The organism is Sinorhizobium sp. 6-70, assembly GCF_030124375.1.
Classification (GTDB): Bacteria; Pseudomonadota; Alphaproteobacteria; order Rhizobiales; family Rhizobiaceae; genus Sinorhizobium.
In genome coordinates, this window is record NZ_JASKLS010000005.1 from 286,405 (window position 1) to 377,856 (window position 91,452).

Here is a 91,452-nt window from a genome sequence, read left to right on the forward strand (position 1 = left end):
CATCCGCCGCTTCATGGAGAACGACGGCTTCATGGAAGTCGAGACGCCGATGCTGCATTCGGTCTATGGCGGCGCCACCGCCGAGCCGTTCAAGACGCATCACAACACGCTGAAGCTGGACATGTTCCTGCGCATCGCGCCGGAACTCTACCTGAAGCGCACGCTGGTCTCGGGGCTGACCGACAAGGTCTTCGAGATCAACCGCAACTTCCGTAACGAAGGCGTCTCCACCCGGCACAATCCGGAATTCACGATGATGGAGTGCTATTGGGCCTATGCCGACTACGAGGACGTGATGGACCTCGTCGAGCGGCTGTTCGCCGAACTGGCGATGTCGATCCACGGCACAACGGAATTCACCTATGGCGACAAGGAGATCTCCTTCAAGGGGCCGTTCCGACGCGTGCCCATGCCGGACGCCGTCAAGGAAGCGACCGGCATCGACTTCCTGGCGATGAAGACCGACGAGGAGGCGCGCGCTGCAACCGCGGCCGCCGGCTTCGAGGTCGAGAAGGATTGGACCTGGGGCGAATGCCTCGCCTTCGTCTTCGAGGAAAAGGTGGAACCGACGCTGATCCAGCCCGCCCACGTCACGCATTTCCCGAAGGACATCTCGCCTTTCGCCAAGGAAGTGCCAGACGAGCCGCGCCTCGTCGAGCGTTTCGAGACCTATTGCAACACCTGGGAGCTCGGCAATGCCTTCTCGGAGCTCAACGATCCGGAAGAGCAGCGCGCCCGCATGGTCGAGCAGCTCGAACAGGCGCATGCGCGCGGCGAACTGGCGAAGCAGCTCGATGACGAATTCCTCGATGCGATCGACCAGGGCATGCCGCCGGCCGGCGGCCTCGGCATCGGCGTCGACCGGCTGATCATGCTACTGACCAACGCGCCGTCGATCCGCGACGTCATCCTGTTCCCGGCCCGGCGCCACAAGGCCGATTAAGCCGCACGTACAGACTTGGCCAAAGCCCGCCTTCACTAGGCGGGCTTTGCTTTTGTCCCGACGGATTGCCTTGGATCACGATGATTTTGGGCCGGATCGACCAAAAATCATAAACGTGATCAATCCTAATAAGCCGAGCCGCGGGACGCGACGGAAAACCGCACACGCTTTTCCTCCTAATGGCCGGCGGGCGCCTCCGCGCTCTCGACCATTTGCTCGGCGGCTTCGCCGGCCTCCGCGCCTTCCGTTGCTGCCGCCGACGGATCGACGCAAAGCGAGTGGTCCTCCATGGCGCTCATCAGGGCGCGCACCTCGTCAAGCTCAAGCCGAACGGTCTTGCCGTGGAACATGCCGGAGGCGTTCGCGGCCCCGTCATTGTAAGAAGCGCGGAACGGCTCCTCCATGCCCCTGACGCTCCGGGGACCGGGAGCAAAAAGAACCTCGGCGCCGATGGCCGCACCGCGTACCGCAGCCCGCTCCTCCGGCCCCGCCGCATCGAGCACGACGACCTGGTAGAGATCGGCCTTCTCCTTGTGCGATAGCGCACCGACCACGCGCAGCGCCGTCCTGATGCGGTCTGGTCCGCTCGCCCTGTCGGTCTTTACATGCGTCCTGACCCAGCGCTGGCCCTTGTGATCGAGCTTCAGCGTCCGGATCGTCGTACATTCAAGCCCGGATCGCGACGGCTCGGCAAGACGGGCCATGAGCCTGTCGCGGCCGACATAGACGGCGGCACCACCGGATGCGGCGGAAACACTGAGCGCGGCGGACAGGATGACCACCAGCCTTTTGGAAGGACGCAATCTGCTGAAAATAGCCTTCACCCGCGGCTCCGCTGTCGTCTTCGAAATTGCAAAGAAAAGCCCGCAGGCCGTTGCCACGATAAGTCAACGACCTTTCGGAAAGTTTAAGTCCGTCCAGCGGGATGCTCCCGCGGGAGCCGTTCATGGCGACTGACCGCATGCAGGCCTTGCTCTCGCGCCGGGCTCAACTAAAAGGGATGCCGCAATTCTTCACGCGGGGGGACTAGCCGGATCATGGCGCCTATCGGAATAGTCGGAGCAGGCATCATCGGGCGCGAGCGCGGAACTGTTGTCGACAGGCGAAAGCGTTGATTTGACACCTTTCGGTATGCGCCGCTTTTCCATAGGGCGGCGTTCTCACTTTCCTCATCCCAGAACAAGAAAAGACGAACACATGCACAAGGTTATTTTCGATACGGATCCCGGCGTCGACGACGCGATGGCGCTTCTCTTCCTGCACCGCCACCCGGATATTGATCTCATCGGCATCACCTCCGTTTTCGGTAATGCCTCGGTCGAGACGACGACGCGAAACGCGCTCTTCCTGAAGCAGGCGTGGAACATCGCGGCACCGGTCGCCAAGGGGCTCGGCGAGACCTTTAATCACGGCCGCCCCCATGTCGGCTGGCCGACGGGCATTCATGGCGACGACGGGCTCGGCAATATCGACGTGCCGGAAACGATCGACCTGCCGCTCGACCCCCGTCCGGCCCATCGCTTCATCATCGATACGGTGCGGGCCAATCCCGGCGAGGTGACGCTCGTCGCCGTTGGGCGGATGACCAATCTGGCGCTGGCGCTCAGCGAAGATCCGGAAATCGCCGCGCTGGTCAAAGAGGTCGTGATCATGGGCGGCGCCTTCGACGTTCCCGGCAACATCACGCCGGCGGCGGAAGCCAACATCCACGGCGATCCGGAAGCAGCCGACGTGGTGATGACGGCGCCCTGGCCCGTCACCGTCATCGGCCTCGACGTGACCACCCGGACGGTGATGACGCGGGCCATGCTGGTCGATATCGCCGAGCGTGGCGGCGCGCCGGCAAGACTCCTGTCCGATATCTCGCAGTTCTACATCACCTTCTACGAGCAGCATGTCGACGACGGCATGATCGTCCATGACAGCTGTGCCTGCGCCTATGTGGTTGCGCCGGACTTATTCCGCACCCGCAGCGGCTCTGTCCGCGTCATCTGCGGTGGCATCGCCGACGGGCAGACGATCCAGAAACCGGATGCGCGCCTGTTTCCGCCGAGCCCCTGGGACGGGCTTCCGAGCCAGAAGGTCTGCACCGCCATCGATGCCGAGGGCGTGCTTAGACTGATCGCCGATACACTCTCGTTAAATCACTAAGGCGCGGCTCAGACGCGGGCGGCGAAAATCTTGTCCGCATAGCTGGCAGACGCGCCTCTGCCGGCTATCTTTGTTTGCATGAGACCGGACAACCTGCTCTACCCCGCCCCCAGGGGACTCTACTGCGAGAAAGGCGACTTCTACATCGACCCGGTTCAGCCGGTCGAGCGGGCGCTCATCACGCACGGCCATGCCGATCATGCCCGCGCGGGTCACGCTCACGTGCTCGCGACTCGTGAGACGCTCGACATCATGCGCATCCGCTACGGCGATGGCTTTTGCGGCGCGAGCCAGATCGCCTCCCTCGGCGAAACGATCACCGTCAACGGCGTGACCGTCCGTTTTCACCCGGCCGGCCATGTGCTGGGCTCGGCGCAGATCGCCGTCGAGGCGGATGGAACGCGGATCGTCGTCTCCGGCGACTACAAACGGCGGCCGGATCGGACCTGCCGGGCTTTCGAGCCGGTCCGCTGCGACGTCTTCATCACCGAGGCGACCTTCGGCCTCCCGGTCTTTCACCATCCGGACGACGGCGCCGAGATCGCCCGACTGCTGATGTCGCTACGGCAGTTTCCAGAGCGCGCCCACATGGTCGGTGCCTATGCGCTCGGCAAGGCGCAGAGGGTCATCGCCCTCCTGCGCCAGCAGGGCTATGACGATCCGATCCACATCCACGGCGCACTCGCCAAACTGTGCGAGTACTACCAGAGCGAGGGCATCGATCTCGGCGAAATCCGCCCAGCGACGTTGGCCGGCGAGAGCCGGCAGGATTTGGCCGGCGCCATCGTCATCGGCCCGCCCTCCGCCTTTGCCGATCGCTGGGCGCGGCGCTTCGCCGAGCCGCTTGCTGTCTTCGCCTCCGGCTGGATGCTCATCCGCCAGCGCGCCAAGCAACGCGGCGTCGAACTGCCCCTCGTCATATCCGATCACTGCGACTGGGCCGAACTCACGGGAACGATACGCGAGATCGCGCCGGCCGAAGTCTGGGTGACGCATGGCCGTGAAGAGGCCCTGGTGCGCTGGTGCGAATTGCAAGGCATTCCGGCGCGTCCGCTTCACCTCGTCGGCTACGACGACGAGGGAGAGTGAGAGCCATGAAGGCCTTCGCCGAACTGCTGGACCGGTTGGTTCTGACGCCGCAGCGAAATGCCAAGATCCGCCTGCTCGCGGACTATTTTCGCGAGGCCGGCGACCCGAGCCGCGGTTACGCTCTTGCCGCGATCGCCGGTACGCTGAGTCTCAATACGGTCAAGCCCCAACTGATCCGCGACCTCTTGCTCGAGCGCATGGACGACGTGCTGTTTCGCTATTCCTATGACTATGTCGGCGATCTCGCGGAGACCGTCTCGCTGGTGTGGGAGCCGCCGCAGGAGCGCGTTGCAGCCGATATTCCGCTCGGAGAGGTCGTTGAACGGCTGCAGATGGCGGGCCGGTCCGAGGTGCGATCGCTCGTCCGCGACACGCTCGATCAGCTCGACACGTCGGGCCGCTTCGCCTTTCTGAAGCTCGTGACCGGGGGCCTCAGGATCGGCGTTTCGGCACGGCTGGCAAAACAGGCGCTGGCAGAAATGGGCGGCAAGGATGTCAGCGAGATAGAAACCCTCTGGCACGGTCTGACGCCACCCTATCTGCCGCTTTTTCTCTGGCTCAACGGCGAAGCGGACATGCCGGTCCTCAAGACGCCGGCGGTCTTTCATGCCGTCATGCTCGCCACACCGGTCGGCGAAGGCGATCTCGCAGGACTGGATCCAGCGGACTTCGCCGCCGAGTGGAAATGGGACGGAATCCGCGTGCAGCTGGCGAATATCGGCGGCGTGCGGCGGCTCTATTCCCGCAGCGGCGACGAGATTTCCGGCGCATTTCCGGAAATCCTCGAAGCGGCCGACTTTACCGGCGTCATCGACGGCGAACTGCTGGTGGGCGGGACGGCCCGCAGCAACCAGGCGACCGGCACCTTCGCGGACCTGCAGCAGCGCCTGAACCGCAAGACCGTCAATCGCAAGATGCTGGAGGACTACCCCGCCTTCATTCGCGGCTACGATATCCTCTTTTCCGGCGAACGGGACATCCGGAGCGAACCTTTCCAGACCCGTCGCGAGGTCCTCAGTGCAGTGATCGAAGCCGCATCGCCGCAGCATTTCGACTTGTCGCCGCTCGTCCCCTTCTCGACCTGGGAGGAACTCGATCGGCTTCGCTCGAACCCACCGGACCCGGTGATCGAAGGCGTCATGCTCAAGCGGCTGGACTCGCCCTATGTCGCCGGCCGGGCGAAGGGACCCTGGTTCAAGTGGAAGCGGGAACCCTTCAATATCGACGCGGTGCTGATGTATGCGCAACGCGGCCACGGCAAACGATCGAGCTACTATTCCGACTTCACCTTCGGCGTCTGGACGGAGAGCGACGGGCAAACCGTCTTGGTCCCGGTCGGCAAGGCCTATTTCGGCTTTACCGATGCCGAACTCGAAATTCTCGACCGCTTCGTTCGCGACAATACGGTCGAGCGCTTCGGTCCGGTACGAGCTGTCCGCGCCGAGCCCGACGCCGGCTTCGTCGTCGAGGTCGCGTTCGAAGGCCTCAATCGCTCGACCCGGCACAAGTCGGGCGTCGCGATGCGCTTTCCGCGCATCGCCCGCCTGAGGGCGGATAAACTGCCGCGGGACGCCGACAGGCTCGAAACATTGCAGGCGATGATCGAGGAGAAGGCACTGCGATGACGAACAACGAAGCCGATATGCAAGAATCGAACGAAGCAGGGCAATAATTGTTAAGAAGAATTTGTAATCATCCCGCGGTTCTTCGCCGTATGCACCGCCCTGGGGTGACCTTGTGTCAGATAAACGTGCCGTTAACCTTGGAGAGCCTTGGTTCTCTCGGGTTTTGACACCGAGCTATTTACCGACGTTCATTGCGACCCTTGTCGTCGTGATCGCGGGATTCCTTGCCGATAACCAGAATCTGGTCATCTCCGAAGCACGGGAGCGCGCACTGGTGGCGGACGAGCTCAATCCGATACGCTCGAGAATCGAATCCAGCATCAACGGCAACCTCCAGCTTGTTCGCGGCCTGATCGGCACGATCGCAACCGAACCCGGCATGCAGCAACAGCGCTTCGGCGAGCTGGCCCGCAGCATCTTCACCGAGCGGTCGCAGCTTCGCCACATTGCGGCCGCTCCGGACCTTGTCGTATCGATGGTCTATCCGACCTCCGGCAACGAAAGGGTCGTCGGGCTCGATTACCGCAAGAACGAAAGTCAGCGCACCGCGGTGATGCGCGTCAGGGAAACCGGCAAGATGGTGCTCGCCGGCCCGGTCAACCTCGTCCAGGGCGGCAAGGGCCTGATCGGACGGTTTCCGGTGTCGACCGATTTTGGCGGCGGCAGCAATCGCTTCTGGGGCGTCGTTTCGGCGGTGATCGATGTCGAGCGCCTTTATCACGACAGCGGCCTCGTCTCTTCGGCGCTCGGCATCGACATTGCGATAGCGGGTCGCGACGGCCTCGGACGCGAGGGAGCGGTCTTCTTCGGCGATCCCGCGATCTTCAGCCACGCCCCGGTCGAGATGAGCGTATCCCTCCCCGGAGGTTCATGGAGCATCGCCGCCATCCCCAAGGGCGGTTGGCCGGCGACGCCTGCCAACGCCTGGCAGATCCGTCTCCTGATCGCGATCGGCGGCTTGATGATCATCATTCCCATGCTCTTCACGGGCCGGCTCATGGCCGAGCGCCAACGGAACATTCGCGCTCTGAAGCAAAGCAAGGATCAGCTTCAGGAACTTTCCCATCGGCTGAAGATCGCGCTCGACACGTCCGAAATCGGTATTTGGGAACTCGATATCGAGAGCGGAAAGTTGCTGTGGGACGGCCGGATGAGGGAGCTCTACGGCATCGGGAATTCAATGCGCGAAATCTACGAAGACTGGAAGAATACGCTGCACCCGGACGACCTGGCACGCGCCGAAGGGGAGTTTGCCGAAGCGCGGGCGAGCGGTGGCGCCTATAATTCCGAGTTCCGCATCCGCCTCGCTGGCGGCGAGGTCCGCCACATACGGGCGATCGGCTCCACCCACGTCGGCGCAGACGGGCGCCGGAAGATCGTCGGCGTCAACTGGGACGTGACGGCCGACTTCGAAACGAGAGCCACGCTTTCCGAGGCCAAGCGGCTTGCCGAGGCCCATAGCAGCGAACTGGAAGCCGCGCGCCATCGGATGGAATTCAACGCGCTGCACGATCCGCTCACCGGCCTGCCGAACCGACGCTTCCTCGACCAGATCCTCGCCGACCGCAGCCAGCATTTCGACGATCGAGCGAAGCTCAGCATATTTCATATGGATCTCGATCGCTTCAAGCAGATCAACGACACGCTCGGCCATGCTGCCGGCGACGAAATCCTGAGGCATGCGGCTGAACTCTTGCGGCGGAATGCGCGTGAGGGTGACTTCGTTGCCCGCATCGGCGGCGACGAATTCGTGATCATCCGGCAAAGCCACGGCCAGGACGAGGACGCCGCGCTTGCATCACGTGTCATCGAAGCGATGAGCGTGCCGGTCCGCTACAAGGATCAGGAATGCCGTATCGGCGTCAGCATCGGCATTGCCGCCCAATCGCTCGCGGGAGACGAGCTTTCGCAGGTTCTCGTCAACGCCGACATCGCGCTTTACGAGGCCAAGCGCCGCGGGCGCAACAGGCACGAGACCTTCACCGGCGCGCTGAAGACGGCGGTATTCCAGACCAAGCAGACCGCCGACGAAATTCTTCGCGGTCTCGAGCGGAATGAATTCATCGCGCATTTCCAGCCGCAATTCTGCCCGACCTCCCTCGACGTCATCGGCGTCGAAGCGCTGGTGCGGTGGGATCACCCGACCAAGGGACTGCTCAGCCCGCATGCATTTCTGAAGACAGCGGAAGATATCAACGTCGTCGCATCGATCGACCAGAAAATCCTGGAACAGGCGCTGTTCCAGATCTGGAGGTGGGAAGCGAACGGCATCCGCATCCCGAAAGTCTCGGTCAATCTCTCCTATCCGCGGCTGCGCGACGACGGCCTGATCGAGCGCCTCAAGCAGATGCGGATACCCGAAGGGCGACTTTCCTTCGAACTGCTCGAATCGATCTCCTTCGACGAAAACGACGTGGCGGTGCTCTCGAACATCGAGCGCATCAAGGAACTCGGAATCGACATCGAGATCGACGATTTCGGAACCGGCTACGCCTCCATTCTCAGCCTTACGAAACTGACGCCGCGCCGGCTGAAGATCGATCGGCAGCTGATCGTGCCGATCCTGACCTCGCCGGCGCAGCGACGGCTCGTCGAATCGATCATCGACATCGGCACCTCGCTCGGCATCGAAGTGATCGCCGAGGGCGTCGAGACGCTGGAGCATGCCCGCATCCTCAGGGAGTTGGGCTGCCACGGGCTGCAGGGCTACGCCTTCGCCCGGCCGATGAATGCCAACGATCTCGCCACATTCGTTTTCGAGCGCCGCTGGCAGGCCGCCTAGACACGCGGAAACCGTCGCCGGATTTGGTGCGTTTTTCTTTCCGCAAGGCTTGGCAGTCGCCCGGAAAAAAGTCATAAAAACATATGCCTTTGCCGCTTCGCGGATGATCCGGGCATCGTTTGCGGTGGTCGCCTTTAAGCGACACTCCTGCCGGGACCCCTGGTCCCACTCTCCAACATACCCAACGAGGGGAACGGAACGATAGAATACGCGGGAAAATTGCTGCCTGTTTTCATTCTCGCGCCTTTTGCGGGAAGCCTCATCGCAATCTTCTTTCCGTCCGATCAACGCGGTGCCACGGCCTGGTTCGCAGGTGCGATCGCCCTTGTCTGCTTTCTGGTGACCGCGGGACTCTATCCCTTCGTCGCTTCCGGCGGGGTGCTGCGTTATCAACTCGACTGGATCCCCGAGCTCGGGCTCAACTTCACACTGCGGATGGACGGCTTCGCCTGGCTGTTTTCGGCGCTGATCACGGCGATCGGCGTTCTCGTCGTCCTTTATGCCCGCTACTACATGGCTGCCGAGGACCCGGTCCCGCGCTTCTTCGCGCTGTTCCTTGCCTTCATGGCATCGATGCTCGGCGTCGTGCTCTCCGGCAACCTCATCCTGCTTGCGGTTTTCTGGGAGCTGACGAGCATCGTCTCTTTCCTGCTGATCGGCTACTGGCACCACAATGCGCACGCCCGCGACGGCGCGCGCATCGCGCTGACGATGACCGGCATGGGCGGGCTTTGCATGCTGGTCGGATTGCTGATCATGGGCCGGATCGTCGGGAGCTACGATCTCGACGTCGTTCTCGCCTCGGGCGATGCGATCCGCAACCACCCGCTTTACTTGACCGTCCTCATCCTTCTGCTGCTCGGCGCCCTCACGAAGAGCGCGCAGTTTCCCTTCCATTTCTGGCTGCCGCACGCGATGGCTGCGCCGACGCCGGTCTCTGCCTATCTACATTCGGCGACCATGGTGAAGGCCGGCGTCTTTCTGCTTGCGCGGCTGTGGCCGGTGATGGCCGGCACCGAGGCCTGGTTCTGGATCGTCGGCCTCGCCGGGCTCACGACCCTCCTGCTCGGCGCCTATTTCGCGATCTTCCAGCAGGATCTGAAGGGGCTCCTCGCCTATTCGACGATCAGTCATCTGGGGCTCATCACCGTGCTCCTGAGCCTCGGCAGCCCGCTGGCAGCCGTTGCCGCGGTCTTCCACATCGTCAACCACGCCACCTTCAAGGCCTCGCTGTTCATGGCCGCGGGCATCATCGACCACGAAACCGGCACGCGCGACATGCGAAGGCTGAGCGGTCTCTTCCACTACATGCCGATCACCGCCACGCTTGCCATGGTGGCAAGCGCGGCAATGGCCGGCGTGCCGCTGCTCAATGGCTTTCTTTCCAAGGAGATGTTCTTCGCCGAGGCGATCGAGACGCACCTCATCAACACGCTCGATACGATAACACCCTATGTCGCGACGATCGCGAGCATGTTTGCCGTCACCTATTCCCTGCGCTTCATTCACGGCGTCTTCTACGGCCCCATGCCGAAGGATCTGCCCAAGAAACCCCACGAACCGCCGCGCTGGATGCGCGCGCCGGTGGACTTCCTCGTGCTTGCCTGCCTCGTCGTCGGCATCATCCCCGCGCAGACGATCGGTCCATTCCTGCACACGGCCGTCGTCTCGATCCTCGGCGATCGCACGCCGCAATACAGCCTTGCCGTCTGGCACGGCTTGAACGTCCCGCTGATCATGAGCTTCGTGGCGCTGTCGGGCGGGGTCGGCCTCTATTTCCTGATGCGTTCCTACCTTGCGACCAGTGTCGAAGGCCCGCCGGTCTTCCGCCTGCTCCAGGGTCAACGAATCTTCGAACGCGTGCTGGTAACGCTCTCATGGAAGTGGGCCCGCTCGCTGGAGCAGAGGCTCGGCACGCGCCGCCTGCAGCCGCAGATGTGCTACGTCGTCCTCCTTGCACTCGCAGCCGGGGCGTCACCGCTTGTGCTCGGCGGCTTCAAGCTTCCGCCGCTCGTCATACGCGGCATCGATCCGGCTTTCGCCCTGCTCTGGGTGATCGGCATCGCCTGTGCCGTCGGTTCGGCCTACCAGGCGAAGTTTCATCGGCTTGCAGCGCTCGTGCTGCTCGGCGGCGCGGGCCTCGTCACCTGCATCACCTTCGTCTGGCTTTCCGCACCCGACCTCGCGGTAACCCAGCTTCTGGTCGAAATCGTCACGACCGTGCTGATCCTGCTCGGATTGCGCTGGCTGCCGAAGCGCATCGAGCAGCCCGAGGATGCCGAGGATCTTCCCTTCCGCATCCGCCTCAGGCGGCTGCGCGACTTCATTCTCGCGATCCTCGCCGGCGGCGGGGTGACGGTCGTCGCCTATACGGTCATGACGCGGCCACTGCCGGAAACCATCGCGAGCTATTTCCTTGAACGGGCCTACACAGAGGGCGGCGGCACCAACGTCGTCAACGTCATCCTCGTCGACTTCCGCGGCTTCGACACGCTTGGCGAGATCGCCGTGCTCTGCATCGTCGCCTTGACGGTCTTTGCGCTTCTCTTGCGCTTCCGTCCGCAGGCCGACAGTCTGGAGGCCCCGGAACAGCAGCGGGTGCAGAACGCCTTCGACGACGACCACCCGGACCGTGCAGCCGGCGACAGCGTCGCCGAGTACCTCTTCGTGCCCTCCGTCATCATGCGGTGGATGTTCCCCGTCACCGGTCTGCTGGCCGCCTATCTCTTCCTGCGCGGACACGACCTGCCGGGCGGCGGCTTTGCCGCGGGCATCGCCATGTCGATCGGCTTCATCCTGCAATATATGTCGGGCGGCACCCGCTGGGTCGAGGAGCGGTTACGCATCCACCCGCTGCGCTGGATGAGCATCGGCCTTCTGGTCGCAACGGCGACCGGCGCCGGATCGTGGGTCTTCGGCTATCCGTTCCTCACCTCGCACGCACAGTATGCAACCTTGCCGATCGTCGGCAAGTTCCCGCTGGCGAGCGCCATCCTCTTCGATCTCGGCGTCTTTTCGCTAGTCCTCGGCGCCACGGTGCTGATCCTCATTGCGCTGGCCCACCAGTCTGTCCGCGCGCCGCGCGCCCACATGCGGGCAGTGCGCGCCGAAAAGGAGGGGGTTCGGTAATGGAACTCATTCTCTCCGCGGGGATCGGTGCGCTGACCGCGTCAGGCGTCTATTTGTTGCTGAGGCCGCGTACCTACCAGGTCATCATCGGTCTCTCACTGCTCTCCTATGCCGTCAATCTGTTCATCTTCGGCATGGGGCGGCTGCGCGTGAACGCGCCGCCGGTGCTCGACCCGGGCGGCGTCGGCGACCTTGCGCAGTACACGGATCCCGTGACGCAGGCGCTGGTGCTGACCGCGATCGTCATCGGCTTTGCCATGACGGCACTCTTCCTCGTCGTGCTGCTCGCCTCGCGCGGCTTCACCGGTACCGACCATGTCGACGGAAGGGAGCAGCGCCATGATTGATTGGCTGCATCACCTTCTCATCATCCCGATCCTGCTGCCGCTCGCCGTCGGCGCGGCGCTGATCCCGATCGACGAGCGCAACCGGATGCTGAAGGGTGTCTTCGGCTTCGGCTCGACGCTCATCGTCTTCGTTGTCGCCACGATCCTCATGCATGTTGCCGCGAACGCCGGCAACCTGCCGGAGACCGGCATCTATCAGCTTGGCAACTGGCCGGCTCCCTTCGGCATCGTTCTCGTGCTCGACCGTTTGTCCGCGCTGATGCTCTGCCTGACGGCAGGTCTGGCGCTTGCCGCCCAGGTCTATTCCATGGCGCGCTGGCACACGGCCGGCCACCATTTCCATTCGCTGTTCCAGCTTCTCATCGCCGGTCTCAACGGCGCCTTTCTGACGGGCGACATCTTCAATCTCTTCGTTTTCTTCGAAATGATGCTGGCCGCATCTTATGGCCTGCTGCTGCACGGCTCCGGCCCCGTGCGCGTCAAGGCCGGCTTGCACTATATCGCGATCAATCTTGCTGCCTCGTCGCTGTTCCTCATCGGCGTCAGCCTGATCTACGGCGTCACCGGCACGCTGAATATGGCCGACCTTGCCACCAAGCTCGCAACACTTACGCCTGAGAACCGGCAACTCGTCGAAACCGGCGCCGCGATCCTCGGCATCGCCTTTCTCGTCAAGGCCGGCATGTGGCCCCTGAGCTTCTGGCTGCCGCCGGCCTACGCGGCCGCGACGCCGCCGGTCGCTGCGGTCTTTGCCATTCTGACCAAGGTCGGCATCTACGTGATCGTCCGCCTGCACTTCCTCATCTTCGGTGCGGCCGCCGGGCCTTCGGCAGGTTTCGGCCAGGAGTGGCTCGTTGCCGGCGGCATGCTGACGATCGCGTTCGGCGCGATCGGCGTGCTCGCTTCACAGGCGATGGGCAGGCTTGCCGGCTATTCGGTTCTCGTCTCCTCCGGAACGCTGCTTGCGGCGATCGGCCTCGGCCACGCTGGGATGCTCGCCGGCGCCCTGTTCTATCTCGTCAGCTCGACACTGACGATTTCCGCCTTCTTCCTGCTCATCGAACTCGTCGACCGCGGCCGCGATGCCGGCGCCGACGTTCTGGCGGTGACGATGGAAGCCTATGGCGACTTCGATGAGGATGAAGAAGAGGAGGAGATCGGCGTCGCGATACCGGGCACAATGGCCGTTCTCGGCCTCTGCTTCTGCCTCTGTGCCGTGCTTCTTTCCGGCCTGCCTCCCCTGTCGGGCTTCGTCGCCAAGTTCGCGATCCTGCGCGGCCTCTTCGACATGCCGGGAGCCGATCTCACAACCGCGATGTCTGCCGCCGATTGGACCTATGTGGTGCTTCTCATCCTATCTGGGCTTGCCGCCATGATCGCGATGAACCGCATCGGCATTCGCACCTTCTGGGCCTCGATCGAGGGCACGGTACCGCGGGTTTTCGTCATCGAGATTACGCCCGTTCTCGTCCTGCTCGCCGCCTGCGTCTTCCTGAGCCTGCAGGCCGGCCCCGCCATGCGCTACATGCAGGCAACCGCTGACGACCTGCTCAACCCGTTGTCCCAGAGCGAGCGTGTTCTTTCCGCGCCAAGGGCGGGGGGACAATAACGATGCGCACCTGGTTTCCCTATCCGCTGCTGACGACCGTGCTGCTGGTGATGTGGTTGCTTTTGAACCAGTCGCTGGCGCCGGGCTCGATCCTCATCGGCCTCGTTCTCGGTATGGTGCTCGGCTGGGTGACGCTCAAGCTGCATCCCGCGAGATCGCATCTGCATCGCATCGGGCGCGCGGCTGGCTTCCTTCTCGAGGTTATCGCCGACATCGTCCGCTCGAACATCGCCGTCGCGTCGATCATCCTTCGCGCCCACCGTTTCCCCGCGAACGCCGGGTTTCTGACCGTCGACCTCGATCTCGAAGACGAGAACGCTCTGGCGCTGCTGGCCTGCATCATGACGGCAACGCCGGGAACGGCATGGCTCGAATACGACCGCCGCCAGAAGACCCTGCTTTTCCATGTGCTGGACCTGCAGAACGAGGAGGTTTGGCGCGGGACGGTCAAGCGTTACGAAGCGGCGTTGAAGGAGATATTCCAATGACTGAGCTTGCGATCACCTGGTCGGTGCTCCTCTCCCAGGTCATGCTCGGTCTGGCGATGGCCTGCGCACTTTATCGCATCGCCAGGGGGCCACGCGCGCAGGACAGGATCCTCGCGCTCGATACCCTCTACATCAACGCGATGCTGATGCTGCTGTCCTTCGGCATCCGCAGTGCGAACACGATCTATTTCGAGACCGCATTGATCATAGCGCTGATCGGCTTCGTCTCTTCGATCGCCTTCGCGAAATTCCTGATGCGTGGTGAGGTGATCGAATGAGCCATCTGACCGACCTGCCAACCTGGGCCGCCGTCGGTGTCTGCAGCCTGCTGCTTCTCGGCGCGGCGATGACGCTGATCGGTTCGCTCGGCCTGCTGCGGCTTTCGAATTACTATGAACGGCTGCACGCCCCGACAATTGCGACCAGCGGCGGCACGATCCTGATCTGCCTGGCGTCGATGCTCTGCTTCGCCGTGCTGCAAAGCCGCTGGATCTTCCACGAGCTGCTGATCATCTTCTTCGTCACCGTGACGACGCCGGTGACGCTGGCGCTGCTCGGCCAGGCGGCGCTCTACCGCGACCGCTTTGAAGAACGAAACGGCGTGCCGCGCAAGCACAAACCGGAAAGCGAGAAAAGCACCGACTGATCGATTCTAACAAGTTCGAGCGGGATGCGTGCGGAAACCGCACACACTTTCCTCGCCCGCTCTACTCGCGGCCGCGAAAGCGGCGCTGATAGGCGGGGTCGTAGAGCGAACTCTCGCGGAAGTCCGCGGCTTCGAGGCCAGGCCCGACGAAGATCAGCGCCGTGCGTTCGATCGGCTCGAGCGCGACCCTGGCGGCGATGTCGCCGAGCGTGCCGCGCAGGACCCGCTCGTCCGGCCATGACGCCTTGACGACGATCGCAACCGGGCAGTCGGCGCCATAGAGCGGCGTCAACTCCTCGACGACCCGGTCGAGCGCATGGATCGCGAGGTGGATCGCCAGCGTCGAGCCCGTGGCGCCGAAAGCAGCAAGCGTCTCGCTGTTCGGCATCGGCGAGGCGCGCCCGGAAACGCGGGTCAACACCAGGCTTTGCGCCACTGCTGGAATTGTCAGCTCCCGGCCGAGCGTTGCTGCGGCCGCGGCAAAAGCCGGCACACCGGGCGTCATGGTATAGGCGATACCATGCTTCTCGAGCCGGCGAATCTGTTCGGCGACCGCGCTCCAGACGGAAAGATCGCCCGAATGCAGTCGAGCCACGTCCTCGCCGGCGCGCGCCGCGCGAACATATTCCGCTTCGATCTCATCGAGAGACATCGGCGCCGTATCGATGATGCGGGCGCCGGCCGGGCAATACTGCAGAAGCTCGGGCGACACGATCGAGCCGGCATAGAGGCAGACCGGGCAGCGTCCGATCAGGTCCCTGCCCCTGACCGTGATCAGGTCTGCCGCACCCGGGCCTGCGCCGATGAAATGAACTGTCATATCCAATCCTCTTAGAAATTCGCTCAGGGCTTGACCCAGGACCATTGCGTGACCGGCATCGCCGGCCGCCAGCCGGTCATCGTTCCGAGCGGCGAGGCTCGGGCGATGTCGATGCGGATCAGCGAGCCGCCAAGCTGCGCATGCTGTGCGATGAGAACGGCCTCCATTTCCGTCGTCACCGCATTCGCCACCAGCCGTCCGCCGGGGCGAAGCGCAGCAATCGCGGCATCCATCACACCGGGCTCGCTGCCGCCACCGCCAATGAAGATCACGTCCGGCGGCGCGAGGCCACGAAGCGCGCCCGGCGCCTCGCCTTCTATCACCGCCAGCCCGGGCACGCCGAAGCGCGCCGCATTGCGGCCGATACGCGCGGCACGCTCGGGCGAGGCCTCGATGGCGATGGCGCGCATCGCCGGGTCCGCCAGCATCCATTCGATGGCGATGGAACCCGAACCGGCGCCGACATCCCACAGCAACTCACCCTTGCGCGGCGCCAGCGCCGAGAGCGTCAAGGCACGGACCTCGCGCTTGGTGATCTGGCCGTCATGCTCGAACAGGGCATCGTCGAGACCGGCGGCGAGCGGCAACACGCGCGCTTCGGCATCGGCAACGACTTCAATGGCGCAGACGTTCAAAGGATCGAGGTCTTCGAGCGCGAAGCTCGATGCGATCTGCCGCGATATACGTTCGCGTGCGCCGCCAAGCGCCTCCAGAACGGTAAGCTGGGATCGACCGAATCCGCTGTCGCAAAGGAGAGCGGCAAGCGCCTTTGGACCAACTTCATCCGAGGTCAGTGCCAAAACACGGGCGCCCGGGTGCAGATGCGGCCGGATCAAATCTAGCGGGCGCCCATGCAGCGAAACCGTCGCCACGTCCTGCAATGCCCAGCCGAGCCGTGAAGCCGCGAGGCTGAAGGACGAGGGTGCAGGAATGACGCGCATTTCGGCAGCATCGATCCGGCGTGCAAGCGTGGCGCCGGCGCCGAACAGGAAAGGGTCGCCGGAGGCGAGCACAACGACGGGGCTGCCCCGCCGTGCAACGATCGCGTCGACGGACTTTTCGAAGGGGCTCTGCCAGGCCTGGCACTCGCCCGTTATCAGGGAGCCCACAAGCTCGATATGCCGGGCTCCGCCGAAGGCGACCGGCGCGGTCGCAATCAGCCGCTTGGCCTCGTCGCCGAGACCCGCTACACCATCCTCACCGATACCGATGATCACCAACCAGGGGGCGACGATGGCCGAAGCGCTGTTCGACATGTCAGCCATGGACAGACCTCGCATTCTGATCCTCGGCGGCACGACCGAGGCGCGGCAACTGGCCGAGCGTCTTGCGGCCGATCCTCGCTACGATGCGGCCATCTCGCTCGCAGGCCGCACCGCCGACCCGCGCCCGCAACCACTGGCGACCCGTGTTGGCGGCTTCGGCGGCGCAGAAGGGCTTGCCGCCTTCCTCAAGGCGGAGAGTGTCGCGCTGCTGGTCGATGCGACGCATCCCTTCGCCGCCCGTATTTCTCACAATGCCGCCGCGGCGGCGGCAGCAACCGGAACGCCGATCTTTGCTCTCCGCCGCCCCGCCTGGGAACTGGAACGCGGAGACCGCTGGACGCGCGTCGAGAGCGTGGCCGAGGCCGTGTCCGCACTCGGTGGAGCGCCGCGTCGCGTTTTCCTGGCGATCGGCCGGCAGGAGGCGTTCCACTTCGAGAAGGCCCCGGAACACAAGTACGTCGTTCGCAGCGTCGACCCCGTGACGCCGCCACTCGCCCTGCCCGACGTCACCGCAATTCTTGCCTGTGGTCCTTTCGCGGAAGCGGACGAGATCGACCTCCTCGAGGAACACGACATCGACATCGTCGTCGCCAAGAACAGCGGCGGCACCGCGACCTATGGCAAGATCGCCGCGGCACGCAAGCTCGGGATCGAGGTGATCATGGTCGAGCGCCACAAGCCCGCCGACGTGCCGTCGGTCGGCGATTGCGATGAGGCGCTCGAACGCATCCATCAGAGGCTTTCCCCGGTAAAGGACCGTGGCGTGTAGACGAGATCGGGCTTGCCGTCGCGCGGCACGATGCGCGTTTCCGGAGAGCCGATGATCACGCAGGTCGCCATGTCGGCGCGGTTGGCATCGGCCTCGCCGAGCGGCATCACTGTAATGCGCTCATCGGGGCGGCCCGCCGCGCGGCCGAAGATGACCGGTACGTGAGGAGGCAGAACCTGCCGCAGGATGGCGAAAGCCTCTCCGAGCTGCCATGGCCTCGCCTTGCTGATCGGGTTATAGAGCGCAATCACCAGCCCGGCCTCGGCGGCAAGCCGCAGCCTTTTCGTGATCACCTCCCAGGGCTTCAGATTGTCGGATAGCGACATCGCGCAGAAGTCATGCCCGAGCGGCGCGCCGCTGCGGGCGGCAACCGCAAGCATCGCGGTCACGCCGGGCGTGATCGTGAGATCGACCTTGCGCCATTCCGCCGGCCCCTTCTCGATCGCCTCGCAGACGGCGGCCGCCATGGCGAAGATGCCGGGATCGCCGCCCGAAACAACGCAGACATCGGCGCCCGCGGCGGCGCGCACAAGCGCCGCCTGGGCCCGCTCCAGTTCCTCGCGATTGTCCGAGGCGATGCGGTGCTGGTCGGCCCTAAGGTCGAGACGGTCGAGATAGGGGCCATAGCCGAAGAACTCGGTCGCGGCGGAAATCGCCTCGCGCGTCTCGGGCGTCATCTGCGTCGGATTGCCGGGACCCGTACCGACGATGAAAAGCTTGCCGGTCATCGCCTGTCCTCCCGGGGCCTGTCGGTCCAGCCCGGGACGAGCACGAGCGAGAAATAAGGCGCCTCGTCGTTGGGCTTCTCGCCAAGCGGGATCATCGCGGAATTCTTCATCGTGCCACGTTCGACGTAAACGGCCGCGTCCAACCTGCCGGCGGCGGCAAGCGCCCGGCGGATTTTTGGCAGGTTGCGGCCGACTTTCATGATCACCGCGGCCTCGGTATCGGCAAGGCGGCGCTGAAGCTCAACCTCGCCCATCGTGCCGGGCAAAACGGACAGGACGTCATCGCCTTGGACGAGCGGCAGCCCCGCAAGCGACCAGCAGCCGGACATGGCGGTGATGCCCGGAACAACCTCGACCGGGAACCGGCCGGCGAGCCGCACATGCAGGTGCATGTAGGATCCGTAGAAGAGCGGGTCGCCTTCGCTGAGCACGGCGACGGTGCGTCCGGCCAGGAGATGCGCTGCGACTGCCTCGGCGGAGTCGTTGTAGAAATCGGTGATCTGGCTCTTGTAGGCGCCGTCGTCCTTGTCGATCTCGGTCGTTACCGGATAGTAGAGCGGCAGTTCGATGAGACCGGGCTTCAGCAAGCCCTCGACAACCGCACGGCCATTGCCGTTGCGCCCCGCCTTGGCGAAATAGGCGACGACATCCGCCTCGCCCAGCGCCCGCACCGCCTTCACCGTCAGAAGCTCGGGATCACCCGGACCGGTGCCGACGCCGATCAATCTGCCCATCTCGACCGCGCTCACAGGCCCGGCCTCGCGAGTGAGTTGAGCGCCGCCGCCGTCATTGCGCTGCCGCCAAGACGGCCGCGCACGATCGCGAAGGGGACGCCATAGGAGTTTTCGGCGAGCGCGTCCTTCGATTCCGCCGCGCCGACGAAGCCGACCGGCATGCCGAGGATCGCAGCCGGTTTCGGCGCGCCGTCGCGCAGCATTTCGAGCAGGTAGAAGAGCGCGGTCGGCGCATTGCCGATCGCAACGACGGAGCCGGCCATCCGTTCGCCCCAGAGTTTCAGCGCAGCCGCAGAGCGCGTATTGCCGATCTCGGCCGCGAGCGTGACCGTTCGCGGATCGCGAAGCGTGCAGATGACGTCGTTGCCTGCTGGCAGCCGCGCCCGCGTCACGCCATGCGCCACCATTTCCGCGTCGCAGAAGATCGGTGCGCCGTTCTTCAGCGCGGTGCGCGCTGCGGAGACGAAGTCCGGCGAGAAGACGAATTGGCGCGCGGCCTCGACCGAGCCGCAGGCATGCACCATGCGCACGGCGAGATCGGCTTCCTCCTCGGAAAAGCCGGAAAGATCGGCCTCCGCCCGGATGATCGCAAAGGAACGCTCATAGATGGCGTTGCCATCGCGGATATAGTCGTAGTCCGGCATTTCTATCCCTGTTCAAACGCGGCGGCGATACGCGCGGCCCCGAGCCGTGTAAGACAGGACCGCGCCGATTCGCCAGCGTCTTTGTTTTCCCGCACCAGCGCACCGAGATGCGCGAACGCGGATTTTATTCCATTCGCATCCGTGTAGGCGCTCGGCGCGACGGAAGCAGTACCATTTACGACAAGCGCATATCCTGATGGCGCACCGACAAGCGTCAGCTCCGCAGATGATGGTCGCGCGCATCCCTTGGGACAGCCGGAGAGATGCACGGTCAACGAACCGTCGAGCAGTTCGGGCGCGGCATCGACCACGACCCGTGCCACGGCTTTGGTCTCCATCAGTGCGGATGCGCAGGCGCCAGTGCCGGCGCAGGTGGCGATATGGTTGCGCGGATCGTCCGGGGCGATGCGAAAGCCCAGCGAGAACGCGAGGCCTTGCATTATCGCGGCGGCTTCATGATCGAGTCCGAGCACGAAAAGCCCGTGTCCCGGCGCAAGCCGGATCTCAGCCGCAGCCAGTTCCTCCGCCTTGCGCAGGAGAGCCGTCAGGCTGGCCGCATCCGCCTGGGCGTAGGCGAGGCCCACACCAAGCACGGTGGCGCCGTCGGCAAGCGTGTGCAGCCCGGCGACCGGCATGGCCGGTTCCGTCGCCAGGATCAGTCCCGTCGGCTGATACGCTCCGCCGGCCAATTCGGTCTTGATCACCTCCAGATCGAGATCGCGGCCACGCGCCGCATCGCCCATGGTGGCAAGCCTGCGGAGAACGGCAAGGAGGCCGGGAACGACCTTGCGATGATCGAGCAATGCGACCGGCCGCGCCGTGCCGCCAAGCGAAAGCAGCCAGGCCACGTCGTCATCCGTTTTCACCGCCTTCAAACGCAGGTCGGCAACGATGTTGTCGAGGTGAAAGCGGCCGCCACCGTCGATGATGATCGAGAGCTTCGGCGCGAGCTTGAGGGGCGAATCGAGCGCGGTGATCGCTTCGCGAAGCGCCAGCGCCAGCGGACGAGGATCGATGATCTCGTCCGTATCGACGCCGGCGAGCGGCGGCGTTTCGATCGCCACGCCCTCGGCAACCCCAATACCTGCTTCGCCGATTGCCGACGCCAAGCCTGCGACGTCCGCTGCCGTCAGACCCCGGACCTGCAGGTTGCCCCGCGCCGTCACTTCCAGGATGCCATTACCGAAGCGCTCGGCGGCGACGGCAAGCACCCGCAGTTCCGCTGGCGTCAAGCTGCCTGTCGCGGGCCGCAGCCTGACCAGCAATCCGTCGCCGGTCTGCATCGGTTTCGCAAGCGACGGACAAGCGCCCCGCCGCATGGATGCATTGGCCCCGTCTGATCTGGGCGTGGCACAGCTTGTCATTGCTTTGGTCAATCCTCCCGGCACCAGGTAAGGGTCCCCGCCGCTCTCGATGGACGCTATATCACAGGTGCGCGCTTTGAGAGAGATCAAAGAGCAAGCGAGGTCGCTGTCGCGCCCGCGGTGATTTACTCATCGAAATCGGCGCCTTTGCGCAGCAGGTAGATATCCATGATCCAGCCGATGCGCTGCCGCGCCGCGGCCCGCACCCTGAGGATCTCCTCCTTCACGTCCGCGAGACGGCCGGAGATGATGATCTCGTCCGGCGTGCCAAGATAGGCGCCCCAGTAGATGGCGGCGTCCGGATCGTCGATCTTCTCGAACGCCTGCTCCCCGTCGAGCATGACCACCGCCGTTTGGCTCTTGTCCGGAAAACTTTCGGCCAGCCGCCTGCCGGTGGTGATCTCGACCGGCTTGCCGACGAGATTGAGCGGGATGCGGTGGCTGGCGCAGAGCGCCTGAAGGCTGGTGATACCGGGAACGACTTCGAAATCGAAAGCCACATGGCCTCGCGCCTTTACGCGATCCACAATGCGGATCGTGCTGTCGTAAAGCATCGGGTCACCCCAGACCAGGAAGGCACCGGTCTGGCCTTCGGCGAGTTCGCCGAGCAGCAGTGCCTCATAGATGGCAGCGATGCTTCCGTGCCAGTCGTCGACGCTGCCGCTATAGCTCCGCCCCTCGGTCTGGCGCACCGGCACGGCGAACTCGACCGTGCGGCTGTCGCTTCTCGTCACGTAGCGCGCGCATATTTCGCGGCGGACCTCGGCAAGCTCCGTCTTCTTTGCCCCCTTGGTCGGGATGAAGAGCACGTCGGCCTTGTTGAGGGCGTTGATGGCCTGAATGGTCACGTGTTCGGGATTGCCCGCACCGATGCCGATAATCAGGATATGCCGCATCTTCTTCCGCCTCGCGCTACGCATCTAAGTTGAGACGCGGGATGCGGGCGGAAAACCGCGCACACTTTTCCTCATCCCGCTCCAATGCGGCAGTCTTTGGCCGATCGGAGGCGATGGCGCAAGGTTTGTCAGCGACAGGCGCCGGCGGGACCGCGTCAGTCCGAGCGATTGAGCTCACAGACCGTCGGCAATCTCCGGTTTCTCCGGCAACCGCCAGTCAATCGGATCGAAGCCCTTGGAAACGAGAAAGTCATTCGCCTTCGAGAAATGCCGGCAGCCGAGAAAGCCCGAATGCGCCGAAAGTGGAGAGGGATGCGCCGCCTTCAGCACGAGGTGCCGCGATTGATCGACAAAGGCTGCCTTCCTTTGCGCATAGGAGCCCCAAAGCATGAAGACGACGGGGTATTGCTGCTCGTTGACCGCCCGGATGACGGCGTCGGTGAAACGCTCCCAGCCTTTGCCCTGGTGCGATGCCGCCCGGCCTCGCTCGACCGTTAGCACGGCGTTCAGGAGCAGAACGCCCTGGCGCGCCCAGCTTTCGAGGAAGCCGTGGCGCGCCGGCGGGATGCCGAGGTCGTCCTGAAGCTCTTTGTAGATGTTGACGAGCGACGGCGGTATGCGCACGCCGGGGCGCACACTGAAGCAAAGCCCGTGCGCCTGGCCGTCGCCGTGATAGGGATCCTGCCCGAGGATAACGACGCGCACCTTATCGAGCGGAGTGAGGTCGAGCGCCCGGAAATATTCGCTGCCCTTCGGAAAGATCTGCCGGCCCTGCCCTTTCTCGTCCAGCAGGAACCGTTTGAGATCGGCCATATAGGTGTGACGGAATTCCGGTGCCAGCGCAGTCCTCCAGGTCTCTTCCAGCCTGATCGTCGCATCCATGGGCATGTCCTTCGCTTCTCTCTCGCTCCGGAATTTAGCCCCGCGGCCGCCCATCGCAAGCACTGCTGCGATGTCCGCCGCCTCGGTTCACTGTTTTTGATTATCCTTGCGGGAAGCATTGTATTTATTCGTATATAGCGCTAACCAAAACGGCGACGCGTTATATTCTCAAAAATATCACGAATGGATGGAGGCCGCGGATGAAGGGACAGGGAGATTGGCTCGCGGGTTTGGGGCTCAAAACTCTGGTGCTGGCGCTCGGCCTCGCTCTGGCAGGTGCGGTTCTCGCCCCGGCACATGCGGCAGAAAAAGTGACAGTCTTCGCTGCCGCAAGCTTGAAGAGCGCGCTCGACGCGATCAATGCCGAATGGCAAAAGGAAACCGGCAAGGAGACCACGGCCTCCTACGCCGCAAGCTCGGCCCTTGCGAAGCAAATCGAACAGGGCGCGCCCGCGGACGTCTTCATATCTGCCGACCTCGCATGGATGGACTATCTTGCCGATAAGAAGCTGATCAAAACAGACACGCGCTCCAACCTGCTTGGCAACCGCCTCGTCCTCGTTTCCGCAAAGCCCGATTCGAAAGCCGTCGATATCAAGCCCGGCTTCGACCTCGTCGCCCTCATTGGTGACGGCCGGCTGGCGATGGGCGCCGTCGACTCGGTTCCGGCCGGAAAATATGGCAAGGCGGCGTTGGAAAAGCTCGGCATCTGGCCGGCCGTCGAACAGAAGGTGGCGGGCGCCGAGAGCGTACGCGCCGCACTTCTCCTGGTGTCGCGCGGCGAGGCGCCCTATGGCATCGTCTACCAGACCGATGCGGTCGCCGATCCGGGCGTCACGGTGGTCGGCACGTTCCCGGAGGACAGTCATCCGCCGATCATCTATCCAATCGCCATTACGGCCGACAGCAAGAGCCCCGACACGGCCGCCTATATCGAGTTCGTCAGGTCGGCCAAGGCCGCAGCGTTTTTCGAAGCGCAGGGCTTCACGGTGCTCAAATAAGCCGCCGCGACACGCGTTTTGCGGATGCACGAGCCTGCTGAAATCATTATCGATTTATGGATAAGATCAAGTGGGCGTTCAGAGCGGGATGAGGAAAAGTGTGTGCGGTTTTCCGCTGGCATCCCGCTCTAATTTATCAGAATCGATCTCCGCGCCGCGGGTCGGACCAACTTGCGGCGCAGGATTTAGGCGCGGAGGAATTTGGCGTTTGGACTGGATGGCATTGAGCGACGCCGAATGGACGGCGGTCCGGCTGAGCCTGCGCGTCGCGACCGTCGCGATGCTGGGCAGTCTGCCGCTGGCACTGCTCGCCGCCATGGTGCTTGCGCGCGGACGCTTCTGGGGCAAGTCGATCCTGAACGGCCTCGTGCATATGCCGCTTGTCCTGCCGCCGGTGGTCACTGGCTTCGTGCTGCTGCTTCTCTTCGGCCGCCGCGGACCGATCGGCGCCTTCCTTGCCGAGAATTTCGGCATCGTCTTCTCCTTCCGCTGGACAGGTGCCGCGCTTGCCTGCGCAGTCATGGGTTTCCCCTTGATGGTGCGCAGCATCCGGCTGTCGATCGAGGCAGTCGACCGCAAGCTCGAGGACGCTGCCGCCACGCTTGGCGCCGGGCCCGCATGGGTCTTCCTGACGGTCACATTGCCGCTGATCCTTCCCGGCATCATCGCGGGCATGATCCTCTCCTTCGCCAAGGCGATGGGCGAGTTCGGAGCGACGATCACCTTCGTCTCCAACATCCCGGGCGAGACGCAGACGCTCTCCTCGGCGATTTACACCTTTACGCAAGTTCCGGGCGGCGATGCCGGAGCGTTGCGCCTTGCCGTCATCTCGGTCTTCATTTCGATGGGGGCATTGATGCTGTCGGAGGTTTTCGCCGCATTCGCAGCGAAACGGTCGGTGGCGGCATGAGCCTGGAGGTCGAAGCCAGCCACCGGATCGGAGCCTTCACAATCGACGCCGCGTTCACGTCCGACGGCAGCGTGACGGCGCTGTTCGGTCGTTCGGGATCGGGCAAGACGTCGCTGATCAACATCATCGCCGGACTTCTCCGTCCCGATGTCGGCCGGATCGTGCTCGACGGCGACGTGATCGCAGACAGCAGGAAGCAGATATTCACGCCGATCCACCGCCGTCGCTTCGGCTATGTCTTCCAGGAAGCGCGGCTTTTTCCGCACCTGAGCGTTCGCAGGAACCTCGCCTATGGGCGCTGGTTCGCCGGTTCGCAAAAGTCCGCCTCGGAATTCGGGCGGATCGTTGAAATGCTTGGCATCGGCCACCTGCTCGACCGTCGCCCCTCGACTCTTTCCGGCGGCGAACGGCAGCGCGTCGCCGTCGGCCGCGCGCTGCTTGCCTCTCCCCGCCTCTTGTTGATGGACGAGCCGCTCGCCGCGCTCGACGAGGCGCGAAAAGCAGAGATTCTCCCCTATCTGGAGCGGCTTCGCGACGAAACCAGAATTCCGATCGTCTACGTCAGCCACTCGGTCGCGGAAGTCGCGCGTCTGGCTGAGCGCGTCATCGTGATCGAGAACGGCCGGGTCAAGGCATCGGGCGACGCGGCCGTTATCTTGAGCCAGCCGGCCGCGGTGCACGCGATGGATTGGCGCGAGGCCGGCGCGCTGCTCGAAGGCGTGGTCGAGAGCCACGACAGCGCCCACAATCTGACGGCCGTCCGGGCGGGACAATGTCTCGTGCGGGTGCCGCAACTCTTCGTTCCGCCGGGCCACAGCGTTCGCCTGCACATCGCGGCGCGCGATGTGATGCTGGCCACCGTGCGCCCGGAAGGCATCAGCGCGCTCAACGTGTTCGAAGGAACGGTCATCGATCTGTCTCCCGACGAAAAAGGCAGCATCGACGTTCGCCTGCAGTGCGGCGGCAATGTCATTCTGGCCCGCATCACCGCCCTGTCGCGCGACGCGCTCCAGCTTGCACCCGGGAAATCCGTCCACGCGATCATCAAGACGGTGGCGCTCGACCACTGAGCGTGGGCGTGGTCACTCGTGCCGAGTCGCCTTCTCCATGGAAACAGCCGTCCGATCACGAACGGCCTCGAGCCAGTCGAGATCGTCCTCGAGCGCGGTGCAAGCCTTGGCCTCCATCGCCCGGAAGCGTTGGATCAGCATCTCTCCGAAAGCGGTGACGGCGGCACCGCCGCCCTGCTTGCCGCCGCGCTGCGATTCTACCGAAGGCTCCTTGAACATCCGGTTCAAGGCATCGACGAGCAGCCAGGCGCGCCGGTAGGACATGTTCATCGCGCGCCCGGCGGCGGAAATCGAGCCGGTTTCGCGGATGAGTTCCAGGAGCATGATCTTGCCGCGCCCAAGGCGATCGCCGGGCGGAAAGTCGATTCGCAGGACCGGGCGTAGGTTGGTGTCTTCGTCACGCATGCGGCGAGCATAGAGTCTCGGCCGAACTTCTGGAAGTCGGCCTGCGCGCAACCTTGTCAGAGGGTCATGCCGCCGTCGATCACATGCACCTGACCGGTCGTATAGGCAGATATGTCGCTGCCGAGATAAACGGCGAGCGCCGCGATCTCCTCGGGCGTGCCGAGGCGCCCCATTGGCTGGCGTGCGACGAAGGCGGCGCGCGCCTGCTCGTAGTTGCCCTGCGCCTTCATCCGCTCTTCCAGCGACGGCGATTGCACCGTACCCGGCGCGATGGCGTTGCAGCGGATGCCCTTGCCGATAAAATCGACTGCGACCGACTTGGTAAGGCCGACGACCGCGGCTTTGCTCGCCGAATAGACGAAGCGGTTCGGGACGCCCTTCGGCGCTCCGGCCACCGACGACATGTTGATGATCGAGCCGCCGCCCTTTTCGATCATACCGGGCAGGAAGGCGCGGATCATCCGGAACATCGATTTCACATTGAGGTCGAAGGCGAAGTCGTAGTCCTTCTCGCTCGCTTCAAGGATCGTGCCGGGATGGACGAAACCGGCGCAATTGAAGAGAACGTCGATGGCGCCGGTACGCGCTGCAAACCCAGCGATCGCCTGTTCGCTCAAGACGTCGAGCTTCGCCACCTCGATCCCTTCCGCCGCGAGTTCGGCAAGCTTTTCCTCATTGATGTCGGTCGCGACGACCGAGGCGCCTTCGCGCTTGAAAGCCTCGGCCGCCGCACGGCCGATACCTTGCGCCGCCGCCGTGATCACCGCCCGCTTGCCTTCAAGAAGTCCGCCCATGTTTCTTTCCAATCCGTGCCTTAGCTCGCGGGCCCTGCGGCCCGTCTCATGCTCGCCAAGAGACATCGGAGCGCGCCGATCTGTCAAGCGACCGAATCGTATGTTTATCGAAAAAGGACAGAATGATCGTGTATCAGTTCAAGGGGTGAAGCGCCCCCGAACGCTCTGCCTTGATGTGGCAATTGCGCATCGTAGCCAGCGAATTGGTCGTACGGCCTTGATCGGGCGCGAGGAACGGTGCAGCGATTGCCAGAGCGGGATGAGGAAAAGTGTGCGCGGTTTTCCGCCCGCATCCCGCTCTTACCTATTAGAATCGATCACCATATCCAAGAGGCACCTATGCCCGGCCCCGTTCTCGACCCTGTCATCACCGACGATTCGCTGCCGCCGAAAGCCGAGGTCGTCATTATCGGCGGTGGCATCATCGGTGTCAGCACGGCGCTCTTCCTCGCCGAACGTGGCGTTCAAGTCGTGCTCTGCGAAAAAGGCGCCCTCGGCGGCGAACAATCGAGCCGCAACTGGGGTTGGGTGCGCGTCATGGGCCGCGACCGCCGGGAAATCCCGCTTGCCATGGCGGCACTGAAAATCTGGGACACGCTCGATGCGCGCGTCGGCGGCGAAACCGGATTTCGCCGCAGCGGCATTCTGTATGTTTCGGAGAGCGAACAGGATATCGCCAATCGTGAGGCCTGGCTGGCGCACGCCAGACAGCACGGCGTCGACAGCTGCCAGATCGGCCCGGAGGAAACGCAGTCCAGGATGTCGGGAGCGACCACCCGCTACAAAGGCGCGCTCTTTACGCCGAGCGACGGGCGGGCCGAGCCGCAGAAGGCGGTGCCGGCAATTGCCGCGGGCGCCAGGCGCGCCGGGGCGCATATCGTCACCGGCTGCGCCGTGCGCGGGATCGAGAGAAGCGCTGGCCGGATCAGCGCTGTCATCACGGAAAAGGGCCGAATCGAAACCGCGGCGGTCGTCCTTGCCGGCGGTGCCTGGTCGCGGCTCTTCTGCAAGGGACTCGGAATCCGGCTACCGCAGCTGAAGGTGCGCAACACAGTGCTCAGAACCACGCCGGTTGACGGTGGCCCCGAGGGCGCCGGCGCGACGGCGACCTATGCCTATCGAAAGCGGCTCGACGGCGGCTATACCATCGCCGACGGCGGCGCCAACCTGCATCCCGTCGTCCCGGACAGTTTCACTTTCTTTCGTGATTTTCAGCCTGCGCGAAAGGCCGAGGGCGAGGCCGTGCAAGTCGGCTTGAGCGCACAGAGCTGGCGCGAACTCTTCGAGATCGCATCCGTGCCGCTCGACCGTCCGGGCGCCTTCGAACGCCACCGAATTCTAGATCCCCGACCCGATCCGCGCTCCGCGTTAAGGGCGTTCGAGGCGGCAAGACAGGTCCTCCCGGCGCTCCGACAGACCGCGCCGCTGCAGATCTGGGCCGGCCTCATCGACGTGACGCCCGATGCCGTGCCGATCATTTCCCATGCTGAAAACGTCCCCGGGCTGACGATCGCGACCGGATTTTCCGGCCATGGCTTCGGTATCGGTCCCGGCGCTGGTCACCTGGTCGCCGATCTGGTCGCGGGAGATCAGCCGATCGTCGACCCTGCGAATTTCCGGCTCTCGCGTTTTTCCGACGGCACGCCGCTCGAAATCGCGCCGCCGGTCTGAAGGCGCGGCTCCAAGCGCCGATCCCCGAACCGGCCGCGCAAGAAAATTTCTCGCAACGGTCGCTGCTGCCTGTTTCCCGTCGCGCATCCAAGACGCAATGGCAGTATTCTGTCTTTCTTCAAACGGCGGCCGGCCGAGACCGCGAAAACCCTTCATCTCCCCCTGAACTCATGGCAGTCTGTCAGCATGTATCCCCTTGGGAGAACGGGGATCGAGACGGCAAGTGGCGGCGTTGGGCAGAGGAGTATGCCACGGCGTGAGATCGTTGCCGTCACATGCCATGAGACCGGCAGCGGCGTTCTCCCGAAGCATGAATTGCGTGCGATGCGCAATCCGGATGGGAGGCCGGAACCCGCATGAGCGACCTCGACCGTTTGAGTTTGCATGTCCCCGAACCGGCCGTTCGGCCGGGCGGTCAGCCCGATTTCTCCAACGTCAAGATACCGAAGGCCGGTTCCGTTCCGCGCCCGGAGGTGGACGTCGCCCCGGAAGACATCAGGGACCTCGCCTTTTCCATCATCCGCGTGCTGAACCGCGATGGCGAAGCCGTCGGGCCCTGGGCCGGGCTCCTCTCCGACGCGGAGCTATTGGCCGGTCTCCGGCACATGATGATGCTGCGCGCCTTCGACGCGCGCATGCTGATGGCGCAGCGTCAGGGCAAGACATCCTTCTATATGCAGCATCTCGGCGAGGAGGCGGTAAGCTGCGCCTTCCGCAGGGCCCTTCGCAAGGGCGACATGAATTTCCCGACCTATCGTCAGGCCGGTCTTCTCATCGCCGACGATTACCCGATGGTCGAGATGATGAACCAGATCTTCTCGAACGAGAGCGACCCGTGCCACGGACGCCAGCTACCGGTGATGTACACCTCCAAGGAGCACGGCTTCTTCACGATTTCCGGCAATCTCGCCACCCAATATGTCCAGGCGGTCGGCTGGGCCATGGCCTCGGCGATCAAGAACGATTCGCGCATCGCCGCCGGCTGGATCGGTGACGGCTCGACGGCGGAGTCGGACTTCCATTCCGCACTGGTCTTTGCATCGACTTACCGGGCGCCCGTCATCCTCAACATCGTCAACAATCAGTGGGCGATCTCGACCTTCCAGGGCATCGCCCGCGGTGGGTCGGGTACCTTTGCGGCGCGCGGCTTGGGCTTCGGCATTCCGGCGCTGCGCGTCGACGGCAACGACTATCTCGCCGTCTACGCGGTCGCGCGCTGGGCGGCGGAGCGGGCGCGACGCAACCTCGGTCCGACGCTGATCGAATATGTGACCTATCGCGTCGGTGCGCACTCCACCTCCGATGACCCGAGCGCCTATCGCCCGAAGACGGAATCGGAGGCCTGGCCGCTTGGCGATCCGGTCTTGAGATTGAAGAAGCACCTGATCGTCCGGGGCGCGTGGTCGGAAGAACGCCACGCCCAGGCGGAAGCCGAAATCATGGACGAAGTGATCCAGGCGCAGAAAAAGGCGGAAATCCACGGCACGCTGCATGCCGGCGGCAAGCCGTCCGTACGCGATATTTTCGAGGGTGTTTACGCCGAGATGCCGCCGCACATCCGCCGCCAGCGGCAAAAGGCAGGGTACTGACATGGCCAGAATGACAATGATCGAGGCGGTGCGCAGCGCCATGGACGTCTCTATGGCGCGCGACGAGAACGTCGTCGTGTTCGGCGAGGACGTCGGCTATTTCGGCGGCGTTTTCCGCTGCACGCAAGGGCTTCAGGCAAAGTACGGCACGACCCGCTGCTTCGACGCGCCGATCAGCGAATCCGGCATCGTCGGCACTGCCATCGGCATGGCCGCCTACGGGCTGAAGCCCTGCGTCGAAATCCAGTTTGCCGACTACATGTATCCGGCCTACGACCAGATTACCCAGGAGGCGGCGCGCATTCGCTACCGCTCCAACGGCGACTTTACCTGCCCGATCGTCCTGCGCATGCCGACAGGCGGCGGCATCTTCGGCGGCCAGACCCACAGCCAGAGCCCGGAAGCGCTTTTCACCCATGTCTGCGGGCTGAAGGTCATCGTTCCGTCAAACCCCTACGACGCCAAGGGACTCCTGATTTCGGCGATCGAGGATCCCGATCCGGTGATGTTCCTGGAGCCGAAGCGGCTCTACAACGGGCCGTTCGACGGCCACCACGAACGTCCGGTGACGCCCTGGTCGAAGCATGAGCTCGGCGACGTCCCGGAGGGCCACTACACGATCCCGATCGGCAAGGCCGAAATCCGCCGCAAGGGCTCGGCCGTGACGGTGGTCGCCTATGGGACCATGGTGCATGTCGCGCTCGCTGCCGCCGAAGAAACCAGGATCGATGCGGAAGTGATCGACCTGCGCAGCCTGCTGCCGCTCGATCTAGATACGATCGTGCAGTCGGTGACGAAGACGGGACGCTGCGTCGTCGTGCACGAGGCGACGCTGACCTCCGGCTTTGGCGCTGAGCTCGTGTCTCTCGTCCAGGAGCATTGCTTCTATCATCTGGAGGCCCCCGTGGTCCGGGTGACCGGCTGGGATACACCCTACCCGCATGCGCAGGAATGGGACTATTTCCCCGGCCCCGCGCGCGTCGGCCGCGCGCTCACCGAAGTGATGGAGGCCTGACGATGGGCGAATTTATCCTGAAGATGCCCGATGTCGGCGAAGGCGTCGCCGAGGCCGAGCTGGTCGAGTGGCACGTGAAGCCCGGCGACCCTGTGCGCGAGGACATGGTGCTCGCCGCGGTCATGACCGACAAGGCGACCGTCGAGATCCCCTCGCCCGTCACCGGCACGGTGCTATGGCTTGGCGCTGAAATCGGTGACACGGTCGCCGTCAAGGCACCGCTTGTGCGCATCGAGGTCTCGGGCGACGGTGCCGCTGCCACCGAAATCGCCACAACCGCCGTCCCGGCCGAGCCGGTGGTGAAGGAGCAGGCGCCTGCGCCGGAGGTAAAGAAGGCGTCGCCTCTAAAACCTGAACCGAAAGCCGTTGCGGAGGCGCCCACAGTCCCGCCTCCGACACGCGACATGGCGAAGAAACCGCTCGCCTCGCCGGCCGTCCGGCTACGCGCGAAGGACAGCGGTGTCGACCTCAGGCAGGTAACCGGCACCGGCCCCGCTGGCCGGATCACCCATGACGATCTCGACCTTTTCCTGAGCCGCGGCGCCCAGCCGGCGCCGGCGATCACCGGTCTCGTCCGCAAGACGGCGGTGGAGGAAATCAAGGTCACCGGCCTCAGGCGCCGCATCGCCGAAAAGATGACGCTGTCCACCTCGCGCATTCCCCACATCACCTATGTGGAGGAAATGGACATGACGGCGCTTGAAGACCTGCGCGCGATGATGAACCGCGACCGCAAGCCCGACCAGCCGAAGCTGACGGTCCTGCCCTTCCTGATGCGGGCGCTGGTCAAGACCATCGCCGAGCAGCCGGGCGTCAACGCAACCTTCGACGATGGCGCCGGCGTCATTCATCGGCATGCCGCCGTTAATATCGGCATCGCCACCCAGACCCACGCCGGCCTGACCGTTCCCGTCGTGCGCCACGCCGAAGCGCGCGGAATCTGGGATTGCGCCGCAGAGCTGAACAGGCTGGCGGACGCCGCCCGCACCGGGACCGCGACCCGCGACGAGCTGACCGGTTCGACCATTACCATCAGTTCGCTCGGCGCACTTGGCGGCATCGCCTCGACGCCGGTCATCAACCACCCGGAGGTGGCGATCGTCGGGGTCAACAAGATCGCCATCCGTCCGGTCTGGGACGGGACGCAATTCGTACCGCGCAAGATCATGAACCTCTCATCGAGCTTCGATCATCGCGTCATAGACGGCTGGGACGCCGCGACCTTCGTCCAGCGGCTGAAGACGCTGCTCGAAACGCCCGCGCTGATTTTCGTTGAAGGATGATGCGATCATGAAGGAAATCTCCTGCAAGCTGCTGGTGCTTGGCGCCGGTCCCGGCGGCTATGTCTGCGCCATCCGCGCGGGCCAGCTCGGTGTCGACACCGTGATCGTCGAAAAGGCGAAGGCCGGCGGCACCTGCCTCAATGTCGGCTGCATCCCCTCGAAGGCACTGATCCACGCGGCGGAAGAATTTCACAAGCTCCGTGCCGCGGCATCCGGCAAGAGCCCGCTTGGACTTTCGCTGAGTGCGCCGGCGATCGACCTCGCGCGCACCGTCGCCTGGAAGGACGGCATCGTCGGGCGGCTGAACGGCGGCGTAACGGGCCTCTTGAAAAAGGCGGGCGTCAAGGCGGTTGTCGGTGAAGCGCGCTTCGTCGACGGCAAGACCGTGGACGTCGAGACCGAGACCGGTCTGCAGCGCATTCGTGCCGAGGCGATCGTCGTCGCCACGGGCTCGGCACCGGTCGAACTTCCAGATCTGCCCTTCGGCGACAACGTTATCTCCTCGACCGGCGCGCTGGCGCTCAAAACGGTGCCCGAGACGTTGGCCGTCATCGGCGGCGGCTATATCGGCCTCGAGCTCGGCACCGCCTTCGCCAAACTCGGCTCGAAGGTCACCGTGCTCGAAGCGATGGACCGTATCCTGCCGCAATATGACGCCGATCTTTCGAAGCCGGTGATGAAGCGCCTCGGCGAACTCGGCATCGATGTTTTCACGCGTACCGCCGCCAAACGCCTCTCGGCCGATGGCCGCGGTCTGCTTGCGGAAGAAAGCGGCCGCCCCTTCGAGGTGCCCGCCGAAAAGGTCCTCGTGACCGTCGGCCGCAGACCCGTCACGGACGGGTGGGGCATCGAGGAGATCGACCTCGATCGCGCCGGGAAATTCATCCGCATCGACGACCAGTGCCGCACCTCCATGCGCGGCATCTATGCGATCGGCGACGTCACCGGCGAACCGATGCTCGCACATCGCGCCATGGCGCAGGGCGAGATGGTTGCCGAGATCGTTGCCGGGCGGAAGCGGAGCTGGGACAAGCATTGCATCCCGGCCGTCTGCTTCACCGACCCGGAGATCGTCAGCGCCGGCCTTGCACCGGACGAGGCGCGCGCAACCGGCGTCGAAATCAAGATCGGCCAGTTTCCGTTCCAGGCGAACGGGCGCGCCATGACAACGCTTTCCGAAGACGGTTTCGTCCGCGTCGTCGCACGTGCCGACAATCATATCGTGCTCGGCATCCACGCGGTCGGCCATGGCGTCTCGGAGCTCTCGGCGACCTTCGCGCTGGCGATCGAGATGGGCGCGCGGCTTGAGGATATTGCCGGGACGATCCATGCGCATCCGACCCAGTCGGAAGCGTTCCAGGAGGCAGCCTTCAAGGCGCTGGGGCACGCGTTGCATATCTGAGGCGGTGAGCGCCCTCATCGGGGCGAGGCGGTCCGCCCCTCATCCCGCTGCCGCGAAGGGGCAAGCCGCGTCCACTCATTTCCCATCACCGCCTACTTTTGAAGCTCGGCCGGGGACCGGAATGGTCAATTGGAGCATGGTAGGGCAAAAGATCGAGTCGCGACCTTGTCCCCTCTCCCCGCCTGCAGGGAGAGGGCTAGGGTGAGGGGCCATCCACCCGGTCGCTCAAATGCCAAATCTTGCTACTGCAGCAGTTCCAACCCGACTGCCGTCGCCTCGCCGCCGCCGATGCAGAGTGAGGCGATGCCGCGTTTGACGCCGTTCGCCCGCATTGCATTCAGCAGCGTCACGACGATACGGGCGCCCGAGGCGCCGATCGGGTGGCCGAGCGCGCAAGCGCCGCCATGGATGTTGACGATCTCGTCGGAGAGGCCGAGATCGCGGATCGCCGCCATGGCGACGACGGCAAAGGCCTCGTTGATCTCATAGAGCCCGACGCTGCCCTTCTCCCAGTTGAGCTTGTCCATGAGCTTCTCGATCGCGCTGATCGGTGCTGTGGTAAACCAGGCAGGCTCCTGGGCGTGGCCCGCATGGCCGGCAACGATCGCAAGCGGTGTCAGCCCACGCTTCTCCGCTTCGCTCGCGCGCATCAGTATCAGGGCGGCGGCGCCGTCGGAGATCGAGGAGGAATTGGCGGCCGTGACGCTGCCGCCGTCGCGGAAGGCGGGCTTCAGCTTCGGTATCTTCGCCGGATCGGCCTTCGTCGGCCCCTCATCCCGGTCGAGATTGGCGCTCCCGCGTTTGCCGCCATCCACGACCGCCACAAGTTCGCTGGCAAAGGACTTCTCCTCTGCCGCCTTCAGCGCCCTTTCGAGAGAACGCAGCGCGAAGGCGTCCTGATCGGCCCGCGAGAACTGGTAATGCTGCGCCGTATCCTCGGCATAGGTGCCCATCAATCGACCGGAATAGGCGTCCTCCAGCCCGTCAAGGAACATGTGATCCTTGACTTCGCCGTGGCCGAGCCGGAAACCGCCACGGGCCTTGGGCAGCAGATAGGGGGCGTTGGTCATCGACTCCATGCCGCCGGCGGCAATCACCGACGCACTGCCGGAAAGAAGCGCGTCATGACCGAGCATAAGCGCCTTCATGCCGGAGCCGCAGACCTTCGAGACCGTGGTCGAGGGCGTTTCCTTTCCGAGGCCGGCGCCAAGCGCGGCCTGCCGAGCGGGGTTCTGGCCGATGCCGGCCGGCAAGACATTGCCCATCAGGACTTCGTCGACCGCATCGAGAGCGGCGCGCTCAAGCGCCGCCTTCAGCGCGACGGCGCCGAGCTCCGGTGCTGTAAGGTCCTTCAGTCCTCCCTGAAAGGCACCCATCGGCGTGCGCGCCGCTGAAACGATAACCACCGGATCGCGATTGCTCATTGTAGTCCTCCTCATAGGAACCGTGCGGTCCTCAGCCCCTCATCCCGCTGCCGCGACCTTCTCGCCGCTCGCGGGGAGAAGGGGCATGCCGTACCGTCCCCTCGCCCCGCATGCGGGGAGAGGGCTAGGGTGAGGGGCAGATCTGCCGACGAGAACCACCATGCCTCAAGGCGACTATAGCCGCCCAATGGAACGAAGCAACACCGGAGAAATCGGTTGCCTCACCCCATCCGCTCCGAGGCATAGCTTCCCGGGCTCGGCGGGAAGACGACGACGCGGTTGCCGTTGATGAAGCAGCGGTGGTGGATGTGGGCGTGGACGGCACGCGCCAGCACCTGGCTTTCGACGTCGCGGCCGATCGAGACATAGTCGTCGGCGCTTTGCGCATGGGTGATGCGGGCGATGTCCTGTTCGATGATCGGCCCCTCGTCGAGATCGGCGGTGACGTAATGCGCCGTCGCGCCGATCAGCTTCACGCCGCGCTCGTAGGCCTGCTTGTAGGGGTTCGCGCCTTTGAAGCTCGGCAGGAACGAGTGATGGATGTTGATGATCCTCCCCGACATCTTCTTGCAGAGCGCGTCGGACAAGACCTGCATGTAGCGGGCGAGCACGATCAGTTCGGCGCCGGTCTGCTCGACGAGTTCCATCAGTTGCGCTTCCGCCTTCGGCTTGTTCTCCTTCGTCACCTTGATGCAGTGGAAGGGGATGTCGTGATTGACGACCACCTTCTGGTAGTCGAAGTGGTTGGAGACGACGCCGACGATGTCGATCGGCAGCGCGCCGATCTTCCAGCGGTAGAGCAGGTCGTTGAGGCAATGACCGAAACGCGACACCATCAACAGCACCTTGGTGCGCTCTTCGGAATCGCGGATTTCCATCGCCATCTCGAAACGCTTGATAACCGGTGCAAAGCCCTCGCGCAGTTCCTCCAGCTTCGCCCCGTCCTGGCTGATGAAGCTGAGCCGCATGAAGAAGAGACCCGTCTCGAGATCGTCGAACTGCGAGCTGTCGCTGATGTAACAGCCCTTTTCCGCAAGATAACCGGTGACGGCGGCGACGATGCCGCGAGTGGATTTGCAGGTGACGGTCAGCACGTAGCTTTTCATCGATGGATCTCTCTCTAGAGGTGTTTCCGGCCCCCTTATGCGGGCAGTCACGCGAAAACTAGCGTGACGATTTCAGGCCTGCCGATCCATTCGCGACATCGGCTGGACGGAACAGGCCACGGCGAACCGTGCAGAATGGCGTATTTCGAGAGGCTTCGGCCTTAACGGCTTGCGCGGTCGGGATGTGCGCTCATGAAGGCATCGACCTCGGCGCAGCGCGCGTCGATCGCGACGATCCTTGGGCAAGCGGAGAGATCGACGCCCCAGCGCCGCGCGTTATAGACCTGCGGCACGAGGCAGAAATCCGCCATGGTCGGCCGGTCGCCGTGACAGAACTCTGCGGTGGACGGGTGATCGAGCATACGCTCGAAGGCAGCAAGGCCTTCGCCGATGAACTTGAGCATCCAGGCGCTCCGTGCCGCTTCGCCGTCCTCGGCAGAGGCCATGACATAACCAATCACCCCGAGATTGCAGACGGGATGGATATCCATGGCGATGGCATAGGACAGCGCACGCACCCGCTGCCGGCCGATCGCGTCGGCAGGCAGAAAGCCGCTGCCTTCCCTCGTCTCCGCCAGATACTCGATGATCGCCAGCGACTGGGTAAAACGTTCGCCATCGATATCGAGTACCGGCACCAGGCCTTGCGGATTGCGCGCCAGATGGTCCGGCCCACGATGGGCCTTGGCGATGAGATCGATCGGAACGGAGGCGTAGGTCTCGCCGAGCTGATTGAGGGCGATCCGCACGCGATAGCTCGCCGACGAGCGCCAGTAGTCGTAAAGAACGGTTTCGTTCGCCACGTATTGCCTCCGATCCGATCGGTTTCCCACGCCGTCAGGCGCGGTCGGATTTCTCGACCGTCTGTTCGATCGCGCCGAAAATCGAATGGCCAGCGGCATCCTTCATCTCGATCCGGACCACGTCGCCGAATTTGAGGAACTGCGTTCTCGGCGCACCGCTGTCGATCGTCTCGATCATGCGGATCTCGGCGATGCAGGAGTAGCCAGCCCCGCCTGCCGCGACCGGCTTGCCCGGCCCGCCATCGAGCTTGTTGGAAACGGTACCGGAACCAATGATCGTGCCGGCCGAAAGCGGCCGGGTACGGGCCGCATGCGCGATCAATTGCGGAAAGTCGAAGGTCATGTCGACGCCGGCATTGGCGCGACCGAACGGCTTGCCATTGAGGTCGACGTTGAGCGACAGGTGCAATTTGCCGCCGTCCCAGGCATCGCCCAGTTCGTCGGGAGTTACGGCGACCGGCGAGAAGGCGGACGACGGTTTCGACTGGTAGAAGCCGAAGCCCTTGGCAAGCTCGGCGGGGATGAGCCCGCGCAGCGAAACGTCGTTGACCAGCATGACGAGGCGGATCGCCCCCCGGGCTTCCTCGAGGCTCGCTCCCATCGCCACGTCATCAATGACGACCGCGACTTCGCCCTCCATGTCGATGCCCCAGGCCTCGTCGGCCATGATGATCGGATCGCGCGGCCCGAGAAAGCTGTCGGAGCCGCCCTGATAGATCAGCGGATCGGTCCAGAAACTTGCCGGCATTTCGGCGTTTCGCGCCTTCCTGACGAGCTCGACATGATTGACATAGGCCGAACCGTCGGCCCACTGATACGCCCGTGGCAAAGGAGAGGCCGCATCGTGCTCGTGAAAGCGCATCGTCGGCTGAGATCCGGTCTCCATGCCTTCCGCGACGCGCGCGAGCCGTGGGCCGGCATGCGCCCAATCGTCAAGCGCCGCCTGCAGCGTGCGGGCGATATGGCCCACATCGGAGCAACGGGTCAGGTCTTTCGAGACCACGACGAGCCTGCCGTCGCGGGTGGAGTCTTTCAGCGTCGCAAGTTTCATGGAGTGGTGTTTCCCGATGTGTTCTGTTGATCCGCGTCGGACGGCGCAGATGGAGGCTCACTACAGCGTCCTTTGCGCGTCTGAAAAGACGCGCGGCGCTGTAGGCAGCATGTCACGGATCGCCGGCAGAAGTCACTTGATTCCGGGAGTACCGTCGAATTTCCGCTCGAGCCCGGACCAGCAGTCGATGTAATCGTCCTGCCGGGTCTCGAGCTCCGCCGCGAACTTCGTCAATTGCTGCGGGAATCGCGTCTCGAACATGAAGGCCATGGTGTTGTCGAGCTTCACCGGCTTCAGCTCTCCGTTCGATGCCTTCTCGAAACCAGTGAAGTCCGGCCCGTGCGGCAGCATCATGTTGTGCAGGCTCATCCCGCCCGGCACGAAGCCTTCCTCCTTGGCGTCGTAGCGCCCATAGATCAGCCCCATGAACTCGCTCATGATGTTGCGGTGATACCAGGGCGGGCGGAAGGTGTGTTCGGCGACCAGCCAACGCGGCGGGAAGATGACGAAATCGACATTGGCCGTACCCTCCTCGCCCGAAGGCGCCGTCAGCACGGTGAAGATCGACGGATCCGGGTGGTCAAACAGGATCGCGCCGACCGGAGAGAAGGTTTTCAGGTCGTATTTGTAGGGCACGTAGTTGCCATGCCACGCAACGACATCGAGCGGCGAATGGCCGATTTCGGTGACATGGAAGGAGCCGCACCATTTCACATGGACGCGGCACGGCATTTCCTTGTCTTCGTAGGCGGCGATCGGCGTCTTGAAATCGCGCGGATTGGCAAGGCAATTGGCGCCGATCGGCCCGCGATCCGGCAGCGTGAACTTCGCGCCGTAGTTTTCGCAAATGTAACCGCGCCAGAGCTTTTCCTCGCTGAGCCGGGTGACCTTGAACATCGTCCCGCGCGGCACAATGCAGATTTCCGACGGTTCGACGTCCATCTTGCCGAGTTCGGTGAAGACGCGGATGGCGCCGGTTTCCGGCACGATCAGCAACTCGCCGTCGGCATTGAAGAAATAGTCGTCGACCATGTCGGCATTGAAGGCATAGGTATGGGCCGCCATCCCCGCCTGCGTCAGGACGTCGCCGGCGGTGGTCATGGTACGGATACCTTCGAGAAAATTCAGCCTTTCCAACGGCGTCGGCAACGGGCTCCAGCGCAGTTGACCCAGCGCGAGCGAGTGCTCGGCAACGTGCGGCGCCGTCTTCCAATGCGGATAGTCGATCTTCTTGAAACGTCCGGTGTGCTTGACGCTCGGGCGGATGCGGTAGAGCCAGGAGCGCTCATTGGTGCCGCGCGGCGCGGTGAACGGAGAACCGGAAAGCTGCTCCGCGTAAAGTCCATATTCGCATTTCTGCGGGCTGTTCTGGCCCTGCGGCAGGGCGCCCGGCAAGCTTTCGGTCTCGAAATCATTGCCAAATCCGGGCATGTAGGAGAGCGCCCGTTCCGCAGCCGTGCCGGCTTCGCGTTGCTTTTCCGCCTTTTCCAACATGGCTTGCACCTCCTCTTTTCCTCGGTATATTGGTTGCAATCGTAACTATTGATTTTGTAACTATCAAGGAAGGAAGCGATGGCGCGGGATGAGTTCGAACTGGAGAGCTTCCTGCCCTACCGGCTCAACCGGGCGGCGGAATTCGTCGCGCTGCGCTTTGCGGCGCAGTACCGGGCGCGCTACCAGCTCACCCGTCCGGAATGGCGAACGCTCGCCGCACTCGGCAGCTCCGGCCGCAGCATGACGGCGACCGAGATCGGCGCGCATTCCACCATGCACAAGACGAAGGTGAGCCGGGCCGTCTTCAGCCTCGAACAGCGCCGCTGGCTGAAGCGCGAGGAGGACGGTCGCGACCGCCGTTTCGAGCATCTGGCGCTGACGCCCGCAGGCGAGCAGGCCTACAAGGAACTGACCGAGCTCGCCAGCCGCTATCAGGCCGAGCTGCTTTCGATGCTCGGAACGGAGGACATGAAGGCACTTTCCACGGGCTTGCGCGGCGTCGAACGGGTGATGACGAAAGCGGCCGTGCGGGGCTGACCGACGCCAATGACAAGATGCGGGACGCGCCGATCATCCCATCCGCCGTGGCGCAACTCAACCGGACCGGTCGAGGCCCGACACCTAACCCTTCACCCGCTCCGGTATCGGCAGCCCTTCAAAACTCTTCAGCGTTTCGAGCACGATCGACGTCTTCACGTGCTGGACGCTGTCGTGCGGCAGAAGCACGTCGTTGACGAAGCGCGAAAGCCCGGCGAGGTCTGGTGTCACGACACGTAAGTGATAGTCCATCTCTCCCGTCAGCGCGTAGGCCTCCAGCACTTCGGGTAAACCGGACACAAGCTTGCCGAAACGCTTGGCATTGTCGCGATTGTGCGTGGCGAGCGTCACCGAGATCACCACCATCAGATCGAGCCCCAGCTTCTGCCGGTCGATCTGCGCCTGATAGCCGGTGATATAGCCCTCCGCCTCCAATCGTGACCGCCGCCGCGAACATTGGGACGGGGAAAGCGCGATACGCTCGGACAATTCGTTATTGGTCAGATGGCCATCGCGCTGCAGTTCGCCGAGGATCTTGAGATCGAATCCGTCAAGCTGCTCCATTCATGCGCCCTCGCCTTCTCTGCCGCACAATTCATGCGTTGATTCGCCAAAAACACGCAAGAATACAAGCATCATGCATCGGATCTGCGCCATACTCCAGCAAAGTTTGGAAGAATGAAGAGGAGGCTTCCGATGGGCCCGTTTCCGCACGACGCACCACCGCCAAAAATCAGCGCGGCCAACCCCGCCGGGACGGACGGCTTCGAGTTCGTCGAATTCGCACACCCCGAGCCGGAGAAGCTGAGCGAACTCTTCGCCCGCATGGGATATGCGGCCGTCGCCAAGCACCGGACGAAGGACATCACTGTCTGGCGGCAGGGTGACATCAACTACATCGTCAACGCCGAGCCGGGCTCCCATGCCATGCGCTTCGTCGACAAGCACGGTCCTTGCGCCCCGTCGATGGCCTGGCGCGTCGTCGATGCGAAGCATGCGTTCGAACACGCCGTTTCCAAGGGTGCCGAGCCTTATACCGGTAACGACAAGTGCCTTGATGTTCCGGCAATCGTCGGTATTGGCGGCTCGCTCCTCTATTTCGTCGAAACATACGGCGACAAGGGCTCGGCCTATGATGCCGAGTTCGAATGGCTGGGCGAGCGCGATCCGAAGCCCACCGGCGTCGGCTTCTACTATCTCGATCACCTGACCCATAATGTCTATCGCGGCAATATGGACAAGTGGTGGGCGTTCTACCGTGAACTGTTCAACTTCAAGCAGATCCACTTCTTCGACATAGACGGCCGCATCACCGGCCTCGTCAGCCGCGCGATCACCTCGCCTTGCGGCAAAATCCGCATCCCCTTGAACGAATCCAAGGACGACACCAGTCAGATCGAGGAATATCTGAAGAAGTACAAGGGCGAAGGTATCCAGCACATCGCGGTCGGAAGCGAAGCGATCTACGACGCAACCGACAAGCTTGCGGAAAATGGTCTCAAGTTCATGCCCGGCCCGCCGGAGACCTACTACGAAATGTCGCGCGAGCGTGTCCACGGTCACGACGAGCCGATCGACCGGATGAAGAAGCACGGCATCCTGATCGATGGCGAAGGCGTGGTGAATGGCGGCATGACGAAGATCCTGCTGCAGATCTTCTCGAGAACCGTTATCGGACCGATTTTCTTCGAATTCATCCAGCGCAAGGGGGATGAGGGCTTCGGTGAGGGTAATTTCCGCGCCCTGTTCGAATCGATCGAAGCCGATCAGATCCGCCGCGGCACACTTGGACCGCAGGCCGCCGAATAGGTCTCAGCGTCGAGAAATGCAGAAAGGGCCCTCGCTGCCGGCGAGGGCCCTTCCGTTTGATAGCGCCTCGGATGCTCGTCAGTTCCAGCGGGAACCAAGCCGCGCTTCCGAAATACCGCGGTCCGCCTCATGCGTGAAATAGCGGGAGGCGGCCTCCGTCCGGTTACGCACGTTCATCTTCTTGTAGATGTTACGCACATGGACCTTGACGGTGTTTTCCGACAGGCCGAGACGATCGGCAATGATCTTGTTCTGTGTCCCCATGCAGATCAGATCGAGAATCTGCACCTCGCGCGCGGTCAGCACGCCCATGCCTGCATCGCGCTTCGGCTCCGGCGTAACGAAGGCTTCGACGACCGCTTCCCGCCGGGCGCGAAGAGTTTCGCCGGCGAGCCTCACCGGCGCAAGGCGCCTGAGCAGCGCCGCCGGAAAATGTTCGCCGCCCTTCATCAGAAGATCGATGACCGTCAGGCAAACGTCCAGATGCAGATTGAGAGGCAGCACGCCGTGAATCAATCCTTCATCGACAAAGCCAGCGATCGATGAATCGAGCGCCTCCGCATCCTCCACCACAAGCCCGATCGCAGCCTTCGGGTGGAATTCATGGATCATCCTGAGAACGGACGGAAAAGTCGCCACCGGTAAGCGATAAAGCATGACCAGCCTGACGTCGACGAGGTTGCCGTCAAGCAGGCTTTCGGGATCGGACAGACTGACTACATCCTGGCCCTGAAACCGCCCCCCAACCGCCTGCATCAGGCATTCAGCGAACAGGTCCAACTTGGCGAGCATTACGATCTTACTTTTCGTAGGTAATACTTTGTTGTTGTCTTCAAAATCGCTCAGGTTCGAGCTCGTACGATACATTTATCCCCTCCTTGGGAAATTCCCATTTATTTTAATGGGTGTTCCAACCCCAATTGGAGCAGCCCGCGTTTGAAAAATTTCTTCAAATACTGCGCAATTATAACGAATAAAAAATTCGCTATAGCTAATGTATCGTAAAGATGGGGGAGGCGAAACCACCCAAAAGGGTTAGATGCTCGTCGGGTTCGCGTCTAAATCGTTCGAAAACGAACCAATTTTGGGCTAGTCGGCTTCGACAGGGCGCCGAGCCAGACACCCCTGGTTTTCGAGGGGAATTCCAGGCGATCGCCGCCACTGGAAAAATGGTGCGATGGATGCCGGCCTTTGCTCGCACGGGGATGCGCGGCGCATGGACGGGCCCCGGCATAGCTCCAACGGGTTATGCTTTACCAGATCGAAGGTGGTAGATGCGGCTTGGGACAACCAAAATTGGTAGGCCACGACTTTGCCGCCCGTCCACGGCAGTATCGTTCGAGCCACCCTAACAATTTGAATTAGCCTGCGAATTCTTATTGCCGGCCGCTCGCCCGTGTGACCGCAGGCTCCACCGCAAAACCGAACCACCCTCAAACGCATTGCGCCAGATTCGCAAATATTAACATTATCTTAACCGCACCGGTCAGCGTTGCGAGAGATTCAAAAAAGCCATTGAATACAAGAGACTAACCACAATTGATGTCTTTCGCTCCTCCGCATTCGGGCTCACACTACCATCGTCGCGCTGGAGTTTGCACGACCCACGGACTGCTTTTGTATCATGCGTCGCAGCCGCGGAGTACATATATCGAGCTGCTACTCGACATATGATGTAACCAGTATTTGTAGTACGTATCAATTTATGTGGAAGTACATACAAGCAATTATACTATGAATACAAAGGGAATATATCGGAACCCAACAGGCGAATTATCTTTTATAACGATTCGTCTGAACTTCAAAAGAGAGCCAGCTCCGCAAAAATCCTATAAAAGATGAAAGGGTTTCGGCGCTGGCTCCCTCTGCGAAGGGAGTTGTAGATGACCGATACCCCGTTAAAGGATTTTCGGGCCGACGACAGTATCAACACCGATGACGACTTGAAGATTGGCGCGCTTGCCGACGGGCTTGCGAGTGGCAGCGTCAATGCCCCAAAAGTCGACTTGGACGGGCCGAGCCATCGCGGCATTGCCGACGGCAACACCACCAGCAAGTTCGACGCAAAAGAAACCGGTGACGACCGCGACAGCCATCCCTCCGTGAGCGAGCCTCCGGCACTGGACGACACCAGCGGTTTCGGCAATGTCGGCATCGAGGCTGACGTCACATTCAATCTCGGCGACGACCTCTCCTTCAGCCTGAACCTCGATCGCATCCTCGAGCATTCGCTGAGTGCCGTCGGCAACGATGCCGGCTTCACCATCGTGCAGGCAAACAGCCTCGCTGACCAGGATCATGCCTATAGCGTCAAGATGAGCAATGCCAATGCCGACAACGCTCCGAATGCGGATGGCGGGCATGCGGAAAACGGCGACGGCATGCACTTCGGCACGAGCTCCGACTGGGATCTCAAGGTCGGCCACGAGCTTGATGCCGGTGCCAAGGCCGATGCGTCCGCGACCCTTGCAAACGGGGAGTTCCATCAAGAGATCGTTCAGGGCGCGAACCTCCTTAGCAACGCCGTCGACGTCAATGTTGTCGGCGGCGACTTGCACGTGACGTCTATGGGGCAGGACAGCGACGGTTGATTGATCCTTGGAGACGAAGCGATGTGCGCTGGCTGGCCGCACCGGTGCACAGATGGATGGTTGATTTGGGGTCGGTTCAACGCGCCTTGGCAGTCGCCGGTCGGCCCGCCGAGGTCTCCCTTTGCTGCCGGAGGGAAGGATCGGGGTAATGCACGCGGAGAAGGTCAACGAAATCGTTGCGCATTTCCTTGGGCTGTTCGGGACGGCGACCGATGAAGCACGCATAAGACATCAATACCTGCAGGGCAGCGAAACCTGGAAGCCCGCACCTGCGGACGCCGGCGGCGACACGCCGTTACCCCAGTTCAAGTGCTCTTTCGAACTGAAAGACTACGATCCGGACATTTCCTATCAACCATCCGGCTACCGGCTCGAGGGCCTCGATATCGCCGGGCGCACGCAATTCGCGGACGACCATTCCCCGGATCCCGTCTCGCTGGACGACTTGACCGTCAATCCCAGGCTTTTCAGCACTGTGGCCGGCCCTTCCGGCATCGCAGCGGACCACGCGGCAACGCACCATGCGGGACCGCAACACGCGCCGATCGTGGAGGAGAGCCCGGATCAGGGAAGCGGCCAAATCCTGCAGGTCAATCTCCTTCACGACGACGACGTCCTCAACATGAGCGGTTCACCGATCGAAGCCGGCGACACGAGCGGCGTCATCGAAAAGCTTGCGGAATACGTCGCGGAAGCAACGAGTGCCTCACCGCTCGCGCAATTGAGCCAGATCGACAGTATCGACGCGCTTTCGGCACTTGCCGCGCATCTCAAGGCCCTCGCCGCGACCGCGCGCGCCGAAGAGCCGCAGACGCCGGACGACCCCGCTACGCCCGTGGACCATACGCCGGTCCCGTCGCCTGGAACGGTCGCGCCGGTCGATCTGCCGCAGGATGACCGCAGTACGGCGGTTCTCGCAGCGGACGACATCGAAGGCGTCCATGTGAACGGCGCGCCTGTCGAGGTTCTTCCGGAACTCGCCGACTTCCTGCCGGCCGGTCACTCCACCACTCCCCCACCGGCCGCCGGCGCGAACGACGTCGACGAAGCTGTTCAGCCAAACAGCAACAGTGGCGGCACGCTGGAAGTCGAGGCGGGAGCCAACACGGTCGGCAGTTTCGCCAGCATCGTCAGTGCCAGCGCAGCGGCATCGGTCACGGTCGTGATGGGCGATTACCATCAGATCGACGTCATCTCGCAATCCTACGTCTACGCCGATAATGACAAGGTGAATGGCTCCTTCGCCGAGGGCGCTCAGGAAGCCGTCTCACAAACCATCGCCATGAACATCGCGAATTTCGGGCATCACAATTTTGAGGCGCCCGCACGAGACACGGCAGATGCCACAGACCAGTTGTCGACCTTCCCGACGAGCTGGCGCGTCGACGTCGTCGAGGGCGATCTGTCGATCGTTCACTGGATCGAACAGTACAATTTCGTCAGCGACAACGATACCGTCGCGATCACGACCAGCAGCGTGGAGACGACCGTGCTCACGGGCGGTAACGCCGCGGTCAGTTTCGCTTCGTTTCTCGATTTCGGCACTCAGCACGACCTTGTGATCGTAGGGGGCCATATCCTGGACATGAACATTATCAGCCAGGTTTCGGTCCTCTACGACAATGATCAGATCCAGGGCATCTCCGCCGGCAACGGCATCACCCTCGATGAAGGCGGCAATCTCGTCTGGAACACGGCATCGATCGAAAACATCGGCGACAGCGAGCGCTTCGAGAGCGTGCCGGACTACATGCACCAAACCGTCGACAATATTCGCGACGGCACGAACGACCTGCCGGAAGCACTGGCGCACGATCAGGACTTCGCGGGCTATACGGGCCTGCGTGTCCTCTACATCACCGGCAATCTCTATGACGTCAACGTCATCAAACAAGTCAGCATTCTCGGTGACGCCGACGCCGTCACCTATACGGCCGCCAAAACTCCAGAAGGGGTTGATACCGAGGTGACCGTTCACGTCGGCGACAATGCGGTGATCAACGTCGCCCAGATCATCGACTACGACAGCTTTGGCCACACGACCTATGTCGGCGGCGAGCTTTATTCCGACACCATCCTTATCCAGTCCGGAATTGTCGACATCGGTCGCGATGGCGACACGCTGAGCTTCCAGCCGGACGGACTTGTAAACGAGGTCATTGCATTTGTCGGTGAAGACGATCCGGCACCCGGCGTCGGCGAGCACGCCGGCGATACCGCCAATGAGACGTCGTGGTGCGACAATCAATGGAACGACGTCATGCACACGGTGCTGACATAACGGCGATCGCGAGGGAGTGCCATGAACGACCTTTCCAAACGGTATGTCAATGAAGGCAAACCGTTGTCGCACGCCGCACCGGAGCTAAAACTACCTGGCACGCCCAAAATCTCCGTCGATCCCATCAACAATGACTTCGAGGACCCGAAAAAGTCCGATCAGGACACCGAAGGTCGATCGCCGCCTCGGGAGCAGCCGGGCAGCGAAAAGAAAAAGGCGCACGGCAGCGAAAGCGGCAGGAACGATGCGCTCAAGAGCCTGCCTGGTCGGCCGTTGTCGCCGACGATCAACAACGAACCCGGCCCTTTCAGGGAGGGTGAGCGCCGTCCGACCGCGCGTGACGCCGGCGGGAAGACCGAGGCCGACAATGGAGGAGAGGGAAAGGATACGTTTCACAGGCGCACCGGGCCGGTAAACTTCGCTGCAAGCTTGCGAGACTGCCTGGCTGCGGTCCGACACAACATGCTGATCGTTGTCGTCTTCACCGTCGCGATCAATATTCTCGTCCTTGCCATCCCGATCTACCTGTTCCAGATCTCCGACCGGGTGCTGACAAGTCGGTCGCAAGATACGTTGCTCATGCTGACGATCGCGGTTCTCGGCGCCATCCTTCTGCAGGTCGTTCTCGACGCCATTCGCCGCTTCATTCTGATGCGGACCGCAGTCGAGATCGAAGTCCAGCTCGGCGCACCGATCCTTAGCGCCGCGGCGCGGGCATCGCTGCACGGCAACGGGCGAGACTATCAGGTGCTGAGCGACCTGCAGCAGCTTCGCGCCTTCATCACGTCCGGTACGCTGATCTCGTTCCTCGACGCACCTCTGACCCCGCTCTTCGTCGTCGTCGTCTATTTGATCCAGCCGCAGCTCGGGCTGATCGTCGTCTCGTGCTGCGTCGTTCTTTTCATCATTGCCTATCTCAACCAGAAGGCGACGACGCGCTCGTTCAGCGAGGCCAACAGCTATCTCGGCCGCGCGAATTTTCATCTCGATTCGATGTCGCGCAATTCGCAGATCATCAATGCGCTGGCGATGATTCCGGAGGCGGTGAAGATGTGGGGGCACGAAACGGCCGGATCGCTCAAGGCGCAGGTCTATGCCCAGGACCGCAACATCATGTTCGCGGGCGCCTCGAAGGCCGTGCGGATGTTCACCCAGGTGGCGCTCCTCGGCTGGGGCGCGCATCTGGCGATGATGGGCCAACTGACGGGCGGCATGGTCATCGCCGCTTCCATCATCGCGGGCCGCGCACTCGCTCCGGTCGAAGGCGCGATCGAGGGCTGGAACCAGCTCAATCATTCGCGCGCGGCTTATGGCCGGATCAGACAGCTTCTCCTGGGTTCGCCGCTGAATTTCCCCCGGCTGCGCTTGCCGAACCCCGAGGGCCGGCTCGATGTCGAACGCATCCTGTTCGTGCCACCGCCGCAGAAGCGCGTGATCTTGAACGGCATATCCTTCTCGCTCGCCAAGGGAGAGGCACTTGCCATCATCGGCAACTCCGGCTCCGGCAAGACGACGCTCGGCAAGATGCTGGTCGGATCGATCCTGCCCACATCCGGCAGCGTCCGGCTCGATCTCATGGACTTGAGAAACTGGGATCAGCGTCAGTTCGGCGAAAGCATCGGCTATCTGCCCCAGGACGTTCAGCTCTTTCCCGGCACGATCAAGGCAAACATCTGCCGCATGCGCGACGATGTCGACGACGCCATGATCTACGACGCGGCCGTGCTTGCCGACGTGCATGACCTGATCGCCACGTTCCCACAGGGCTACGAGACAGTGGTCGCTGCAGACGGCGCTCCCCTTTCAGGCGGACAAAAGCAACGGATTGCCCTCGCGCGAGCCTTTTTTGGCAATCCCAGATTCGTCGTCCTCGACGAGCCGAATTCCAATCTTGACAGCAATGGCGAGGCGGCACTGGCCCGCGCGCTTCTCCATGCGAAGAACCAGGGCATCACGACCGTGACCATCACCCAGCGCCCGGCCCTTTTGCAATGCGTCGACAAGATCATGGTGCTCAATGAAGGGACCGTCGCGATGTTCGGCGCGCGAAACGAAGTTCTCGCCGCGCTTGGCGGGGCGCCGAACCACGACGGAGCACAGCCTCGTATTCGCGGAGGTCGCCAATGAGCCCGAGCAGGACAAGCGCCGATCCGCACAATGCCGCGGAGTGGTATTCCGAGGTCCCCCGCTCGATAAGGCTCCACAGCTTCGCCGGCCTAGCCCTGATCGCGGCGTCCTTCGGCGGCTTCGGCTATTGGGCCTTTGCCGCACCGCTGGCAGCGGCGATCATCGCCCAGGGAAGTTTCGTCGCCAACGGCAACAACAAGATCATCCAGCACCTCGAAGGCGGCATCATCGAGCAGCTGCTGGTCGACGAAGGAGACAAGGTCAGAGCCGGAGATATACTGGTGAAGCTCGACCAGACCCCGGCGCGCGCCAATGCGCGCATGCTCAACCTCAAACGCCTTCGCCTGGAAGCGGTGGTCGCGCGACTTCGGGCGGAAGCGATGGGCAGCGACACCTTCAAGGTGCCGGAGATCGTCGCCGAGCAGGCGGACGATGCAGATGTGCGGGCGATCATCGAAAGCCAGAACGTCATCTTTCAGAGCAAGAAGATCAAGCTGCGGGACCAACTGAACCTCATCGACCAGAACATTCGCTCCCTCGAATTTCGCGCCAAGGGTTACGATCTGCAGCGGGCCTCCTTCAACAAACAGATGGAGATCCTGGCGGAGGAGCGCGAATCCAAGAGCAGACTGGCCCAAAGCGGCCTGATCAGGCGACCTGAGCTCCTGGCGCTCGACCGGGCGATCGCCGACGCGATGGGCGAGATCGGCCGGCTCGAATCGGAAGTGAGGGAAAGCCACACCCAGATCGATCGCTATCGCCAGGAAGCTGTCATTGCCATCAACACCAACAAGCAGACCGCGCTGGACGGCCTGGAAGGGGCCGAGGCCGACCTTGATGCCGTGCGCCAGCAGGCCCGCGAAGCGGCCGAGGTGCTCGACCGAGCGACCATTCGCTCCCCCGTCGACGGCACGGTCGTGCGCAGCTATTTTCATACCGCCGGCGGCGTGATCGCAACCGGGAAACCGATCATGGAAATCCTGCCAGCCAATGTGCCGTTGATCATCGAGGCGCAGGTGCTTCGAACGGCCATCGATCAGCTCAAGGTCGGCGAGGATGCAACGATACGCCTTTCCGCGCTGAACCGCCGCACGACGCCCGTTCTGAAGGGCAAGCTCTTCTATGTCTCGGCCGATTCCATCGAGGAAGTGGCCGGCGGGCAGCAACGCGATGTCTACATCGTCCGCGTGGAGGTGCCTGCGAGCGAGATCAACCGCATCCACGGCTTCCACCCGGTACCCGGGATGCCGGCCGAAGTCCTGATCACCACATCCGAACGAACGTTCTTCGAATATCTGACGAAGCCGATCACCGACAGCATGTCGCGGGCGTTCAAGGAGACCTGAGAGGTAGCGTCATGGCGGCGGCTCAGGAGGTGCTTTTGCTGGTTGGTCGCCTGAACTACGTCTGGACCAACACCGAAAGCCTGCTGATTTACATCATCGCGCACCTGCTGAAGGTCGACAAGGAATCAGCCATCATCGTCTTCCTGACGCTGAACACCACACGCGCGCGCATCGACCTCACGGAGCGCCTGGCAAAGCTGCCGGCGACCCCACCCGAAACGCGCGACCAGGTCCTGTCGATCACCGAGCGCCTGAAACAGCAGTCGAAAATGCGCAACAAGTACAGCCACTGTATCTACTCCTTCGATGAGCAGGGAGAGATATCGAGCACGCAGCTGATGCGCCTGGTCGAGGGCGAGAAGGAGATTCGCTACGGCAAGGTGGAACAGCTCGACGCGCGCGAATTGGCGCGTCTCGAAAACGCGATCCGGGAGATCACCGACATCAGCAAGGCGCTCTGGTCGTTCATCCGCTCGCGCCCCAATTTCGACGAGCGGCTGATCTGAGGCCGGCCCTATCGCGACAGGCGCATATGCCGATTGACGTCCTTGTAGAGCAGGTAGCGGAAATTGCCCGGACCACCGGCATAACAGGCCTGCGGGCAGAAAGCGCGCAGCCACATGAAATCGCCCGCCTCGACCTCGACCCAGTCCTGGTTCAGCCGATAGACAGCCTTGCCTTCGAGAACATAGAGCCCGTGCTCCATGACATGCGTTTCCGCGAACGGAATGACCGCACCGGGTTCGAAGGTCACGATGGTCACATGCATATCGTGGCGCATATCCGCCGGATCGACGAACCGCGTCGTCGCCCATTTGCCGTCGGTGCCGGGCATGGGCGCGGGCGTGATGTCGGCCTCGTTGGTGAAGAATGCCTCTGGCGCATCGAGCCCTTCGACGGCCTCGTAGGCCTTGCGAATCCAATGAAATCGCGCTGGCACGGTTCCATGGTTGCGCAGCCGCCAGGCGCTTGCCGGGGGGATGAAAGCAAAACCGCCCGGGCGAAGCTCGTGCCGCCGACCGTCGAGTTCGACGGTAACCTCGCCTTCCATGACGAAAAGAGCGCCTTCGGCCGCGGGATCGAGTTCAGGCCGATCGCTGCCGCCCCCTGGTCCGACCTCCATGATATATTGCGAGAACGTTTCGGCGAATCCGGAAAGCGGACGCGAGAGAACCCAGAGGCGCGTGTTTTCCCAGAAGGGAAGATAGCTTGTGACGATGTCCATCATCACGCCCTTCGGAATCACCGCATAGGCTTCCGTGAAAACCGCGCGCCCGGTGAGGAGTTCCGTCTGCATGGGCGCGCCACCCTTCGGCGCAAAGTACGTCCGTTCAACCAATTCCTGTCCTCCACGACATTCAATTTCGGCGCTTGCTGCATGTTTCCTTAAATCGTAACCGATTTAGGGACAAAAACATGCAGCAATTCAAAGTGCTACAGCGTCCTTTTGTGCGTCTGAAAAGACGCACGGCGCTTGGGTTCACCGTTACATCTTCCATGGGAGAATGCGATCGTGATCAGTGTCGTATCCTGAAAGAAGCCGATGACTAGCCCCGCCATCGTGGAATCACTTTCTTCAAGGCCTGCGGAATGACCATCTTGCGCATGGTCTGGCAATGGTGCAGGCCCAGCGAGTAAAGTGCTCATGCGCGGTCGCCGCATCGAACGCCTGGATACAGCCGAATTTCGGGACTTAACCGCTTGCGAGCAAGAGCTCGCTTTCGAGCGGGTCGGAGTGCGGGAACTTCAGTCCCAACCGGGCTGGGATCGAGCCAGCTCATCACCCCTGGCGCGCCGATGCGGCGCTGCTCATCGTTGTCGGGTATGGACGCCCAAACGCAGCGCCGATGGTCGCGCTATTTGCGCGGATACGCCTGATGATAGCGGCATGAGAGCAGACACATGCAGCGAGGACGAGGACAAAAAGCGCCGTCCCGAGCGGCGATTGGGCGAGCGGCAGGAGGGCCCAGTCGCCGCGCAGCATCTGCGGCAGCGAGAGCCCCGAAAGACCGGCCTGGGCGATTGCCGCTCGCATCATGGCAAGCGCGGTCGCGATCAGCGCGACATGGGCGTGGACGAAACGTATACGCGGATATCGGTCTGGCCGGATCGCCAGAAGGATGCCGAAAAGCGCCGCAAGTAGCAGCATTGCAGCAGCACCCCAAAGCCCAATGCCTGGAACGGCGAGAAGCATGAAAACCGGTTCGCGCATGACCGGAAGTATCGTCATGTAGAGAAACCAGGCGAACTCGCTCGCGGGATACTGGGCAAGCAGAACCATGCTGCCCAGAAACATCGCCGCCAAGCCATAGGCGCCACAGGGGCCGAGCCTAAGAAACGTGAGAACTAAAGCGCGCATGCGTTGGCATCCCCTTTGACTGGAGCGCGGTCGCTCTGACACTCTTTGTATATAAGACGACGCTTAACTGGGGCTTACCGATCGTCGCTTTCCTGCTTGGACCGGCACGACCGATTACACTGGCAACTTGGCCGGAACATTGTTCATCGTGTCTGTGTCGGCAAATGCCGACGCCGGCCTCAGATACACGATGTGTCTCTTTAATGCGACTCATTGTTTCAATTCTTCATTTATTAGCATTTTTTCAGGAAGATTTCCCGTGAGTGCTTGCATGCGCAAGGCTACGCTGCCCAAAAACTGGGGGAATGAATGGCAACTTCTCAGATCAGATCACAGATCAGATGCCTTACCTTGTTGCTCGCGGGCGGAGTCGCGCTGGCGGGCTGTCAATCAGCCGCTTTCGATGACATAGCGGCGTTCGGCGACAGCGCCAAAACCCTCGAAGATGATTCGGCCGTCGCCTTCTACAAAAACGATGAACTGGTCACCACGGGAAAGCTGCAGTTCCAGGAAAAGAATTACGGCAAGTCCTATGCCATCTACAAACGCGCCGTTGCGGTCTTTCCCAAAGACCCGTCCGCCTGGCTGGGCTTTGCCGCCTCAGCCGACATGATCGGCCGGTTTGATACCTCCGACCGTGCCTACCAGCAACTCTCCGGCATGATCGGCAACACGGCGGTCTACTACAACAATATCGGATATTCGCATCTTCTGCGGGGCGACCTGCCCAAGGCCCGGCGCTACTTCCTGAAGGCGTACGAGCTTGATCCGACAAACGAGACCACGGCCAGAAACCTGGAACTCATGAAAAACAGCGTGAAGTTCGCGCAGCGATAGGGCCGTGCAAAGACAAGCGGTTTAGCCGACGGCTGAAGCGTCCGGATCGGTACCACAGCCTATGAAAGATGGCCAAGCTCCGCTCGAACTGATCATCTTCAGGTGCTTCGACGCGAGCTTCGCAGAAACCGCCTCCTCGCGAAAATCCACAGCGCCACGCGTCTGATCAGATGCGCAAAGGACGCATGCCGTAAGGATTTACCGCACCTTCCGCAGAATAAGTTTGCCCTCGGGCGAGACCGATCGCTCGTAATGCGGCAAGTCCGCGACGGATACGCCTTCGGCATCGGCCAGGGCGAGGCTGTCATCCGCGGCCTCAAGTCCGACGGAGACCGTGGTCCCTGATGGCTCCAGCCGTTGTGTCACGCCCTTTCCGGGCGCGCTCATGATCAGGCTTCCGCCGGAGGCAACCAGACCGGAACGCATGCCGGCATCAAAATCGGCGACTTGTTTGCGCAGGCTTTCCAAACGCTGGCGAACGATTGCCACGTCCTCGCCCTTGGCACTTCTGGCGATGTGTCGGCCTTGCTTGTCGACCAGCTCTTGCAGGCCGTCGATCGAGCGCTTGAGCGCAGCAAGCGTCTCGCGGCTTTCGCGCACATCGGCGGCATTCTTCGCCGTGTAAAGGAGAATGCCGGCATTGAGTGGTAGCAGCAGCAACGCAATCGCAATCAGGGAGGCCCCTTTCGAACGGCTCGGCTCTTTCGCCGGTCGCTCGCCGCGTTGCCTCGCACCGTCAGGTTCGACATCGACATCCGGAATACTGGTCATCCGCATCACTCCGCCGCAAGCAGGGCCAACTCCCTGAAGTTCATCACATCAGTATTTCAGGCATTCCTTAATAACAAACACACCCACAGCGCCGCGCGTCTAATCAGACGCGCAAAGGACGCTGTAGCACTTTGAATTGGTGCATGTTTTTGTGCCTAAATCGACTGCGATTTAAGGAAACATGCACTAGTCCAGCGTGAACACACCCTCCCACGCCCGCTCCAGCATTCCCAGCGAAGCCACCTTCGGCATCGTGTTGAACTCACAATAGGACCTGATGAAATCCAGCAGGTACTTCGGGTGGTAACAGGACGCCAGCGATGCACCGCAGTACTTACGCTCATAGAACAGGTGCAAATCACTAGCCTTTATCTCTACCGCGACTTCGCGCGCATAAGTCTCGAAGATCCGGATATATTCGTCCTTCGAGGGGTTATTCACAAATATCTTGTACTTGAGGCGCCGCAGACCCGCCTCGTCCGAGAGATCCTTCGGGGCGATATTGGTCGAGAAAACCACAAGCTCATCGAACGGAACCTTGAACTTCTTGCCCGTATGCAGCGTGAGAAAGTCATATCCGCGCTCGAGCGGCACGATCCAGCGATTGATCAGCGCCTGCGGCAACACCTGCTGGCGGCCGAAATCGTCGATGATGAACACGCCTCCCGAGGCCTTGAGGTGCAATGGGGCCTCGTAGACATTCGAGCCGTCGCTGAAGGCGAGGTCGAGGAGCTCGAGCGTCAGTTCGCCGCCGGTCTTGATCACCGGCCGCCGGCATTCGACCCATCGCTGGTCGGCCTTGGGGTACGGATTTCCCGACGCCTCGGAAACCGGCCGGTGCACGGCCTCGTCGTAGAAGCTGATCACATAGCCGCCAACCTCGACCGCATAGGGCACCCAGATCGTCTGGACAAGCAGCCGCGCGGAGCGTTCGGCGATGCTGGTCTTGCCATTGCCCGGTGGTCCGTAAAGCAGGATGGACTGTCCCGAATTCATGGCCGGGCCAAGCTTCTCTACGAGTGACGGCGATAGCACCAGCCCCTCGAGGCTTTCGATCAACCGGTCCTGGGTCACCCGCTCGTGGTGGATCGACTGCAATCCGAGCTGCCGGCAGAAGGCGTCGAGCGAAACCGGCGCCGGCCCGACATATTGCGATTGCCGCAACGCCGCGTGCGCGTATTCGAGGCCCTTCGTCGAAAGGGCATAGCGGATGTCCGACCTGACGTCCTCGCCGGCGAGTCCTCTCGCTTCGAGGAAGGCAAGCTTCACCAGTTCCTTGACCAGCTGATTGACCACCGCTTTCGGCAATTTCATCCGACCGGCGAGATGCGACGGGGTGACGGTATCCTGCTCGGCTGCGCATTTTGCTGCCAGGCGCAGCATAAAGGACAGTTCGAGACCGGTTTCCTCCACGCCAGCGGGCGCCAGCGGCATTCGGGGATCGAGCGTCAGCGCGAAGTCTTCACGGCCTTGATCGGGCGAATAGTGCATGGAGACCTCGCTGTTTTAACCGCCGGGCTTGAGGCCGGAGAGAACACTGACAACACGCATGACGATGGGCACGAGCACGATGATGAGGCTCACTGGAAACAGGAAGGCGCCGAGCGGCAGCAGCATCTTGATCGGCAGGGCATTGGCCTTCTCCTCCGCCCGCACGACCCGAAGGTCGCGCATTTCCTTGCTGTAGACGCGCAGCGTCTGGGTCACGCTGGTTCCCAGTTCTTCCGATTGGCGGAAGAGCACGGAAAGCGCGCGCGCCTCGTCGATCCGCAAACGCGCCGCAAGGTTGGCCAAAGCCTCGCGCAGCCGGCGTCCGCCGCGCACTTCCAGCATCATGATCGAAAGGTGCAGTCCGAAATCCTTGCGCTTGTCGACGAATTCCCGGGCGACGCGGTTGGCCGCCGCTTCCAGACTCATGCCCGCGTCGAGGCAGACGATCAGCATGTCCATGAAATCGGGAAACAGCCGGCGATATTCCCGCTCCTTCGCGTCACCGCGCCGGTCGATATAGATATTGACCAGGACAAAGGCGATGCCGGCTGCAAACATTGCCATCACGAGGATAACGAGCTGCGACAATTCGGGAAGGAAGCGGCTGAGAGCCCAGACCGTTACCGCCACGATGCCAAAGCATATGACGGCGCGGATGACCTGAAATACCGTCACTGCGCTGGCGCTGAAATAGCCGGCACGGATCAGCCGGTTCTGGGTGGAGTTGGCATTGGTGTCGCGTCGGGTGATCTCGAAATAGCGGCGGATCAGGCGATTTTCCGCCTCGCCGAGATCGGCGATTGCGGCGTCTCCCAACTGGAATTCGTCGCCGCCCGCCTTCGCGCCCGTTTCCGAAAGCCGCACACCGACCTCGCGCCGCCGGAAGATCAGTTCGGATGCCGCCCCGGAAAAGATCAGCACCGAGAAGAAGACGATGAAGTAGATCCCATACTCGCTCGACATCGCGGCCTCAGTACTCGAAGTTGACCATCTTGTAGAGAATGACATTACCGATCGCCATGATGACCAGCAGCACGGTGACGACGGTCGATCCGTGGCCGCTGTCCCAGACAGGATCGAAATAGGTCGGCGAGAGCCCCTTGATCATAGCGTAAAGCAGGAACGGATAGAGCGACATGAAGATCGCGGTGATGCGCCCTTCCGAAGAGATCGCCTTGACCTTGGCCTTCAGCATCGACCGATCGCGCAATGTCTTCGATAGGTTCTGCAGGATTTCGACGAGATTGCCGCCGGTCCCGGCCTGCACGCTGAGCGAGATCGCCAGCAGGTTCAGATCCTCTACACCCACGCGGTCGGATAGATTGACGAGCGCGTCGTCGAGCGTCACGCCGTAGGTCAGCTCGTCCGACAGAAGGCCAAACTCGCTGCCGACCGGATCGGGCATTTCGCGCGCGACGAGCGCGATCGCCGCCGGCAGCGGATGTCCGGCCGCAAGGCTCCGGTTGGCCACGTCGAGGGCCTCGGGAAGTTTCTCCGCAAATTTGCGCATGCGGCTCGCCCGTGCCCACGAGACGACAAGCACAGGTATAAGGAAGCAGACGGCGAGAAAGACGGGGACCCGGACCAGGTTGCTCGGCACGAGGAACTGAACGACCAGCCAGACGAGGAGTGCACCGGCGATGGTATAGAGCGCAAAACGCTTCGCATCGAACTTGATGCCGGATTGGGTGTAGACCTGCTTCAGCCGCTGCATCAGGGGAAGCGATCGCCAGTTCTCGCCGGCGCCGCGCTCCTTCAGCATGTCATGGTAGGCCTTGCCGTGATCCTCGCTCCCATCGAGCAGGCTAAGGCGACGGTTCACCGCCTTGTGGCGTTCGGACGTCCGGAAGTAGCCGCGCAGCAGGGCTTCGGCGGAGATCAGCGCCGCGATGAACACGGCGGCGTAAAGCAGGATGAGCGTCATGATTGGACGGGCCCCGTTTGCAATGGTCTGCCGGGCTCGAAGATCGCCGCAGGCACCGCGATCCCGACTTCGGCGAATTCCTCGATGAAGCGCGGGCGCAGGCCCGTCGCGCGGAATTCGCCCTGGATGCGGCCGTCCTCTCCCGTGCCCGTCTTCTTGAAGCGCATGATCTCCTGCATCTGGACGACCTCGCCCTCCATGCCGGTGATCTCGGAAACCGAGACGATCCTGCGGCTGCCGTCGCTCAAGCGCTGCACCTGAACGATGAGCGTGATGGCGGAGGCGATCTGCGAGCGGATGCTGAGCTGCGACATCGGCATGCCGGCCATGCCGACCATCTGTTCCAGTCGACCGACGGCATCGCGCGGCGTGTTGGCATGGATGGTCGTCATCGAGCCTTCGTGACCGGTGTTCATCGCCTGCAGCATGTCGAAGGCTTCCTCGCCGCGCACCTCGCCGACGATGATACGGTCGGGCCGCATGCGAAGCGCGTTTTTCAGGAGCTCGCGCTGACGAACCTCGTTGCGGCCGTCGAGCGTCGGCGGCCGGGTTTCCATCCGGCCGACATGCGGCTGCTGGAGCTGCAGTTCGGCCGCGTCCTCGATGGTGATCAGGCGCTCTGTCGGCGAAATCTGCGACGAAAGCGCATTGAGCAGCGTCGTCTTGCCCGAACCGGTGCCGCCCGAAATGATCATCGACACCTTGCCCTTGACTGCGGCGCTGAGGAGGATGCGCATGGCGTTCGCCATCGCGCCGTTTTCGACGAGGCGCTCGAGCGTCAGCGGCTTGCGGGTGAACTTGCGGATCGAAACAAGCGGGCCGTCGACGGAGATCGGACGGATCGCGACGTTGACGCGCGATCCGTCCTTGAGGCGGGCATCGACCATCGGCGTCGACTCATCGACGCGGCGGCCGACGGCCGAGACGATCTTGTTGATCACGCGGAGCAGGTGATCCTCGTCCTTGAAGCGGACGGCGGTGCTCTCGAGCCTGCCGCGCCGTTCGACATAGACGCTCTTGTGGCCGTTGATCAGGATGTCGGCGATGGTCTCGTCAGCGAGCAGCGGCTCGATTGGCCCGAGGCCGAGCATCTCGTCGGTGATGTCGCGGATCAGATCATTGATCTCCACGGCATTCAGCGGGAAATTGTTGCGCCGGATATAGTCCTTGACGAGCGGCCTGATCTCGGTCGCGATCTCTTCGTTGTCGAGCGTGTCGAGAATGCCGAGGTTGATCCGGTCCAAGAGATAGCGGTGCAGGTTGACCCGTTCGGCCACCATGTCCCGGCCGAGCGGGGTATCCTCTTCGACCACGGCAGGCGCAGCGGCGGCTTCGGCGACAGGGGCAGCCACGTTCGCGGCCGGGCCGGCGGGAAGGACATCGGCGCTTTTCGGCTGCTCGCGCTCGTCCGGCTGCTGATGCTTGTAGAAACGTCCCATGAACCCGGTTGCCATCAGCCTTTCACTCCGTTCGACTATTTCACGATCACCGTGGTTCCGACTTTCACCCGGTCGTAGAGATCGATGACGTCGGCATTGCTCATGCGGAAGCATCCGGAGGACGCAAAGTCGCCGACCGTCGACTGCTCGTTCGTCCCGTGAATGCGGTAGAGCGTGTCGGCCTTGCCCCGGTAGAGATAGATCCCGCGCGCGCCCATCGGATTGAACGGCCCGGCCGGCACCAGTTCGGGAAGCCCCGGCACGCGCGCCTTCATCTCGGCCGGCGGCCGCCAGTCGGGCCATTCGGCCTTTCGGCCGACCTTCACGACGCCGCTCCAGCGGAAGCCGTCGCGGCCGACGCCGATCCTGTAGCGGATCGCCCGGCTGCCGGAGACGATGAGATCGAGCGTCCGGTTGTCGCTGACGATGACGATCGTGCCGGCCGGGTATTTCTGCTCCGCGGTCACCACGACGCCCGTGGCCGGCCCCAGGCTTCGTGGCACCAGACCGGTCGCCAGAGCCGCGACCGGGGAAACCGCAAGAGCAAGCGCGGCGGCTACGAAGATCGCCCGCACGGGCGCTCCGGCCGTGCGCTGCGCCGGCATTTCTTCGCTGCTCACCCGCATGCATGCGATCATCGGACAAGCGCTCCGAGCTTGTTGACGGCCTTGCAGAAGCCGGAGCGCGCGTTCACCTCGAAGGGCAGCACGCCGCGGTTCAGTGCTTCGCTCAGCGTGTCCCAGTCATAGGCAACGATATGGGCGTGTGTGTCCTTGAAGACCTTGTCCACCTGCTGCCGGCGCACGCCAAGGCTGAAGAGCTTGGTGCGGTATTTGTTGATGACGACGAAGATCGAATCCGCATTGCCGCGCAGCCGTACAAGGTTGAGGAAGAGGTCCTTCGCCTGGTGGAGTGCCGGGATCGTCATTTCGGTCACGATGTAGACGCTGTTGACCGATGAAAGCACGTCGGTTTTCCACGGCGTCTCGTAATAGGGCATGTCGATGACCGTGTGATCGCTCTCGAAGGCCGCGACGTCCAGCATGCGCAGCACAAGTTCGGCGCCCTTGGCCGCGAGCAGCACCGACGGCTGCTTGAACGACAGCAGGGAAAAGCCGCCCGAGTGACGCTTGCGCACCAGGTCGATGAATTCGAGATCGACGCGCGACGGATTGGTGATGACGGGCTTCAGATCGTAGTCGCTGACAAGGTTGAGATAATAGCCGAGCGACCCGGAGGAAAAATCCATGTCGAACAGATCGACGCGCGGCGTGGCGTTTTTCGTGGGCTGCGCAAGCGCATGGGCAAGCGACGAAGAAATGACGCTGGCGCCGGCGCCGCCAACGGCGGAGACGACCGCGTGAACCCGGCTGTCGGAGGCCCCGCTCCCCGGTGCATGCGTCGAGATCATGTCGATCAGCGAGCGGCGCTCCAGCGGCTTCTTCAGCCAATCGTTGCCGTTCAACCGGAAGAGCAGCCGCAGCATTTCGTTCGGCAGATCTTCCGAGACGACGACGAGCGGAATGTCGCGATGGCGTCCGCGAAAGGCAAAAAGCTCCGGACGATTCAGCATTTCGCCGTTGTCGACATCGAGCACGATCAGATTGAACTGCGTCGGATCAAACCGCGCCGCCTCGCCAAGCGCCTTCAGCGCCATATGGCGTACCTCGTAACGAGACAACGAGCCGAACGTGTCGAGCATGAAGCTCGCAGCCGCCGCGTCGTCGGAGAGGACAAGGATCTTGGTGGATGCTGCGAAGTTCATATGAGCTGTCATCTCGCTTTCCCACGCACTATCAAGGGTTCAGCAGGTTGAGCACGTCTTCAGGTCTTCGGTGGTGATCGTCACCGGATGGGCGGGAATGGTAATTTCATCGAGCCCGAGCAGACCGCCGAGCATGGGGAGGTCAAACGTGATGTTGCGGACTTCCAGTCGCATGGTCAGCACCGGCCCCTCGGGCCGACCCCAATAGCCGAGGCCCGAGCGCTGATAGGTCACCACCAGATTTGCCGGCTGGATCCGCCAGTTGAGATCGCAGATACCGGGGCGCGGGTCGCCGACCGCGCAATTGCCGTCGCTCCCCGTGACGATCCGGGTCAATTCGGCGCTGCAGTTCGCAAGAGCTGGCCCGCAGGTGGAGGAGATCGCCGAATTGTTGGGTGTCGCCGTCCCGTTGTTCAACGGATTGTCCGCTTCCGCCGGGAAGACTTCGTCGAAGTCCGAAGTCAGTGGATCGGAAACCGCCGCGAGCCGAGCGCCATATTGCAGCGCCTTGACCGTCTGGTTCCACTGCGACATGGCGTAGCCGAACTCGACGAAGGCGGCGAATACCAGCAGCACGATTGGAAACGTGAGCAGGGCCTCGGAAAGTGCAATCCCGCTTTCGTCCTGCCTGAACGATGCGAACGGTCGCGATCTCACCATCCGATATACCTCTCTTCGTGCGAGGCGTTGATGGTGATGGCGTCGATGCCGAGCCAGCCGAACAGGGGCGAGGCTTCGTATTGATGCGTCGTGGAAATGGTGAAGTTACCGTCCGCATCGACGGCGACATTGCCCTTGGCGTTAACGGCCACGACAATATCGGCAAGATTCGGCCCCCAGCCGGGAACGCGCAACTTCGCATTCGCTGCCGGGCTTTGCGTCCCATAAAACGCGATCAGCTTCGCTGTGCTTGCACTGCAGTTCGAAACGAAGGTTTCTGTCTGCCGGCAACGCGACATATAGCGGGCGGCATCACGCAGGCCGGCGTCGATCTGCATCCGCTCCCAAAAGATATTGCCGAATTCCAGGATGCCCGCGGCAAAGAGCGTGACGAACGGCACCGCCACCAGCGCCTCGGCAAGCACCGCGCCCTCCTCCCTCGCGAGGAAGCTCGGACAGAACCGAAGGCGGATGAAGTTTCGGAGCGCCGTCATCTGACCAGCTCCGCTTCTTCCCGGAGGAATTCGTCGAGTGTGCCGCGTCCGCCCTTTCCGGTAATGTCGATCATTTCCAGCGAAAGGTAGCGCTCGTCGCTCTGCTTTATCGCCGGCTTGGTCAGGAACATGCGGGCGAAGGCCACGGCGCGGGTGGCTTTGTGACCGTTCAGGTGACCGACGGACGCTTCATAACCGCAATTGACGATGGCCGAAAAAATCTCTCGGCGGTCACCGTATTCCGGGTCCGTGTAGTCCGACAGGTCGGGACCGGAATAACACTGGTTGCTTATTGTGGGGGTGCCGGTCTCGCCGTTCGCGGAAGCGTGGCTTATGAGCGCCGGGTTGGCGAGTTCGTAACGATAGACGTCGTAGGCGGAAGGCTGGGTCGGCCCGGCGCCGCCCGCCGGATAGCTTGAATGGTTGCTGAGGATCGTGCTCACCGAGGGCGCGGCGGTCCCCTGCGCCACGTTCCAGTATGTGCCGTACTGCCAGTTGTTACCGGTGCTAACCTTGCCGCCGCCGAGGGCGGTCATCGTAGCGCCATAGCCTAGCGGCAGGGCTTTGCTGGGGTCGCCGACAACGTCACCGACCATCACCGGCGAATAGCTGTCGCAGGCCTTGCTTCCGTTGCCGTTGCCCGATTGTGCCTGAGCCGATCGCACGTTCTGGGCGGGGCGATAGCGGGGGTCGCCATTCACTTTATTGAACGACGATGAGTAAAAGCCGAAGCGCGTATTGACGCCGTCTTCGACGGGGCCTGCCTTCGCACCCGTTTCGGTGTCCAGATTGTCCTGCGTGTAGCAGGTGCCCGGGTTTCCGGTGGCAAGGGCTTCCGCGAGCTCCGACGCCCCGTTGCCCAAGGGCGTCCTGAGGAAGCCGAAATTGCCCGGCCCCGGATTGGACGAGGAAGTGCTGTGAAGCTCGATCTGCCGCCCGTAGAGATTGCCGGCCGCGAAATTGTCGTGCAGCGCTTCCGCGGCCTCCTCGGATAAGGTTTCGCTGGTGTTGCCCGCAGGCTCGTACGGATTGCAGATGAAGATCGGCGTCACGTCGCAGGCGCTTGCCCGGTAGACGGCCACCGCTTCGGCGGAAACGTTGATCGTGTCGCGGTTGAACCCCACGGGAAGCGGGAAGATTGTGGTCATCGCCTGATCCTTGGCGACGACGCGGGCATAGGACGCCTCGCTCGCTGTCGTTGCCACCATGGCTCCAGTGATCGGATCGTCGTCGCTCGCGGGAATTTCCTTTAGATAGGTAACGGTGACCGTGCTTGCGGCATCATCACCCGCATCGTAGGCGACAGTTATGTAGGAGCCGAGCGACATGCCCGCGCCGCCACCGCCGAAGGCGGCGCTGTTGGCGAGCGTCTCGATCGCGGCGTCCGCTCGGTCGATCGCATCGTCGCGCCCGTCGAGTTCGCGGGCGCCAGCGAGCGCCATGGCGTCGACGGCGTTCTGGAGATCAGTGTGGAGATTGCCGGTGCGCCCGACATCGATGATGAGCAGGGAGAAGCCGAGGAGCAGCGGCATGGAAATCAGCGTCAAGGCGATGACGTAGCCACGACGGTCGTCCCAGAAGCTTTTGATAGCCTTACGCAACATTGGCATGCCCCTCGGATCGCGGCGGTTCGTCCGCCGTGCTGTTCTGTTACATTCCCTTTCGGCGCCCCCGCCGTTCACTCTGTCTTGCGACCACCGTCAGTATCCCCCGCCGTTGCCGCCGTTGTTGCCGCCACCTGCTCCGGGAGGCATCGTGGCCCCCGGCAGGATCACAGCCGTGGGCGTCGGCGCGGCACCGTTCTGCCCCGCGCCCTGATAGTTGCGGATGACCCGGTTGATCACCTTGCCGTCGCTCGGAATGCGAGTGTTATACGCTACCCTCGGGAAGGGATCCTGCGTGTGGATGCCCTTGTTGGCCTCCACCGCGTTTCCAAGCCCGAAGGTGATCGAATCCCTGTGGTTCAGGTAATCGGCGCAGCCGGAAAGGAGGCTCGCGGCGGCCATGACCAGCAGTGCGCTTTTATCTTTTCGCAATGGCAAGTTGGCCTCCCACATCCAGATCGAGACGGTGGCCGTAGGGCCCCTTCACGCCTTCGCCATTGCGAAAGCGGCGCAGCATGTCCTTGTCGACCTCCAGTATGCCGAGGGCAAAAAGCTCCCAGTCGTTCGACGAGCGCGTTTGGTCGAGCGGGCTGAAGAGGTCCTCGCCGGGTGCGGACGGCCGCACGATGTGCGGCGTTACGATGATGACGAGATCGGACTCCCGCTTCAGGAAGCTCGTCGAGCGGAACAGCGCGCCGATTACGGGAACCTGCGACACCCACGGCAATTGTTGAACGTCCTTGGCATTGACCGCCTGCAGCAACCCGGCCATCGCGAAGCTCTGGCCGTCGCGCAGCGCCACCGTGGTCTTTGCCGCGCGGGAGATGAAGCCGGGATTGCCGTTGACGTTGATCGACGTATCGAGCTCCGAGACTTCCGGCTCGATCTTGAGACTGATGAGCCCGCTGTCGAGCACCACCGGCGTGAAGGTGAGCCTGACGCCGAAGGGCCGATAATCGGTTTCGGTCGCGACCGTCGCGCCGTTGGCCACCGTCGTCTGGATCGGCACCTCACCGCCGGCGTGGAAGCTCGCGGTCTCGCCGCTCATGGCGATCAGGTTCGGTTGCGCCAGCCGGCGCACCAGTCCCTTCTGCTCCAGCGCATTGATGACGACGTCGATCCGACCGCCGGCAATCTCCAGCACCTTGGCGATCAGCTGCCCGAACGGCTGCATGCCGGTCGCCGCGCCCGCGGCGTCTTCGAGTGTGCGGACAAGGTTTCCGTCGTCATCGACGCTGATACCCTGGCTGGTCGTGGCCTTGCCGATGCCGTTCCTGCCCTGCCCGGACCAGCCGATACCGAGGTCGCGGCCGGTCTGGCGCGAGGCCTCGATCACCCGGACCTCGAGCATGACCTGCTGGGAATCGGCGACGCGCAACTGGTTCAGCACCGGCTGTTCGGAATAGGACTGGGCGATCTCCAGCACGCGCTGCAGCTCTACGGCATCGCGCACGGTGCCGGTCAGGCGGATGCGGTCGTTGGAATTGAACACCCGGACCTGTGACGAGGGCGCCGCGGAACGAATGGCCGCCGCCGCTTCGCTGAAATCGCTGGCGACGCGGATATCGATGACGCCGAGAAGGTTCTTGTCGTCGTCATAGACCGAGATATTGGTGGCGCCGATCTGCTTGCCGCGGATGAAGAGCGACCGGTCGGAGAGCGGCACGACGTCGATGAGAGCGGCGCTGCCGATGACCAGATCGCCGAACGGCTTGGCGGTTCTGATCGTCATCGTGTCGTTCGGCGGCAGCGTCACCTGCTGCACGGATCCGCCGAGGTTGATGAACTTTTCCTGGGCATCCGCCTGCCCGGCTGATCCGGGTCCCAGGAGGCCAAAGGCCGAAATTGCCGCGACCACTGCCGCGAGGGACCTGGCTCTCGCCGCCCCCTTCATGCTTCCCCTCAACATTCCTGCCTCAGCCCCTCTCCTCGCAGTCCGGCCCGCCGCCCCTAGCGGCTGGCCGCATTTGATATCACTGGATCAGGCCCACCCGGTGCTCCTCACGTTTGGTCGTGTTCCAGACGCCCACGGTCGCCCACTTCGGCTCCACCGGCAAGACGGGCTCGACCTTGCGCTCGACGATTTGCACCTGTTTCTCGCGAACAGGCTGCTTCATCTTGCCTTCGACAGAGTCGATCCGGCTCCCCAACTCGTCGCCGACCTTGCGGACAAGCTTTTCGATCGTCTCGAATCGCCCGTCGTCAGTATTGTTGGCGAGTTCGGTCGAAATCAAGCCGCCGCCGAGATCGGCAATGGTGATCGGACGGGTCTGTTCGACATTGGAGGAAGCGATATTGCGCAGCGCGAGCGACAGCGTGCCGATCGTGGCGCCGAGCGTCAGGCGCTGCGCTTCGTCGGTCGTGACCTCGAAGGTGACGGTCTTGACGACGGAGGGTTCGTCCTTGCGCTCGTCCGCCGTCTGGTCCACCGCCAGCACCTTTACCCCCTGAAGCAGCACATCGACATAGGTCTGCTCACTGTTGTTCTGCTGACGAACGACTCGGGTCAGAAGCACGTCGACGCGATCGGAGGGCCGCACGAAACCGGCTACGCCGAGCACGTCGTTGACGCGGATGGAAACTGCTTTCATGCCCTGGTCGAGCGCCGCCGACAGAGTCGCTCGTTCACCGGCGCCGGTGATCTTCGAGGCAAGCACGGGTTCGCCGGGATCGATCGCCTCCATGGCATAACGCGGCTGGCTATCGTCTCCGACGACCGTCTCGATCGTCTGGAACGAACCTTCCGGCTGTTCTTCAGACGGCCAGGGAATGACTTTCAGATTTTCAGACCGCACCCGGTCACCGAAGCGCATCGGCTTCGCAGCAACGACAAGTGTCTTTTCATCCGATTTTTTTTTACCGGCCGCTACGAGCCGTGCCTGTTGGTCGGCGAGATAGGTGCGGGTGGCGAAGACCGCGACGGCCGCAAGAACAAATGCAATAACAAGACTGATAATCGTCGAAGAACGCATCGCCGATACTCGCTACACTGGACAGAGCATTTCCATCCGCAAAACCTAAATTAGAGGAGAGGAGTTAATAAACCCCTCTCCTCCCTTATTAACTAGATCGTCGTCGGCGCTTCTTTACCGAGCAAGGTGAAGAAAGCGCCCCAGTCATTCCAAGCGGTGGCAAGTTTACCGCTGGTCGTCTGAACTGCCACAAGCACGCCGCCAACGAGCAGGCCAAGAAGGATCAAATATTCTGACAGCGCAATGCCATCTTCTTCCCGCGCGAAAGCGGATACTGTAGACACCAAAGCTTTCATCGAGAAATTACCTCCAAAATATTTGGCGTACCGCATTTCCCCCGGCCCGCCGGTCATCGAGACCACCTCTCCGACTATCATGATTAATAATCCCTTAATTATTATATCGTCAACTACTGAAATGTAGCCTGTTCCGACATCTATATTTTATGGTTAAAATCGAGACCGGACTCATGATTGAATATTTCGCAGCTCGTCTGCCGCAATGCGACACACGGAAATATTTCTTGATATTTTTCTAATCCGAAAGACTTAGCAAAACTGCGAGTCAATCGCTTTTATTGGTGACATCACGCAAAAAACGAAGGAGAAAAGCGAAACATGATACAAACAGTCAACATTTTTACTGTTCTATCAGTATTACTTTTCCTCCATGCCGCCTGGAGCGACTTCCGCAGTTGGAAGATCCCGAATGCCGCCGTTCTCGCTCTGGTCGGCCTTTATGCCGTCAATGCCGCAGTGGCGCTACTGACGACCGACGATATCGGCGCCGCGCTCTTTTCCTTCAACGGGATCGGCGGCGATGTCGGAGCCGGCCTCCTGCTCTTTGCACTGGGTTTTGCTCTCTGGCTCTTCCGCCTCTTCGGCGCCGGCGACGCCAAGCTCTTCCTGCCGATCGGGCTCTTCATCGGCTGGCACGCCATGCTGCCCTTCGCCGTCTACCTTTTGATCGTCGGCGTTTTCACAGTGCTGGTGCTGAGATTGCCGATGCCGCTGCAACTGGCGCACCTGTCCTTTTTCATGCGCATTGAGGAAATCCGCGCAACACGCAAGATCCCCTACGGCGTGATCATGGTCTTCGCAGCGCTCGCCGCGATAGCGCTTCGCCCCGCCGCATGAGAGCGCTCCGCGCCCGCCCGCGTCCCTTAACTAGCTTCCTGTAGCGGCGGTGTTGGCGACGCGACCTGCAACGTGCCAAATCGCGAACATTGCAACAGCGGACACAAAGCCATCGACCGCATAGTGCCAGCCGAAATAGACAGATCCGAACATGATGCAGGCGGCGTACGCCCATCCAAGCGCGCCAGCCCATCTATTGAGAGACGAGAGAAACAGGGCATTCAGCACGGCCATCGCGACGTGCATGCTCGGCATCGCCGAGATGCCGGAACCGAACACGGCGTCATCGCTCAGGTATGCCGAGTGAAGGTAGTTGGCGGCATCGAGCATTTTTCGACCCGCGATTTCGGATGACAGCGCGATGATGAGATCGGCGAAACGGTCGCCTCCGAACATCCTGTCGTAGAAGATCGGGCCAGCCGACGCTCCTGCCACACGCAGAACGGTTCCGAGCAGGATGGCTGAGATCGTGAACGCCACAAGATACCGCCGCCGCAAATCGGCATCAGTGAGGAAGAGCGCCAGCAGGAAGGTGCCGAAGAGCTGCGCAAACCAGACGTTGCCGTACAGGAAATAGAGCGGTGGACCGATCGCGGGGCTGCTGATCTGATGCAGCAGGCGCCACGGTTGGTTGCCGAACAGCAAGTCGTCGAGATCGGCAAGCGGCCTGTCGGCGAAGAAAGGCACCGCAGCGGGGATGTGGTGCTTGAAGGTTGAGAACGCGGTGACCGAGAAGCAGAAGATGACGGTCGTCACGACCGCCCCTCGCCATCGTTCACGCAGGGACTGTTTCAGGAACTGGATTGGAGCGCCTGGGGCAACGATCATCGATCCCGTGATCAGCACGAAAAAAAGCAGTCCTGGCAGCGCGATGAAATGCGTCACCGCGTACTGCTTCAGAAGCGGAAGGTACGCTTCCCAGGAGAAGATCATCGCAGCCGTGGTGTAGACGAGGGCAACGAACGCAAGCTTGCCCTCGATCTCGATCGGCGCCCGGCGGGACGCAGCGTAGACATCCGACATCTTCAATCCCCCTCAGCCCTGCCGGCACTCTGCCACGGTTGCCAAGGATATCAAGCGCAACCTAAAGAGATACTAATTTAGGATGAGCCCATGCAATTTGCGAACTGAAGCGCTTCGCGCCGGCCACGAATCATACGATCTTGTCTGGCCCGATGCTGGCCTGGCCACAAGCCGAAGCCACGGGGATCACGACGCCGCTTTAGGATCTGCCATTTCCTGACGCAGTGCTCAACAGCAAGGGTTTTGCCGATATCAAGGGAACGTTTAACTAGATGCGCCGCACTGTAGTACTGTCGCCCCAAAAGCAGGTTAGAGATGTCGCGTTTGATGGCGCAGGCGAACCTTGCCGGATTTCCCGTAGCGATGCAGCCTTCCCCCGCTCTCGCCGGTGTTTTCCTCGCGACATCAGTGGCATGCTCACGCCGATCTTCATGCTGCGCCGATTCGTGGCCCGCATCACTCTAGTCGTGCAGCACGATGATTATGTCGTAGACAGGCTCAAACGGCGTCGCAGCACGCTCTAATATCCGGCCAAACACCAACTAGGGTCGCACTCATGGCAGAGTTTCCGCAAAAGGCGAAGGTCGTAATCATTGGACTCGGGGGTATCGTTGGCGCGTCGATCGCGCATCACCTGATCGAGCGTGGATGGGACGATATCGTCGGCATCGACAAATCCGGCATCCCGACCGACATCGGCTCGACCGCGCATGCCTCCGACTTCTGCTACGCGACCAGCCACGACTTCCTGTCCTGCTGGACGACGCTCTACTCCATCGATTTCTATGAGAAGATGGGTCATTACGCCCGCGTCGGCGGCCTTGAAGTTGCCCGCGTCGGCGACGACGGCCGCATGGATGAGATCAAGCGCAAGGTCGCCTCCGGCAAGGCATTCGGCACACGCGCGCGCCTCATCGAACCGGCCGAGATCAAGGAGAAGTTTCCGCTGATCGAGGAAGGCATGGTGCAGGGCGGGCTCTGGGATCCGGACGCCGGCCTCGTCATCCCGCGCTCGCAGACCGTTGCCGGCAAGCTGGTCGACCAGGCCGTCACCGCTGGCAAGCTCCAGGCCTTTGCCAACACGCCGGCCCAGTCCCTCATCGTCAAGGACGGCCGCATCAAGGGCGTGGTCACGCACCGCGGCACGATCGAGGCCGATTACGTCATCGTCTGCGCCGGGCTGTGGGGCCGGCTGATCGCGGAAATGGTGGGCGAAGACCTGCCTGTCATGCCGGTCGACCATCCGCTCACCTTCTTCGGCCCCTACAACGAATTCGAAGGAACCGGCAAGGAGATCGGCTGGCCGCTTCTGCGCGACCAGGGCAACTCAGCCTATATGCGCGACACCGGCGATCCCAAGACCGCCGAGGGCGGCCAGATCGAATGGGGCTATTACGAAGAGACGAACCCGCGGCTCTGCCATCCGCGCGAGCTTCTCGAAAAGCACGAAGCCCGTCTTTCGCCCTCGCAGCGCGACCTGGAAATGGAACAGATCCTGGAGCCCCTGGAGCGGGCGATGGAACTGACGCCGATCCTCGGCGAGCTCGGCTATAATGAAAGCCACTCCTTCAACGGCCTGCTGCAGGTGACGACCGATGGCGGGCCTTCCGTCGGCGAAAGCCAGAAGGTCAGGGGCCTGTGGTACTGCGTCGCCATCTGGGTGAAGGACGGTCCCGGCTTCGGCAAGCTCGTCGCCGACTGGATGACCGACGGTCGCACCTCGATCGACCACAACAAGATCGATTACTCGCGCTTCTACCCGCACATGCTCCAGGAGAAGTTCATCGAGGGCCGCTGCGGCGAGGCCGCGCGAAAAATCTACAATCCGGCCGTCCATCCGCGCGAGCCCTATGACACCGGCCGCGACGTGCGCCGCTCGCCCTTCTGGGAGCGCGAGAAGGAGCTCGGCGGTTACTTCATGGAGCTCGGCGGCTGGGAGCGCGCCCACGGCTACGCCGCCAACGAGCACCTGCTCGAGAAATACGGCGACCGCGTCCCGGTGCGTGAAAACGAGTGGGACAACCGCCATTTCTGGCGCGTGTCGAATGCCGAGCATCTCGCCATGAGCGAGGACTGCGGCATCGTCAACCTCTCGCATTTCTACATGTTCGACGTCGAGGGCCCGGATCATGTCGAACTGATGGAATGGCTTTGCGCGGCCAAGATCGGCGGCGACGCCAATATCGGCAAGGGCATCTACACCCACTTCCTCGATGACGAGGGCATGGTGCGCGCCGACTTGACCGTCATCCGTATGGCGGACCGCTGCCGCGTGATCGACGGTGCCGACGCCGGCCCGCGCGACTTCCATTACGCGCGCCGGGTTGCCGAGGAGAAGGGCTTCAACGTGACGGTCACCGACGTCACCGAGAAATACGTGACGATCGGCCTTTGGGGACCGAACGCACGCACGACCCTGCAGAAGGTCGTCGAGAACCCCGAGGGCCTGACGCCCGAGAACTTCCCCTTCGCCGCGATCAAGCCGATCCGGGTCGCCGGCAAGGACGTGACCGCATTCCGCATCTCCTATGTCGGCGAACAGGGCTGGGAACTGCACATGGCCTATGGCGATGCGCTCGTCGTCTGGGATGCACTCCGGGCAACCGGCGTAATGGCATTCGGCGTCGAGACCTATGCCAACAGCCGCCGCATGGAGAAGAGCCTGCGGCTGCAGAACGCCGATCTCCTCACCGAATACAACCTGCTCGAAGCCGATCTCGCCCGCCCGAAGGTCAAGGAGGCCGATTTCCGCGGCAAGGCCAAACATCTCGAACATCGCGCCCGCGCGCATCAGCCGGCGATGCTCTGCACGCTGGTTATGACGGACAATGTCGATTCCAAAGGCGTCGCCCGCTATCCGGTCGGCATCCTGCCGGTCATGGATCCGGAGACCGGCGAGACGCTCGTCGACGAACTCGGCCGCCGCTCGTTCACGAGCTCGATCGCCTACGGTCCGACGATCGGCAAGAACATCGCGCTGGCGTATCTTCCCTGGTCCCATTGCCAGGTGGGTCGCAAGCTCAAGGTAGAATATTTCGGCGAGACCTATCCCGTCGAAGTCGGGGGCGTCGGCTACAAGCCGCTCTACGACCCGGAGAACCTCAAGCCCCGCACCTGAGGCCCTGCGTTTTACGGCGTCGGACGGACGTCGACGCAATAACGACAAGCGAGCCTGCTCAATGCCGAGCAGGCTCGCTTTTTTGGCGGCAGCAATTCAAAGGGGCTGCAGCGTCCCTGCACGTTTGATAGGACGCGCGGCGCTGGAGGCAATTTCGGTGATTACCTCTCGGCTTTGGCTGAGGCCTTCGCCGCTTCGGCTTCGCCAATTGCCGTGGCGCATTCCTCGCAGCAGACTTCGACGGTCTTGCCGCCCAGCTTGACCTTGATGCTCTGCTGATCAAGCTCGCAATCGCAGGCTGCACAGGTTTTCGGGGTCATGTGTTCGCTCTCCTCTTTCGTCGTTGCTTCGACGCCGGCAAGAAGACCATGCCTGCTTCCATCGCGCTGTCAGATTTTTTAGCGACCTGATGCGCTTGAGCGCGACGCGCTTTAACGAAGGCGAAGCGTGCGTTGAAATTCGGCCGGCGTGCGACCATAGGCCTGCTTGAAGGCGGAGCTGAAATGGCTGTGGCTGGAAAAGCCGAGCTCCAGACCGAGCGCAGTCAGATCATGATACGAACCGAGCAGGTCCAAGGCCCGCGCCAATCGTAGACGCAACTGATAGCGGTAGAGTGGCATGGCCTCGACCTGCTGGAAGAGCTGGGTCAGATAGACCGGCGAGACGCCGACCTCTTTCGCCACCTCGCCCAGCGTCCAGCGCCGGCCAAGATCGGCCGAGAGCACCAGCTTCGCCCGATCGACCAATTTTCTACCGCCATAGGTGCCGGCCGCTCCATGCGAAGTCGGCTCGCCGAGAGAGCGCCTGATAAGCGTCAGCGTAAGGGTCTCGGCTTCCAGCGTCTCGGCAATGCCGCGGCCAAGACTATGGCGTAACAGTGCGACCAGCGCCTGAGCGCGCGCATCGATCCTCCGGCGCTGCCGCCTGAACGAAACATTTGCGCCGGAACGCAGTTGCGGCGGCGGCGCGAGCTCCGCAAGGACTTCTTCGCTGACTTTCACATCGAGACAGGCGTCGCCGCCCGCGATCGGATGGCTGATGCGGTATTCTTCGCCGTGATTGAAGAAAAGCACCTGGTTCGATTCGGCTACGGTATCGCTCCTGCCGACATGCCGCATGAAAACGCCGCGATATGGATAGACCAGGCTCGTCGAATGCGCGCATTCCTCCGCACTCCTGCCGCGGCATGATCCGTCGCAGACCACGTCTCGAAGCGTGACGGTCGACGTCGCGAGAATCGTCTGGCACGAAAACTGGGACATGGCGGTCCTGCTCGAGCGGGAATAAGGAAAGCTATGCGCCGTCTTCCGCCCGCCTCTAGTCGCGTTTGTAGAAATCGTTATAGGCGGCCCCGCGGGAGAGGCCAATATCCTTCAACTGATAGTCGGAAAGCTGAAGCAGGTCCAAACGTCCGCGCCGCGTATCCATCCATCGGGCAAGCCGAGCGAGCAGCCGAAAGGCTGGGCCCCGCCCTTCGAGCGCCACAAAGGCGGGAACCTTCGGCTGCGGCGGGATCAGTTTCGACACGACGTGGGCTTGGTTCTCGTAAGTCGAAATGCTGTCCAGCATTTGATTATCTCCTCTCATGGTTTCGTGAGAGGACTCTGACGCAAGGCCGCGCCCGCCGCTGTCAGATTATTTAGTGATCGGCACGGACCGGCGGCGCGTCATCCAAAAGGACATTCCGAACCGGCGCGTTAGGTGGACGACCGTTACTTCCAGCGTGCTCAAAGCCAGGAAACAGGCGCATAATCAAGCATAGTTCCCAAGCGATCGGACGGAGGAGAAGCAATGAACATCGACCCTGGGCCGAGAAAAGTGGACGCTGAATATGCGATCGAGTACCTCCAGGAAAATCCGGAAGCCGGGCTTTGCTGCGAGGATAAGCGCTGCTGGATTACCCCGAATGCAAACGAAACCGATGATGAGGTCCTGCTTCTCGACGCGGTCGAGGCTGAGCGACTCAAGGACAATCCACGCCTTCGACTCGTGGCTGGAATCGCCCATGCGGGCCGGTCGCTCTGGACCGTTCGTAGAATGACATAACTAGAGCACCGTGCGTTCAAATGAACGCACAAAGGACGCTCTAGCACTTTGATTCTAGAGCATCTTATCCGCCTTCAGTGGTGCCACTTGAAAGCGGGATGCTCTAGCCTGCCATTCGGTGAAGATTAGCGGCGCCGGTCGGAGCTTAAGTTTGTCGGCGGCTTTGCGGATTCCGCCCAGGGGCAATCACGGGTCGCCGTCTCCCTGTAGATCGGAGCGCTGGTACATGGTCAGCGCCCACTCCATTGAAAAATCGTCCCGATGGAAAAGGTAAACATGGCCGTCGCGGCCCCTGACCTTGAAGTATCGGTAGTCGGCACCATGCCACTGATCGAGGTTTTCGGTCACTTCGATCGGCCGGCCGTTGAGATAGAATCGGCGAAGCTTTTCGGCGCCGCCTTCCTCGATATAGGTCTCGACGTGAACTTGCATGGCGCGCTCACCGTTGCCACGGCGCCGACTTGTCCATCAAACGAAAGCGGGAGACCGCGCCTCATGCCAGTCGGCATCTTCCCGCGGCACATGGTAGACAGCTTGCCGGTGCCATATATGTTTGATGGAGCCGCGGGTGGATATTGTCGTGACTGCCACAAAACTCCTGCTGATGTTATCCCTGATGGCGGCTTTCGCCTATATGTCGGTGGTCGGCCTGACATATATGTCGCAGCGCACCATTCTCTATCCCGGCGCAAGCCGCACACCCACTCTGGAGCCCGCGAGTTGGGGGGAGAGCGTTTCTATCAGGACGCCTGACGGCGAGACGCTTCACGGGCGCTACAGCCGGGGTGAACCCGGCAAGGCGTCCGTGCTGTTCTTTCTCGGCAATGCTGATCGTATCGACAACTACGACTTCCTCGCCGAGGCGCTGGCCTCGCGGGGCATCGGCCTGCTCGCAATCTCCTATCGCGGCTATCCCGGATCAACCGGCATGCCAAGCGAGGCCGGGTTGCTCATCGACGGCCTTGCCGCGTTCGACTGGCTCGCGGGAAAGTCTGGAAGCGAGATCGTTGTGCTCGGTCAGTCGCTCGGAAGCGGCGTCGCTGTAAATACGGCCCGGAAAAGACCTGCTTCCGCCGCCATTCTCGTTTCAGCCTACCTGTCGGTGCTGTCACTCGCACAGGCGCATTACCCATTTTTTCCGGTCAGCCTTCTTCTCAAGGATCCTTTCCGTTCGGATTTGAGAATTGCAGAGGTGAGGCAACCGAAGCTGTTTATCCACGGCCGGAGCGACGCGATCATCCCGCTGTCTTCCGGCGAGGCCCTATATGCCATTGCATCCGAGCCCAAGCAGATGCTGATCTACGACGGCTCCGGGCATAACGACCTCTGGGACGCCCGCATGGTCGGCGACATCGTCCGCTTCGTCGAGGCGCTGCAATGACATGACGCTCTTGCATCGCATGCGGCTCAGACCACGGTCCAGCGGCTCGGAAAACCAGCATCCTTCAGGTCCGTTCGGAAACCATCAACCCGGATGTTTGTGGATCGGATCGACCCAATAGACTTCCTCCGGCTTTTCCACCGGATCGACATCGGTGATGTTGACCACCACGGCCTCGTTGTCGGATCGCACCAGCACACATTCGAGCACGTTGTCGGGATCAGCATTGATTTCCTGGTGCGGGACATAGGGCGGCACGTAGATGAAGTCGCCGGGACCGGCCTCCGCCACGTATTCGAGCCGGTCGCCCCACCGCATGCGCGCCTTGCCGCGAACGACGAAGATCACGCTTTCAAGCGGACCGTGATGATGCACGCCGGTTTTGGCATTTGGTTCGATCGCCACGGTGCCCGCCCAGATCTTCTGTGCGCCGACACGAGCGTGGTTGATGGCGGCCTGCCGGTACATGCCGGGCGTCTGTGGCGTGTTGTCATCAAGTTGGTCGCCCTTGATGACGCGAACGCCGTCGTGCTTCCACCGGTCCTCTCCATCGTGGTGTTCGTGGTGATGGTCGTGATCCGCCATTCTGTATCTCCGTCTCTTGGCATCGGCAGTGCCGCCATCTGACGGCGGCACAGGCCGATACGTGAGTTATGGGCAAATCCGCATTGGCCGGAGCCAACCGATCTGGCACCTTCGGCGCGATCAGACTTTTACGACCCGGTCCGTGACCGCAACCTGCTGCAACACGATCTTGCGCTCGAAAACCCAGTCGGCAGCAATCTGGTGCGCTTCAGGAATTCCTCTTCGACCTCAATATAGCGAAGCGACGGTCGCAGGTCATCCCGAACGCAACCGCCACACGCTGCCGCGCGTCGAGATCGCAACCGAAACTACGACTGCCCGGCAGCGTCCCGTGTCCCGTCTTCCTTGCCGCGATCGAATCGGCTCAGCGGGCGCCCCAGGTGTCGGTCAGCCGGTACCCCTCGGGCCAGGGATCGGAAGGGTCGAGCATGTGCTGATGAACGCCTGTAATCCAGCCGCGGCCCGATATTTCCGGCAGGATCGCCGGCCGACCGCCGACCTCGCTCGTGCCGACGATGCGGCCTGCGAAGGTCGAGCCTATCAGCGATACCGCCGTCAGCCTGTCCTCCGGGCCCATCTCGCCGCGGGCGTGCAACACGGCCATGCGTGCCGAAAGCGCCGTACCGGTGGGCGAGCGGTCGACCTTGCCCGGCTGGATGGCGACGGCCGCTCCGGCGCGCAGGCCCTCCGCCGTGCGCTCCACGGGACCCGCAAAGAGGCAGAAGGAAAAATGCCGCCAGTCGGGATTTTCGGGGTGGTGGAAGCCGAACTGGGCGTTGGCGGCGTTGGTGATCTTCACGCCGAGGCGGGCGATGTCATGGGCCTCCTCCGGCTTGAGGCCGAAGCCCATCGCGGCAGCATCGACGATAACGAAGCTGTCGCCGCCATAGGCGGTGTCGACCGTCAGCGTGCCGAGTCCCTCGACCTCAAGCTTTGCGTCCAGCCGCTCGGCAAAGCTCGGCAGGTTCTGCACGAAGATGCGTTCGGCCTTGCCGTTGCGGCATTCGGCACGGACGCGCACGAGACCGCCCGGTGCTTCGAGCGTGATCTCCGTCACCGGCTCCTGCATCGGGAGGATGCCGCTGTCGAGGAGCACCGTGGAGACGCAGATCGAGTTCGAACCGGACATGGGCGGCGTGTCTTCCGGTTCCATGATGATGAAGGCGGCATCGGCCTCCGGGTGCTTTGGCGGCACCAGCAGGTTGACGTGGCGGAAGACACCGCCGCGCGGTTCGTTGAGGACGAAGTTGCGTAAGGTCTGGTCTCGGGCGATCCAGCGGCTCTGTTCCCAGATCGTCTCGCCCGGCGGAGGCGCAACGCCGCCGACGATCACATCGCCCACCTCGCCTTCGGCGTGGGCGGAGATGACATGAATGGTTTTCGTGCTGCGCATCGCGAATTCCTTTCAGGTTTCAGGATAGCCAGTCCGGCAGCCGCGCCGGGACGCGCCCGGTCAGCGCCGCGGTGATGCAGTCGGCAAGACTGCCGAAGCGCACCGTGCGGCCGGAGAGACCGGGACCATAATGGGCGTATTTGCCCGAATTGGTGATCAGCGCGCGGGTCTTGGTCGGGAAGACCGGCTCGGAAATCGAGCACCAGCAGAGATCCGGAAGGACCTGCACGCCGCTCATCTCGAGCCGGGCGAGCGTACCCTCGCTCCGCGCATCGGCGATCACCTGGTGCGCGGCCGTGACGATCACTACGACCTCCGGATGCCGCTTGCGCCCACCGAGCGCATCGGCTAGCGCGAGGCATTCGCCGAGCGAGGCATGCGGGCTGCCGATGGCAACGAGTTCCACCGCGTCCGGTCCGTCGTTCAGGCTCGACCAGGCGGCGGCCATGTCGGCACGGTTGATGGTCGCGTAGTCGGCGTCTTCGGCCGCCGCGCCATCCGCCTCGGGCGTAACGCCCTCCACATGCAGCATCGGCGCGGCGGAGGTGGTGCCGAAAGCGGCGCAGAGCGCCTTGAGGTCGTCGCGCGTCGGCTGCGCCGGGGCGAGCCCGCGCAGGAGTGGTATGCGGTCCGGCGCGGCGCGACCGGCGAGGTAACCGATCAGCGGCCAGAAAGCGTCGTCTACGCCTTCGGGCAGGTCGACGTCGATTACGCGTCGGGCCTTCCTGTGTTCGTCCAGATAGACGCCGGAGCGCGGCGCGCGTCCGGTCAGCGCGATGCAAAGGTCGAGAAAATCGGGATGCTTCGCCGTCCGTGCGCCCAGCACGCTGTTGGCGAAGATCACGGCATTGGATTCCGCCCAGGCGATGGATTCGCCAGCGCGCGGCGCACTGTCGAGCAGATAGGGCGAGCAGGTGAAGGTCGGACGGCAGCCCATGCGGACATAGGCATCGGCCAGTCGCGCCGCCGGGTCGCCGAAGGCGGCCGGCACGCCTTGCGCCCGCCAATTGGCGCGGTCGACCGAAATGGCGTTCATGGTCGTCGGCACGCGGACCTCGGCCCCCATCTCCGCCATCTTCTCGGCGAAGGTCAGGTTCGCCGGGCTCGCATAGATGCAGCCGTCGATATGGCCCTGCACCACGTCCACGAGCTTTTCTGCCCCCTGCTGCGCCGCCATGGCGCAGATGATGCGCATGGCCTGCTGGACCGCGACGCCGTCGTTACCATCCAGCATGGCGCGATCGGTCTCGGAAAGATCGAGCGCGGCCGTGGCCGGTGGTTCGACCGTGATTGTCAGAGCATCGGTCTCGATCGCCGCGTCGCTGATCTGCGCTGTCTTTGCTTGCGAAAGCGCTTCAAAGGCCTTGCGCGAGACCCGCAATACCGGCAGCGGCCTGCCGAACATTTCGGCGGCGATCAGCGCGCCGAGGGTCAGGACGTCCTCTGCCTCGCAGAATACGAGCGCGGCCGGCGCGCGCCCCGTCAGTGCGAGGTCGAGCAGTACGCCCGAGCCGGTGCAGGAGCCGCGGCTCGACGGCATCATCAGGATGCCGCCGGTCAGACAGCTGCCGTGTAGTGGATGGTGCACATCGATGACCCGGCCGGTTGCCGGGTCGACTCCGCCCCAGAAGCTCAGCGCCTCCTCGGTGGCGACGATAGGGCCACGGGCTGTGCCGCCCAGAATGCTGCGAGCGGAGATCGATTGGGTCATTTTACGACAAATCCATGGGCAAAGGGGTCGCGGTCATCGATGAAGATCGTGTTGATGCCGGTCATCCGCGCCCATCCGGCGATGGAAGGAATGATGGCATCGCGGTCCGCGACCTTGGTCGCAGCCTCGACGCGACCTTTGAACAGTGAGCCGATGATCGATTCATGCACGAACTCGTCACCGACCTTGAGCTTGCCTTTGGCGGCAAGTTGCGCCATGCGCGCCGAGGTGCCGGTACCACACGGCGAACGGTCGATGGCCTTTTCGCCGTAGAACACGGCGTTGCGCGCGTGCGCCTCCGCCTGCGTCGGCTTGCCCGTCCACTGAATGTGGCTGAGGCCCCGGATCTCCGAATGCTCAGGGTGAACGAATTCATATTTGGCGTTCAATGCCGCGCGCAGCTTCGGGCTCCAGCCGACGAGTTCGCCGGCCGTATGGTCGGCCATGTCGCGGAAGTTCTTCTGCGGCTCGACGATGGCGTAAAAATTGCCGCCATAGGCAACGTCGACCACGATTTCCCCCAGGCCCTCGACTTCGGCGGTCAATCCCTCGGCATGGAGGAACCCGGGCACGTTGGTCAGGCGCACCTCCTCGACGAAGCGCCCCTCCTGACGATAGGTGATGTCCACCTTGCCGGCCGGCGCGTCGATCGACAGCTGGCCGGGTTCGCGCGGGGTGATCAGCCCGTTCTCGATCGCCATGGTGACCGTGCCGATCGTGCCGTGACCGCACATCGGCAGGCAGCCGGAGGTCTCGATGAAGAGCACCGCGACGTCGCAGTCCGGCCGCGTCGGCGGATAGAGGATCGAGCCGGACATCATGTCGTGCCCGCGCGGCTCGAACATCAGGCCGGTGCGGATCCAGTCGAACTCCCTGAGGAAGTGGGCGCGCTTCTCCAGCATGTTGGCCCCCTCCAGCCGTGGCCCGCCGCCGGAAACGAGGCGGACCGGATTGCCGCAGGTGTGGCCGTCGATGCAGGAGAAGGTGTAGGTGGCCATGGTCGGTGCCCTGTCAGAATCTTTGAGGCGAGAAGGGTTCCATGTCGATGGCCGGCCTCTGGCCGGTCAGGAGATCGGCGACGAGCCGGGCGGTCCCCGCCGATTGCGTCAGGCCGAGGTGACCGTGGCCGAAGGCGTAGATCACCTGCGGCGTGGCGCGGGCGCGGCCGACCGCCGGCAGGCTGTCAGGCAGTGACGGGCGGAAGCCCATCCACTGCACGCCGCCTTCGCTTTTCAGCCCCGGCAGGAAGGTCTGCGCCTTCTTCAGCATGGCATCCGCGCGACGGAAGTTCGGCGGCAGCTTCAAGCCACCGAGTTCCACGGCGCCGCCGACCCGGATGCCGGTCGAAAGCCGCGTGACGACGAAGCCGTGGCCGCCGAAGGTGACCTGGGTGCGCAGGTCGAAGGCGTTCGAGGGAAGCGTCGTGTTGTAGCCACGCTCGGTCTCGAGCGGAATGCGCTCACCAAGAGTGCGGGCGATACGGTGCGAGAAGGCACCTGCCGAAAGCACCACGTGGCGCGCGCGCCGCGTCTTGCCGTCCGTCGCCGTCAGTTCGACCCCGCCCTCGAACGGTTTCAGTGCGGCGATCTCGGCGCGTTCGATCGCGCCGCCCCGGGCGCTAAAATGGTCCGCAAGCGCCAGCGTATAGAGCTTCGGATCGGCGATCGAATACCAGCCGGGCGTGAAGGTCCCATGTGTGAAGCGCGGCGCAAGGCCGGGCTGGATCTCGCGCATGGCCGAGGCGTCGAGGTGACGGAATTCGATGCCGTGCTCCGCCCGCGCCTTCCAGCCGGGCAGCGAAGCCTTCAGTTCGGCCTCGCTTTCATAGACCTGAAGATTGCCTTCCTTGCGCAGCATCGGCAAGGTTCCGGTCGCCGCAAGGAAGGGCTCCAGCTCCGCCTTCGACAAGTCCATCATCGCCGTTTGTGCCGCCGTCGAATGCGCCACCCGCTTCGGCGAGCAGGCGCGCCAGAAGCGGAACATCCACGGTGCGATCTGAGCGGCGTAGGCGGGCGGAACGGTCAGCGGCCCGAGCGGGTCGAGCAACCATCTCGGTGCCTTCTTGAGGATACCTGGCGAGGCGAGCGGCAGGATGTCGGTGAAGGCAAAAGCTCCGGCGTTGCCCGCCGAGGCTCCGGCGGCGGGTCCGTCCTGATCGACCACGGTGACCGATAGGCCCCGCGCCTGGGCCGCGATTGCGGCGGAAAGGCCGACAACGCCGGCGCCGATTACAATCACGTCAGGCTGGGCTGCATCCTTCATGATCGCCTCAATGCGTCGCTGCCAGGAACTTCTGCAGTTCGGGATCCTTCGGCGCACCGAAGAGCGCGTCCGGCGGCGCAATCTCTGCCATCACGCCCTTGTGGAAGAAGGCTACCCGGTCGGAAACCTCGCGGGCGAACTTCATCTCGTGCGTGACGCAGATCATCGTCATGCCCTCGGAGGCGAGCATGCGCAGCGTGTCCAGCACTTCGCCGACAAGCTGGGGATCGAGCGCCGAGGTCACTTCGTCGAACAGCATGTATTCCGGCGACATGGCGAGCGCACGGGCGATTGCCATGCGCTGCTGCTGGCCGCCCGACATGCGGGTCGGATAGACCGAGAGCTTCTCGCCGAGGCCGACGTGGGTGAGCTGCTTGACGGCAATCTCCTCGGCCTTCTCCTTGGGAAGACCGAGCACCTTGCGCGGCGCCAGCATGACGTTTTCGAGCACAGTCAGGTGCGGGAAGGCGTTCCACTGCTGAAAGACGATGCCGACCTTGCGGCGCAGCTTGTTGAGGTCGGTCGTCTTGGCGTGGACCTCGGTACCGTCGACCACGATGCGGCCCGCATCGATCGGCTCGAGGCCGTTGATGCAGGTGAGCAGCGTCGACTTGCCGGAGCCGGAGCCACCGATGACGGTCACGACCTCACCCTTCTCGACGGTGAGGTCGATCCCTTTGAGAACCTCCAGCGAGCCGAAGGATTTGCGGACGTTTTGGATCTCAATCATTGGACCACCGTTTTTCAAGATAACCGCCGAGCCGGGCGATTGGGAAGCTAATGAGAAAGTAGATCGCACCGCAGATCATGAGGATGAGCAGCGGTTCCTGCAGCCGGGTGACGAGCACCTGCGAGGCACGCAGCAGTTCGATCAGGCCAAGCCAGAGCACGAGCGCGGAGTCTTTCATGACGCCGAGCGTCAGTCCGATCCAGGACGGCAGCGAAACGCGCGTGGCGAGCGGGGCCACGATGTAGCGCATGTCCTGCCACCAGGTCATGCCGAGCGAGCGGGCGGCGCGCCGTGTCGTCGGCGGCACCGAAGCGATGCCGCCGCGCACGATCTCGGTGCAGTAGGCGGCGGTATAAAGCGACAGCACCACGCAGGACGTCGTGAACGGAGGCCAGCCGAGCTTGGCGATCGACTGGAAGGCGTTGCCGAGGACCAGTTGGATCAGCAGTGGTACCGAACGGAACACGTCGAGCACGAAGGTGAGCGGCGCCGACCAATAGGGGCCGATCTGGTTGCGGACGACGCCGAAGATGACCCCGAGTACGGTTCCGGCCGCGACCGAGACGGCGGTGACCGCGAGCGTCATCAACGCACCCTGTGCGAGAAAGCCGAGGTCACTTATGGTGAGGGCGGTATTGAACATCTCTCACCTCTCTCAGTAGCGGAACATGCGCGAGGCGAGCGCACGCGCCGCCAGCGTCACGCCCTTCGCGATGACGTAGTAGATCACGGCGGCAAGGGCGAAGAATTCGAAGGTGCGGAACGACCGCGCGTTTAATTCCTGGGTGACGCCGGCGAGATCGGAATTCATGCCGACGGTGACGCCGAGCGAGGTCATCAGGATCGCCCAGACCATCTGGTTGGTAGCAGGCAGGAATGCAACGCGCAGCATCTGCGGCAGAACGATATAGCGGAAGGCCTGCACCGGACCCATCCCGAGCGACCGACCGGCGCGCGTCTGGGTGTCCGGAATGGCCTTGAGCGCACCGCGGAAATTCTCGGCAAGGTAGCCGGCATTGTTGAAGGCGATCCCGACGAGCAGCGCCGTATAGGGGCTCAGATGAATGCCGAAATTGCCGAGGCCGAAATGGGCCATGTAGATCTGGAACAGCGCCGGGGTGTTGCGGGCAATCTCGACCCAGGTGGCGGCAATGCCACCGAGGACGCGGTTCCCGGACAGGCGGCAGGCCGTCAGCGCGAGCGCAAGTGCGAGGCCGATGACCATCGACATAAGCGCCACCTGCAAGGTGATCAGCGCTCCGTCGAGCATCTGCGGCAGGGCCTTCAGCGCCTGGTTCCAATGGAAGGTATAACTGAACATTTTCGTCTCGCCTTTTCGGAAACGAATAGCGGCGCGAGGCTAAAGCGCCGCGCGTCTTATGAGACGCGCAAAGGACGCTGTAGCCTTTGAATGCAGTACGCCTCGCGCCGCCAGAGAAGCGGCTAGATCAGCGATAGACGCCGTTCACCGTCAGTTCCGGCACTTCGCCGCCAACCCACTTGTCGTAGAGTTCGTTGTAGCGGCCGGTGCGAACCTGCTGATTGATGAACAGGTTGAGGTAGTTGATGAGGCCGTATTCTTCGCGGTTGGTGAAGAGCGCCACATAATCGGTGTCGAACGGCGCCTTGCCGACTACGGAGATGCCGGGGAACTTGCCGGTCTTCACATTGGCCTGGGCGACGGTCGAGGTCGACACGGTGGCGTCGATCTGCCCCTGGCTCAGCGCGAGGAACACGTCAGCCTGGGTCTGGTACGGGCGGAACTCACCGGCGCCCCAGGCTTTGACCTGGTTTTCCAGCGCGATTGCTTCGAACGTGCCTGCCGTGGCACCGACGACCTTGCCCTTCATGTCTTCGAAGGACTTGATGCCGGATTTGTCGTTGGAGGTGACGGCCATTTCGAAGGCAAAGTACGGCATCGTCATGCCAACGGTCTTGGCGCGCTCCAGCGTGTCCGAGGTCGAGGCGACGCCAACGTCAACACGACCCGACATGAGGGCGGGAATGCGCTCCGGGAACGGGGTTTCCACGATCTCTGCCGTTACGCCGAGTGCCTTGGCGAGGTCGTTGCAATAGTCGACATCGAAGCCGATCGGATTGTTGTTCTCGTCACGAGAACCCATCGGCGGGAAGTCGAGCACGACTGCACAGCGAAGCGTGCCCGAACCAATGATGTCGTCGAGTTTGTCGGCATGGGCCGGGCTGGTCAAAGCTGTGGCCGCAACGAGGCCGAACGCGAGCACCGAGGTCTTCATTATCTCTCTCCCTGGGAATGGTGTGCCGTCTTACGGCGCGCGCACTATTCCGCATTGGAGAGCAGAAATCAATTGAGAAAATACAAGAAAAATACAAAAAGTATATAGGGCGTCGCCTAGACGCAATTAAAAGGAGCTTTCCCTTGTGGAAAAGCTCCTTTTATTGCTCGCACGCCGTTTTGATCAGCCGAGGAAATCCTCCGGCAGCAGGCCTTCCGGCATGTTCTGGTAGGCCACCGGACGCAGGAAACGTCGAATCGACAGCGTGCCGACGCTGGTTGCCCCGAAGTTGGTCGAGGCCGGATAGGGTCCCCCATGCACCATCGAATCGACCACTTCAACCCCGGTCGGGAAGCCGTTGACCAGCACCCGCCCTGCCTTGCGCTCGAGTACCGGGCGCAGGCGCCGGGCCGCGTCCAGGTCGGCGGAATCCATGTGGATGGTGGCGGTCAACTGTCCCTCGAACCCGCGCGCGAGTTGCTCCATCTCGTCGAGCGAGCCAACCCGGACCACGAGGCCGAGCGGTCCGAAGACCTCCTCGCCGAGCGCATGATCCGAGAGGAACTGCGCGCCGGTCGTCTCGAAGAGGTTGGGCGATGCGGTGCGATCGGACGACTGGGTGGCGAGCAGCGGCTTGACGGCATTGCGGCTGGCAAAGCGCGCCTGCCCGTCATGATAGGCTTTCGCGATGCCGTCGGTCAGCATCGTCTGCGGCGCGACCTTGGCGAGCGCCTCGACGGCGGCGGCCGTGAAGCGGTTTGCGGCGGCACCATCGATGACCACCGCGATGCCGGGATTGGTGCAGAACTGGCCGGCGCCCATGGTCAGCGAACCAGCCCAGCCTTGGCCGAGCGTCTCCGCGCGGGCGTTCAGCGCTTCCGGCAGCAGGAACATCGGGTTGACCGAGCCGAGTTCGCCGAAGAACGGGATCGGTTCGGGCCGCGCGGCGCAGAGATCGAAGAGCGCACGGCCACCGGTCAGCGAACCGGTGAAGCCGACGGCCTTGATCATCGGATGCTGCACCAGAGCGTGGCCGACTTCGCGGCTACCGCCCTGTATCAGCGAGAACACGCCGGGGTGGACGCCGGTTTTGCGGATGGCTGCTTCGATGGCTTGGGCGACGATTTCGCCGGTGCCCGGATGCGCCGAATGACCTTTCACGACCACCGGGCAGCCTGCGGCGAGCGCCGCGGCGGTATCGCCGCCGGCTGTCGAGAAGGCGAGCGGGAAGTTCGAGGCGCCGAAGACCGCGACCGGACCGATCGGCCGCTGGATGAGTCGGATCTCCGGACGCGGCGCCGGCTGGCGGTCTGGCATCGCCGCGTCGAAGCGGCGGTCAAGGTGCTCGCCCTTCTCGATGTGGTCGGCGAAGAGCCTGAGTTGCCCCGTCGTGCGGCCGCGTTCACCCTGCAGACGGGCCTCGGGCAGGCCGGTCTCCTGGCTACCGATCGCGGTGACGGCATCGGCACGGGCTTCAATCTCATCGGCAATGGCGCGCAGCAAGGCCGCGCGCTCCGTCCGCGAGGAATAGCCAAAGCTCCAGAACGCTTCCTCGGCCGCCTCGCAAGCGCGGTTCACCAGTTCGACGGTGCCGATGGCAAAGTGATGCACCGGGCCGTGGGCCGGGGCGGAGGCAAAGGTGCCCGCCCCATCGAGCCATTCGCCGGCGACGAGGTGTTTTCCTTTCGGGGTAAAGACCATTTGACGTTCCTTTCTCAAAAAATCGGGCGCTTCGGCAAAGATCAATCCGCGAACGAATTGCACTTGTCGAAACTTTGTATACTGTTTGTATGCATGATATCAACCGCCCGCCGGCCGTAGCGACAAGAGGCAATATGATGAGCGAGACCACAACCCTTTCGATCAGTGCGCTGCACGAGCGCGTCGAGGCTATCTTCCGCAAGGCGGGGCTCAATAGCGTTCAGGCCGGGGCGCTTGCTCGCGTAATCGTCGCCGGCGAGCGCGACGCTTGCAAATCGCATGGTATCTATCGCATCGAAGGGGCTCTGCGGACGGTGAAGGCGGGCAAGGTGAAGCCGGACGCCATGCCGGAACTCGAACTGCAGGAAGCTTCGGCTATTGTCAAGGTGAACGCCCAGGGCGGATTTGCCAATCCGGCCTTCGAGCTCGGTCTGCCGGCCCTGGCCGAACGTGCCCGGGCGCTCGGCCTTGCCGCACTCGTCATCAATGATTGCACGCATTTCTCTGCGCTTTGGCCTGAAGTCGAAGGACTGACCGGAGAGGGGCTCGCCGGCCTCGTCATGTGCCCGAGCTATGCGACCGTAGCACCCGCCGGCGGCAACAAGCCGCTGCTTGGCACGAATCCCTTCGCGTTCGGCTGGCCGCGCGAAGGCAAGCCGCCTTACGTCTTCGACTTCGCGACCTCGGTTGCAGCGCGCGGCGAGATCGAGCTGCACCGGAGGGCGGGAAGGCCCTTGCCGGAGGGTTGGGCGATCGATGCGGAAGGCAAGCCGACGACCGATCCCGAAGCCGCACTGGCCGGCGCCATGTTGCCGTTCGGTGGCCACAAAGGCTCGGCGATTGGAACGATGATCGAGCTTCTCGCCGGCATCATGATCGGCGACCTGACAAGCCCTGAAGTGCTTGACTACCTCGGCACGACCACCTTGGCGCCGTTCCACGGCGAACTCATCGTCGCCTTCTCGCCGGAAGCCTTCGCGGCCGGACGGCCGGGCAACCCCCTTGCCCGCGCGGAGATTCTGTTCGAGGCGATCGTCGGTCAGGGGGCCCGCCTTCCCTCGCAGCGGCGCTTCGTGGCACGCGCCAAGTCCGAAGCAGCGGGCATCGTCCTGACGCAGGCCGAGATCGACCAGCTCGACCGGCTCCTCGCCCTTGGGCTGGACGCCGTCTCGTAAGGCAGGCGTCTGCACGCCTGCAGCGCCGCATGTCCGATCGGACGCGCAAAGGTCGTCATGGCACGTTGAACTGCTGCGCGATGATCGAATCTGAAATCGATGCCACCAAACAAAAAAGGCCCTCCGATCTGAACCGCCCCCCGAAGTTGATGTCCAACTTTACGGGGTCAGTTCAGATCGGGGGGCCTTCTGTTTTATGGGCCGATGTGGCGATCAGGCTTTGTACTTCTGCACGGCGCCCGGGAGCTTGCTCCACTCGGCATACCAGGTGTTGAAGAGCTTGAACTGGGCTTCGACATAGCCGCGCTGGCTTTCGGACAACGCGTCGGTCTCGTTGAAGTGCAGCGTGTATTCCTTGTCGCCGTTCAGCACCATCATGTGCTTGAAGTAGAGAACCAAGTCCGGGCCTTCGTCGAAGGAGGAAAGCACGGCGAGCGCCTGCTCCAGTTCCAGCGCGCGCTGGCGTGCATCGACGTCGCCTTCGGCGGCTGCCTGCGCCAGGTTGCACATGTGGATGACTTCCTTCGGCAGCACGCAGCCGATGCCGGTGATGGCGCCGGTTGCGCCGCAGTTGACGAAGCCGTGGAACACGGCGGTATCGACGCCGATCATCAGCGAAACGCCATCGTCACGGCTGGTAATGTTCTCGGCCGCATAACGCATGTCGGCGGCGCCACCGAATTCCTTGAAACCGACGAGGTTCGGATGCTCGGCGCGCAGTGCGAAGAACAGGTCGGCGCGAGTGGCGAAGCCATAATAGGGGCTGTTGTAGATAACCGCCGGCAGATCCGGAGCGGCCGAGAGAATGGCCTTGAAGTGGTTCTTCTGGGCGGCGACGACCGAGCCACGCGAAAGCACCCGCGGGATGACCATCAGGCCCTTCGCACCGACCTTCTGGGCGTGGGCCGCATGGGCGACAGCGGAAGCGGTGTTGACGGCGCCGGTGCCGACGATGACCGGGATGCCTGCCTTGACCAGACGCTCGACGCCTTCCATCCGCTGCGCGTCGGTCAGGAGCGGCCAGTCACCCATCGAGCCGCAATAGACGACGGCGGACATGCCCTCAGCAATCAGCTCCTTGCCCTTGCGCACGAGGGCATCGAAGTCGGGGGTGCGGTCGTCCTTGCACGGGGTCATCAGCGCCGGGATGACGCCGGAGAAAATCTTCGCCTTCATTAGAAACTCCTCTTGGCTTGTCGCGGGGCCACGGGCGTGCGCATTGGTGCCGCGTCCGTACCTTTCAAGCAGACAATAGCGCCTTGTATTTTATTTGTCGACAAGAAACATACAAGATGGTTACAGGGCAATGTCGAGCTTGTTGGCTCGGGTGAACAGTTTCTGCACCTGCTCGACGATCTGCTCGGCATGCGCCTTGCCGAGACGATCGGCCACCTCGACGTCGCGCGCTTCGATCGCCGCGATGATTTCCGCGTGCTCGTCGACGAAGCGCTGTGGGAACTGTTCCTCATAGGACTGGTAGTAGAGGCGGAGAATCCGCCGCCCTTCATCGAGCAACCGGCGGAACAGGCCGGTGAAATAAGGATTGCGGCCGGCTTCGGCGATTGCCGCGTGAAAAGCTGCGTTGGTGGCGATCATGGCCAGCGCGTCGCGCGACTGGACGGCCGCCGCATAATCTTCGTGAAAGCCGCGGATGACCGGCAGGTCTTCCGGACGGTGATTCTGCGCCGCAAGCCGGGTCGTCACCCGGTACATCAGCACCAACGCCTCGAAGAAAGTGTGCAGGTTGAGGAAATCGATGTTCGACACCATCGTCGATCGATTCGGCAACGTGTCGATCAGCCCCTCTCCTGCCAGCCGCACCAGTGCTTCACGGATCGGCGTGCGTGAGAGCTTGAAACGCTCGGCCAGTTGCACCTCGTCGATCGGGCTGCCGGGCGGCAGGACCAGATCAAGGATCTCGTCACGAAGAAGGTCGTAGACCATCTTCACGCCGGAGCCCCGCTTGCGTTCTGGGAGGGAATTGTTGTCGGTGTCGGTCATTGGCAAATCCTCTTGTCGACAAAAGGAATACTTTCCCCTGACAACAGGAGCAACAATTTCCGCGCGGGCCGCGGCACGGCTTAACAAGAAGTCGAAATTCGGTTCGCTGCCCTGCCTCGCCACTGCCACTCGTGGCCAGGCGGAGATCGGGGAAGCGGTAATTCTCAACGACGAGAGTCAGCGGCGTCTTCGGCGGGATCACAACCCATCCATGCGAACAAAGGCGTCTTCGCGGTTGCACCTGGTTCAAATTCTCGTCTTTACCTACCAAGCGACTACGCACGATGTTGTGGCGGCATATCAGCAGATAATCGATTCCCGCTAGGAATCTTGATGATTGCACGTTAACATTGCGTCCGGCGAGCCCAACCACGTCATGGAACGTGGTGCCGGAAGCGATAACCGCTTCAAGTCGAAATACTGTAAGCACAAGATCCACGAATTACTCGGGCAGCAAAAGCGATACCAGATCTGGTCGGCGTCCGCACCGGCGCGTACGGGTTCCCCGACATCGGTCGCCCCGGGAATGGTGCGATGGCTACCGAAGCTGGTCAGCTGTGCTGCTCGCTCTGACCGGGATGGTTGTGGGCTCCATGATGGCAACAGGGCCGTTTGGCGCAATCATCGCCTGGTGCATTGTCGGATCTTGCAGAGATTGGCCACTCTCACAAAGGAGCATGCCATGACTCGAAGGACAATACTCCCTCTCACCCTTGCGACCGTCGCAGCCATTGTCGTTGGCTGCGCCACCGAACAGAACCAACGCGGCTTGGGCGGAGCTCTGGTGGGCGCCGGAACAGGCGCGGTGGCGGGCCAGCTGATTGGGCGGAACACAACGAGCACGGTCGCCGGTGCGGCTGGTGGAGCTCTAGTGGGAGCCGCGGTCGGGACTGCAACAACCCCGTCTTACAATCGTGGCAACTGCCGATACAGACAACCGGACGGCACAATCATCATCGCGCGGTGCCGGTAAGATCGTCCGCCTCGCGCCCGCTCTCATGTCGGACGAGGCGAGCGGATCCGTTTGAGTGCTTGCGCGGACCGTCCACGTTGAGCCTTCCGAATTGCGCGACAGGTTGCCGCAACGCTGAAAGAGATATCGCCGTTGGGCGGCTGCCCTTCCGCTGGTCGGAGCGTCGTGTTGGGAATCAGCAGCCGGAGCCACGAGGAAGCCATGGCATCTTACGACATCATGCCGAGCAATGCAGGTGGGCCGAGCAATGCAGGTGGCGACCCGAGCCGGCCCCCGGCTTCCGTTCGCGTGGTGCTGGGCGGCGTCATGTTCCTGGCGGGATTGGTTGTCCTGACCGATGTGGCGTTTGCCTCGATCGTTACTCCAGGCTTCATCGGCACCATTGCGATCGTGGTCGGCGCATTCGAAATCGTCTACGCCTTCTGGGCAAGAAGATGGGGTGGCCTTTCATGGCAGACGCTGTTGGGATTTCTTTATATCGCCCTCGGCTTGATGCTCACCGACGTCGCCGGATCGAGCGTGATGCAGTTCCTGGCATCCTTCGTGACCCGGTCTGCGCGCACACATGAGCTGTTTCAAACCTACGCGATCGGCCTGCTGTTCATCTTCTCGGGCATCGTCAGAATCCTGCTCAGCATAAGCCACTGGCGTGAGGCAGGTTGGACCATGATGCTGTCGGGCGCCTTCGGCGCCGGCGCTGGATTGGTCATCCTGGCCGATTTCCCCAAGATGGCCCTTTGGGTCCTGGCGCTCTTGCTCGGGATCGATTTCCTCGCGCATGGCTTGGCGTGGCTGAGATTTGCATTTTTCCCTCAGCCGAAGAGGGATGGAGACAAGACGGTATCCCCGCCCGCATAACCGGACCGCAGCGACGGTCGCTCAACCCACATGATCCGATGCGGCCTGTTGCCTGTTTGTCGAATGGCCGCGTGGGGCCGCGGCTGGGCCAGCCGATGGGGGTCTGTCGGCGGCTGGCGGATGCAAAAAGCCCCCGCGTCTTGCGACGTCGGGGGCTTTTGTGATCTG

At 62.7% G+C, this 91,452-nt stretch carries 86 protein-coding genes (1 of these 86 only partly in view); 35 read left to right on the forward strand and 51 right to left on the reverse strand.

Features of this window, described 5'->3' with window-relative positions:
* On the forward strand, positions 1 to 943 hold the 3' portion of the coding sequence (gene lysS, locus QN222_RS12930; RefSeq protein ID WP_283961243.1) for a lysine--tRNA ligase. It extends 554 nt beyond the left edge of the window; only the last 943 of its 1,497 coding nucleotides appear in the window; its start codon lies off the left edge, out of view; it ends in the stop codon at positions 941 to 943.
* Between the two features lie 176 nt (positions 944 to 1,119).
* Here lysS and QN222_RS12935 read toward each other — a convergent pair whose 3' ends face one another.
* Entirely contained in the window at positions 1,120 to 1,767 is a 648-nt protein-coding gene (locus tag QN222_RS12935) for a hypothetical protein (RefSeq protein ID WP_283961242.1), read from the reverse strand.
* A 373-nt stretch (positions 1,768 to 2,140) separates the two neighbouring features.
* Between QN222_RS12935 and QN222_RS12940 the strand changes: the two genes are divergently transcribed.
* The 10 genes from QN222_RS12940 (at position 2,141) to mnhG (ending at position 14,809) form a co-directional block, all read left to right on the forward strand.
* Positions 2,141 to 3,094, forward strand: a complete 954-nt coding sequence (locus tag QN222_RS12940) for a nucleoside hydrolase (RefSeq protein ID WP_283961241.1) — start codon at positions 2,141 to 2,143, stop codon at positions 3,092 to 3,094.
* A 78-nt stretch (positions 3,095 to 3,172) separates the two neighbouring features.
* A complete protein-coding gene (locus tag QN222_RS12945; protein ID WP_283961240.1) occupies positions 3,173 to 4,183 on the forward strand; it encodes a ligase-associated DNA damage response exonuclease in 1,011 nt (336 codons plus the stop codon).
* Positions 4,184 to 4,188: 5 nt separating this feature from the next.
* Positions 4,189 to 5,808, forward strand: coding sequence for a cisplatin damage response ATP-dependent DNA ligase (locus QN222_RS12950; RefSeq protein WP_283961239.1), 1,620 nt, complete (start codon positions 4,189 to 4,191; stop codon positions 5,806 to 5,808).
* Positions 5,809 to 5,920: 112 nt separating this feature from the next.
* A complete protein-coding gene (locus QN222_RS12955; protein ID WP_283961238.1) occupies positions 5,921 to 8,590 on the forward strand; it encodes an EAL domain-containing protein in 2,670 nt (889 codons plus the stop codon).
* 201 nt (positions 8,591 to 8,791) lie between these two features.
* A complete protein-coding gene (locus QN222_RS12960) occupies positions 8,792 to 11,719 on the forward strand; it encodes a monovalent cation/H+ antiporter subunit A (protein WP_336621026.1) in 2,928 nt (975 codons plus the stop codon).
* Positions 11,719 to 12,066, forward strand: coding sequence for a Na+/H+ antiporter subunit C (locus QN222_RS12965; protein WP_283961236.1), 348 nt, complete (start codon positions 11,719 to 11,721; stop codon positions 12,064 to 12,066). Before QN222_RS12960 ends, QN222_RS12965 begins: the two co-directional genes overlap by 1 nt.
* Positions 12,059 to 13,675, forward strand: coding sequence for a monovalent cation/H+ antiporter subunit D (locus QN222_RS12970; RefSeq protein ID WP_283961235.1), 1,617 nt, complete (start codon positions 12,059 to 12,061; stop codon positions 13,673 to 13,675). Before QN222_RS12965 ends, QN222_RS12970 begins: the two co-directional genes overlap by 8 nt.
* Positions 13,676 to 13,677: 2 nt before the next feature.
* On the forward strand, positions 13,678 to 14,163 hold the full coding sequence (locus tag QN222_RS12975) for a Na+/H+ antiporter subunit E (RefSeq protein WP_283961234.1): 486 nt from the start codon (positions 13,678 to 13,680) through the stop codon (positions 14,161 to 14,163).
* Positions 14,160 to 14,441, forward strand: a complete 282-nt coding sequence (locus QN222_RS12980) for a K+/H+ antiporter subunit F (protein WP_153436990.1) — start codon at positions 14,160 to 14,162, stop codon at positions 14,439 to 14,441. The genes QN222_RS12975 and QN222_RS12980 overlap by 4 nt, the downstream gene beginning before the upstream one ends.
* On the forward strand, positions 14,438 to 14,809 hold the full coding sequence (gene mnhG / locus QN222_RS12985) for a monovalent cation/H(+) antiporter subunit G (protein WP_283961233.1): 372 nt from the start codon (positions 14,438 to 14,440) through the stop codon (positions 14,807 to 14,809). The genes QN222_RS12980 and mnhG overlap by 4 nt, the downstream gene beginning before the upstream one ends.
* Before the next feature lie 61 nt (positions 14,810 to 14,870).
* Here the strand turns inward: mnhG and cobM are convergent, their stop codons facing one another.
* Both cobM and cbiE read right to left on the reverse strand, forming a co-directional pair.
* Positions 14,871 to 15,629: a precorrin-4 C(11)-methyltransferase gene (gene cobM, locus QN222_RS12990; protein WP_283961232.1), complete on the reverse strand. Its 759-nt coding sequence runs from the start codon at positions 15,627 to 15,629 to the stop codon at positions 14,871 to 14,873.
* A gap of 23 nt (positions 15,630 to 15,652) precedes the next feature.
* Positions 15,653 to 16,885 carry a precorrin-6y C5,15-methyltransferase (decarboxylating) subunit CbiE gene (cbiE, locus tag QN222_RS12995; protein WP_283961297.1) on the reverse strand — a complete coding sequence of 411 codons (1,233 nt, stop codon included), beginning with the start codon at positions 16,883 to 16,885 and terminating at the stop codon, positions 15,653 to 15,655.
* On the opposite strand from cbiE, the gene QN222_RS13000 reads away from it, so the two are divergent.
* Positions 16,863 to 17,663 carry a cobalt-precorrin-6A reductase gene (locus QN222_RS13000; protein WP_283961231.1) on the forward strand — a complete coding sequence of 267 codons (801 nt, stop codon included), beginning with the start codon at positions 16,863 to 16,865 and terminating at the stop codon, positions 17,661 to 17,663. The genes cbiE and QN222_RS13000 overlap by 23 nt on opposite strands.
* On the opposite strand, the gene QN222_RS13005 is transcribed toward QN222_RS13000, so the two are convergent.
* From QN222_RS13005 to ung, 6 genes are all read right to left on the reverse strand, one after another.
* Complete coding sequence (locus QN222_RS13005) at positions 17,627 to 18,391, reverse strand: precorrin-3B C(17)-methyltransferase (protein ID WP_283961230.1); 765 nt, start codon at positions 18,389 to 18,391, stop codon at positions 17,627 to 17,629. The two genes, QN222_RS13000 and QN222_RS13005, sit on opposite strands and share 37 nt — an antisense overlap.
* Positions 18,388 to 19,140 carry a precorrin-2 C(20)-methyltransferase gene (locus tag QN222_RS13010; RefSeq protein ID WP_283961229.1) on the reverse strand — a complete coding sequence of 251 codons (753 nt, stop codon included), beginning with the start codon at positions 19,138 to 19,140 and terminating at the stop codon, positions 18,388 to 18,390. The genes QN222_RS13005 and QN222_RS13010 overlap by 4 nt, the downstream gene beginning before the upstream one ends.
* On the reverse strand, positions 19,137 to 19,769 hold the full coding sequence (locus QN222_RS13015) for a precorrin-8X methylmutase (RefSeq protein WP_283961228.1): 633 nt from the start codon (positions 19,767 to 19,769) through the stop codon (positions 19,137 to 19,139). The genes QN222_RS13010 and QN222_RS13015 overlap by 4 nt, the downstream gene beginning before the upstream one ends.
* Positions 19,770 to 19,771: 2 nt before the next feature.
* Positions 19,772 to 21,133, reverse strand: a complete 1,362-nt coding sequence (gene cobG, locus QN222_RS13020; RefSeq protein ID WP_283961227.1) for a precorrin-3B synthase — start codon at positions 21,131 to 21,133, stop codon at positions 19,772 to 19,774.
* Between the two features lie 125 nt (positions 21,134 to 21,258).
* Positions 21,259 to 22,029: a precorrin-6A synthase (deacetylating) gene (cobF, locus tag QN222_RS13025; RefSeq protein ID WP_283961226.1), complete on the reverse strand. Its 771-nt coding sequence runs from the start codon at positions 22,027 to 22,029 to the stop codon at positions 21,259 to 21,261.
* A 174-nt stretch (positions 22,030 to 22,203) separates the two neighbouring features.
* On the reverse strand, positions 22,204 to 22,911 hold the full coding sequence (gene ung / locus QN222_RS13030; RefSeq protein ID WP_283961225.1) for a uracil-DNA glycosylase: 708 nt from the start codon (positions 22,909 to 22,911) through the stop codon (positions 22,204 to 22,206).
* A gap of 200 nt (positions 22,912 to 23,111) precedes the next feature.
* Between ung and modA the strand changes: the two genes are divergently transcribed.
* From modA to modC, 3 genes are all read left to right on the forward strand, one after another.
* On the forward strand, positions 23,112 to 23,912 hold the full coding sequence (gene modA, locus QN222_RS13035) for a molybdate ABC transporter substrate-binding protein (protein ID WP_283961224.1): 801 nt from the start codon (positions 23,112 to 23,114) through the stop codon (positions 23,910 to 23,912).
* Positions 23,913 to 24,129: 217 nt separating this feature from the next.
* Positions 24,130 to 24,822, forward strand: coding sequence for a molybdate ABC transporter permease subunit (gene modB, locus QN222_RS13040; RefSeq protein WP_283961223.1), 693 nt, complete (start codon positions 24,130 to 24,132; stop codon positions 24,820 to 24,822).
* Entirely contained in the window at positions 24,819 to 25,892 is a 1,074-nt protein-coding gene (gene modC / locus QN222_RS13045) for a molybdenum ABC transporter ATP-binding protein (protein ID WP_283961222.1), read from the forward strand. The genes modB and modC overlap by 4 nt, the downstream gene beginning before the upstream one ends.
* Before the next feature lie 12 nt (positions 25,893 to 25,904).
* Here the strand turns inward: modC and QN222_RS13050 are convergent, their stop codons facing one another.
* Both QN222_RS13050 and QN222_RS13055 read right to left on the reverse strand, forming a co-directional pair.
* Positions 25,905 to 26,297: a winged helix-turn-helix domain-containing protein gene (locus tag QN222_RS13050; protein WP_283961221.1), complete on the reverse strand. Its 393-nt coding sequence runs from the start codon at positions 26,295 to 26,297 to the stop codon at positions 25,905 to 25,907.
* Positions 26,298 to 26,353: 56 nt separating this feature from the next.
* A complete protein-coding gene (locus tag QN222_RS13055) occupies positions 26,354 to 27,091 on the reverse strand; it encodes an SDR family oxidoreductase (RefSeq protein ID WP_336621024.1) in 738 nt (245 codons plus the stop codon).
* A 339-nt stretch (positions 27,092 to 27,430) separates the two neighbouring features.
* Here QN222_RS13055 and QN222_RS13060 point away from each other — a divergent pair, with 339 nt between their 5' ends.
* From QN222_RS13060 to lpdA, 5 genes are all read left to right on the forward strand, one after another.
* Positions 27,431 to 28,762: an FAD-binding oxidoreductase gene (locus QN222_RS13060; RefSeq protein ID WP_283961219.1), complete on the forward strand. Its 1,332-nt coding sequence runs from the start codon at positions 27,431 to 27,433 to the stop codon at positions 28,760 to 28,762.
* A gap of 356 nt (positions 28,763 to 29,118) precedes the next feature.
* Entirely contained in the window at positions 29,119 to 30,351 is a 1,233-nt protein-coding gene (locus QN222_RS13065) for a 3-methyl-2-oxobutanoate dehydrogenase (2-methylpropanoyl-transferring) subunit alpha (protein ID WP_283961218.1), read from the forward strand.
* Between the two features lies 1 nt (position 30,352).
* Complete coding sequence (locus tag QN222_RS13070; protein WP_283961217.1) at positions 30,353 to 31,366, forward strand: alpha-ketoacid dehydrogenase subunit beta; 1,014 nt, start codon at positions 30,353 to 30,355, stop codon at positions 31,364 to 31,366.
* Positions 31,367 to 31,368: 2 nt separating this feature from the next.
* Complete coding sequence (locus QN222_RS13075) at positions 31,369 to 32,649, forward strand: dihydrolipoamide acetyltransferase family protein (protein WP_283961216.1); 1,281 nt, start codon at positions 31,369 to 31,371, stop codon at positions 32,647 to 32,649.
* A gap of 7 nt (positions 32,650 to 32,656) precedes the next feature.
* Positions 32,657 to 34,051 carry a dihydrolipoyl dehydrogenase gene (lpdA, locus tag QN222_RS13080; protein ID WP_283961215.1) on the forward strand — a complete coding sequence of 465 codons (1,395 nt, stop codon included), beginning with the start codon at positions 32,657 to 32,659 and terminating at the stop codon, positions 34,049 to 34,051.
* A gap of 242 nt (positions 34,052 to 34,293) precedes the next feature.
* On the opposite strand, the gene QN222_RS13085 is transcribed toward lpdA, so the two are convergent.
* The 5 genes from QN222_RS13085 to hmgA form a co-directional block, all read right to left on the reverse strand.
* Complete coding sequence (locus QN222_RS13085; protein WP_284005460.1) at positions 34,294 to 35,475, reverse strand: acetyl-CoA C-acyltransferase; 1,182 nt, start codon at positions 35,473 to 35,475, stop codon at positions 34,294 to 34,296.
* Between the two features lie 221 nt (positions 35,476 to 35,696).
* Positions 35,697 to 36,581 (reverse strand): formyltetrahydrofolate deformylase, encoded by an 885-nt coding sequence (purU, locus tag QN222_RS13090; RefSeq protein WP_283964737.1) that lies wholly within the window; start codon positions 36,579 to 36,581, stop codon positions 35,697 to 35,699.
* Positions 36,582 to 36,742: 161 nt separating this feature from the next.
* Positions 36,743 to 37,384: a maleylacetoacetate isomerase gene (maiA, locus tag QN222_RS13095; protein ID WP_283964738.1), complete on the reverse strand. Its 642-nt coding sequence runs from the start codon at positions 37,382 to 37,384 to the stop codon at positions 36,743 to 36,745.
* A gap of 34 nt (positions 37,385 to 37,418) precedes the next feature.
* Positions 37,419 to 38,435 carry a fumarylacetoacetate hydrolase family protein gene (locus tag QN222_RS13100; RefSeq protein ID WP_283964739.1) on the reverse strand — a complete coding sequence of 339 codons (1,017 nt, stop codon included), beginning with the start codon at positions 38,433 to 38,435 and terminating at the stop codon, positions 37,419 to 37,421.
* Between the two features lie 132 nt (positions 38,436 to 38,567).
* Complete coding sequence (gene hmgA / locus QN222_RS13105; RefSeq protein WP_283964740.1) at positions 38,568 to 39,929, reverse strand: homogentisate 1,2-dioxygenase; 1,362 nt, start codon at positions 39,927 to 39,929, stop codon at positions 38,568 to 38,570.
* 78 nt (positions 39,930 to 40,007) lie between these two features.
* Here hmgA and QN222_RS13110 point away from each other — a divergent pair, with 78 nt between their 5' ends.
* On the forward strand, positions 40,008 to 40,466 hold the full coding sequence (locus QN222_RS13110; RefSeq protein ID WP_283964741.1) for a MarR family transcriptional regulator: 459 nt from the start codon (positions 40,008 to 40,010) through the stop codon (positions 40,464 to 40,466).
* A gap of 84 nt (positions 40,467 to 40,550) precedes the next feature.
* On the opposite strand, the gene QN222_RS13115 is transcribed toward QN222_RS13110, so the two are convergent.
* Positions 40,551 to 41,030: an Lrp/AsnC family transcriptional regulator gene (locus tag QN222_RS13115; RefSeq protein ID WP_136508637.1), complete on the reverse strand. Its 480-nt coding sequence runs from the start codon at positions 41,028 to 41,030 to the stop codon at positions 40,551 to 40,553.
* A 132-nt stretch (positions 41,031 to 41,162) separates the two neighbouring features.
* On the opposite strand from QN222_RS13115, the gene hppD reads away from it, so the two are divergent.
* Positions 41,163 to 42,275, forward strand: a complete 1,113-nt coding sequence (gene hppD / locus QN222_RS13120; RefSeq protein ID WP_283964742.1) for a 4-hydroxyphenylpyruvate dioxygenase — start codon at positions 41,163 to 41,165, stop codon at positions 42,273 to 42,275.
* A gap of 78 nt (positions 42,276 to 42,353) precedes the next feature.
* Here hppD and QN222_RS13125 read toward each other — a convergent pair whose 3' ends face one another.
* Positions 42,354 to 43,142 carry a response regulator transcription factor gene (locus tag QN222_RS13125; RefSeq protein ID WP_283964743.1) on the reverse strand — a complete coding sequence of 263 codons (789 nt, stop codon included), beginning with the start codon at positions 43,140 to 43,142 and terminating at the stop codon, positions 42,354 to 42,356.
* A 1,016-nt stretch (positions 43,143 to 44,158) separates the two neighbouring features.
* Between QN222_RS13125 and QN222_RS13130 the strand changes: the two genes are divergently transcribed.
* The 5 genes from QN222_RS13130 to QN222_RS13150 all read left to right on the forward strand — a co-directional run bounded on the left by QN222_RS13130 (position 44,159) and on the right by QN222_RS13150 (position 51,126).
* Complete coding sequence (locus QN222_RS13130) at positions 44,159 to 44,866, forward strand: fibrinogen-binding protein (RefSeq protein ID WP_283964744.1); 708 nt, start codon at positions 44,159 to 44,161, stop codon at positions 44,864 to 44,866.
* A 148-nt stretch (positions 44,867 to 45,014) separates the two neighbouring features.
* Positions 45,015 to 47,147 (forward strand): hypothetical protein, encoded by a 2,133-nt coding sequence (locus tag QN222_RS13135; protein WP_283964745.1) that lies wholly within the window; start codon positions 45,015 to 45,017, stop codon positions 47,145 to 47,147.
* Between the two features lie 21 nt (positions 47,148 to 47,168).
* Positions 47,169 to 49,274 carry a type I secretion system permease/ATPase gene (locus QN222_RS13140; protein ID WP_283964746.1) on the forward strand — a complete coding sequence of 702 codons (2,106 nt, stop codon included), beginning with the start codon at positions 47,169 to 47,171 and terminating at the stop codon, positions 49,272 to 49,274.
* Entirely contained in the window at positions 49,271 to 50,620 is a 1,350-nt protein-coding gene (locus tag QN222_RS13145) for an HlyD family type I secretion periplasmic adaptor subunit (RefSeq protein WP_283964747.1), read from the forward strand. Before QN222_RS13140 ends, QN222_RS13145 begins: the two co-directional genes overlap by 4 nt.
* 11 nt (positions 50,621 to 50,631) lie before the next feature.
* Positions 50,632 to 51,126 (forward strand): hypothetical protein, encoded by a 495-nt coding sequence (locus QN222_RS13150; protein ID WP_283964748.1) that lies wholly within the window; start codon positions 50,632 to 50,634, stop codon positions 51,124 to 51,126.
* 8 nt (positions 51,127 to 51,134) lie between these two features.
* Here QN222_RS13150 and QN222_RS13155 read toward each other — a convergent pair whose 3' ends face one another.
* Both QN222_RS13155 and QN222_RS13160 read right to left on the reverse strand, forming a co-directional pair.
* Positions 51,135 to 51,959 (reverse strand): bifunctional allantoicase/(S)-ureidoglycine aminohydrolase, encoded by an 825-nt coding sequence (locus QN222_RS13155; RefSeq protein WP_283964749.1) that lies wholly within the window; start codon positions 51,957 to 51,959, stop codon positions 51,135 to 51,137.
* 441 nt (positions 51,960 to 52,400) lie between these two features.
* Positions 52,401 to 52,979: a hypothetical protein gene (locus QN222_RS13160; protein WP_283964750.1), complete on the reverse strand. Its 579-nt coding sequence runs from the start codon at positions 52,977 to 52,979 to the stop codon at positions 52,401 to 52,403.
* A gap of 309 nt (positions 52,980 to 53,288) precedes the next feature.
* Here QN222_RS13160 and QN222_RS13165 point away from each other — a divergent pair, with 309 nt between their 5' ends.
* The gene (locus tag QN222_RS13165; RefSeq protein WP_283964751.1) at positions 53,289 to 53,816 is read left to right on the forward strand and encodes a tetratricopeptide repeat protein; all 528 of its coding nucleotides are present in this window, start codon (positions 53,289 to 53,291) and stop codon (positions 53,814 to 53,816) included.
* A 198-nt stretch (positions 53,817 to 54,014) separates the two neighbouring features.
* On the opposite strand, the gene QN222_RS13170 is transcribed toward QN222_RS13165, so the two are convergent.
* From QN222_RS13170 to QN222_RS13235, 14 genes are all read right to left on the reverse strand, one after another.
* Positions 54,015 to 54,587, reverse strand: coding sequence for a hypothetical protein (locus QN222_RS13170; protein ID WP_283964752.1), 573 nt, complete (start codon positions 54,585 to 54,587; stop codon positions 54,015 to 54,017).
* A gap of 186 nt (positions 54,588 to 54,773) precedes the next feature.
* A complete protein-coding gene (locus QN222_RS13175) occupies positions 54,774 to 56,078 on the reverse strand; it encodes an AAA family ATPase (RefSeq protein WP_283964753.1) in 1,305 nt (434 codons plus the stop codon).
* Between the two features lie 15 nt (positions 56,079 to 56,093).
* Entirely contained in the window at positions 56,094 to 57,041 is a 948-nt protein-coding gene (locus QN222_RS13180) for a type II secretion system F family protein (protein WP_283964754.1), read from the reverse strand.
* Positions 57,042 to 57,048: 7 nt separating this feature from the next.
* Positions 57,049 to 58,002 (reverse strand): type II secretion system F family protein, encoded by a 954-nt coding sequence (locus tag QN222_RS13185; protein WP_284005462.1) that lies wholly within the window; start codon positions 58,000 to 58,002, stop codon positions 57,049 to 57,051.
* The gene (locus QN222_RS13190; protein ID WP_283964835.1) at positions 57,999 to 59,456 is read right to left on the reverse strand and encodes a CpaF family protein; all 1,458 of its coding nucleotides are present in this window, start codon (positions 59,454 to 59,456) and stop codon (positions 57,999 to 58,001) included. The genes QN222_RS13185 and QN222_RS13190 overlap by 4 nt, the downstream gene beginning before the upstream one ends.
* A gap of 20 nt (positions 59,457 to 59,476) precedes the next feature.
* Positions 59,477 to 60,016 (reverse strand): L,D-transpeptidase, encoded by a 540-nt coding sequence (locus QN222_RS13195; protein WP_283964837.1) that lies wholly within the window; start codon positions 60,014 to 60,016, stop codon positions 59,477 to 59,479.
* A gap of 59 nt (positions 60,017 to 60,075) precedes the next feature.
* Entirely contained in the window at positions 60,076 to 61,218 is a 1,143-nt protein-coding gene (locus QN222_RS13200; RefSeq protein WP_283964834.1) for a pilus assembly protein, read from the reverse strand.
* Between the two features lie 27 nt (positions 61,219 to 61,245).
* The gene (locus tag QN222_RS13205) at positions 61,246 to 61,866 is read right to left on the reverse strand and encodes a pilus assembly protein (RefSeq protein WP_283964833.1); all 621 of its coding nucleotides are present in this window, start codon (positions 61,864 to 61,866) and stop codon (positions 61,246 to 61,248) included.
* A complete protein-coding gene (locus tag QN222_RS13210; protein ID WP_180939202.1) occupies positions 61,860 to 62,360 on the reverse strand; it encodes a TadE/TadG family type IV pilus assembly protein in 501 nt (166 codons plus the stop codon). Before QN222_RS13210 ends, QN222_RS13205 begins: the two co-directional genes overlap by 7 nt.
* The gene (locus tag QN222_RS13215; RefSeq protein ID WP_283964832.1) at positions 62,357 to 63,964 is read right to left on the reverse strand and encodes a Tad domain-containing protein; all 1,608 of its coding nucleotides are present in this window, start codon (positions 63,962 to 63,964) and stop codon (positions 62,357 to 62,359) included. Before QN222_RS13215 ends, QN222_RS13210 begins: the two co-directional genes overlap by 4 nt.
* 96 nt (positions 63,965 to 64,060) lie before the next feature.
* Positions 64,061 to 64,417 carry a pilus assembly protein gene (locus tag QN222_RS13220; protein ID WP_283964831.1) on the reverse strand — a complete coding sequence of 119 codons (357 nt, stop codon included), beginning with the start codon at positions 64,415 to 64,417 and terminating at the stop codon, positions 64,061 to 64,063.
* Positions 64,383 to 65,873, reverse strand: coding sequence for a type II and III secretion system protein family protein (locus tag QN222_RS13225; protein WP_283964830.1), 1,491 nt, complete (start codon positions 65,871 to 65,873; stop codon positions 64,383 to 64,385). Before QN222_RS13225 ends, QN222_RS13220 begins: the two co-directional genes overlap by 35 nt.
* A gap of 64 nt (positions 65,874 to 65,937) precedes the next feature.
* Entirely contained in the window at positions 65,938 to 66,936 is a 999-nt protein-coding gene (cpaB, locus tag QN222_RS13230; protein ID WP_283964829.1) for a Flp pilus assembly protein CpaB, read from the reverse strand.
* Positions 66,937 to 67,028: 92 nt separating this feature from the next.
* Positions 67,029 to 67,232 (reverse strand): hypothetical protein, encoded by a 204-nt coding sequence (locus tag QN222_RS13235; RefSeq protein WP_283964836.1) that lies wholly within the window; start codon positions 67,230 to 67,232, stop codon positions 67,029 to 67,031.
* A 321-nt stretch (positions 67,233 to 67,553) separates the two neighbouring features.
* Here QN222_RS13235 and QN222_RS13240 point away from each other — a divergent pair, with 321 nt between their 5' ends.
* A complete protein-coding gene (locus QN222_RS13240) occupies positions 67,554 to 68,072 on the forward strand; it encodes a prepilin peptidase (RefSeq protein ID WP_283964828.1) in 519 nt (172 codons plus the stop codon).
* Positions 68,073 to 68,102: 30 nt separating this feature from the next.
* Here the strand turns inward: QN222_RS13240 and QN222_RS13245 are convergent, their stop codons facing one another.
* Positions 68,103 to 69,095, reverse strand: coding sequence for a phosphatase PAP2 family protein (locus tag QN222_RS13245; RefSeq protein WP_283964827.1), 993 nt, complete (start codon positions 69,093 to 69,095; stop codon positions 68,103 to 68,105).
* Between the two features lie 556 nt (positions 69,096 to 69,651).
* Between QN222_RS13245 and QN222_RS13250 the strand changes: the two genes are divergently transcribed.
* Positions 69,652 to 72,213, forward strand: coding sequence for an FAD-dependent oxidoreductase (locus QN222_RS13250; protein WP_283964826.1), 2,562 nt, complete (start codon positions 69,652 to 69,654; stop codon positions 72,211 to 72,213).
* A gap of 161 nt (positions 72,214 to 72,374) precedes the next feature.
* Here the strand turns inward: QN222_RS13250 and QN222_RS13255 are convergent, their stop codons facing one another.
* The 3 genes from QN222_RS13255 to QN222_RS13265 form a co-directional block, all read right to left on the reverse strand.
* Positions 72,375 to 72,533, reverse strand: a complete 159-nt coding sequence (locus tag QN222_RS13255; protein WP_283964825.1) for a hypothetical protein — start codon at positions 72,531 to 72,533, stop codon at positions 72,375 to 72,377.
* A 111-nt stretch (positions 72,534 to 72,644) separates the two neighbouring features.
* A complete protein-coding gene (locus QN222_RS13260) occupies positions 72,645 to 73,475 on the reverse strand; it encodes an AraC family transcriptional regulator (RefSeq protein ID WP_283964824.1) in 831 nt (276 codons plus the stop codon).
* 55 nt (positions 73,476 to 73,530) lie between these two features.
* The gene (locus QN222_RS13265; protein WP_283964823.1) at positions 73,531 to 73,782 is read right to left on the reverse strand and encodes a DUF1127 domain-containing protein; all 252 of its coding nucleotides are present in this window, start codon (positions 73,780 to 73,782) and stop codon (positions 73,531 to 73,533) included.
* 222 nt (positions 73,783 to 74,004) lie between these two features.
* Between QN222_RS13265 and QN222_RS13270 the strand changes: the two genes are divergently transcribed.
* Positions 74,005 to 74,259, forward strand: coding sequence for a hypothetical protein (locus QN222_RS13270; protein WP_283964822.1), 255 nt, complete (start codon positions 74,005 to 74,007; stop codon positions 74,257 to 74,259).
* A 186-nt stretch (positions 74,260 to 74,445) separates the two neighbouring features.
* Here QN222_RS13270 and QN222_RS13275 read toward each other — a convergent pair whose 3' ends face one another.
* Positions 74,446 to 74,691 (reverse strand): hypothetical protein, encoded by a 246-nt coding sequence (locus QN222_RS13275; RefSeq protein ID WP_283964821.1) that lies wholly within the window; start codon positions 74,689 to 74,691, stop codon positions 74,446 to 74,448.
* 148 nt (positions 74,692 to 74,839) lie between these two features.
* On the opposite strand from QN222_RS13275, the gene QN222_RS13280 reads away from it, so the two are divergent.
* Positions 74,840 to 75,640 carry an alpha/beta hydrolase gene (locus tag QN222_RS13280; RefSeq protein ID WP_283964820.1) on the forward strand — a complete coding sequence of 267 codons (801 nt, stop codon included), beginning with the start codon at positions 74,840 to 74,842 and terminating at the stop codon, positions 75,638 to 75,640.
* A gap of 84 nt (positions 75,641 to 75,724) precedes the next feature.
* On the opposite strand, the gene QN222_RS13285 is transcribed toward QN222_RS13280, so the two are convergent.
* The 10 genes from QN222_RS13285 to QN222_RS13330 all read right to left on the reverse strand — a co-directional run bounded on the left by QN222_RS13285 (position 75,725) and on the right by QN222_RS13330 (position 86,277).
* Positions 75,725 to 76,225, reverse strand: coding sequence for a cupin domain-containing protein (locus QN222_RS13285; RefSeq protein WP_283964819.1), 501 nt, complete (start codon positions 76,223 to 76,225; stop codon positions 75,725 to 75,727).
* A 364-nt stretch (positions 76,226 to 76,589) separates the two neighbouring features.
* Positions 76,590 to 77,618, reverse strand: a complete 1,029-nt coding sequence (locus QN222_RS13290; protein ID WP_283964818.1) for a trans-3-hydroxy-L-proline dehydratase — start codon at positions 77,616 to 77,618, stop codon at positions 76,590 to 76,592.
* A 19-nt stretch (positions 77,619 to 77,637) separates the two neighbouring features.
* Positions 77,638 to 79,329: an aconitase X gene (locus tag QN222_RS13295; protein WP_284005463.1), complete on the reverse strand. Its 1,692-nt coding sequence runs from the start codon at positions 79,327 to 79,329 to the stop codon at positions 77,638 to 77,640.
* A complete protein-coding gene (locus tag QN222_RS13300; protein WP_283965427.1) occupies positions 79,326 to 80,327 on the reverse strand; it encodes a 4-hydroxyproline epimerase in 1,002 nt (333 codons plus the stop codon). The genes QN222_RS13295 and QN222_RS13300 overlap by 4 nt, the downstream gene beginning before the upstream one ends.
* 13 nt (positions 80,328 to 80,340) lie before the next feature.
* On the reverse strand, positions 80,341 to 81,591 hold the full coding sequence (locus QN222_RS13305) for an FAD-binding oxidoreductase (protein ID WP_283965426.1): 1,251 nt from the start codon (positions 81,589 to 81,591) through the stop codon (positions 80,341 to 80,343).
* A gap of 7 nt (positions 81,592 to 81,598) precedes the next feature.
* Positions 81,599 to 82,321: an amino acid ABC transporter ATP-binding protein gene (locus tag QN222_RS13310; RefSeq protein WP_283965425.1), complete on the reverse strand. Its 723-nt coding sequence runs from the start codon at positions 82,319 to 82,321 to the stop codon at positions 81,599 to 81,601.
* A complete protein-coding gene (locus tag QN222_RS13315; RefSeq protein WP_283965424.1) occupies positions 82,314 to 82,964 on the reverse strand; it encodes an amino acid ABC transporter permease in 651 nt (216 codons plus the stop codon). The genes QN222_RS13310 and QN222_RS13315 overlap by 8 nt, the downstream gene beginning before the upstream one ends.
* A gap of 12 nt (positions 82,965 to 82,976) precedes the next feature.
* The gene (locus tag QN222_RS13320) at positions 82,977 to 83,642 is read right to left on the reverse strand and encodes an amino acid ABC transporter permease (RefSeq protein ID WP_283965423.1); all 666 of its coding nucleotides are present in this window, start codon (positions 83,640 to 83,642) and stop codon (positions 82,977 to 82,979) included.
* A 127-nt stretch (positions 83,643 to 83,769) separates the two neighbouring features.
* Positions 83,770 to 84,576, reverse strand: a complete 807-nt coding sequence (locus tag QN222_RS13325; RefSeq protein ID WP_283965422.1) for a transporter substrate-binding domain-containing protein — start codon at positions 84,574 to 84,576, stop codon at positions 83,770 to 83,772.
* Positions 84,577 to 84,759: 183 nt separating this feature from the next.
* Entirely contained in the window at positions 84,760 to 86,277 is a 1,518-nt protein-coding gene (locus tag QN222_RS13330) for an aldehyde dehydrogenase (NADP(+)) (RefSeq protein ID WP_283965421.1), read from the reverse strand.
* A gap of 137 nt (positions 86,278 to 86,414) precedes the next feature.
* Between QN222_RS13330 and QN222_RS13335 the strand changes: the two genes are divergently transcribed.
* Positions 86,415 to 87,452: an Ldh family oxidoreductase gene (locus QN222_RS13335; RefSeq protein ID WP_283965420.1), complete on the forward strand. Its 1,038-nt coding sequence runs from the start codon at positions 86,415 to 86,417 to the stop codon at positions 87,450 to 87,452.
* Positions 87,453 to 87,665: 213 nt separating this feature from the next.
* Here the strand turns inward: QN222_RS13335 and QN222_RS13340 are convergent, their stop codons facing one another.
* Together QN222_RS13340 and QN222_RS13345 are read right to left on the reverse strand one after the other, a co-directional pair.
* Positions 87,666 to 88,628, reverse strand: a complete 963-nt coding sequence (locus tag QN222_RS13340; RefSeq protein WP_283965419.1) for a dihydrodipicolinate synthase family protein — start codon at positions 88,626 to 88,628, stop codon at positions 87,666 to 87,668.
* Positions 88,629 to 88,748: 120 nt separating this feature from the next.
* Complete coding sequence (locus QN222_RS13345) at positions 88,749 to 89,453, reverse strand: GntR family transcriptional regulator (protein ID WP_283965429.1); 705 nt, start codon at positions 89,451 to 89,453, stop codon at positions 88,749 to 88,751.
* A 682-nt stretch (positions 89,454 to 90,135) separates the two neighbouring features.
* Here QN222_RS13345 and QN222_RS13350 point away from each other — a divergent pair.
* Complete coding sequence (locus QN222_RS13350) at positions 90,136 to 90,426, forward strand: glycine zipper 2TM domain-containing protein (RefSeq protein WP_283965418.1); 291 nt, start codon at positions 90,136 to 90,138, stop codon at positions 90,424 to 90,426.
* Positions 90,427 to 90,627: 201 nt separating this feature from the next.
* Positions 90,628 to 91,284, forward strand: coding sequence for an HdeD family acid-resistance protein (locus QN222_RS13355; RefSeq protein WP_284005464.1), 657 nt, complete (start codon positions 90,628 to 90,630; stop codon positions 91,282 to 91,284).
* Positions 91,285 to 91,452: the final 168 nt, after the last annotated feature.

What these genes read in the sequence shown, in the direction of transcription:
- QN222_RS13130 (WP_283964744.1), top strand. Translation starts at nt 44,159, where the DNA reads ATGACCGATACCCCGTTAAAGGATTTTCGGGCCGACGACAGTATCAAC.
- modB (WP_283961223.1), top strand. Translation starts at nt 24,130, where the DNA reads ATGGCATTGAGCGACGCCGAATGGACGGCGGTCCGGCTGAGCCTGCGC.
- QN222_RS13325 (WP_283965422.1), bottom strand. Translation starts at nt 84,576, where the DNA reads ATGAAGACCTCGGTGCTCGCGTTCGGCCTCGTTGCGGCCACAGCTTTG.
- QN222_RS13245 (WP_283964827.1), bottom strand. Translation starts at nt 69,095, where the DNA reads ATGTCGGATGTCTACGCTGCGTCCCGCCGGGCGCCGATCGAGATCGAG.
- QN222_RS13180 (WP_283964754.1), bottom strand. Translation starts at nt 57,041, where the DNA reads ATGTCGAGCGAGTATGGGATCTACTTCATCGTCTTCTTCTCGGTGCTG.
- QN222_RS13005 (WP_283961230.1), bottom strand. Translation starts at nt 18,391, where the DNA reads ATGACCGGCAAGCTTTTCATCGTCGGTACGGGTCCCGGCAATCCGACG.
- QN222_RS12975 (WP_283961234.1), top strand. Translation starts at nt 13,678, where the DNA reads ATGCGCACCTGGTTTCCCTATCCGCTGCTGACGACCGTGCTGCTGGTG.
- QN222_RS13210 (WP_180939202.1), bottom strand. Translation starts at nt 62,360, where the DNA reads ATGACGGCGCTCCGAAACTTCATCCGCCTTCGGTTCTGTCCGAGCTTC.
- modA (WP_283961224.1), top strand. Translation starts at nt 23,112, where the DNA reads ATGAAGGGACAGGGAGATTGGCTCGCGGGTTTGGGGCTCAAAACTCTG.
- QN222_RS13160 (WP_283964750.1), bottom strand. Translation starts at nt 52,979, where the DNA reads ATGCGCGCTTTAGTTCTCACGTTTCTTAGGCTCGGCCCCTGTGGCGCC.
- QN222_RS13355 (WP_284005464.1), top strand. Translation starts at nt 90,628, where the DNA reads ATGGCATCTTACGACATCATGCCGAGCAATGCAGGTGGGCCGAGCAAT.
- QN222_RS13215 (WP_283964832.1), bottom strand. Translation starts at nt 63,964, where the DNA reads ATGTTGCGTAAGGCTATCAAAAGCTTCTGGGACGACCGTCGTGGCTAC.
- QN222_RS13270 (WP_283964822.1), top strand. Translation starts at nt 74,005, where the DNA reads ATGAACATCGACCCTGGGCCGAGAAAAGTGGACGCTGAATATGCGATC.
- QN222_RS13340 (WP_283965419.1), bottom strand. Translation starts at nt 88,628, where the DNA reads ATGAAGGCGAAGATTTTCTCCGGCGTCATCCCGGCGCTGATGACCCCG.
- QN222_RS13085 (WP_284005460.1), bottom strand. Translation starts at nt 35,475, where the DNA reads ATGAGCAATCGCGATCCGGTGGTTATCGTTTCAGCGGCGCGCACGCCG.
- QN222_RS13100 (WP_283964739.1), bottom strand. Translation starts at nt 38,435, where the DNA reads ATGAAACTTGCGACGCTGAAAGACTCCACCCGCGACGGCAGGCTCGTC.
- QN222_RS13310 (WP_283965425.1), bottom strand. Translation starts at nt 82,321, where the DNA reads ATGATTGAGATCCAAAACGTCCGCAAATCCTTCGGCTCGCTGGAGGTT.
- QN222_RS12965 (WP_283961236.1), top strand. Translation starts at nt 11,719, where the DNA reads ATGGAACTCATTCTCTCCGCGGGGATCGGTGCGCTGACCGCGTCAGGC.
- QN222_RS13315 (WP_283965424.1), bottom strand. Translation starts at nt 82,964, where the DNA reads ATGTTCAATACCGCCCTCACCATAAGTGACCTCGGCTTTCTCGCACAG.
- QN222_RS12945 (WP_283961240.1), top strand. Translation starts at nt 3,173, where the DNA reads ATGAGACCGGACAACCTGCTCTACCCCGCCCCCAGGGGACTCTACTGC.
- modC (WP_283961222.1), top strand. Translation starts at nt 24,819, where the DNA reads ATGAGCCTGGAGGTCGAAGCCAGCCACCGGATCGGAGCCTTCACAATC.
- hppD (WP_283964742.1), top strand. Translation starts at nt 41,163, where the DNA reads ATGGGCCCGTTTCCGCACGACGCACCACCGCCAAAAATCAGCGCGGCC.
- cobM (WP_283961232.1), bottom strand. Translation starts at nt 15,629, where the DNA reads ATGACAGTTCATTTCATCGGCGCAGGCCCGGGTGCGGCAGACCTGATC.
- cpaB (WP_283964829.1), bottom strand. Translation starts at nt 66,936, where the DNA reads ATGCGTTCTTCGACGATTATCAGTCTTGTTATTGCATTTGTTCTTGCG.
- QN222_RS13145 (WP_283964747.1), top strand. Translation starts at nt 49,271, where the DNA reads ATGAGCCCGAGCAGGACAAGCGCCGATCCGCACAATGCCGCGGAGTGG.
- QN222_RS13235 (WP_283964836.1), bottom strand. Translation starts at nt 67,232, where the DNA reads ATGAAAGCTTTGGTGTCTACAGTATCCGCTTTCGCGCGGGAAGAAGAT.
- QN222_RS13015 (WP_283961228.1), bottom strand. Translation starts at nt 19,769, where the DNA reads ATGCCGGACTACGACTATATCCGCGATGGCAACGCCATCTATGAGCGT.
- QN222_RS13200 (WP_283964834.1), bottom strand. Translation starts at nt 61,218, where the DNA reads ATGACAGCTCATATGAACTTCGCAGCATCCACCAAGATCCTTGTCCTC.
- purU (WP_283964737.1), bottom strand. Translation starts at nt 36,581, where the DNA reads ATGAAAAGCTACGTGCTGACCGTCACCTGCAAATCCACTCGCGGCATC.
- QN222_RS13125 (WP_283964743.1), bottom strand. Translation starts at nt 43,142, where the DNA reads ATGTATCGTACGAGCTCGAACCTGAGCGATTTTGAAGACAACAACAAA.
- QN222_RS13060 (WP_283961219.1), top strand. Translation starts at nt 27,431, where the DNA reads ATGCCCGGCCCCGTTCTCGACCCTGTCATCACCGACGATTCGCTGCCG.
- QN222_RS13190 (WP_283964835.1), bottom strand. Translation starts at nt 59,456, where the DNA reads ATGGCAACCGGGTTCATGGGACGTTTCTACAAGCATCAGCAGCCGGAC.
- QN222_RS13135 (WP_283964745.1), top strand. Translation starts at nt 45,015, where the DNA reads ATGCACGCGGAGAAGGTCAACGAAATCGTTGCGCATTTCCTTGGGCTG.
- QN222_RS13075 (WP_283961216.1), top strand. Translation starts at nt 31,369, where the DNA reads ATGGGCGAATTTATCCTGAAGATGCCCGATGTCGGCGAAGGCGTCGCC.
- QN222_RS13350 (WP_283965418.1), top strand. Translation starts at nt 90,136, where the DNA reads ATGACTCGAAGGACAATACTCCCTCTCACCCTTGCGACCGTCGCAGCC.
- cobG (WP_283961227.1), bottom strand. Translation starts at nt 21,133, where the DNA reads ATGACAAGCTGTGCCACGCCCAGATCAGACGGGGCCAATGCATCCATG.
- QN222_RS13050 (WP_283961221.1), bottom strand. Translation starts at nt 26,297, where the DNA reads ATGCGTGACGAAGACACCAACCTACGCCCGGTCCTGCGAATCGACTTT.
- QN222_RS13070 (WP_283961217.1), top strand. Translation starts at nt 30,353, where the DNA reads ATGGCCAGAATGACAATGATCGAGGCGGTGCGCAGCGCCATGGACGTC.
- QN222_RS13115 (WP_136508637.1), bottom strand. Translation starts at nt 41,030, where the DNA reads ATGGAGCAGCTTGACGGATTCGATCTCAAGATCCTCGGCGAACTGCAG.
- QN222_RS13345 (WP_283965429.1), bottom strand. Translation starts at nt 89,453, where the DNA reads ATGACCGACACCGACAACAATTCCCTCCCAGAACGCAAGCGGGGCTCC.
- QN222_RS13000 (WP_283961231.1), top strand. Translation starts at nt 16,863, where the DNA reads ATGGCCGAAGCGCTGTTCGACATGTCAGCCATGGACAGACCTCGCATT.
- QN222_RS13140 (WP_283964746.1), top strand. Translation starts at nt 47,169, where the DNA reads ATGAACGACCTTTCCAAACGGTATGTCAATGAAGGCAAACCGTTGTCG.
- mnhG (WP_283961233.1), top strand. Translation starts at nt 14,438, where the DNA reads ATGAGCCATCTGACCGACCTGCCAACCTGGGCCGCCGTCGGTGTCTGC.
- QN222_RS13305 (WP_283965426.1), bottom strand. Translation starts at nt 81,591, where the DNA reads ATGAAGGATGCAGCCCAGCCTGACGTGATTGTAATCGGCGCCGGCGTT.
- QN222_RS13290 (WP_283964818.1), bottom strand. Translation starts at nt 77,618, where the DNA reads ATGCGCAGCACGAAAACCATTCATGTCATCTCCGCCCACGCCGAAGGC.
- lpdA (WP_283961215.1), top strand. Translation starts at nt 32,657, where the DNA reads ATGAAGGAAATCTCCTGCAAGCTGCTGGTGCTTGGCGCCGGTCCCGGC.
- QN222_RS13185 (WP_284005462.1), bottom strand. Translation starts at nt 58,002, where the DNA reads ATGACGCTCATCCTGCTTTACGCCGCCGTGTTCATCGCGGCGCTGATC.
- QN222_RS13260 (WP_283964824.1), bottom strand. Translation starts at nt 73,475, where the DNA reads ATGTCCCAGTTTTCGTGCCAGACGATTCTCGCGACGTCGACCGTCACG.
- cobF (WP_283961226.1), bottom strand. Translation starts at nt 22,029, where the DNA reads ATGCGGCATATCCTGATTATCGGCATCGGTGCGGGCAATCCCGAACAC.
- QN222_RS13055 (WP_336621024.1), bottom strand. Translation starts at nt 27,091, where the DNA reads ATGGGCGGACTTCTTGAAGGCAAGCGGGCGGTGATCACGGCGGCGGCG.
- QN222_RS13170 (WP_283964752.1), bottom strand. Translation starts at nt 54,587, where the DNA reads ATGACCAGTATTCCGGATGTCGATGTCGAACCTGACGGTGCGAGGCAA.
- QN222_RS13275 (WP_283964821.1), bottom strand. Translation starts at nt 74,691, where the DNA reads ATGCAAGTTCACGTCGAGACCTATATCGAGGAAGGCGGCGCCGAAAAG.
- QN222_RS13255 (WP_283964825.1), bottom strand. Translation starts at nt 72,533, where the DNA reads ATGACCCCGAAAACCTGTGCAGCCTGCGATTGCGAGCTTGATCAGCAG.
- QN222_RS13265 (WP_283964823.1), bottom strand. Translation starts at nt 73,782, where the DNA reads ATGCTGGACAGCATTTCGACTTACGAGAACCAAGCCCACGTCGTGTCG.
- QN222_RS13150 (WP_283964748.1), top strand. Translation starts at nt 50,632, where the DNA reads ATGGCGGCGGCTCAGGAGGTGCTTTTGCTGGTTGGTCGCCTGAACTAC.
- QN222_RS13175 (WP_283964753.1), bottom strand. Translation starts at nt 56,078, where the DNA reads ATGCACTATTCGCCCGATCAAGGCCGTGAAGACTTCGCGCTGACGCTC.
- QN222_RS13110 (WP_283964741.1), top strand. Translation starts at nt 40,008, where the DNA reads ATGGCGCGGGATGAGTTCGAACTGGAGAGCTTCCTGCCCTACCGGCTC.
- QN222_RS12940 (WP_283961241.1), top strand. Translation starts at nt 2,141, where the DNA reads ATGCACAAGGTTATTTTCGATACGGATCCCGGCGTCGACGACGCGATG.
- hmgA (WP_283964740.1), bottom strand. Translation starts at nt 39,929, where the DNA reads ATGTTGGAAAAGGCGGAAAAGCAACGCGAAGCCGGCACGGCTGCGGAA.
- QN222_RS12970 (WP_283961235.1), top strand. Translation starts at nt 12,059, where the DNA reads ATGATTGATTGGCTGCATCACCTTCTCATCATCCCGATCCTGCTGCCG.
- QN222_RS13220 (WP_283964831.1), bottom strand. Translation starts at nt 64,417, where the DNA reads ATGTGGGAGGCCAACTTGCCATTGCGAAAAGATAAAAGCGCACTGCTG.
- ung (WP_283961225.1), bottom strand. Translation starts at nt 22,911, where the DNA reads ATGGATGCGACGATCAGGCTGGAAGAGACCTGGAGGACTGCGCTGGCA.
- QN222_RS13240 (WP_283964828.1), top strand. Translation starts at nt 67,554, where the DNA reads ATGATACAAACAGTCAACATTTTTACTGTTCTATCAGTATTACTTTTC.
- QN222_RS13285 (WP_283964819.1), bottom strand. Translation starts at nt 76,225, where the DNA reads ATGGCGGATCACGACCATCACCACGAACACCACGATGGAGAGGACCGG.
- QN222_RS13250 (WP_283964826.1), top strand. Translation starts at nt 69,652, where the DNA reads ATGGCAGAGTTTCCGCAAAAGGCGAAGGTCGTAATCATTGGACTCGGG.
- QN222_RS13225 (WP_283964830.1), bottom strand. Translation starts at nt 65,873, where the DNA reads ATGTTGAGGGGAAGCATGAAGGGGGCGGCGAGAGCCAGGTCCCTCGCG.
- QN222_RS12980 (WP_153436990.1), top strand. Translation starts at nt 14,160, where the DNA reads ATGACTGAGCTTGCGATCACCTGGTCGGTGCTCCTCTCCCAGGTCATG.
- QN222_RS13300 (WP_283965427.1), bottom strand. Translation starts at nt 80,327, where the DNA reads ATGGCCACCTACACCTTCTCCTGCATCGACGGCCACACCTGCGGCAAT.
- QN222_RS13295 (WP_284005463.1), bottom strand. Translation starts at nt 79,329, where the DNA reads ATGACCCAATCGATCTCCGCTCGCAGCATTCTGGGCGGCACAGCCCGT.
- QN222_RS13330 (WP_283965421.1), bottom strand. Translation starts at nt 86,277, where the DNA reads ATGGTCTTTACCCCGAAAGGAAAACACCTCGTCGCCGGCGAATGGCTC.
- QN222_RS13205 (WP_283964833.1), bottom strand. Translation starts at nt 61,866, where the DNA reads ATGGTGAGATCGCGACCGTTCGCATCGTTCAGGCAGGACGAAAGCGGG.
- QN222_RS13065 (WP_283961218.1), top strand. Translation starts at nt 29,119, where the DNA reads ATGAGCGACCTCGACCGTTTGAGTTTGCATGTCCCCGAACCGGCCGTT.
- QN222_RS12950 (WP_283961239.1), top strand. Translation starts at nt 4,189, where the DNA reads ATGAAGGCCTTCGCCGAACTGCTGGACCGGTTGGTTCTGACGCCGCAG.
- cbiE (WP_283961297.1), bottom strand. Translation starts at nt 16,885, where the DNA reads ATGTCGAACAGCGCTTCGGCCATCGTCGCCCCCTGGTTGGTGATCATC.
- QN222_RS13320 (WP_283965423.1), bottom strand. Translation starts at nt 83,642, where the DNA reads ATGTTCAGTTATACCTTCCATTGGAACCAGGCGCTGAAGGCCCTGCCG.
- QN222_RS13335 (WP_283965420.1), top strand. Translation starts at nt 86,415, where the DNA reads ATGAGCGAGACCACAACCCTTTCGATCAGTGCGCTGCACGAGCGCGTC.
- QN222_RS13165 (WP_283964751.1), top strand. Translation starts at nt 53,289, where the DNA reads ATGGCAACTTCTCAGATCAGATCACAGATCAGATGCCTTACCTTGTTG.